General features: G+C 60.3%; 109 protein-coding genes (2 of these 109 cut by a window edge). 66 read left to right on the forward strand and 43 right to left on the reverse strand.

Going from position 1 to position 113,597, the window contains the following annotated elements:
* The 8 genes from ACR0MO_RS13170 to ileS all read left to right on the forward strand — a co-directional run.
* Positions 1–748, forward strand: the 3' portion of a protein-coding gene (locus ACR0MO_RS13170) for a YcjX family GTP-binding protein (protein ID WP_480891675.1). It extends 668 nt beyond the left edge of the window; 748 of the gene's 1,416 nt are visible here — the last part of the coding sequence; its start codon lies off the left edge, out of view; it ends in the stop codon at positions 746–748.
* Positions 748–1,200: an N-acetyltransferase family protein gene (locus ACR0MO_RS13175; protein ID WP_480891882.1), complete on the forward strand. Its 453-nt coding sequence runs from the start codon at positions 748–750 to the stop codon at positions 1,198–1,200. Before ACR0MO_RS13170 ends, ACR0MO_RS13175 begins: the two co-directional genes overlap by 1 nt.
* A complete protein-coding gene (locus ACR0MO_RS13180) occupies positions 1,193–2,182 on the forward strand; it encodes a YcjF family protein (RefSeq protein WP_480891885.1) in 990 nt (329 codons plus the stop codon). The genes ACR0MO_RS13175 and ACR0MO_RS13180 overlap by 8 nt, the downstream gene beginning before the upstream one ends.
* 59 nt (positions 2,183–2,241) lie before the next feature.
* Positions 2,242–2,952 (forward strand): VIT1/CCC1 transporter family protein, encoded by a 711-nt coding sequence (locus tag ACR0MO_RS13185; protein WP_170520509.1) that lies wholly within the window; start codon positions 2,242–2,244, stop codon positions 2,950–2,952.
* Positions 2,953–3,038: 86 nt separating this feature from the next.
* Complete coding sequence (locus ACR0MO_RS13190; protein ID WP_170520511.1) at positions 3,039–4,355, forward strand: SDR family oxidoreductase; 1,317 nt, start codon at positions 3,039–3,041, stop codon at positions 4,353–4,355.
* Complete coding sequence (locus ACR0MO_RS13195; protein ID WP_170623777.1) at positions 4,355–4,834, forward strand: DUF2269 domain-containing protein; 480 nt, start codon at positions 4,355–4,357, stop codon at positions 4,832–4,834. Before ACR0MO_RS13190 ends, ACR0MO_RS13195 begins: the two co-directional genes overlap by 1 nt.
* A gap of 100 nt (positions 4,835–4,934) precedes the next feature.
* The gene (locus tag ACR0MO_RS13200) at positions 4,935–7,646 is read left to right on the forward strand and encodes a DUF2339 domain-containing protein (RefSeq protein ID WP_480891679.1); all 2,712 of its coding nucleotides are present in this window, start codon (positions 4,935–4,937) and stop codon (positions 7,644–7,646) included.
* A gap of 163 nt (positions 7,647–7,809) precedes the next feature.
* Positions 7,810–10,722 carry an isoleucine--tRNA ligase gene (gene ileS, locus ACR0MO_RS13205; RefSeq protein WP_170454336.1) on the forward strand — a complete coding sequence of 971 codons (2,913 nt, stop codon included), beginning with the start codon at positions 7,810–7,812 and terminating at the stop codon, positions 10,720–10,722.
* 41 nt (positions 10,723–10,763) lie between these two features.
* On the opposite strand, the gene ACR0MO_RS13210 is transcribed toward ileS, so the two are convergent.
* Both ACR0MO_RS13210 and ACR0MO_RS13215 read right to left on the reverse strand, forming a co-directional pair.
* On the reverse strand, positions 10,764–12,722 hold the full coding sequence (locus ACR0MO_RS13210) for a hypothetical protein (protein ID WP_480891682.1): 1,959 nt from the start codon (positions 12,720–12,722) through the stop codon (positions 10,764–10,766).
* 209 nt (positions 12,723–12,931) lie between these two features.
* Positions 12,932–14,446 carry a di-heme oxidoredictase family protein gene (locus ACR0MO_RS13215; RefSeq protein ID WP_480580192.1) on the reverse strand — a complete coding sequence of 505 codons (1,515 nt, stop codon included), beginning with the start codon at positions 14,444–14,446 and terminating at the stop codon, positions 12,932–12,934.
* A gap of 145 nt (positions 14,447–14,591) precedes the next feature.
* Between ACR0MO_RS13215 and ACR0MO_RS13220 the strand changes: the two genes are divergently transcribed.
* Together ACR0MO_RS13220 and ACR0MO_RS13225 are read left to right on the forward strand one after the other, a co-directional pair.
* Complete coding sequence (locus tag ACR0MO_RS13220) at positions 14,592–15,047, forward strand: methylated-DNA--[protein]-cysteine S-methyltransferase (protein ID WP_170454330.1); 456 nt, start codon at positions 14,592–14,594, stop codon at positions 15,045–15,047.
* Positions 15,048–15,123: 76 nt separating this feature from the next.
* Positions 15,124–15,591 (forward strand): hypothetical protein, encoded by a 468-nt coding sequence (locus tag ACR0MO_RS13225; protein WP_480580196.1) that lies wholly within the window; start codon positions 15,124–15,126, stop codon positions 15,589–15,591.
* A gap of 6 nt (positions 15,592–15,597) precedes the next feature.
* Here ACR0MO_RS13225 and ACR0MO_RS13230 read toward each other — a convergent pair whose 3' ends face one another.
* The 4 genes from ACR0MO_RS13230 to fsa form a co-directional block, all read right to left on the reverse strand.
* Positions 15,598–16,293 carry a CDP-alcohol phosphatidyltransferase family protein gene (locus tag ACR0MO_RS13230; RefSeq protein WP_170454326.1) on the reverse strand — a complete coding sequence of 232 codons (696 nt, stop codon included), beginning with the start codon at positions 16,291–16,293 and terminating at the stop codon, positions 15,598–15,600.
* A gap of 87 nt (positions 16,294–16,380) precedes the next feature.
* Positions 16,381–17,301: a tyrosine recombinase XerC gene (locus ACR0MO_RS13235; RefSeq protein WP_170623766.1), complete on the reverse strand. Its 921-nt coding sequence runs from the start codon at positions 17,299–17,301 to the stop codon at positions 16,381–16,383.
* A complete protein-coding gene (locus ACR0MO_RS13240) occupies positions 17,298–18,005 on the reverse strand; it encodes a DUF484 family protein (protein WP_170454322.1) in 708 nt (235 codons plus the stop codon). The genes ACR0MO_RS13235 and ACR0MO_RS13240 overlap by 4 nt, the downstream gene beginning before the upstream one ends.
* A gap of 205 nt (positions 18,006–18,210) precedes the next feature.
* Positions 18,211–18,864: a fructose-6-phosphate aldolase gene (gene fsa, locus ACR0MO_RS13245; protein ID WP_170454320.1), complete on the reverse strand. Its 654-nt coding sequence runs from the start codon at positions 18,862–18,864 to the stop codon at positions 18,211–18,213.
* Between the two features lie 88 nt (positions 18,865–18,952).
* On the opposite strand from fsa, the gene ACR0MO_RS13250 reads away from it, so the two are divergent.
* From ACR0MO_RS13250 to ACR0MO_RS13265, 4 genes are all read left to right on the forward strand, one after another.
* A complete protein-coding gene (locus ACR0MO_RS13250) occupies positions 18,953–21,148 on the forward strand; it encodes a primosomal protein N' (protein ID WP_480891689.1) in 2,196 nt (731 codons plus the stop codon).
* 73 nt (positions 21,149–21,221) lie between these two features.
* A complete protein-coding gene (locus tag ACR0MO_RS13255) occupies positions 21,222–22,454 on the forward strand; it encodes an MFS transporter (RefSeq protein ID WP_480891690.1) in 1,233 nt (410 codons plus the stop codon).
* Positions 22,455–22,520: 66 nt separating this feature from the next.
* A complete protein-coding gene (locus ACR0MO_RS13260; RefSeq protein ID WP_170623763.1) occupies positions 22,521–23,393 on the forward strand; it encodes a 50S ribosomal protein L11 methyltransferase in 873 nt (290 codons plus the stop codon).
* 107 nt (positions 23,394–23,500) lie between these two features.
* A complete protein-coding gene (locus ACR0MO_RS13265; protein WP_170454312.1) occupies positions 23,501–23,845 on the forward strand; it encodes a hypothetical protein in 345 nt (114 codons plus the stop codon).
* Between the two features lie 100 nt (positions 23,846–23,945).
* Here ACR0MO_RS13265 and ACR0MO_RS13270 read toward each other — a convergent pair whose 3' ends face one another.
* Positions 23,946–24,161: a DUF1127 domain-containing protein gene (locus ACR0MO_RS13270; protein ID WP_170520539.1), complete on the reverse strand. Its 216-nt coding sequence runs from the start codon at positions 24,159–24,161 to the stop codon at positions 23,946–23,948.
* A gap of 333 nt (positions 24,162–24,494) precedes the next feature.
* Here ACR0MO_RS13270 and ruvC point away from each other — a divergent pair, with 333 nt between their 5' ends.
* From ruvC to ACR0MO_RS13360, 18 genes are all read left to right on the forward strand, one after another.
* Positions 24,495–24,992: a crossover junction endodeoxyribonuclease RuvC gene (gene ruvC, locus ACR0MO_RS13275; protein WP_170623761.1), complete on the forward strand. Its 498-nt coding sequence runs from the start codon at positions 24,495–24,497 to the stop codon at positions 24,990–24,992.
* Positions 24,989–25,666 (forward strand): Holliday junction branch migration protein RuvA, encoded by a 678-nt coding sequence (ruvA, locus tag ACR0MO_RS13280; protein ID WP_480891692.1) that lies wholly within the window; start codon positions 24,989–24,991, stop codon positions 25,664–25,666. Before ruvC ends, ruvA begins: the two co-directional genes overlap by 4 nt.
* A gap of 4 nt (positions 25,667–25,670) precedes the next feature.
* Positions 25,671–26,690, forward strand: a complete 1,020-nt coding sequence (gene ruvB / locus ACR0MO_RS13285) for a Holliday junction branch migration DNA helicase RuvB (RefSeq protein WP_480708531.1) — start codon at positions 25,671–25,673, stop codon at positions 26,688–26,690.
* Positions 26,691–26,753: 63 nt separating this feature from the next.
* Positions 26,754–27,377, forward strand: a complete 624-nt coding sequence (locus ACR0MO_RS13290) for a hypothetical protein (RefSeq protein ID WP_480891888.1) — start codon at positions 26,754–26,756, stop codon at positions 27,375–27,377.
* Positions 27,374–27,757: a tol-pal system-associated acyl-CoA thioesterase gene (gene ybgC, locus ACR0MO_RS13295; RefSeq protein WP_170454300.1), complete on the forward strand. Its 384-nt coding sequence runs from the start codon at positions 27,374–27,376 to the stop codon at positions 27,755–27,757. The genes ACR0MO_RS13290 and ybgC overlap by 4 nt, the downstream gene beginning before the upstream one ends.
* Before the next feature lie 109 nt (positions 27,758–27,866).
* The gene (tolQ, locus tag ACR0MO_RS13300) at positions 27,867–28,562 is read left to right on the forward strand and encodes a protein TolQ (RefSeq protein ID WP_170520548.1); all 696 of its coding nucleotides are present in this window, start codon (positions 27,867–27,869) and stop codon (positions 28,560–28,562) included.
* A 3-nt stretch (positions 28,563–28,565) separates the two neighbouring features.
* Positions 28,566–29,036 carry a protein TolR gene (gene tolR / locus ACR0MO_RS13305; protein ID WP_480891694.1) on the forward strand — a complete coding sequence of 157 codons (471 nt, stop codon included), beginning with the start codon at positions 28,566–28,568 and terminating at the stop codon, positions 29,034–29,036.
* 15 nt (positions 29,037–29,051) lie between these two features.
* Complete coding sequence (locus tag ACR0MO_RS13310; RefSeq protein ID WP_170520552.1) at positions 29,052–30,149, forward strand: energy transducer TonB; 1,098 nt, start codon at positions 29,052–29,054, stop codon at positions 30,147–30,149.
* Positions 30,146–31,465, forward strand: a complete 1,320-nt coding sequence (gene tolB, locus ACR0MO_RS13315) for a Tol-Pal system beta propeller repeat protein TolB (RefSeq protein ID WP_170520554.1) — start codon at positions 30,146–30,148, stop codon at positions 31,463–31,465. Before ACR0MO_RS13310 ends, tolB begins: the two co-directional genes overlap by 4 nt.
* A gap of 84 nt (positions 31,466–31,549) precedes the next feature.
* Entirely contained in the window at positions 31,550–32,059 is a 510-nt protein-coding gene (gene pal, locus ACR0MO_RS13320; RefSeq protein WP_170454291.1) for a peptidoglycan-associated lipoprotein Pal, read from the forward strand.
* Positions 32,060–32,063: 4 nt separating this feature from the next.
* A complete protein-coding gene (ybgF, locus tag ACR0MO_RS13325; protein ID WP_170454289.1) occupies positions 32,064–32,888 on the forward strand; it encodes a tol-pal system protein YbgF in 825 nt (274 codons plus the stop codon).
* Entirely contained in the window at positions 32,879–34,138 is a 1,260-nt protein-coding gene (tilS, locus tag ACR0MO_RS13330; RefSeq protein WP_480891697.1) for a tRNA lysidine(34) synthetase TilS, read from the forward strand. Before ybgF ends, tilS begins: the two co-directional genes overlap by 10 nt.
* 76 nt (positions 34,139–34,214) lie before the next feature.
* Positions 34,215–36,131: an ATP-dependent zinc metalloprotease FtsH gene (gene ftsH / locus ACR0MO_RS13335; RefSeq protein ID WP_170520560.1), complete on the forward strand. Its 1,917-nt coding sequence runs from the start codon at positions 34,215–34,217 to the stop codon at positions 36,129–36,131.
* Between the two features lie 98 nt (positions 36,132–36,229).
* On the forward strand, positions 36,230–36,805 hold the full coding sequence (locus ACR0MO_RS13340) for an MOSC domain-containing protein (RefSeq protein WP_480580228.1): 576 nt from the start codon (positions 36,230–36,232) through the stop codon (positions 36,803–36,805).
* A gap of 165 nt (positions 36,806–36,970) precedes the next feature.
* Positions 36,971–38,647 carry a formate--tetrahydrofolate ligase gene (locus tag ACR0MO_RS13345; RefSeq protein ID WP_480882569.1) on the forward strand — a complete coding sequence of 559 codons (1,677 nt, stop codon included), beginning with the start codon at positions 36,971–36,973 and terminating at the stop codon, positions 38,645–38,647.
* Between the two features lie 57 nt (positions 38,648–38,704).
* Positions 38,705–39,010: a chorismate mutase gene (locus tag ACR0MO_RS13350; protein WP_170454283.1), complete on the forward strand. Its 306-nt coding sequence runs from the start codon at positions 38,705–38,707 to the stop codon at positions 39,008–39,010.
* A 51-nt stretch (positions 39,011–39,061) separates the two neighbouring features.
* Positions 39,062–39,952: a bifunctional methylenetetrahydrofolate dehydrogenase/methenyltetrahydrofolate cyclohydrolase FolD gene (gene folD / locus ACR0MO_RS13355; RefSeq protein ID WP_480891700.1), complete on the forward strand. Its 891-nt coding sequence runs from the start codon at positions 39,062–39,064 to the stop codon at positions 39,950–39,952.
* 206 nt (positions 39,953–40,158) lie between these two features.
* Positions 40,159–40,902 (forward strand): LytTR family DNA-binding domain-containing protein, encoded by a 744-nt coding sequence (locus ACR0MO_RS13360; protein WP_170520564.1) that lies wholly within the window; start codon positions 40,159–40,161, stop codon positions 40,900–40,902.
* A gap of 2 nt (positions 40,903–40,904) precedes the next feature.
* Here the strand turns inward: ACR0MO_RS13360 and pdeM are convergent, their stop codons facing one another.
* The 14 genes from pdeM to ACR0MO_RS13430 all read right to left on the reverse strand — a co-directional run bounded on the left by pdeM (position 40,905) and on the right by ACR0MO_RS13430 (position 56,582).
* Positions 40,905–41,567, reverse strand: coding sequence for a ligase-associated DNA damage response endonuclease PdeM (gene pdeM, locus ACR0MO_RS13365; RefSeq protein WP_170736883.1), 663 nt, complete (start codon positions 41,565–41,567; stop codon positions 40,905–40,907).
* 41 nt (positions 41,568–41,608) lie between these two features.
* Positions 41,609–44,020 (reverse strand): ligase-associated DNA damage response DEXH box helicase, encoded by a 2,412-nt coding sequence (locus tag ACR0MO_RS13370; protein WP_480891703.1) that lies wholly within the window; start codon positions 44,018–44,020, stop codon positions 41,609–41,611.
* A gap of 40 nt (positions 44,021–44,060) precedes the next feature.
* A complete protein-coding gene (locus ACR0MO_RS13375; RefSeq protein WP_480891706.1) occupies positions 44,061–45,368 on the reverse strand; it encodes an ATPase in 1,308 nt (435 codons plus the stop codon).
* A gap of 117 nt (positions 45,369–45,485) precedes the next feature.
* Positions 45,486–46,031, reverse strand: a complete 546-nt coding sequence (locus ACR0MO_RS13380) for a prepilin peptidase (RefSeq protein WP_480580237.1) — start codon at positions 46,029–46,031, stop codon at positions 45,486–45,488.
* Positions 46,032–46,886, reverse strand: coding sequence for a tetratricopeptide repeat protein (locus tag ACR0MO_RS13385; RefSeq protein WP_170454269.1), 855 nt, complete (start codon positions 46,884–46,886; stop codon positions 46,032–46,034). It lies immediately after the preceding gene.
* A 29-nt stretch (positions 46,887–46,915) separates the two neighbouring features.
* Positions 46,916–47,497 carry a tetratricopeptide repeat protein gene (locus ACR0MO_RS13390; RefSeq protein WP_170454267.1) on the reverse strand — a complete coding sequence of 194 codons (582 nt, stop codon included), beginning with the start codon at positions 47,495–47,497 and terminating at the stop codon, positions 46,916–46,918.
* A gap of 10 nt (positions 47,498–47,507) precedes the next feature.
* Positions 47,508–48,482, reverse strand: a complete 975-nt coding sequence (locus ACR0MO_RS13395; protein WP_170454265.1) for a type II secretion system F family protein — start codon at positions 48,480–48,482, stop codon at positions 47,508–47,510.
* 10 nt (positions 48,483–48,492) lie between these two features.
* Positions 48,493–49,461, reverse strand: a complete 969-nt coding sequence (locus ACR0MO_RS13400) for a type II secretion system F family protein (RefSeq protein ID WP_170454263.1) — start codon at positions 49,459–49,461, stop codon at positions 48,493–48,495.
* A gap of 11 nt (positions 49,462–49,472) precedes the next feature.
* Positions 49,473–50,909, reverse strand: coding sequence for a TadA family conjugal transfer-associated ATPase (locus ACR0MO_RS13405; protein WP_480891708.1), 1,437 nt, complete (start codon positions 50,907–50,909; stop codon positions 49,473–49,475).
* 24 nt (positions 50,910–50,933) lie between these two features.
* Positions 50,934–52,169, reverse strand: coding sequence for a CpaE/TadZ family protein (locus ACR0MO_RS13410; RefSeq protein ID WP_480891711.1), 1,236 nt, complete (start codon positions 52,167–52,169; stop codon positions 50,934–50,936).
* Positions 52,170–52,369: 200 nt separating this feature from the next.
* Positions 52,370–53,002: an OmpA family protein gene (locus ACR0MO_RS13415; protein ID WP_170520576.1), complete on the reverse strand. Its 633-nt coding sequence runs from the start codon at positions 53,000–53,002 to the stop codon at positions 52,370–52,372.
* A gap of 16 nt (positions 53,003–53,018) precedes the next feature.
* Positions 53,019–54,392, reverse strand: a complete 1,374-nt coding sequence (locus ACR0MO_RS13420) for a type II and III secretion system protein family protein (protein ID WP_170454255.1) — start codon at positions 54,390–54,392, stop codon at positions 53,019–53,021.
* A 193-nt stretch (positions 54,393–54,585) separates the two neighbouring features.
* Positions 54,586–55,464, reverse strand: coding sequence for a Flp pilus assembly protein CpaB (gene cpaB / locus ACR0MO_RS13425; protein ID WP_170454253.1), 879 nt, complete (start codon positions 55,462–55,464; stop codon positions 54,586–54,588).
* A gap of 887 nt (positions 55,465–56,351) precedes the next feature.
* Positions 56,352–56,582: a hypothetical protein gene (locus ACR0MO_RS13430; protein ID WP_170454251.1), complete on the reverse strand. Its 231-nt coding sequence runs from the start codon at positions 56,580–56,582 to the stop codon at positions 56,352–56,354.
* Between the two features lie 353 nt (positions 56,583–56,935).
* On the opposite strand from ACR0MO_RS13430, the gene ACR0MO_RS13435 reads away from it, so the two are divergent.
* A complete protein-coding gene (locus tag ACR0MO_RS13435) occupies positions 56,936–57,802 on the forward strand; it encodes a lytic transglycosylase domain-containing protein (RefSeq protein ID WP_480781470.1) in 867 nt (288 codons plus the stop codon).
* Between the two features lie 41 nt (positions 57,803–57,843).
* On the opposite strand, the gene ACR0MO_RS13440 is transcribed toward ACR0MO_RS13435, so the two are convergent.
* The 3 genes from ACR0MO_RS13440 to ACR0MO_RS13450 form a co-directional block, all read right to left on the reverse strand.
* Positions 57,844–58,470 carry a CoA transferase subunit B gene (locus ACR0MO_RS13440; protein WP_480891714.1) on the reverse strand — a complete coding sequence of 209 codons (627 nt, stop codon included), beginning with the start codon at positions 58,468–58,470 and terminating at the stop codon, positions 57,844–57,846.
* A complete protein-coding gene (locus tag ACR0MO_RS13445) occupies positions 58,470–59,174 on the reverse strand; it encodes a CoA transferase subunit A (protein WP_480891716.1) in 705 nt (234 codons plus the stop codon). Before ACR0MO_RS13445 ends, ACR0MO_RS13440 begins: the two co-directional genes overlap by 1 nt.
* An 87-nt stretch (positions 59,175–59,261) precedes the next feature.
* Positions 59,262–59,690 carry a VOC family protein gene (locus tag ACR0MO_RS13450; protein ID WP_480891718.1) on the reverse strand — a complete coding sequence of 143 codons (429 nt, stop codon included), beginning with the start codon at positions 59,688–59,690 and terminating at the stop codon, positions 59,262–59,264.
* A gap of 65 nt (positions 59,691–59,755) precedes the next feature.
* On the opposite strand from ACR0MO_RS13450, the gene ACR0MO_RS13455 reads away from it, so the two are divergent.
* Entirely contained in the window at positions 59,756–60,340 is a 585-nt protein-coding gene (locus ACR0MO_RS13455; protein WP_480626811.1) for a TetR/AcrR family transcriptional regulator, read from the forward strand.
* Here ACR0MO_RS13455 and topA read toward each other — a convergent pair.
* The 3 genes from topA to tldD form a co-directional block, all read right to left on the reverse strand.
* On the reverse strand, positions 60,337–62,964 hold the full coding sequence (gene topA / locus ACR0MO_RS13460; RefSeq protein ID WP_480626810.1) for a type I DNA topoisomerase: 2,628 nt from the start codon (positions 62,962–62,964) through the stop codon (positions 60,337–60,339). The two genes, ACR0MO_RS13455 and topA, sit on opposite strands and share 4 nt — an antisense overlap.
* Before the next feature lie 163 nt (positions 62,965–63,127).
* Positions 63,128–64,261: a DNA-processing protein DprA gene (gene dprA, locus ACR0MO_RS13465; protein ID WP_170520587.1), complete on the reverse strand. Its 1,134-nt coding sequence runs from the start codon at positions 64,259–64,261 to the stop codon at positions 63,128–63,130.
* Between the two features lie 238 nt (positions 64,262–64,499).
* On the reverse strand, positions 64,500–65,921 hold the full coding sequence (gene tldD / locus ACR0MO_RS13470; RefSeq protein ID WP_170520590.1) for a metalloprotease TldD: 1,422 nt from the start codon (positions 65,919–65,921) through the stop codon (positions 64,500–64,502).
* 176 nt (positions 65,922–66,097) lie between these two features.
* Between tldD and coxB the strand changes: the two genes are divergently transcribed.
* The 11 genes from coxB (at position 66,098) to ACR0MO_RS13525 (ending at position 76,117) form a co-directional block, all read left to right on the forward strand.
* Positions 66,098–67,009 carry a cytochrome c oxidase subunit II gene (gene coxB, locus ACR0MO_RS13475; RefSeq protein WP_170454235.1) on the forward strand — a complete coding sequence of 304 codons (912 nt, stop codon included), beginning with the start codon at positions 66,098–66,100 and terminating at the stop codon, positions 67,007–67,009.
* An 85-nt stretch (positions 67,010–67,094) separates the two neighbouring features.
* The gene (gene cyoE / locus ACR0MO_RS13480) at positions 67,095–68,051 is read left to right on the forward strand and encodes a heme o synthase (RefSeq protein WP_170454233.1); all 957 of its coding nucleotides are present in this window, start codon (positions 67,095–67,097) and stop codon (positions 68,049–68,051) included.
* A complete protein-coding gene (locus tag ACR0MO_RS13485) occupies positions 68,048–68,209 on the forward strand; it encodes a hypothetical protein (RefSeq protein ID WP_170632917.1) in 162 nt (53 codons plus the stop codon). Before cyoE ends, ACR0MO_RS13485 begins: the two co-directional genes overlap by 4 nt.
* Positions 68,209–68,784, forward strand: a complete 576-nt coding sequence (locus ACR0MO_RS13490) for a cytochrome c oxidase assembly protein (RefSeq protein WP_170454229.1) — start codon at positions 68,209–68,211, stop codon at positions 68,782–68,784. Before ACR0MO_RS13485 ends, ACR0MO_RS13490 begins: the two co-directional genes overlap by 1 nt.
* A gap of 22 nt (positions 68,785–68,806) precedes the next feature.
* The gene (locus ACR0MO_RS13495; RefSeq protein WP_170454227.1) at positions 68,807–69,622 is read left to right on the forward strand and encodes a cytochrome c oxidase subunit 3; all 816 of its coding nucleotides are present in this window, start codon (positions 68,807–68,809) and stop codon (positions 69,620–69,622) included.
* Between the two features lie 156 nt (positions 69,623–69,778).
* The gene (locus ACR0MO_RS13500; protein WP_170454224.1) at positions 69,779–70,456 is read left to right on the forward strand and encodes an SURF1 family protein; all 678 of its coding nucleotides are present in this window, start codon (positions 69,779–69,781) and stop codon (positions 70,454–70,456) included.
* Complete coding sequence (gene thrC / locus ACR0MO_RS13505) at positions 70,453–71,841, forward strand: threonine synthase (protein ID WP_480891722.1); 1,389 nt, start codon at positions 70,453–70,455, stop codon at positions 71,839–71,841. Before ACR0MO_RS13500 ends, thrC begins: the two co-directional genes overlap by 4 nt.
* On the forward strand, positions 71,838–73,100 hold the full coding sequence (locus ACR0MO_RS13510) for a M16 family metallopeptidase (protein WP_480891725.1): 1,263 nt from the start codon (positions 71,838–71,840) through the stop codon (positions 73,098–73,100). The genes thrC and ACR0MO_RS13510 overlap by 4 nt, the downstream gene beginning before the upstream one ends.
* A complete protein-coding gene (locus ACR0MO_RS13515) occupies positions 73,100–73,684 on the forward strand; it encodes a GNAT family N-acetyltransferase (protein WP_170454219.1) in 585 nt (194 codons plus the stop codon). The genes ACR0MO_RS13510 and ACR0MO_RS13515 overlap by 1 nt, the downstream gene beginning before the upstream one ends.
* Before the next feature lie 160 nt (positions 73,685–73,844).
* Positions 73,845–74,663 carry an MBL fold metallo-hydrolase gene (locus ACR0MO_RS13520; RefSeq protein ID WP_170520600.1) on the forward strand — a complete coding sequence of 273 codons (819 nt, stop codon included), beginning with the start codon at positions 73,845–73,847 and terminating at the stop codon, positions 74,661–74,663.
* 38 nt (positions 74,664–74,701) lie between these two features.
* A complete protein-coding gene (locus ACR0MO_RS13525; RefSeq protein WP_480891728.1) occupies positions 74,702–76,117 on the forward strand; it encodes an FAD-binding oxidoreductase in 1,416 nt (471 codons plus the stop codon).
* A 38-nt stretch (positions 76,118–76,155) separates the two neighbouring features.
* On the opposite strand, the gene ACR0MO_RS13530 is transcribed toward ACR0MO_RS13525, so the two are convergent.
* The gene (locus ACR0MO_RS13530; protein WP_170454213.1) at positions 76,156–76,638 is read right to left on the reverse strand and encodes a fasciclin domain-containing protein; all 483 of its coding nucleotides are present in this window, start codon (positions 76,636–76,638) and stop codon (positions 76,156–76,158) included.
* A gap of 169 nt (positions 76,639–76,807) precedes the next feature.
* A complete protein-coding gene (locus tag ACR0MO_RS13535; protein ID WP_170454211.1) occupies positions 76,808–77,347 on the reverse strand; it encodes an adenine phosphoribosyltransferase in 540 nt (179 codons plus the stop codon).
* Positions 77,348–77,671: 324 nt separating this feature from the next.
* On the opposite strand from ACR0MO_RS13535, the gene ACR0MO_RS13540 reads away from it, so the two are divergent.
* On the forward strand, positions 77,672–77,845 hold the full coding sequence (locus ACR0MO_RS13540; RefSeq protein ID WP_170520607.1) for a hypothetical protein: 174 nt from the start codon (positions 77,672–77,674) through the stop codon (positions 77,843–77,845).
* Position 77,846: 1 nt separating this feature from the next.
* On the opposite strand, the gene ACR0MO_RS13545 is transcribed toward ACR0MO_RS13540, so the two are convergent.
* Positions 77,847–78,476, reverse strand: a complete 630-nt coding sequence (locus ACR0MO_RS13545) for a LysE family translocator (RefSeq protein ID WP_480874249.1) — start codon at positions 78,474–78,476, stop codon at positions 77,847–77,849.
* Between the two features lie 170 nt (positions 78,477–78,646).
* Between ACR0MO_RS13545 and ACR0MO_RS13550 the strand changes: the two genes are divergently transcribed.
* The gene (locus ACR0MO_RS13550) at positions 78,647–79,510 is read left to right on the forward strand and encodes an alpha/beta hydrolase (RefSeq protein ID WP_480891730.1); all 864 of its coding nucleotides are present in this window, start codon (positions 78,647–78,649) and stop codon (positions 79,508–79,510) included.
* A 5-nt stretch (positions 79,511–79,515) separates the two neighbouring features.
* Here ACR0MO_RS13550 and ACR0MO_RS13555 read toward each other — a convergent pair whose 3' ends face one another.
* On the reverse strand, positions 79,516–80,388 hold the full coding sequence (locus tag ACR0MO_RS13555; RefSeq protein ID WP_480580297.1) for an S-methyl-5'-thioadenosine phosphorylase: 873 nt from the start codon (positions 80,386–80,388) through the stop codon (positions 79,516–79,518).
* A 215-nt stretch (positions 80,389–80,603) separates the two neighbouring features.
* Between ACR0MO_RS13555 and ACR0MO_RS13560 the strand changes: the two genes are divergently transcribed.
* Entirely contained in the window at positions 80,604–82,238 is a 1,635-nt protein-coding gene (locus tag ACR0MO_RS13560; protein ID WP_170454204.1) for a SulP family inorganic anion transporter, read from the forward strand.
* 133 nt (positions 82,239–82,371) lie between these two features.
* On the opposite strand, the gene ACR0MO_RS13565 is transcribed toward ACR0MO_RS13560, so the two are convergent.
* Positions 82,372–82,977: a flavin reductase family protein gene (locus tag ACR0MO_RS13565; protein WP_170454202.1), complete on the reverse strand. Its 606-nt coding sequence runs from the start codon at positions 82,975–82,977 to the stop codon at positions 82,372–82,374.
* 72 nt (positions 82,978–83,049) lie between these two features.
* Between ACR0MO_RS13565 and ACR0MO_RS13570 the strand changes: the two genes are divergently transcribed.
* From ACR0MO_RS13570 to ACR0MO_RS13590, 5 genes are all read left to right on the forward strand, one after another.
* The gene (locus ACR0MO_RS13570; RefSeq protein WP_480891734.1) at positions 83,050–83,544 is read left to right on the forward strand and encodes a GNAT family N-acetyltransferase; all 495 of its coding nucleotides are present in this window, start codon (positions 83,050–83,052) and stop codon (positions 83,542–83,544) included.
* A gap of 53 nt (positions 83,545–83,597) precedes the next feature.
* A complete protein-coding gene (locus tag ACR0MO_RS13575) occupies positions 83,598–84,341 on the forward strand; it encodes an EcsC family protein (protein WP_480891736.1) in 744 nt (247 codons plus the stop codon).
* A gap of 121 nt (positions 84,342–84,462) precedes the next feature.
* Positions 84,463–84,933 (forward strand): NUDIX hydrolase, encoded by a 471-nt coding sequence (locus ACR0MO_RS13580; RefSeq protein WP_480891739.1) that lies wholly within the window; start codon positions 84,463–84,465, stop codon positions 84,931–84,933.
* A 71-nt stretch (positions 84,934–85,004) separates the two neighbouring features.
* Positions 85,005–85,460, forward strand: a complete 456-nt coding sequence (locus ACR0MO_RS13585; protein ID WP_170454195.1) for a DUF1178 family protein — start codon at positions 85,005–85,007, stop codon at positions 85,458–85,460.
* Positions 85,461–85,463: 3 nt separating this feature from the next.
* A complete protein-coding gene (locus tag ACR0MO_RS13590; RefSeq protein WP_170623707.1) occupies positions 85,464–86,102 on the forward strand; it encodes an SDR family NAD(P)-dependent oxidoreductase in 639 nt (212 codons plus the stop codon).
* Here ACR0MO_RS13590 and ACR0MO_RS13595 read toward each other — a convergent pair.
* Positions 86,096–86,452, reverse strand: a complete 357-nt coding sequence (locus ACR0MO_RS13595) for a hypothetical protein (protein WP_170454191.1) — start codon at positions 86,450–86,452, stop codon at positions 86,096–86,098. The genes ACR0MO_RS13590 and ACR0MO_RS13595 overlap by 7 nt on opposite strands.
* A 165-nt stretch (positions 86,453–86,617) precedes the next feature.
* Between ACR0MO_RS13595 and ACR0MO_RS13600 the strand changes: the two genes are divergently transcribed.
* The 6 genes from ACR0MO_RS13600 (at position 86,618) to ACR0MO_RS13625 (ending at position 95,442) form a co-directional block, all read left to right on the forward strand.
* Positions 86,618–87,856 (forward strand): aspartate kinase, encoded by a 1,239-nt coding sequence (locus ACR0MO_RS13600; RefSeq protein WP_170454189.1) that lies wholly within the window; start codon positions 86,618–86,620, stop codon positions 87,854–87,856.
* Positions 87,857–87,902: 46 nt separating this feature from the next.
* Positions 87,903–90,146: a phosphoenolpyruvate--protein phosphotransferase gene (gene ptsP, locus ACR0MO_RS13605; protein WP_170454187.1), complete on the forward strand. Its 2,244-nt coding sequence runs from the start codon at positions 87,903–87,905 to the stop codon at positions 90,144–90,146.
* Positions 90,147–90,310: 164 nt separating this feature from the next.
* Positions 90,311–91,756 carry a glucose-6-phosphate dehydrogenase gene (gene zwf, locus ACR0MO_RS13610; protein ID WP_170454185.1) on the forward strand — a complete coding sequence of 482 codons (1,446 nt, stop codon included), beginning with the start codon at positions 90,311–90,313 and terminating at the stop codon, positions 91,754–91,756.
* A gap of 2 nt (positions 91,757–91,758) precedes the next feature.
* Entirely contained in the window at positions 91,759–93,564 is a 1,806-nt protein-coding gene (gene edd, locus ACR0MO_RS13615) for a phosphogluconate dehydratase (RefSeq protein WP_170454183.1), read from the forward strand.
* Between the two features lie 3 nt (positions 93,565–93,567).
* Complete coding sequence (locus ACR0MO_RS13620; protein WP_480891743.1) at positions 93,568–94,200, forward strand: bifunctional 4-hydroxy-2-oxoglutarate aldolase/2-dehydro-3-deoxy-phosphogluconate aldolase; 633 nt, start codon at positions 93,568–93,570, stop codon at positions 94,198–94,200.
* 51 nt (positions 94,201–94,251) lie between these two features.
* Positions 94,252–95,442, forward strand: coding sequence for an aminotransferase class V-fold PLP-dependent enzyme (locus tag ACR0MO_RS13625; protein WP_170454180.1), 1,191 nt, complete (start codon positions 94,252–94,254; stop codon positions 95,440–95,442).
* Between the two features lie 98 nt (positions 95,443–95,540).
* Here the strand turns inward: ACR0MO_RS13625 and ACR0MO_RS13630 are convergent, their stop codons facing one another.
* Positions 95,541–96,650, reverse strand: a complete 1,110-nt coding sequence (locus tag ACR0MO_RS13630; RefSeq protein ID WP_480891745.1) for a pyridoxal phosphate-dependent aminotransferase — start codon at positions 96,648–96,650, stop codon at positions 95,541–95,543.
* Between the two features lie 130 nt (positions 96,651–96,780).
* Here ACR0MO_RS13630 and ACR0MO_RS13635 point away from each other — a divergent pair, with 130 nt between their 5' ends.
* Positions 96,781–97,563 (forward strand): crotonase/enoyl-CoA hydratase family protein, encoded by a 783-nt coding sequence (locus ACR0MO_RS13635; protein WP_480891747.1) that lies wholly within the window; start codon positions 96,781–96,783, stop codon positions 97,561–97,563.
* On the opposite strand, the gene ACR0MO_RS13640 is transcribed toward ACR0MO_RS13635, so the two are convergent.
* From ACR0MO_RS13640 to ACR0MO_RS13655, 4 genes are all read right to left on the reverse strand, one after another.
* Positions 97,564–97,914: a DnaJ family domain-containing protein gene (locus ACR0MO_RS13640; RefSeq protein WP_480874272.1), complete on the reverse strand. Its 351-nt coding sequence runs from the start codon at positions 97,912–97,914 to the stop codon at positions 97,564–97,566.
* A gap of 15 nt (positions 97,915–97,929) precedes the next feature.
* Positions 97,930–99,093 (reverse strand): benzoate/H(+) symporter BenE family transporter, encoded by a 1,164-nt coding sequence (locus ACR0MO_RS13645; RefSeq protein ID WP_170454174.1) that lies wholly within the window; start codon positions 99,091–99,093, stop codon positions 97,930–97,932.
* A gap of 138 nt (positions 99,094–99,231) precedes the next feature.
* On the reverse strand, positions 99,232–102,288 hold the full coding sequence (locus ACR0MO_RS13650) for a valine--tRNA ligase (RefSeq protein WP_480891750.1): 3,057 nt from the start codon (positions 102,286–102,288) through the stop codon (positions 99,232–99,234).
* A 79-nt stretch (positions 102,289–102,367) separates the two neighbouring features.
* Entirely contained in the window at positions 102,368–103,096 is a 729-nt protein-coding gene (locus ACR0MO_RS13655; RefSeq protein ID WP_480891753.1) for a dienelactone hydrolase family protein, read from the reverse strand.
* Positions 103,097–103,689: 593 nt separating this feature from the next.
* Between ACR0MO_RS13655 and ACR0MO_RS13660 the strand changes: the two genes are divergently transcribed.
* Positions 103,690–104,766: a T6SS phospholipase effector Tle1-like catalytic domain-containing protein gene (locus ACR0MO_RS13660; RefSeq protein WP_170454161.1), complete on the forward strand. Its 1,077-nt coding sequence runs from the start codon at positions 103,690–103,692 to the stop codon at positions 104,764–104,766.
* An 8-nt stretch (positions 104,767–104,774) separates the two neighbouring features.
* Here the strand turns inward: ACR0MO_RS13660 and ACR0MO_RS13665 are convergent, their stop codons facing one another.
* Both ACR0MO_RS13665 and ACR0MO_RS13670 read right to left on the reverse strand, forming a co-directional pair.
* A complete protein-coding gene (locus ACR0MO_RS13665; protein ID WP_480891756.1) occupies positions 104,775–105,398 on the reverse strand; it encodes an NUDIX hydrolase in 624 nt (207 codons plus the stop codon).
* Positions 105,399–105,424: 26 nt separating this feature from the next.
* Positions 105,425–106,000 carry a GcrA family cell cycle regulator gene (locus tag ACR0MO_RS13670; RefSeq protein ID WP_170454159.1) on the reverse strand — a complete coding sequence of 192 codons (576 nt, stop codon included), beginning with the start codon at positions 105,998–106,000 and terminating at the stop codon, positions 105,425–105,427.
* Positions 106,001–106,128: 128 nt separating this feature from the next.
* Between ACR0MO_RS13670 and ACR0MO_RS13675 the strand changes: the two genes are divergently transcribed.
* Positions 106,129–106,932, forward strand: a complete 804-nt coding sequence (locus tag ACR0MO_RS13675; protein ID WP_480891891.1) for an ABC transporter permease — start codon at positions 106,129–106,131, stop codon at positions 106,930–106,932.
* Here the strand turns inward: ACR0MO_RS13675 and ACR0MO_RS13680 are convergent.
* Positions 106,914–107,804, reverse strand: a complete 891-nt coding sequence (locus ACR0MO_RS13680; RefSeq protein WP_480891758.1) for a DMT family transporter — start codon at positions 107,802–107,804, stop codon at positions 106,914–106,916. The two genes, ACR0MO_RS13675 and ACR0MO_RS13680, sit on opposite strands and share 19 nt — an antisense overlap.
* 293 nt (positions 107,805–108,097) lie before the next feature.
* Between ACR0MO_RS13680 and ACR0MO_RS13685 the strand changes: the two genes are divergently transcribed.
* Together ACR0MO_RS13685 and argF are read left to right on the forward strand one after the other, a co-directional pair.
* Entirely contained in the window at positions 108,098–109,285 is a 1,188-nt protein-coding gene (locus ACR0MO_RS13685; RefSeq protein WP_170623694.1) for an aspartate aminotransferase family protein, read from the forward strand.
* A gap of 75 nt (positions 109,286–109,360) precedes the next feature.
* Positions 109,361–110,287 (forward strand): ornithine carbamoyltransferase, encoded by a 927-nt coding sequence (gene argF, locus ACR0MO_RS13690; RefSeq protein ID WP_170454153.1) that lies wholly within the window; start codon positions 109,361–109,363, stop codon positions 110,285–110,287.
* Here argF and ACR0MO_RS13695 read toward each other — a convergent pair.
* Together ACR0MO_RS13695 and ACR0MO_RS13700 are read right to left on the reverse strand one after the other, a co-directional pair.
* Entirely contained in the window at positions 110,284–110,883 is a 600-nt protein-coding gene (locus tag ACR0MO_RS13695) for a ferric reductase-like transmembrane domain-containing protein (protein ID WP_170454151.1), read from the reverse strand. The genes argF and ACR0MO_RS13695 overlap by 4 nt on opposite strands.
* Positions 110,884–110,886: 3 nt before the next feature.
* Positions 110,887–111,375, reverse strand: a complete 489-nt coding sequence (locus ACR0MO_RS13700) for a twin-arginine translocation pathway signal (RefSeq protein WP_480874294.1) — start codon at positions 111,373–111,375, stop codon at positions 110,887–110,889.
* A gap of 285 nt (positions 111,376–111,660) precedes the next feature.
* Between ACR0MO_RS13700 and ACR0MO_RS13705 the strand changes: the two genes are divergently transcribed.
* Together ACR0MO_RS13705 and ACR0MO_RS13710 are read left to right on the forward strand one after the other, a co-directional pair.
* Complete coding sequence (locus tag ACR0MO_RS13705) at positions 111,661–112,629, forward strand: pirin family protein (protein WP_170454147.1); 969 nt, start codon at positions 111,661–111,663, stop codon at positions 112,627–112,629.
* Positions 112,630–112,697: 68 nt separating this feature from the next.
* Positions 112,698–113,597 carry the 5' portion of a 2-dehydropantoate 2-reductase gene (locus ACR0MO_RS13710; protein ID WP_480874298.1) on the forward strand. 75 nt of this gene lie beyond the right edge of the window, so only the first 900 of its 975 coding nucleotides appear in the window; it begins with the start codon at positions 112,698–112,700; the stop codon falls past the right edge of the window.

The following is a 113,597-nucleotide window of genomic DNA, read 5'->3' on the forward strand; positions in this document are numbered from 1 at the left end:
GGGCGATCTGGCAGGCTCTCCGGTTCTGACCTTTGCGCCATTGCCGGTGTCCGAACCCTCGCGCCGCCGCACCCTTCAGCGCGAGATGGAGCGGCGGTATGAGGCCTACAAGGCGCAGGTGGTAAAGCCGTTTTTCCGCGATCATTTCTCGCGCATTGATCGGCAGGTGGTTCTGGTCGATGCGCTGGGCGCGATCCACAAAGGCCCGCAAGCGGTCGAGGATATGCGCCGGGCCATGGGCGATATCCTGTCGGCTTTCCGTCCGGGTCGTAACGCGTGGCTCAGCCAGTTGCTGCTGGGCAAACGGGTCGAACGTATCCTGTTCGCCGCCACAAAGGCCGACCACCTGCATCACACGCAGCACCCCCGTCTGACCGCGATCATGGAGGCGCTGACACGTGAGGCGCGCGACCGGGCAAGCTTTGCGGGGGCCGAAACAGCGGCGCTGTCGCTGGCCTCGCTGCGGGCCACAACCGAAGAGATGCGCAGCCATGACGGGGTCGAATTGCCCTGCGTGCGTGGCACGTTGCAGGACAGTGGCAAGCAGGCCGCGTTTTACCCCGGAGAATTGCCGGACGATCCGGCCCACTTGCTCGGCCCGGCCCGGAACGGGGCCGAGACATGGCTGGGCGATGATTTTGGTTTCATGAGGTTTGCCCCGGCGCATCTGACCCTGCGCCCCGGCGATGGCCCACCGCATATCCGGCTGGACCGGGCCGCGCAGTTCCTGATCGGAGACCGGCTGTGATGGTCACATTACGCCCCGCCCGCAGCACCGATGCCGGTACGACCGGGGAAATCCTGCACGGGTTTGCCCGCGAAAACGACTGGATGCCCGAATTGCACAGCTGCGCCGAAACCATCGCCTTTTGCGGTCGGATGATTGATCAGGGTTGGGTCACGGTGGCCGAAACGTCGGACGGGGTGGTTGGGTTTCTGGCCTTGAACGGGTCGGATATTCACTCGCTGTACCTGACGGTGTCCGCGCGAGGGCAGGGTATTGGCACGCAGTTGCTCGACCATGCCAAGGCGCGGCATCCGCAACTCAGCCTCTTTGCCTTTCAGGCCAATACCGGCGCGTGCAGGTTCTACGAACGTCATGGCTTTGCCGAGATTGCCCGCAGCGACGGGGCCGACAATGATGAAAACCTGCCGGACATCAAATATGTCTGGCGTATCGAAAGGGCAGCACATGGCTAAAGGCCCGGTTCTGATCGATCTCGAGGAAGATGCGCCCGCCGCCGACGTGGCCACGGCCCCGCCGGTGCCGGACCTTGCGCAGCCTCAGGGTCAAGCGATGCAAAGCGCGGCCCGAATTGCTGCCCGCAAGCCCTCGGCCCTGTCGCGGTGGTTCTGGGGCTTGGCGCTGGCGGTTGTCGGCGCTGCGATCTCGGTCGCCGCGTGGGACTTCGCCACCTCGCTGGTCGCCCGCGCGCCTGTGCTGGGGTGGATCTTCACCGGATTGATCGCGGCGCTGGTTTTTGTCGCGCTGATCATCGCAATCCGGGAACTGGCGGCGATTGGCAGTTTGTCTCGTGTCGACGGGCTGCGCCGCTCGGCTGATGAGGCGCTGGCCGACGCCGATCTGGCCAAGGCCCGTGCTGTTACGTCTCGCCTGATCGCCTTCTACAAAGGTCGGGATGAGACCCAATGGGGCCGCGACCGCCTGTCCGAACGCATGCCCGAGCAATTTGACGCCTCAGGCCTGCTGGGTTTAGCCGAAGATGAAATTCTGGCCCCTCTGGACGCTGCCGCCAGCCGCGAGGTTGAGGCGGCTGCCCGGCAGGTGGCGACTGTGACCGCATTGGTGCCGCTGGCGCTGGCGGATGTGGTGACGGCTTTGGCCGCCTCGCTGCGGATGATCCGGCGGATTGCGGAAATCTATGGCGGGCGGGCCGGGTTTCTGGGCAGTTGGCGTCTGACCCGCGCCGTTTTTGTTCATCTGGTCGCAACCGGCGTAGTCGCAGTGGGCGACGATTTGCTAGAGCCGGTTTTGGGCGGCTCGGTCCTCAGCAAACTGTCCCGCCGGTTTGGCGAGGGGCTGGTGAACGGCGCACTCAGCGCCCGGGTTGGCGTTGCCGCGATGGAGGTATGCAGACCCTTGCCCTTCTCGGATCGCCACAAACCGTCGACCCGCGCTGTGATCAAACGCGCCCTGAAGGGGCTGTTTTCCAAGGGTTGATCTGACGCAAAGCGCACCTGCCAGCCATTCGTCACACTGAATGTGACGGAGGGCCAGCCATGACAGATCACGGTCACAGCCAGCAGGAGATCGCCCAGCGGATCAATGCCCCGCCCGGTCGCGGCGTTCTGCGCGATGTGGTCTATGGCGGTATCGACGGTTCGGTCACCACATTCGCCATCGTGGCAGGTGTCGCCGGGGCAGGGTTATCGTCCTTTGTCATCGTGGCGCTGGGGTTGGCGAATGTTCTGGCCGATGGGTTTTCCATGGCGGCGGGCAACTACTCGGGCACCAAGGCGGAACTGGACAACATCAAGCGGATCCGCGCCATCGAGGAACGCCACATCGCCCTCTACCCACAAGGCGAACGCGACGAGGTGCGGGCGATTCTGGCGCAGAAGGGGCTGTCGGGACCCGTGCTGGAGGATGCGACCGCGGCCATAACCTCGAACCACGAAAGCTGGATAGACCTGATGATCGAAGGCGAATATGGGCTGGGCAGTGTCGATCCGCATCCGATGAAGGCCGCTCTTGCCACGTTCTTTGCCTTTCTGGTGGCCGGGATGATCCCTTTGTTGCCGTTTCTGCTGTCGCTGAACAACGCCTTCGCTGTTTCGGCATGGATGACGATGGGCGTCTTTTTCGCCATCGGAGCGCTGAAAAGCCGCTGGTCGCTGGCCCCGTGGTGGCGTTCGGGCTTGGAGACGCTGCTGATCGGCGGCGTGGCGGCACTTATTGCCTATCTGGTGGGGTCGCTGTTTCACCCCTGACCCTGCGGCTTTGTCGCAGATCGCCTGACACGTCTGGCGCGTTCCCATGTTTCCGTTAGGCTGAGGCAAAACGGATTTGACAGCCAATGCCTTCTGACGATCTGCGTGGGAAAAACATTCTGGTTCTGGGCGCTTACGGGTTTATCGGAGCCGCTGTTGCGCGCGCGCTGACGGCTGAAGGTGCAAGCGTGCGCGGGCTGGTGCGCAACTTGCCGGTGGGCAGCAAGGTTCTTCCGGGGACACAGTTGGTGCAGGGTGATTTGCGCGGTCTGACGCAACCTCAGGACTGGCAGGCCCTGCTGCAGTCGGTCGATATCGTGGTCAATTGCGCAGGTGCCCTGCAGGATGGCGGGCCGGACAATCTTGAAGTGGTCCACCACACTGCAATCGCGGCCTTGGGTCAGGCTTGCGCGGCGCGGGACATCGCGGTGATCCAAATCTCGGCCATCGGGGCCGAGCCTGATGCGTCGACGCCATTCCTGAACACCAAAGCCGCCGGGGACGCCGCTCTGCGGGCCTCGGGCGTGCCGCTTTGGGTGCTGAGACCGGGGCTGGTGATTGGGCAGAGCGACTACGGTGGCACCGCGCTGCTGCGCATGCTGGCCGCGATCCCGTGGGTACAGCCGCTGGCTTACCCGGACACCCCGGTTCAGTGCATCGGAATGCCGGATCTGTGTCGCGCCGTTCTGTCTGCCGCCATGGATCGGCTGCCGCAAGGCACTTATGATCTGGTCGAGGATACGCCCCAACCGCTGGCAGAGGTGGTTGCGGCCACGCGCCGTTGGCTTGGGTTTCGCCCAGCCTCGACCCATTTGAGGATTCCGTCCGCATTGATCAAACCCATCGCTGCCGGGGCTGATCTGCTGGGTCGGTTGGGGTGGCGATCCCCGCTGCGCAGCACGGCAATGACGGTCATGGCGCAAGGCGTGATCGGTGATCCTGCACCATTTCGGCAGGTCTCAGGGCAGGCGCTGGCGTCCTTGCCGCAGATCTACGCCGGATTGCCCTGCGGTCGCGAACACAGGCTGACCGCGCGCATGACCCTTCTGATGCCACTGGTCGTTGGGGTGCTGAGCCTGTTTTGGCTGCTCTCGGGTCTTTTCGGGCTTCTGGGGCTGTCCAATGCGGCGCAGGTCCTGATCGGGGCAGGATGGGCGGTGCCCGTCGCGATGCTTGGCGTGGCGTTCTGGTCGGTGGTCGACATTGCGCTTGGGCTGGCCATTCTGTGGCGGCCCTGGGCCACCCGCGCATGTTTGGCGCAGATCGGGGTGGCGCTGATTTACCTGATTTCAGCCTCGGTTCTGGTGCCCGGCTTGTGGGCCGATCCGCTGGGTCCGTTGGTCAAAGTGCTTCCTGCAATGACCTTGTCCCTGATTGCCATTCCGATGTTGGAGAGCCGCTGATGGACCCCGATCTGATCCTGCTCTGGCTGCATGTCATTGGAGCGTGCGTGTTGTTGGGAACCGGCGCTGGCATCGCGTTTTTCATGCTGATGGCACACCGTAGCCGGGACGCACATCTGATTGCGCATACCGCAGGCATCGTGGTGCTGGCTGATCTGATCTTCACAACAACCGCCGTCATCCTGCAGCCGATCACCGGGACCGCGCTGGCCTGGCGGTTGGGCTGGTCGCTGAGCGAGGGTTGGATCGCCTTGTCGCTGGTGCTGTATGTGCTGACCGGGTTGTTCTGGTTGCCGGTGGTGTGGATACAGATCAGGCTGCGGGCCTATGCGCGGGTTGCTGCGGATGCAGGAAGCCCAATGCCCGCAGACTACACCCGCCTGTTCCGTATCTGGTTTATATGCGGAATTCCGGCTTTTCTGTCGGTGCTGGTGATCCTTTGGCTCATGATCGCGCGCCCGGCGATCTCGGTCCTTTAGCGTGTTTCCCGCAACACCGCGACGGTACCGGGATTTCCGTACTGTCGCCCGATAGCTCGCGCGGTATAGCTTGCCCGGACGATATTGAACGGAGCCTGAATTGGAATCGCTGCTTGTTCTTCTTGGCCTGATTGTACTGGCCATTCCGGTAACGATTGTCGTGCTTTTGGTTGGCCAAGCGCGCTTGCGCCGCCGGGTTGAGCACCTTGAGCGGCAAGTACAGGCGCTGTCGCCGGGTCAGGCTGAGGTCGAACTGCCAGAGGCCGTGGCATCGGCGCCAGAGCCAAAAGCCGAGGTGGATTTGCCCGCATCAGAGGCCGCGCCCGGCCCATGGTCGCCACCTGACCAAAAGCAGGATCCTCCGGTTGCCGAAGAGACCGAGCCATCAGGGGCCGTTGTTTTCCGGCAGGATCGCTTTGCGGCCCTCGGGCTGTGGCTGCGCGAGAACTGGTTTTATGCGGTTTCGGCCCTGTCCTTGGCCTTGGCCGGTATCTTTCTGGTTCAGTACGGGGTTGAAAATGGGCTGCTGCCACCGGCTGCGCGGGTCGCGGCATCTTTGGCCTTTGGGGTCGCGCTGATCGTGGTGGGCGAAGTCATTCGCCGCAGGTTCGGCGATGACGAAACAGCCTCGACCGCGTATCTGCCATCGGTCTTTTCCGGTGCGGGCTTGGTAACATTGTTCGGCGGCATTCTGGCCGCCCGGCAACTCTATGACCTGATCTCTCCCGAAACGGCGTTGGTTGGCATGGTTCTTGTCGCGCTGGTGGGTCTGGTGCTGGGCTGGTTCCACGGGCCGCTGCTGGCTGCTGTGGGACTGATCGGAGCCTTCTCGGCCCCCTTTATGGTAGGAGGCTCATCCGATGATCCGACATGGCTGTATGGGTATTTTGTCATCCTGACCTTGCTGGGTCTGGGCATCGATACGGTGCGGCGCTGGGCCTGGATTTCGGTGCTTACGCTCTTTGCCGCCTATATTGCCTGCCTGCTGCTGGTTCTGTCTTCCCCGTTGACCGAGCCCGGTTATCTGACCAGCGTTACCGTGCTGGCACTTCTGGCCATTGCGATCCCCAACCGGCGCATCTGGCCCGATCACGCGGGCCCCATGGTGGCCGAGATCATCCGGCGCAAGAAGGGTGATCCGTGGCCTGCTTTCCCGACCCGCGTGGCATTTGCCGCAGTGGCCGTCAGCTCGGCCATCCTGTCCCTGCACTGGGCGGATTCAGCGGGTGAGTTCTGGCTGACCACATGCTTGCTGCTCGGGTTGGCTCTGGCACTGCTTTTGTGGGCCAAGGACGCGCCTGCCTTGCAGGATGCCACGGTGTTCCCGGCTGTTGGGTTGATCGGCTTTGTCGTCGCGCATGACCTCGAAAACGGCACCGTCGCGCGCACCTTCGCGGCCACCTATGCCGAGACGCCCGAAGCAGACGCCCCGTTAGTTGTCACGATACTGGTCGCATTGGGCGTGCTGGTCTCAGTTCTTGCGGCTTGGCGATCCTGCAACGCAGACCGATACGCCGCCATATGGGCCGGGGCGGCCGCCGTGTTCGCGCCCGCCATGGCCATCGCGCTGGAGGTCGGCTGGCATCCGGCCAAGGTGATCGGCCCGTACCCCTGGGCGCTGCACGCCATCGTTCTGGGTGCGGTGATGGTTGGTATAGCGGAACGCTTCGCCCGCGTTGATGGCGAGAACCGGATGCGGCCCGCGCTGGCCACGCTTTCAGCGCTGTCCTGTCTGGCCTTTGCCTGCGTGATCGTCCTCAGTTCCGCAGCGCTAACGATTGCGCTGGTCGTGACCATCGTGGTCGCTGCGGCGTTGGATCGCCGGTTCACTTTGCCGCCGATGAGCTGGTTTATCTGGGCAGGTGTGTTCACGGTAACCGTACGGCTGGTTCTGGACCCCGGTCTGCGCTGGGCCGAAAGCGCACCACTTGCCGAGATGGCGCTGGTCTACGCTTCGGCGACGCTTGGGTTCTTTGTCGGCTGGGTGCTGATCAAACCGCTGGATCGCCCGATTGCCAAGCTGCTGCTCGAAAGCGCGGCCTGGGCGACCGGAGGCATTTTGCTATCGCTGCTTCTGCTGCGCTGGCTGGAGGCGTTTGGTGAGGGCGGGGCCGAGAACAGCCATTGGGGTCTGGGCCTGCTGTCCGTCATCTGGCTGCTGCTGGCCTATGCGCAGGTGCAACGCTTCGAACTGGGCGGCAAGCTGACCTATGCGCGCTATGCTCTGGCGATCTTCTTCGCTGGTCACGGGGTGCTGCGTCTGGTCGAAGCTCTGGTAGATCGCAATCCGTTGCTGAACCCCTTGGCCGAGCCGGTTCTGGGCCCTCCGCTGTTGAACACACTGGCGGTGGCCTATCTGATCCCCGCACTGGCCATCGGGTTTTCGGCCTGGAGGATTACGTCCATGCCCAAGCATTTGCGGCAGGTCAGCTATGGTGTGGCTGCGGGTTTAGTGACCGTCTGGCTGGGCCTGACCATCCGCCATGTCTGGCAGGGTGCCGAGGGCATGTACGAGGGCAACGGCGTAACCCAGCCCGAGCTTTATACCTATACCCTGACCCTTTTGATTGTCGGTGCGGCGTTGTTCTACCAATCGCTCGCGCGGCGGTCCGACCTGATGCGCAAGGCGGGGCTGGCGGTGATCGGGCTGGCCGTGGCCAAGGTGTTCCTGATCGACATCGCGGGCCTTGGCGGTCTGATCCGCGTCTTCTCGCTGCTGGCGCTGGGCCTCGCGCTGGCGGGGCTTGCATGGCTCAATCGTTGGGCCAAGCTGCGCCATTTGCCGCAAGGCTCGGAACCTCTGGACCATTGAGAGCGGGCGTCATATAAGCGCGGCCATGTTTGACCGTTTGGCCATCATTATTCGAATTATATCCCCGGCGCTCTGATCCTCGAGACGCCGGGCAAAGGTGTTTGAGACTTCGCACCGACCGCTTCGATCCTAGTACGACCAGATCACCCAAAGGACGCCCCCAATGTGCGCCGACACGACCCAAACACCTGACTACAAAGACACGCTGAACCTGCCCAAGACCGATTTCCCCATGCGCGCCGGCCTGCCCAAGCGCGAGCCCGCATGGCTGGACCGTTGGGCAAAGATCGGCGTCTATGACCGCCTGCGCGAGAAAGAGGGCCGCACGCCCTTTACCCTGCATGACGGCCCACCCTACGCGAACGGCCACCTGCATATCGGCCACGCGCTGAACAAGACCATCAAAGACATGATCGTGCGGTCCCATCAGATGATGGGGTTTGACGCGCGCTATGTGCCCGGCTGGGACTGCCACGGTCTGCCCATCGAATGGAAGATCGAGGAGCAGTACCGCAAGAAAGGCAAGAACAAGGACGAGGTGAACGTCGTCGACTTCCGTCAGGAATGCCGCAAGTTCGCCGAGGGCTGGATCGATATCCAGCGCGAAGAGTTCAAGCGTCTGGGCATCACCGGCAACTGGGCCGATCCCTATATCACCATGGACTACCACGCCGAGGCAGTGATCGCCGACGAGTTCATGAAGTTCCTGATGAACGGCACGCTCTATCAGGGCTCGAAACCCGTAATGTGGTCGCCTGTTGAAAAGACCGCGCTGGCCGAGGCCGAGGTCGAGTATCACGACAAGGAAAGCTTTACCATCTGGGTGAAGTTCAGGGTCGTGAATGCAGGCGATCTGGATGATGCCTATGTGGTGATCTGGACGACGACTCCGTGGACCATGCCGTCGAACAAGGCGGTCGTTTACGGCAAGGATATCTCCTACGGCCTGTACGAAGTCACCGACACGCCGGACGAATGCTGGGCCAGTGTTGGCGACAAGTTCCTGCTGGCCGACAATCTGGCCGCGGATGTGCTGGGCCGTGCCCGTCTGAACGACGACCAGTGGACCCGTGTCCGCGATGTAACCACCGATGAACTGGAAGGCGTGCAACTGACCCACCCGCTGGCCGGGGCCGAGGGCGGCAATGGCGAGTGGGATGATCTTCGCGATTTCCGCGCCGCTGAGTTTGTGACCGACACCGAAGGCACCGGATTCGTCCACTGTGCGCCGTCACACGGGATGGAAGAATTCGAGTTGTACCGCGATCTGGGGATGCTCGAGCAGGTCATCACTTATAACGTGATGGACGATGGCTCGTTCCGCGCTGATCTGCCGTTCTTCGGCGGCAAATACATCCTGTCCCGCAAGGGCGGTGAGGGTGATGCGAACAAAGCCGTGATCGACAAGCTGGTCGAGGTTGGTGGGCTGCTGGCACGCGGCAAGATCAAGCACAGCTATCCGCATTCGTGGCGCTCGAAAGCGCCGATCATCTACCGCAACACGCCGCAGTGGTTTGCCTCGGTCGACCGCAAGCTGGATGACGGCATGGGTGAGATGGGCGACACCATCCGCGAACGTGCGCTGCGGTCCATCGACGAGCTGGTGAAATGGACGCCGCAGACCGGCCGCAACCGTCTGTATTCGATGATCGAGGCGCGCCCGGACTGGGTTCTGTCGCGCCAGCGCGCCTGGGGTGTGCCGTTGACCTGCTTCACCAAGAAAGGTGCTCTGCCCACCGACGCGGATTACCTGCTGCGCAACGCAGACCTGAACGCCCGCATCAAGGCGGCGTTCGAGAAGGACGGCGCGGATATCTGGTATACCGAAGGCTTCAAAGAGCAAGTGCTGGACGGCATTGCCAACCCGGACGACTACGACCAGGTGTTCGATGTGCTGGACGTGTGGTTCGACTCGGGTTCGACCCACGCCTTCGTTTTGCGCGACCGTGAGGACGGGACCGAGGACGGCATCGCCGATGTCTACATGGAAGGCACCGACCAGCATCGTGGTTGGTTCCATTCGTCCATGCTGCAGGCCTGCGGCACCAAGGGACGCGCGCCATATCGGAACGTGGTGACCCACGGCTTCACGCTGGACGCCAAGGGCAACAAGATGTCCAAGTCGCTGGGCAACACCATTGTCCCGGAGGAGATCGTCAAGCAATACGGCGCGGATATCCTGCGCCTGTGGGTTGCTCAGACCGACTATACCGCTGACCAGCGGATCGGGCCGGAAATCCTGAAGGGCACCGCTGACAGCTATCGCCGTTTGCGCAACACGATGCGGTTCATGCTGGGCTCTCTGGCAGACTTTACCGAAGCCGACCGGGTCGATCCGCAGGACATGCCGCGTCTGGAACGCTGGGTGCTCAGCCGTCTGGCGGAACTGGATGAACAGGTGCGCAAGGGCTATGCGTCCTTCGACTTCCAGGGTGTGTTCAGCGCGGTGTTTACCTTTGCCACGGTCGATCTGTCGTCTTTCTATTTCGACGTCCGCAAAGACGCGCTCTATTGCGACGGTGATACCCTGCGCCGCCGTTCGGCCCGTACGGTGCTGGACATCCTGTTCCACCGCCTGACCACATGGCTGGCCCCTGTTCTGGTTTTCACCATGGAAGAGGTTTGGCTGGAGCGGTTCCCGGGCGACGACAGTTCGGTCCATCTGGTGGATTTCCCCGAAACGCCCGCCGATTGGCGCGACGTCGAGTTGGAAACCAACATGGCCAAGGTTCGTCGCGTGCGCCGCGCCGTGACCGCCGCGCTTGAGGTGCAGCGCCAGGACAAGGTGATCGGATCGAGCCTTGAGGCCGCGCCGATTGTAAATGTCGAGGATGGCGAAACCCGCGACTTGCTGGCGACGTTTGACGTGGATGACATGTGCATCACCTCCGGCTTGACCGTCACGGGCGATCCAGCCCCGGCCGAGGCGTTCCGCGTGCCGGAAATCGAAGGCGTCGCGGTGATTTTCGAGAAAGCCGAGGGAAAAAAATGTCAGCGCTGCTGGAAGATCCTGCCGGATGTCGGGCTGCACGCGCATGAAGGCGTATGTGGACGCTGCAACGAAGCACTGGGCTAAAGCGAACCGCCCCCTCGGGTATCTGAGGGGGCGATTTCAGTTCAGGACTGCTTGGTCTGAGGTGTCGGGTTGAACAGGTCGAACCCGATTTTCGGATCCGTCAAAGCTTTCCAGACCTCATAATCGGTAAAATACCCGGAATGCCCTCCGGGATTGACCGATATGTTGCGATCCGAGAATATCAGGCCGCCTTCGATTTCAGTGCCGACGAAATCATCCTGCCGGAAGATGTTGAACCACGCGGCATTCAGTTTACCGGCAACGACCGTAAACATCTCGGGGAAATAGCGCTGGTAGATATGCGTGACCGGGCAGCCCATCGTGATCAATGTCAGGTTCCGCCCGTTTATCAGCCGTTGCACCCGCGGGTCGGCCAACATCTGGGTCGCAATCACAGTGCCCTGAGAGTGCGAGATCACGGTGATATGGTCCGCCGGAAAGACGTCCAGCACATAGTGCATTGTGCGATAGAACCGCTCGTCAATGGCGGTACGGTCCGGGTAGTTGTGGATTCTGCTGTTCAGATCTGCGCTGATGAAACATCTGTCGCGAATGGCATAAGTCACAATGTCCCGCACCACGCCCAGCCCGGCAGCAACAAAATCCGAAAACCGGTACATCAAGGCCGTCGCGCCCAGCACGATCAGGCCGATCTCACCGTGAAAACAAGCAAGCCGATCCAAAGCCCAGGCAATGACATAAGCGTCGTTCAGGGTGGTTTTGCAGACAGAGCCATGGTGCGGGTTCGTGACAATCTCGCGGATCGTCACCAGAACCAGCACAATCGCCCCAAACAAAAAGACCCATTGCGCAAACCGATTGACAATCGCGCGGCTGATCAGCCCGTTGCGGGCATGCAGGTTCGCCTTGAACTTTCGGCGACCGGCAAACAGCCCGCCACCGACCAAAAGCAACAGAACGATGGCGATGAACACGGCGCTTAGCGTTTCGATCGAGTCGCGCAGGTTGGCGTCGAACAAGGTCTGGAGCTGACCGTCCGACAAGAAATCAACGGTTTTCAACATCTGTTCGATGGTTAGCCACAAGCCCGAAATGAAGAACATCCAGAAGATCATCATGCCGGCGCAAATGCTTGGATAAAGCCGCCTGTGTTCTGTCAGATTGTCGTTGATCTGAATGGGGGCGGCGGACATCAAGTACAGAAATAGTGTCAGGAAGATCAGCGTGGCCCAAAAGACCGACAATATGTAGATCTGAAAGCCCACAAAGGGTTCCAGGATCAAAGGACAGAAAGTTGTCTCTGACGGGATGCAGTTTCGAAATTCAGCGCCAACCGGCCCGAGGGCCAGGCCAAGTGCCAGAACGACGCCCATTCCGAACATGCCACGCCAAAATACCCGCCGCAGATAGGTCGGGGCGGAAAAACCACGCAGCAGACCAACAACAGCTCCGCCCGCGTAAAGCGTGAGAAGCAGCCAGAACAGCAATGTCGGGCTTTGAAAAAATCCGACCGGGATTCTGTCGATCATTATCACCGCCGCGCCCAGCAACAGATAGGCGTTCAGGGTCGCGACCGCGCCGAAAAAGATCCAGGTGAACAGATGAACTAACTGTGCGGCGAAAGTGTTCCTGCCGTTGGGGGCGTCCGGGGCTATATTCTTGCGCTGATGGGTCTGTTCGACATTGTCCATCGCCAGATAGCCCAGCGCCAGAACCACCCAGATCAGATCCAGTATTGTCTTGATGGCCCCTTTTGGCGCGGGCGAACGATCTGCCCAATAAACCTCGGCAAACAGGGCCTCGTCGCTGGGGACCGAGGGTTTGGTTACTTTCCGCAGGTTAACCTTATAGAGCTTGGCATTGCGCGGGGTGCCGTTGAACGTTGTCTCGGCCAGCTCGATCATGCCGCGTTCGACCTCGATCGGGGGTTTGGGTCGCCCGTCCAGCCAGGTCGTGGCCGCGCCAACGACCTGATCTACCGTTTCACCGGGTTTCTGTTCGCCGATACCATGAACTGTGAGGACAAGATGCCGTCCCATTCCCCCAAAACTCCAACGCATAAAACAATGCCATCAGCATAGCACGGGCCGAGGGTTTTCCCAAAAGGACGCGCTTATCTGGCGATTTGTCTAAATTTGCGACGCGGGAATTGGCCAACTGGGCCCGGCCAAGACCAACTGCGCCCGCGCTGTTTCAGCAGGCAGGCGCAGGATGAACTTGGGCTTCTGCGGCGTTGTCAGGCGGACGGTCAGCCTTCCTCTTCCTCGGGATCGAAATTCGCGATCACAAGGTTTTCGAGGAATGCGATCAACTCGTCCTGCTGTTCCTCGGGCAGCGCAATGAACGCGTTCTTGCTAAGCTCCGCCGCGCCGCCATGGGCCATAATCGCCTCTCGCAATGTGGTGGCATGGCCGTGGTGCAGCCACGGTCCCGTCGAACCGACACCTGCCAGCGACCGCGTGGGCCAAACCGAGGCACCGAAGCCATAAGCGTCAATCGGATCGGCAAGCTTGGGACCCATGTCGTGACGGCGGAAATCGGTGTACCAGAACACGGTTGCGCCGGTCTCGCCCTTGCTTGGGAACGCGCCCAAATGGACCTCGCTGCCATCGGCCATTGCGATCCGGTTGTTGGGCTGATCTTTGGTCAGGTCAAACCACATGGGGTTTTTCCCGTCCAAACCCAGTTTGGCAGCGATTGCGCCGCTGGGCAGTTCTTCCTCGCTATATCCCGGCACGGCGCTGGGTTCGGAAAACACTGCATTGTTCAGATCGACGCTTGGCACGTGGCAGGACGTGCACCCGGCATCCACCAGCCGCTGTTCGCCGCGCAACAGCTTGTATTTCTCATCCTGGGTCAACTCGACCAAACCCAGTTCCGCAAGTTCCAGCTTGGAGGTTGGCCGCTCTAACGCAGCCATATAGAGCGTGACAGCGGTGACGTCTCCGACTGTCAGTTCGCCGGTCACACCATCAAAATCTCCGTCCTCGTTTCCGACCAATTCGACCGCCTGCATCCCCATCTCGTTATGGGCCGCACTTCTGGCAAAGCTGCGCAGGGTCGCGTGCAAGCCTTTCCAACCGAAAGGACGCACGATCAGGTCCTCATCGATTCCGTAGACCTCATCGTAGTTAATGTTGGCCTTGCAGGTTGTTCCGTCCACCTCGGCCGAGGCTGTAAGCGCGCCAAAGGAAATTCCCTTTGAGACGAGGTAATGCTTGATCGGGAAGCTTTCGTTACAGGTTTCCTTGGCCAGCGCGGCTTCCTGTTGCTTCAGGTCTTGGGTGATTTCCTCGGCGACCCGCTGCACTGCTCCAAGGCCGAACAGATGCAGGGTGTTGCGTTCCAGAAAGCTGGATGGATCACCCGAATGCGTCGGGTCGATCACAACGTTCATCGCCATCGGTCCCGCCCCGTTGGCCAGCGGGGCAGAGTGGCAGGAAATGCACGAATGCGCCTGTGGGCCGCCTTCGCGGGCGGGAAAATGTTCGGCCCAATCCCCGGCGCTGGCCAGATCGGCGCGTGGCAGGCGCGAGAAATACTGGCCATCTGAGACACGTGCACCAACCCCGCGCTCCATCGTATAGTCCGCTTCGGTTATTTCGTCGCCGGCCTCAAAGGCATAGACGAAAGCCTTGAGCCGGTCCTTGCCCAACCGCGACATCAGGTCTTTCTGATCGACCGGCGGAGGCGTTTCGGCCAAAGCAACTGAAGCTGATAAAACAAGCGAACCTACAACAATAACGCGAATCTGATTTCGCATCCCATCCCCCATTGGCGTTGATTTCAGCTGCCCTCACGTTAGGGATAACAATTCATCACGACAACGTTTTATGTGAATGCGTGTTTGTTTAAGTGGATGAGCGCCGAGCCTTGCGAAACTGAGCCCGCTCTGACAGCATCGCGACATGCCGATGATTGCCGTTGAAACGCGTTTTGGATGCCTTGGGGTGGAAGAGCAGGACGGCTTTGTCAGGCGTCTTGTTTGGCATGGTGCAGACGAAGGTGAACCGACGGCTCTGCTGCACGAGGCCGCGGCCCAGTTGCGGGCCTATGATGCGGGTCAGCTTGACCGTTTCGACCTGCCGTACCGTGTCGAAGGGTCCGCGTTTCAAAAGCAGGTTTGTGATCTGATGTACGCGATCCCATTGGGTGAGACACGCACATACGGGGACATCGCAAAAGAGCTGGGCCAACCTGCGCAGCCGGTGGGGCAAGCCTGCGGGGCAAACCCGATCCCGGTCATTATTCCCTGTCATCGGGTGCTGGCCGCCAACGGTCTGGGCGGGTATTCCGGTGATGGCGGGATCGAGACGAAGGTGGCCCTTTTGCGTCATGAAAAGGCAGCGGGCCTGTTGATCTGAGTGACGGAAATCAGTTGCAATCCGAAATCCGGATGCTCAACTTATATTTGATGCTGATTTTGAAGGATCCTATTGCATGATGACCGACGCAGACCGTGCCGCCCGCAAGAAGGCCATTATTGACAAGCTGATGTCGTTAGAGGCGCAGGAACTGGCGACCGCTCAGGCGCATTACGATGCCTTTCTGAAAGACGCTCAGCTGGATGACCGCGAGGGCCACGACAAGGACGATATTGCCGCCTCGCGTGAGAATGCCGATCTGGCGGCCGCTTTTGACGCCCCGGTCCATGCGCATCACGCCAAGATCGACGTCATTGAAAACACCGATTTCGGCCTGACCGATACGGTGCAGCCGGGTGCGATCATCAAGTTCAACAACCGCCGCTTTGTTGTCTGCGTTTCCACGACGCGGTTTGACGTGGACGGCAAGACCTATATGGGCATTTCAACGCAAAGCCCGATCTATCTGGCCATGGTTGGGCTACAGGCCGGAGATGTCTTTACCCATAACGGCACCGAGTTCGAGGTTCAGGACGTCCTGTAACCCCCTCTAGGTATTGCGCTGCGGTATGATCTGCTGCGCGATACCGGCAAAGGTCAGATACAGGCTGGTGACAACCAGCCCCCAATGCGCCCAGCTTTCAGGGTGGAAATCGACCCAGGCTGCCCAGCCCGCAAAGAAGGTCCAGGCCAGGGCCATCGGCAAGGTCAGGCTGCGCCAGCGTTCGGTCCGTACGGGATGGACGAATTTCAGCGGCAGGAACATTGCAATCGACAGCAACGTCACCAGCACCAGGCTGAACCAGAAGTTGGGTTCAAGCGCGAAAATCACGATAACCACCATATTCCAGCATCCAGGGAAGCCGGAAAACGAGTTGTCCTTGGTTTTCATGCGCGTATCGGCAAAATACATCGCGCTTGCAAAGGTGATGACAATGATTGCAAACCATCCGGTCCAGCCATCCATCAACCCGGATTTGAACAGGGCATAGGCCGGAATGAACACGTAGGTCAGGTAATCGATGATCAGGTCCAGCAGGACGCCATCGAATTCAGGCGCGTTTTTCTTGACGTGATAGTGTCGGGCCAAAGGACCGTCGATGCCATCGACTATGAAGGAAACGACAAGCCAGAGATACATCAGGCTCCACTTTTCCTCGACGGCGGCCAGCATGGCCAGCATGGCGAAAACGGCGCCCGTTGCGGTGAAAAGATGGACGGCTAATGCTTTGAATCTAAGTGTCATGCGGCTGTCATGTACGATGCGTTGGCGAGATGCAAATCAAAAGCCCGCTTAAGTTGCAGAAGTCTTCAGGACGCAGCGTTCCAGGCGTCACGCTTTGGGATGCGCACGGTTGTAAACCTCCATCAACCGCGCGGTATCGACGGCAGTGTAAGCCTGAGTGGTCGATAATGAGGCGTGGCCCAGCAGTTCCTGAATTGCACGCAAATCCCCCCCGGCCGTAAGCAGGTGGGTGGCAAAGCTGTGTCGCATGGCATGAGGTGTGGCCGTTGACGGCAGGCCCAGTTGCATCCGCGCCTTGGCCATCGCGCCCTGAATGGCCCGCGGGTTCAGCCGCCCGCCGCGCACGCCGCGAAACAAGGGCGCATCGTCGGCCTGAGGGTGCGGGCAGAGTTTCAGGTATCGGGTCACGGCCTCACGGGCGGCGGGTATGACCGGAACAATGCGTTCTTTCCCGCCTTTGCCCATGATGCGCAGGGTTGCAGGCAGCGGGGCGTCGGCTCCGGTCAGGGACAAGGCTTCGGATATCCGCAAACCGCAACCGTAAAGCAGAGTGACCACCGCCACATCGCGGGCAGAAACCCAGTCCGAGGTCGATTGCAGCTCGACCGTGTCGATCATCGCGCGGGCGGCGTCTTCTGCAAGGGGGCGGGGTAGTTTCTTTGTGAACTTGGGCGCGCGGGTGGACAGGACGGCGGTGGGTTCAAAGCCTTCACGTTCGGCCAGCCAGCGGTAGAAGCTTTTGACAGCGGAGAGTTTACGCGCCAGCGACCGCGCGCCGACGCCCGATCCGCGCTGATCCGCCATCCAGGCCCGCATGTCCGATACGGTAATGCGTTCCAAAGCGGCCAAACCCTGACGATCCCCGTGGTGCAGGGTCATGAAGGACAGGAAATCGGTGACGTCACCGCGATAGGCGGTTTGTGTGTTGTCCGATCGCCCGGCCAGCGCGCTGAGGCTCTCCAACCAGTGTTGGAGGGCGTCCCGGCAGGCCGGGGAGATCAGGCTCACGACAGCCAGTGACGCATCGACCGTTCGAAAACGCCTGCAAAAAAGGCCAGAAGATCAGTGCCAAGCTGCGGGGTAAAGTGGCGCGGATCCGACGCGCCCATCACGATCATGCCGGGCAAACGGCCCGCGCCCAGATCCAGCTTAAGGCAGGCCTCGGACCGCAGATGGGTTGCTCCGGTTCCATAGACGCGCGGGTTTGCGCGTTGAATTTCGCGCAACGTGACCTCGCGGGCCGGGCCGCCGCGGTCATAGGTCAGGTAGGTATCGACAAAACCGGGCTCGACGACGGTCAGAACACCGCCCAGCTTGTCGATGGCCGGATCGTCCTGCACCACCGTGGTTTCCAGAACCAGCGTGACGCGGTCGACCCGCAGGATCTCGGCCACGTCATTGCCCAGAACCTTCAGGAAGTCCTCGAACTCGACCGGTTCCAGCAGCCGCAGAATGGCGCGGTGCACTTGATTGGTGCCCGCCAGATTCTCGTAAGCGGCGGCGATGACCGAGCGGTGCGTGTCTTCCAGCCGGTCCAGCCGCGCCTCGAGCCGTTGCATGGCGATACCGCGCAGGTCGATCACATTGTCTCCGCGCGCCTGTTCATTGGCGGCCACAAGCGCCTGCATCAGATCCTTGTCGTCCAGCAACGCGTCGGGCTTGGCCAGAATCGCGGCGCGGAGGTTATCCTCGAGTTTTGGGTTGCTGCTCATGTCCCGTCCGGTCGGTTTTTTGTTTTGGCGACTTATACCATGACAGGTCGGGATTGCCTTGGAAAAAATGCACGTATGGGTAGATTTTGGTGCGATCTGTGCTCGAACGGCTCCCGCCTGCAACATCCTGATCCGGGGATCAGGCGTTTGCAGTTGGGCCGGGCGCGGCACCTGTCGGTGCCGCGCGGGCGCTAAGGCTTTGAGGTCAGAGGATCTTCTGACCGGTTTTGGCCCAGTCGGCCAGGAAGGTTTCAAGGCCCTTTTCGGTCAGTGGGTGATCGGCCAGTTTCTTGATCACGGCAGGCGGTGCGGTGATCACGTCTGCACCGATACGGGCGCTGTCGGTCACGTGGTTCACGGTACGGATCGAGGCGGCGAGGATTTCGGTTTCAAAACCGTAATTGTCATAGACCTGACGGATATCGGCGATCAGGTCCATGCCGTCGAGGTTGATGTCGTCCAACCGGCCAATGAAGGGCGAGATGAAGGTCGCGCCCGCTTTGGCCGCCAGAATCGCCTGATTGGTCGAGAAACACAGGGTCACGTTAACCATCTGGCCTTCGTCGCTGAGGGTTTTGCAGGTTTTCAGACCGGCCCATGTCAGCGGCACTTTGACCGCGATGTTCGGCGCGATCTTGGCCAGCTTGCGGCCTTCGGCGATCATGTCGTCGGCCTCGGTGGCGACAACTTCGGCGGATACGGGGCCGTCGACCAGATCACAGATTTCCTTGGTCACTTCCAGAATGTCGCGGCCCGATTTCAGGATCAGCGAGGGGTTGGTGGTCACACCGTCCACCATGCCCAGATCGTTCAATTCGGCGATGGCGTCGATCTCGGCTGTGTCTACGAAGAATTTCATGAGGGCAGTCCTTTGATGGGTTGGCCTTGGTCGCGGATGGCTTTACCTCAAAGAAACCCCTGCTGGAACCCCCTGCATAGGATATGCCGTGAGCGCTAACGGATTTTTCGACGAAGGAGAGCTGGTAGCGGTGCTGACCACGCAGCCGCTGGACCGGACGCTGGATTACAAAGCGCCCGAGGGCGGGTGCTTTCTGGGCGCGTATGTCGAGGTGCCGCTGGGGCCGCGCAAGGTGTTGGGCGTGGTTTGGGGGCCTGGGCAGGGTGGCTTTGACCTTGCCAAGGCGCGGTCGGTGATCCGGGTGCTTGAGGTCGCGCCAATGCGAGAAGAGATGCGCCTGTTTCTGGGCAAGGTGGCCGACTACACGCTGACACCCATGCCCGCGATGCTGCGTCTGGCGACGCGCGCGCCGGGGTTGGGTGATCCGCCATCGATGCGCAAGATTTACCGGTTGGGCGACCGTGAACCGGACCGGATGACCGATGCCCGGACGCGGGTGCTGGAGGTGTTGCGCGATTATGGCGGGCTGGCTTTCACCCTGAAGGAACTGGCCGAGCAGGCGGGTGTGACCTCGTCTGTTGTCAAAGGGTTGGTCAAGCAGGGCGCGGTGCGCGAAGAGGACAGCCCCCGCGATCTGCCCTATCCGCATCTGGACTCGGATTTGCCCGGCAAAGACCTGACCGAGGATCAGGCCGCAGCCGTGGCGCGGTTGCAGGCCGGGCAACGGACCGGGGATTACGGCACCACGCTGCTGAAAGGCGTGACGGGGTCTGGCAAGACCGAAGTGTATCTGGAAGCCGTGGCCGAGGCGCTGCGGCAGGGGCGGCAGGCGCTGGTGCTGCTGCCCGAGATTGCTCTGACCGCCGAATTCCTGACCCGGGTCGAGGCGCGGTTTGGTGCGCGCCCGGCGGAATGGCATTCGGGGGCAACTATGACCGAGCGTCGTCGGGTCTGGCGCATGGTCGGGCAGGGGGATGCGCAACTGGTGGTCGGCGCGCGCTCGGCGCTGTTTCTGCCGTTCCGCAATCTGGGGCTGGTCGTGGTCGATGAAGAACACGACACCTCGTACAAACAGGAAGACGGCGTGCATTACAGCGCCCGTGACATGGCGGTTTTGCGCTCGGCCATCTGTGGCGCGCGGGTGATTCTGGCCAGCGCCACGCCGTCGCTGGAAAGCTGGGCGAATGCCGAGGCAGGGAAATATGAGCGGCTTGACCTGACCTCTCGGTTCGGAGCGGCGGTTCTGCCCGAGATGAAGCCCCTCGACATGCGGGCCGAGCAGATGCAGCCGGGAACGTGGATTTCTCCGTCGTTGCGGCAGGCGGTGCGGCAGCGGATCGAGCGGGGCGAACAGTCGTTGTTGTTCATCAACCGTCGCGGCTATGCGCCCGTGACCCTGTGTCGGGCTTGTGGCGAGCAAATAGCCTGCGACCATTGCGACGCGCGGATGGTCGAGCATCGGTTCCTGAAACGCCTGATGTGCCACCAATGCGGCGAGACCAAGCCGATGCCCGAAACCTGCCCGTCCTGCGGGGTCGAGGGTAAGCTTGCCCCGGTGGGGCCGGGGATCGAGAGGCTGGCGGAAGAGGCCGAGGCAACCTTTCCCGAGGCGAAGATCGCGATGCTCAGTTCCGACCTGTTCGGCTCGGCCCGGGCGCTGAAGGCCAAGATCGAGGAAATTGCCGACGGGGATGCGGATATCGTCATCGGCACGCAACTGGTGGCCAAGGGGCACAACTTTCCCAAGCTGACGCTGGTGGGCGTGATTGACGCCGATCTCAGCCTGCATGGCGCGGACCTGCGGGCTGCCGAGCGAACGTTTCAGTTGATGCGGCAGGTGGCGGGGCGCGCGGGTCGGGCCGAAAAGCCGGGGCAGGCGCTGTTACAGACCTTTCAGCCGGAACACCCGGTGATCCGCGCGATTCTGTCGGGGGATGAGGAAGGATTTTGGAAAGCCGAGGCCGCCGGGCGGCAGGCCGCCGGGGTACCGCCCTATGGTCGCATGGCGGGGATCGTCCTGTCGGGCCCCGAGGTCGGGCCGGTGTTCGACATTGGCAACGCCATGGCCCGCAACGATGCCCCGTTGCGCCAGATCGGCGCGCAGGTCTTTGGCCCTGCACCCGCGCCGATTGCCCGCATTCGGGGGCGACACCGCGTGCGTTTGCTGGTCAAGGCCCCCAAGGGTGCTCCTATTCAGGACGCCATCGCCCGCTGGATCGCGCCCTTGCGTCTGAAAGGCGACATTCGCCTGACCGTGGATATCGATCCGCAGAGTTTCTACTGACCTCTGCATCTGCGCAGGGCGGCTGTGCAGCATACCCCTCGCCAAGCTGCGAAAATGGGCGTAGAGGGGTCTCATGCTGAAACCCATGCCGCTATCCGAGGCGCAAAGCCTGCCGTTCTGGCGTCGCCCCATCACGCTGCTGTTCGTGATGGCGATGACCATGCCGATTGCCTTCAACGGGTGGAGCGCGCTGCTGAACAACTTCGTCATCGAGGTGGCGAATTTCGACGGCGCGGATATCGGGCTGCTGCACACGGTGCGCGAGATCCCCGGCTTTCTGGCGGTCGGCGTCATCGCGGTGATCATCTTTATCCGCGAGCAGGTTCTGGCGATGATCTCGCTGATGATGCTGGGCGTGGCGACGGCTGTCACGGCGTGGTTTCCCAGCCTTGGCGGGCTGCTGTTCGTGACGCTGTTCAGCTCGATCGGGTTTCACTATTACGAGACGGTGAACCAGTCGCTGCAACTGCAATGGCTGCCCAAGGACCGCGCGCCGCAGGTGCTGGGCTGGCTGGTGGCGATGGGCTCGGCTGCGACGATGGTGGTCTATGGGCTGATCGTGTTGACCTGGGACCGGTTCGATCTGTCCTATAACTTCGTCTTCATGGCTGCGGGCGGCGTGACCGTCCTGCTGGCGCTGTTCAGCCTGATTGCCTATCCGCAATTCGATGCGCCGACGCCGCAGACCAAAAAGATCATACTGCGTCGCCGCTACTGGCTGTACTACGCGCTGCAATTCATGGCTGGCGCGCGGCGGCAGATCTTTGTCGTCTTCGCGGGCTTCATGATGGTTGAGAAATTCGGGTTCGAAGTGCACGAACTGACCAGCCTGTATCTGATCAACCTGATGATCAATATGATGGCCGCGCCGCTGCTGGGAAAAGCGGTGGCCAGGTTCGGCGAACGCCGCACGCTGATTTTCGAATACGCTGGCCTTGCGATTGTCTTCGCGGCCTATGGCGGCATCTACTGGTTCGGCTGGGGCGTGCTGCTGGCCGCGATCCTCTATGTGATCGACCACGTGCTGTTTGCGCTGGCGCTGGCCCTGAAAACCTATTTCCAGAAAATCGCCGACCCGGCGGATATCGCGCCCACGGCGGCGGTGGCCTTTACCATCAACCACATTGCGGCGGTGTTCCTGCCTGCGCTTCTGGGCTTGCTGTGGGTCGTCTCACCCGGTGCGGTGTTCGGGCTGGCCGCGGCGATGGCGCTGATCTCGTTGGCGCTGTCGCTGCTGATCCCGCGCCACCCGGAACCGGGCAATGAAACAATCCTGGCGAAATACGCCCCGGCCCCCGCTGAATAAGCACCAGTGCTTGACCTTGGCGGGCCCGCGCCATAGGCGCTGTTTCAACTGAGACAGGAGGCCCCCATGCCCACATTCACCGCGCTTACCACTCTGACCGGCAAGACCGCCGCCGAAGGTCTGGGCGAAGCGATGGAGCGTCTGGACCCGGAACCAACCGGTGTCGGCGTGTTCGAGGTCGAAGACGGCTCGGGCCTGTGGGAGGTTGGCGGCTATTTCACCGAAGCGCCGGATGAGACCGCGCTGGCCGTGCTTGCGGCTGCGTTTGACGCCAAGCCCTTTGTCGTCTCGGAACTGCCCGAAACCGATTGGGTCGCCCATGTGCGCCGTGAACTGGCCCCGGTCGAGGCGGGGCGGTTTTTCGTCTATGGCAGCCATGATGCCGACAAACTGCCCGAAGGCCGCATTCCGCTGCTGATCGAGGCGGCGATGGCCTTTGGCACCGGACATCACGGCACGACTCTGGGCTGTCTGAAAGCGTTGGATCATTTGCTGGATCAAGGCTTCACCGCCTCGAAAGTGGCCGATATCGGCTGCGGAACCGCCGTTCTGGCCATGGCCGCCGCGCGCGTTTGGGATGGCGACATCATCGCCAGCGACATCGATCAGGTTGCCGTCGATGTAGCCGAAGCAAACCTGACCGCCAATGGCATGTCCGGTGCCGTGCGCTGTGTCGAGGCGGCGGGATTTGACCATTCCGAGTTGCAGGCCCTGGCACCTTACGACCTGATCTTCGCCAATATCCTCAAAGGTCCGCTGGTGGCCCTGTCTCCGGAAATCGCCGCGAATCTGCGGCCCGAAGGCTATGCCATTCTGTCGGGAATCCTGAATGAGCAGGCCGATGATGTTGTAACCGTTTATTCCCAAAATGGATTTAATCTGGCAAATCGAGCCGAGATTGGTGAATGGACGACGCTAATCTTAAGCAAACAGGGCTGAATTTAGGCCATTTACAGGAGTTTTGTGGATTTTCGCCACGCTTTTGTCGCAATCTCTACTTACCGTTTTCCAATCAAGTCGAGGGGGGCGGTTTTGAGGAGGCTGCCATGACGGTAAAGCAACTGGATTTCGATCAGCGCGTTCATCGCCTGAACAAGAAACATCAGAAGATGAGCCGGGGCTACCGCGCCACGATGCGCAAAGACGGCCTGGTTGTCATGAAACCACAGCGGGTCCGATCTGCGGTGCCCGCAAAGGTGCTGCTGTTCTGTCTGCTCGGGTTCTTCGGGTTCAAGGCGTTCCTGCTCTCCAGCCTCGGACCAACGGGGTACCAGTTCCGGATCGACAGCCTGAACGAAGGAACCTCGGTCGAGAAAGCGGGTGCCTGGGTCATGCAGATTGACCCTCTGTCCGAGACTCTCGCGGTCCAACTGAACAAAATTCTCTACTAAACGAACCTCCTGAAGAAAAAAACACCGCATGCTGAATGGCACGCGGTGTTCTTTTTTGCCCCTCAGGGAGGAGGAAGGGGCCTATACGCGGTCGCCGCTTTTAGCGACGACGCTGGATGATGTCGTCGATATCGCCACGGCACAGGCCGATATCGCTCAGTTCACGATCCGTCAGGCCAGCCAGCGCCTTGCGGGTTGCGCGGGCGTCGTTCCATTCTGCAGCGACGTTGAACGCCGATACGAAAAACGCGCCGATACGGCCAGCGAGGCCGAACGAGCCAGTGGTGGCGATGCGGGTGGTGTCCAGTGCAGCCATATCCTGTTTCCTTCTGGTTTGTGTTTACGTTTGATCAGTCGATCTGAGCGGCATCTAGTGTTGTCATATAACCTTCACAAGATCATTTTTTGCATGTGTCCTATGCATTTTTTGCAAGGCTTCACGAGGCTGTAATCCCCTTAAATATTTGGTGAATTTACCTTCATCCGGGTGCCGCTTTCAGACCCGTTTCAGGTCGCAAATACACCTTTGGGTCGCGGGTGGGATACTGGTGTCGCTTTCAGACTTCCGGTCAATTCGCTTGGAAAATGTTCACGCTTCGTGCTAGGCGTTGAAAAAACATCACATAACCCGAGCAGGCCGAGGCACAACATGCGAATTCTGGGCATTGATCCGGGGCTGAGAACCCTGGGATGGGGCGTCATCGAATCAAATGGCAGCCGCCTGAGCCACGTTGCCAATGGCTTGTGTAAGTCGGATGGGGATGATCTGGGTGAACGGCTGCTGTCCCTGCACAATCAGATTGTCGAGGTTATCGCGGATCATCAGCCGGATCAGGCCGCAATCGAACAGACATTCGTGAACAAGGACGGGGCAGGGACCCTGAAACTGGGTCAGGCGCGAGGGGTTGCCCTGCTGACACTGGCGCAGGCCGGTCTGCCGGTGGGGGAATATGCACCCAACCGGGTCAAAAAGACCGTGGTCGGCGTCGGCCATGCCGAGAAAGAACAGGTTCTTCACATGGTCAAACTGCAGCTGCCCGGCTGTGCGCCGAAAGGCGCGGACGCGGCGGATGCGCTGGCGATTGCGATCTGTCATGCGTATTACGGCAAGACGCAGCAATCGCGGGTGAAAGAGGTACGGGCATGATCGGAAAGCTGACGGGGCGTTTGGACTATCGCGCGGCGGATCACATTCTGATCGACGTGCGCGGGGTTGGGTACATCGTCTATTGCTCGGACCGGACAATGGCGGCGTTGCCCGGCGTAGGCGAGGCGGTCTCGATCTATACCGACATGGTCGTGCGAGAAGATCTGATGCAGCTTTACGGATTCCTGTCGCTGGTCGAGAAGGAGTGGCATCGGCTGCTTTGCTCGGTTCAGGGTGTGGGGGCTAAGGTCTCGCTGGCCATTCTGTCGGCGTTGGGGCCGGATGGCGTGAGCCGTGCGATTGCGCTGGGTGATTGGGCTGCCGTCAAGGCGGCCAAGGGCGTGGGCCCTAAAACGGCGCAGCGGATCGTGTTGGACCTGAAAGACAAGGCGCCGGGTGTGATGGCCATGGGCGGCACTGTGACCGAGGCTTTGGATGGTCCCGCGCTGGACGTGGTTGAGCCGTCCGAACCTGCGCCTGCACCAAGGCGGGCGGCAAAAGCGGCCTCGGGCTCGGCTGCGGCATCGGCCGGGGCTTTGTCTGCGCTGTCCAATCTGGGGTATGGCCCGTCCGAGGCGGCCTCGGCCGTGGCCGAAGCGGCGGCCAACCTGCCGGAGGCGGGTGAGGCGGACCTGATCCGCGCTGCGCTGAAACTACTGGCACCGCAAGGGTGAGTGAATGGTAGACGCTGATCCCACCCTGCGCCCCGATCCGTTGCCCGAGGATAACGACCGTGCCCTGCGCCCGCAGGGTCTGGATGAGTTCATTGGTCAGGCCGAGGCGCGGGCCAACCTGCGCATTTTCATCCAATCCGCCAAGCAACGCGGCGAGGCGATGGACCACACGCTGTTCCATGGGCCTCCGGGGCTTGGGAAAACGACTCTGGCGCAGATCATGGCGCGCGAGTTGGGGGTGAACTTTCGCATGACGTCCGGCCCGGTTTTGGCCAAGGCGGGCGATCTGGCGGCGATCCTGACCAATCTCGAAGCGCGCGATGTGCTGTTTATCGATGAGATTCACCGCCTGAACCCTGCGGTGGAAGAGGTGCTTTATCCCGCGATGGAGGATTTTGAGCTGGATCTGGTGATCGGCGAAGGCCCCGCTGCGCGGACGGTTCGGATCGAGTTGCAGCCGTTTACACTGGTGGGGGCGACGACGCGGATGGGGCTGCTGACGACGCCGCTGCGGGATCGGTTCGGAATCCCGACGCGGTTGCAGTTCTATACGGTGGATGAGTTGCACGAGATCGTAACCCGAAACGCCCGCAAGCTGGGCGCGCCCGCTGATGATGATGGCGCGCGCGAAATTGCGCGGCGGTCACGCGGGACGCCTCGGATCGCGGGGCGGTTGCTGCGGCGGGTGGTGGATTTCGCCATTGTTGAAGGCGATGGGCGGATTACCCGCGAACTGGCTGACGGAGCACTAACGCGGCTGGGTGTGGATCATCTGGGGCTGGACGGTGCGGACCGGCGGTATCTGAAACTGATCGCCGAGAATTACGGCGGTGGGCCTGTGGGGATTGAGACAATGTCAGCGGCTTTGTCGGAAAGCCGGGATTCGCTGGAAGAGGTGATCGAGCCCTATTTGTTGCAGCAGGGCCTGATCCAGCGCACGCCACGCGGGCGGATGTTGGCGCAGAAGGCCTGGACGCATTTGGGGATGGCCGCACCAAAGGGTCAAAGCGATCTGTTTGGTTGAAGCGGCGCGCGTTCGATTTTATGCCTCCGGCGGCCGTATTTGAAACAAGAAGAAGGGTTGGGTGTGACACCAGAAGAGATCGAGGCGCTGTTCACGCGCGAAAGCGGTGAGTTTCTGTTTGCGCGTTGGGGGAGGCCCATCGTGCCGATCGTTTTTGGGGTTGAGGATGAGACGCTTGCAACAGTGAAGGGTGCGTTCGAGGCGGTCGTGACGCTGGCCGGGCACAAGATGGCCGAGACCGACCCTGAATTGGGTGCCAACTGCATGGTGTTCTTCTTTCGCGATTGGCAGGAACTGCTGGAGGTGCCGGATCTGGATCGTCTTGTTCCCGACCTTAGCCCTTTGGTCGAGCGATTGTTGGCAGTGGATGCCAATCAATACCGGATTTTCAGGTTTGAAGAGGATGGCGCGATCCGGGCGGCCTTTGTGTTCCTGCGAATGGACAAGGAATTGTCCAAGGTGCCCGCGGAAACCCTTGCGCTGAGTCAGGTGGTGCAGACCATCTTGTTGTGGTCCGACACCGCGTTTCGCGCGCAGTCGCCCTTGGCTGTGGCGGGCGGGGCGACGATCCTGCGGCCTGACATTGCCGGGCTGATCCGGGCTGCTTATGATCCTGTTTTGCCGGGGGCGGCGCAGGATGCGTCTCATGCGCTCAGGCTGTTTGCCCGGTTGGAGCCGCCGCAATGAAACACATCTACCCGGTGCGCGTTTTTTATGAAGACACCGACATGGGCGGCGTCGTCTATCACGCGAATTACCTGCGGTTTATCGAGCGCGCGCGTTCGGATTGGGTACGCAATCTTGGCAACGACCAGAACGCCATGCGCGAGGAAGGCATTGTCTGGGTCGTGCGCCGGGTCGAGGCCGATTACCTTTCGCCTGCGAAGTTCGATGATGAGTTGATTGTCGAAACCGAAGTGACCGACATATCGGGCGTGCGCCTGACCATGGCGCAGCTTGTGCGGCGGGGTGAGACCGAGATATTCCGCGCCTCGGTCACCGCTGTGTGCATCAACAAGGACGGCAAGCCGATCCGCCTTCCGGCAGAGATTCGCGCATTGATGTAACAATTTGTAGGGCAAGGGTGGTTCTGTTGGCTTTTCAGCCCCAACTGCGTTAGCGTTTGGCAAAACAAGGCCAAACGAACGGCCGTCAGGCAAAACAAAGAGCAGGTTCATGGAAGCTGAAACGCTGGCGCTGGCGCAGGAGATCGATTTCTCCATGTGGGGGCTGTACGCCCGCGCGACCTTTATCGTCAAACTGGTGATGCTGATGCTGATCGGGGCATCGATCTGGTCGTGGGGTATCATCATCCAGAAACTCATCAACTACCGGGCCGCGCGTCGCGAGGCGCAGGTGTTTGATGAAAGCTTCTGGTCCGGGAACCCTCTGGATGAGTTGTTCGAGCAGATCGGCTCGCAACCCGATGGCAGTTCCGAGAAGATTTTTGCTGCAGGGATGATCGAATGGCGCAGGTCGCATCGTACCGATGGCGGGCTGATTGCCGGAGCCACGGCTCGGATCGACCGGTCGATGGATGTGGCCATCGCGAAAGAGGCTGAGACCTTGCAAAAAGGCTTGCCCATTCTGGCCACCGTCGGTTCGACCGCTCCGTTTATCGGCCTGTTCGGAACCGTTTGGGGCATTATGAATGCCTTTATCGAGATTGCCGAGCAGCAGAACACCAACCTCGCCGTGGTCGCTCCGGGGATTGCCGAGGCGTTGTTGGCCACTGGTTTGGGCCTGCTGGCTGCGATCCCTGCGGTGATTTTCTACAATAAGCTCAGCGCCGATAGTGACCGGATTGTTGGCGGGTATGAAGCTTTTGCCGATGAATTCGCGACGATCCTGTCGCGTCAGTTGGATAGCTGAGACATGGGGGCGGCGGTTCAGCAACCTGCGGGCGGGAATGGGCGCCGACGCGGACGGCGGCGTGGGCGCGCGCAGCCGATGGCCGAGATCAATGTGACGCCCTTTGTGGATGTCATGCTGGTGTTGCTGATCATCTTTATGGTGGCGGCTCCGTTGTTGACAGTTGGCGTGCCGGTTGATCTGCCCAAAACCGCCGCAAGTGCGCTGCCCGGCAACAGTGAAGAGCCGCTGACCGTGACCCTGACAGCCGATGGTCGTGTTCAGATCCAGACGACGGATGTGTTGCGGGAAGAACTGGTGGGACGGTTGCGCGCCATCGCGGCGGAGCGCAGCAGCGACCGCGTATTCCTGCGGGCGGATGGGGCGATCCCCTACGCGCAGGTCATGCAGGTTATGGGCGCGCTGAATGCGGGCGGGTTTTCGAATGTGGGTCTGGTGACGGATACCGGCGGGCCGACGCTGGACGATGGGTAAAGGTGGGGTTGCGCGGTGGATACCGGCACCAAAATCTCGGCGATTGCGCATGTCGGCCTGATCGGCTGGGCCCTGTTCGGCGGCACCTTCCGATCCGAGCCGTTGCCGATGGCCGTGCAGGATGTTTCCGTGATTTCGTCTGAGCAGTTTGCGGCGCTTCAGGCGCAGACGGACGCTCCGGATGTGCCGGAACAGCCCGGTACTCTGGAGCAACCTCCAGAGCCCGAGATTGAGGCCAGCACGCCCGAGGCGACCCCGGAAGAGCAGCCGCGCCCCGAACCCGTGGTCCCGCCAGAGCCGGAACCGGAGACGGTCCCGGAAACGGTTGAAATCCCGCCAGAGCCCGAGTTGCCGGAAGAACCGCCAACCCTGACCGAGCCGGAAACGGCAGCCTTGCCCTTACCGCCGGGCCCCGAGGCGCAGCCCAGCCCGTCCGAGCGGGTCGCGCCCGAAGCCATCGCGCCACCGCCGCCCGAAGCCAAGCCGGACGAGGTGGAAACGCCGCCTGTGTCCTTGGACGAAGGCGCCGAGACGCAGCAGGAACAGCAGGATCAGACCGCCCCGGAAGAGGCCGCGCCCGAGATCGTGACCGAAGCCGAGGAAACCGAGGAGCAATCGCCGCTAACCTCGCCGCGTCCACGTGTGCGTCCCAACCGCCCGGCACCTGCGCCGGAACCAGAGGTGGCCGAAACCCCGGATCCCGAGCCGGAAGCCCCGGCGCAAACCAATGATGATGCCATCAATGACGCCTTGGCCGAAGCCTTGGGCGGAGGCAGCGAACCGTCCGGCCCGCCGCTGACCAGCGGCGAGAAAGACGCAATGCGCGTGGCGGTATCCCAGTGCTGGAATGTCGGGTCGTTGTCGACCGACGCGCTGAATGTGGTTGTGGTCGTCGGCTTTTCGCTCAACCCCGATGGAACGGTTATTGGGGGCAGCGTTCGGCTATTGGACAGTTCTGGCGGGTCTGCGGGTGCTGAAAATCAGGCTTATCAGGCGGCAAGGCGTGCAATTTTGCGCTGTGGCGCGCGTGGATACGATCTGCCTGCTGACAAATACGATCAGTGGCAGGATATTGAGATTACATTCAATCCCGAGAGGATGCGGATCAAATGATGAAACTTCTGACCAGCCTCTTCCTTGGTCTGACCCTGATGTCGGCCCCGGTATACGCGCAAAGCGGGCCTTTGCGTCTGGAAATCGACGAAGGGATCATCGAACCCTTGCCCTTTGCGGTTCCGAATTTCGTGCCCGACGGGCCTTCGGCGTCGCAATATGCAATTGATATTTCGCGGGTCGTCGCGGCTGATCTGACCGGAACGGGGTTGTTCCGCGAAATCTCTTCGGACGCGTTCATCAGCCGGGTTAGCAGCTTTGATGCGCCGGTCCAGTTTGCGGATTGGAAGGCGATCAACGCGCAGGCGCTGGTGACCGGGGCGGTGAATGTCTCGGGCAAGCGTCTGACGGTGCGGTTCCGGGTCTGGGATGTGTTCTCGGGGCAGGAGTTGGGCAACGGTCTGCAACTGGCCGGAACCACTGACGGGTGGCGGCGGATGGCGCATAAGGTGGCCGATCAGGTCTACAGCCGGATTACCGGCGAGGGCGGGTATTTCGACAGCCGTGTTGCGTTTGTGTCGGAAAGCGGCCCCAAGGATCAGCGCCTCAAGCGGTTGGCGATCATGGATTACGACGGGGCGAATGTTCAGTACCTGACCGACAGTTCCGCCATCGTTCTCGCCCCGCGCTTTTCGCCGACCGGGGACCGGCTGCTTTATACCAGTTACGAAACCGGCAGCCCGCGCATTTACGTGCTGGACGTGGGCAGCGTTCGGCGGCAGGAGTTGAACACGCAGGGCGGCACCATGAGCTTCTCGCCCCGCTTCTCGCCGGATGGGCGGTCGATTGTCTATTCGCTGATCCAAGGCGGGAATACTGACTTGTGGAAAATGGATCTGGCCTCGGGCCAAAGCACACGCCTGACCAACACACCTGCCATTGAAACTGCCCCCAGTTATTCGCCGGACGGCAGCCAGATCGTTTTTGAAAGCGACCGTTCGGGCACGCCTCAGCTGTATGTCATGCCCGCTAATGGCGGTGAGGCGACGCGGATCAGCTTTGGTCAGGGCCGCTATGGCACGCCCGTCTGGTCTCCGCGCGGTGACCTGATTGCGTTCACCAAGCAAAACAAAGGCCGGTTCCATATCGGTGTGATGCGCACCAATGGAGATGAGGAACGGCTATTGACCTCTTCCTTCCTGGATGAAGGGCCAACATGGTCGCCGAACGGGCGCGTCATCATGTTTACCCGCGAAACGCAGGGTGCCAGCGGTCGGGCGACACTGTATTCGGTGGATATATCAGGTCGAAACCTGCGCCCGGTGCGCACGCCGGACGGGGGCAGCGACCCGTCCTGGGGACCGTTGCAGAATTGATCACCGCAAAAGCGCGGCAAAGTTCACAAGAAACCGTCTCTGTGATAGACAGGCGGCAATAAACAAAACGACGAGGCACATGAGATGAACGTATTGGGCAAAATCCTGGCCGTGGGCGCGCTGAGCGTTGTTGCGGCCTGCACCAGCAATGATCCTTCGGATTTGGGGGGCTTCGGCTCGGGCGGTGCTGGTGGCGCGCTTGTACCGGGTTCGCCAAGTGATCCACGCTCACCCGCGTATTTCCAGCAGACGGTTGGGGATCGGGTGTTGTTTGCGGTGGATCAGTCGACCCTGTCGCCACAGGCGCAAACGGTACTGCAAGGGCAGGCGGATTGGCTGCTGGCCAACCCGGACTACGTGGCCACAATCGAAGGGCACGCGGACGAGCAGGGAACGCGCGAATACAACCTGGCACTGGGCGCACGGCGCGCGAATGCAGCGCGCGAGTTTCTGATTTCGCGCGGGGTGGCGGGCAACCGTCTGACCACTGTCAGCTACGGCAAAGAACGCCCGATCGAGATTTGCAGCACCGAGGATTGCTATTCCAAAAACCGCCGCGCGGTGACGGTGCTGACCGGTTCAACCTTGGGGTAAGACGATGAGACTTGCAGGATGGGTTTTGGCCGCAGTTGTTGCAACGGCGGGCGTGGCACAAGCGCAGGATCAGCAGACGCTGGCGGATATCCGGCAGGAACTGACGGTGCTGCATGTGGAAATACAGCGCCTGAAGCGCGAGTTTTCGACCACCGGCTCGCCCGCGCCAAACCTGTCCGGCAGTTCGGTCCTTGAGCGCGTAGACGCGATTGAGGCCGAGTTGCAGCGGCTGACACGCCAGACCGAGCAGTTGAACCAGCGGGTGCAGAATATCGTGACCGATGGAACCAACCGGATCGGGGATCTTGAGTTCCGATTGGTCGAACTGGAAGGTGGCGATCTGTCCACTTTGGGAGAGACGTCAACGCTGGGCGGAGAAACTGAGACGACCGCCGCGATCACCCCTGCGCCCACGCAGCCCAGTACCTCGGACCAAGGTGAACTGGCGGTGGGTGAGCGGGCCGATTTCGACGATGCCTCGCAAGCGCTGGCCGATGGCGATTTCCAGACCGCCGCGACGATGTTTGCACAGTTTGATACCTCGTACCCCGGTAGTCCTTTGGCCCCCGAAGCGCATCTAAAACGTGGACAGGCGCTTGAAGGTCTAGGTGACACGCGCGAGGCGGCGCGGGCGTTTCTGGCCAGCTTCACCGGGGATTCCGAGGGGGCCGTTGCGCCCGATGCTCTGTTCGAACTTGGCGCGGCGCTTGGCCGTTTGGGCCAGACCGAACAGGCTTGCATAACACTCAGCGAGGTCGGAGTGCGCTTCCCCTCCTCTGGCCCGGCGGCAAGCGCCACGCAGGAAATGGCAACCTTGGGGTGTTCTTGAACAAGACCCCCACCAGCCTGACATCCGAGATTCGCGCGCGGCTGCCTGAACGGTTGCCGCAACGGCTGGGCATTGCCGTCTCGGGCGGGGGTGACTCGGTGGCGTTGATGCATCTGCTGGCTGAGATTGCGGCGAACGACGGTGTTAACCTACGCATCGCAACCGTGGATCACGGCCTGCGCCCAGAAGCCGCGCAGGAGGCCCGGCTGGTTGCAGGGCAGGCGGCTGAACTTGGCCTTCGACACGACGTTCTGAAATGGCAAGGTTGGGACGGCAAGGGCAATCTGCAGGATCAGGCGCGTCAGGCGCGCTATGCCCTGCTGACGGACTGGGCGCGGCAGAATGAGATTCCGATGATTGCCTTGGGTCACACGGCGGATGATCAGGCGGAAACGGTGCTGATGCGACTGGGTCGCGCCGCTGGTGTCACCGGTTTGGCAGCGATGCCCGTCTCGCATCATCGGGACGCCATCGAAATGATCCGGCCCATGCTGGGGATCACGCGTCAACGCCTGCGTGACCACCTGACCCAAACGGGCGTCACATGGGTCGAGGACCCATCGAATCAGGACAAAAGGTTCGACCGGATCAAGGCGCGCGAGGCTTTGGCCGGGCTAGAACCTTTGGGCGTAACTGCAGAATCCCTTTCGCGTGTGGCAAAAAATCTTGCACAAGCGCGTGAGGCACTGGCGCTTTATGCGCAGGATTCCGCACGCAAGACCACCACAGTTGTGGACGGGGACGTGTGTCTTGATCGGTCGGCGTTTGCCGCGCTGCCCGCTGAAATCCAGCGGCGCGTATTGATTGGCATAGTCGCCTGGATTTCCGGAGCCGGTTACCCACCGCGCCAAACGGCCGTGGATCAGGCCATTGATGCCCTGCAAAGCGGGCAGGCCGGGTCGTTGAACGGCTGCCTGCTGGTGCCAAGGGGCGGGAATACTTGGATTTGCAGAGAGTTTCAGGCCGTCTGCAACCTCTCATCAACCCCGTCGGACAGTTGGGACGGTCGCTGGGTCCTGACCGGTCCTGCACCCCAAGGCGTAGAAATTCGCGCATTAGGTGAGGTCGGTCTGGCGTTGCTGCCGGATTGGCGCGCGACCGGTCGCCCGCGCCTTGCGTTGCAGTCCTCGCCAGCGGTCTGGCGCGGGGATGACCTGTGCGCGGCACCTCTGGCAGGTTTCCCGAATGGGTGGACCGCAGAGCCCGCGCCGAACCGGCCCGAGTTCTACGCTTCGTTTTTATCGCATTGAACCTGCCACAATCCTCTCTATTTTAAGAGACAACCCGGCAGATCCCCATCTGCTGATATCTTTTGGGAGAATTTCCTTGGGCAACGCTCGCAATATCGCCTTCTGGGTCGTTCTGTTCTTGCTGATCCTTGCACTGTTCAATCTGTTCAGCGGACCAGGCGGAACACTTCAGAGCAATGAACGAACCTATTCCGACTTTGTCAGCGCCGTGCAGAACGGTGAGGTCAAGAATGTGACGCTGGACGGTGAACAGATTCGCTATACCACAGAAACCGGCGGGACATTCGTGACGATCAAACCCGGCGATGCCGAAGTCACCAAACTGCTGATCGACGAAAACATCCCCGTACGCGCTGAGAAACAGCAGCAATCGGGTTTCCAGTCGTTCCTGATCACGCTGTTGCCCTTCCTGCTGCTGATCGGTGTCTGGGTCTATTTCATGAACCGGATGCAGGGCGGCGGCAAAGGCGGTGCGATGGGCTTTGGCAAGTCCAAGGCCAAGATGCTGACCGAAAAGCATGGCCGTGTGACCTTTGACGACGTGGCGGGTATCGACGAGGCCAAGGAAGAGCTGGAAGAAATCGTTGAATTCCTGCGCAACCCGCAGAAATTCTCGCGCCTTGGCGGCAAGATTCCCAAGGGCGCGCTGCTGGTTGGCCCTCCGGGTACCGGTAAGACGCTGCTGGCCCGTGCCATTGCGGGTGAGGCAGGCGTGCCGTTCTTCACCATTTCGGGCTCGGATTTTGTTGAAATGTTTGTGGGTGTCGGTGCCTCGCGCGTGCGCGACATGTTCGAGCAGGCCAAGAAAAACGCACCTTGTATCGTGTTCATCGATGAGATCGACGCCGTGGGTCGCCATCGTGGCGCAGGCTACGGCGGTGGTAATGATGAGCGCGAACAAACCCTCAACCAGTTGCTGGTCGAGATGGACGGGTTCGAGGCTAATGAAGGCGTGATCATCCTGGCCGCCACCAACCGCAAGGACGTTCTGGACCCAGCGCTGCTGCGTCCGGGCCGGTTTGACCGGAATGTGACCGTTGGCAACCCAGATATCAAAGGTCGAGAGAAGATTTTGGGCGTGCACGCGCGCAAGACCCCCTTGGGCCCCGATGTCGATCTGCGCATCATCGCGCGCGGGACGCCGGGCTTCTCGGGTGCCGATCTGGCAAACCTCGTGAACGAGGCCGCCCTGATGGCTGCCCGTGTGGGTCGTCGCTTTGTCACCATGGAAGATTTCGAGAATGCCAAGGACAAGGTGATGATGGGGGCTGAGCGCCGCTCGATGGTGCTGACCCAGGACCAGAAGGAAAAGACGGCCTATCACGAGGCTGGTCACGCTGTGGTCGGTCTGGAATTGCCGCTGTGCGATCCGGTCTATAAGGCGACGATCATTCCGCGCGGTGGCGCGCTGGGTATGGTTGTGTCGCTACCGGAAATGGACCGCCTGAACTATCACCGCGATGAGTGTGAGCAGAAGCTGGCGATGACCATGGCCGGTAAGGCTGCCGAGGTCATCAAATACGGTGAAGATCACGTCTCGAACGGTCCGGCTGGCGACATCATGCAGGCCAGCCAGTTGGCCCGCGCGATGGTGATGCGCTGGGGCATGTCGGACAAGGTCGGCAATATCGACTATGCCGAAGCGCATGAAGGCTATCAGGGCAACACCGCCGGTTTCTCGGTTTCAGCGCACACCAAAGAGCTGATCGAGGAAGAGGTGAAGCGCCTGATCCAGCAAGGCTATGAGCGCGCGCATAAAATCCTGACCGACAAGAACGAGGCTTGGGAACGTCTGGCGCAGGGGCTGCTGGAATACGAAACCCTGACCGGCGACGAGATCAAGCGCGTCATGAATGGCGAGTCGCCCACCGAAGGCGACGACGAAGGTGACAAGCCGGATGAGGGCAGCGCGCCCAGCGTCACGGCCATTCCCAAGACCAAACCCAAGAAAACCCCGCCCGAAGGTGGGATGGAACCTGAGCCAACCGCATAAACAAAAAAAAACCCGGAGCCAGCCTCCGGGTTTTCTCTTTTCATCAGGTCGGTGCCGGGCATTATGCGCGCAAGGACGCTGATAAGAAGGGAAGGCCTATGCCGTTTTTGCGCGAAACCGAGTTCACTGGCGAAGTGATCTGGCTGGGCCATGTACCGGCAGGGCAGTCGTTGCGGGCTGAGCCGGTTGATACCTTGCAGCTAGATTTCGACGGTGTGCGCGGCGAACGGCATGAAGGGCTTAACCGGGCGTCCTGCGTGCGCGTCAAGAACCTGTATCCGCAGGGCACCGAGATCAGGAACGTCAGGCAGCTGTCGGTCCTGTCGGCCGAGGAATTGGCCGGGATATCGGCCGAGATGGGGTTGGATGATCTTGATCCGTCGTACCTTGGGGCGTCGATTGTCGTGAAGGGTATTCCCGATTTTTCGCATGTTCCGCCATCCTCGCGCTTGCAGGCCGACAACGGTGCGACGATCACCGTGGATATGGAAAACGCCCCCTGCGTTCTGCCGGGGCGTGAGATTGAACAGGATCACAGCGGTCACGGTGCCGCCTTCAAACCCGCAGCCAAAGGGCGGCGCGGGGTGACGGGTTGGGTCGAACGACCCGGTTCCCTGCGAATTGGCGGCAAAATGCGATTGTTTGTCCCTGATCAGCCAATCTGGCAGCCATAAGGCCCATTCGTTTCCGATTTGAAACTCACGATATCCGGCGACGCCGTTTCGCGGCATGAATATGTCGGAATCCATAGCCATCGGAATTGTGTACGACTGTATGGGTTGCACAGCGCCGACGCGCTGCGTCGGTTTTGCAAGGCATTCAATCAGGGACCCTGGCCAATGAGCTACAAATCCGACATCGAAATCGCCCGCGAAGCGAACAAGAAGCCGATTCAGGAAATCGGCGCCAAGATCGGCATCGATTCCGCCGATCTGCTGCCCTATGGCCACGACAAGGCGAAAGTCAGCCAGGACTTCATCAACTCGGTGCAGGACCGTGAAGACGGCAAGCTGATCCTTGTAACCGCGATCAACCCAACCCCGGCAGGTGAGGGTAAGACCACGACCACTGTGGGGCTGGGTGACGGTCTGAACCGCATCGGCAAGAACGCGATGATCTGTATCCGTGAGGCCTCGCTCGGCCCGAACTTCGGCATGAAGGGCGGCGCTGCAGGTGGCGGGTATGCGCAGGTTGTTCCGATGGAGGAAATGAACCTGCACTTCACCGGCGACTTCCACGCGATCACCAGCGCGCACAGCCTGCTGTCGGCGATGATCGACAACCACATCTATTGGGGTAACGAGGCCGAGATCGACACCCGTCGCGTTGCATGGCGTCGCGTGGTCGACATGAACGACCGGGCCCTGCGTCAGATCACGGCGTCTCTGGGCGGTGTATCGAACGGCTTCCCGCGCGAAGCAGGTTTTGACATCACCGTGGCCTCTGAGGTTATGGCGATCCTGTGCCTCGCGACCGACCTGAAAGACCTGGAAAAGCGTCTGGGCGACATCATCGTCGCTTACCGCCGCGACAAGACCCCGGTTTACTGCCGCGACATCAAAGCCGAAGGCGCGATGACCGTTCTGCTGAAGGACGCGATGCAGCCGAACCTGGTGCAGACGCTGGAAAACAACCCGGCCTTTGTCCACGGCGGCCCGTTCGCGAACATCGCACATGGCTGTAACTCGGTCATCGCGACCAAGACCGCTCTGAAAGTCGCAGACTATGTCGTGACCGAAGCGGGTTTCGGGGCCGATCTGGGTGCCGAGAAGTTCATGAACATCAAGTGCCGCAAAGCGGGCATCGCTCCGTCGGCTGTGGTGCTGGTTGCCACCGTGCGCGCGATGAAGATGAATGGCGGCGTTGCCAAGGCTGATCTGGGTGCCGAGAATGTTGATGCCGTGAAATCGGGCTGCGCCAACCTGGGCCGTCACATCGAAAACGTGAAATCGTTCGGTGTTCCGGTTGTGGTCGCCATCAACCACTTTGTCACCGACACCGATGCCGAAGTAAAGGCCGTGAAAGACTATTGCGGCGATCACGGGGTCGAGGCGGTTCTGTCACGTCACTGGGAACTGGGGTCCGAAGGCTCGGCTCCGCTGGCCGAGAAAGTGGTCGAAATCGTCGAGGGCGGCACCGCGAACTTCGCGCCGATCTATCCTGACGAGATGCCGCTGTTCGAAAAGATCGAAACCATCGCCAAGCGCATCTACCGCGCTGACGAGGTTCTGGCCGACAACAAGATCCGCAATCAGCTGCGCGAATGGGAAGACGCGGGCTATGGCAACCTCCCGGTCTGCATGGCGAAAACCCAGTATTCGTTCTCGACCGACCCGACCCTGCGGGGCGCGCCTACCGGCCACTCGGTTCCGGTGCGCGAGGTGCGGCTAAGCGCCGGTGCGGGCTTCATCGTGGTTGTCTGCGGTGAGATCATGACCATGCCCGGCCTGCCCCGCAAACCCGCGGCTGAGACGATTCGCCTCAACGACGAAGGCCAGATCGAGGGCTTGTTCTAAGCGCCTGAATGATACATCTCGTGGTTCGGGGGTATCCCCGGACCACAGGAGATTAAAATGTCCATTCTGACACTGCCGCAAGACTGTCACTCGATGCCGGAGTTGCGGGTTCAGATCGACAAGCTGGATCGCCAACTGATCGAATTGCTGGTGACGCGCGCGGGCTATATCGACCGCGCATCCCAGTTGAAACCGGCCGAGGGCCTGCCGGCCCGTATCCCGGATCGTGTTGAAGAGGTGGTGCAGCGCGTGCGCGCAAGCTCTGACGAATTGGGCATGGACCCGGATTTGGCCGAAAAGCTGTGGCGCATTTTGATTGACTGGTCGATCGCGCGGGAAGAGCGCGTGCTCGGCCCTGACTGAGAAACCGGGCGCTTCCTGCGCCCGATCCGTTTTGAAAGAAGGGATCACAGGATGGTAGCCCAGGTTATCGACGGGAAGGCTTTTGCCGCCAAGGTGCGCGCTCAGGTCGCCGATCAGGTCGCAAAGCTGAAAGAAGAAAACGGCATCACGCCCGGTCTAGCGGTGGTGCTGGTGGGCGAGGACCCGGCAAGCCAGGTCTATGTGCGGTCCAAGGGCAAGATGACTGTCGAGGTCGGCATGAACTCGTACGAGCACAAGCTGGAGGCCGACACTTCGGAAGAGGATCTGCTGGCGCTGATCGACAGGCTGAACAATGATCCGGCGGTGCACGGCATTCTGGTGCAACTGCCGCTGCCGGGGCATCTGAACGAAGACCTGGTGATCAACTCGATCGATCCGGCCAAGGATGTGGATGGCTTCCACATCTCGAATGTGGGTCTGCTGGGGACCGGTCAGAAGTCGATGGTGCCCTGCACGCCACTGGGCTGTCTGATGATGCTGCGCGACCACCATGGCTCGCTGTCCGGGATGGATGCGGTTGTGATCGGGCGGTCGAACATCGTCGGCAAACCGATGGCGCAACTGCTGCTGGGCGATAGCTGCACCGTGACCATCGCGCATTCTCGCACTAAGGACCTGCCGGATGTGGTCCGCCGCGCCGATATCGTCGTGGCCGCGGTGGGACGCCCCGAGATGGTGCCCGGCGACTGGATCAAGGAAGGGGCCACAGTGATCGACGTGGGCATTAACCGCATCGAACGTGACGGCAAGAACAAGCTGGTGGGCGACGTGGGTTATGCCAGCGCGGCTGAGCGCGCAGGCGCGATCACTCCGGTTCCGGGGGGCGTCGGCCCGATGACCATTGCCTGCCTCCTGGCCAACACACTGACCGCGTGCTGCCGCGCCAACGGTCTGCCGGAACCCGAAGGTCTGACCGCCTGATCCTGCTGGCGCGGGTGCACCCTGTGCCATAACCCGGAATATTCAAGATGCCCTGTCCCCTATATCCGGGGGCAGGGCATTTCTTTGAATGGGTTTGCTTGTATTCGATTTCGTGATATGTCCGATATTCCAAGTGGTTACTAAGTAAGACCGCAGTTTTCCGGGCAAGTGTTTGTGTGACGCGGGAAATTGCGCTCGGAATACGTATGAATATCGAAGTCAGTGAGATCAGAACTGTTCTAAGCCCTCAGCGCATCGTCGCGGCGCTCGTTTTTCTACCATTGCTGGCTTATGTGTTTCCGCCCTTCATGGACGGGGAATTGCCGTTCGGTCTGCGCCTTGTGTTCTGGGTCGGTGTGATGATCATCGCGCTCAGCGCGACATGGACTGCCCGGAAACTGCTGCGTGACAAATTGGTGCTGGTCAAACTGCCGTGGCGTGATCTTGCTTTTGCCACCGTGATGCTGGCTTTGCTGACGCCGATGTTGTGGTTGCTGGCCTGGGTGTGTTTCACCTGTATCGGCAAGATGGCGCCCGAGGCGCATGCGGTCGCCGTCTACGGCATCCTGTTCGCCGCAGGTCTTGTGCTGGTCCGCCGCGGTGATCTGCATACGCGGGAGGTCGAAGAAAAACCTGTCCAGCCGCGACTGGTCCGACGGTTGCCCGCCGGGTTCGAAGGCAAGATTTTCCGCCTGACCGTGAAGGACCACAACGTGGATGTCGTCACCTCTGAGGGGACGTTCACAATTCGGTCCCGACTGACAGACGCCATCGATGAAATGGAGCCTGTACCGGGCCATTGCTCGCATCGCTCGCATTGGGTTACGGACGCGTCGATCATGGGTGTCGAGAAGGCCGAGGGCAAAACCTTCCTGCGACTGGTCAATGGCGATCTCGTGCCCGTCAGCCGCAAGTACAAGCCCATGCTGGAAGAGGACGGGCTGATCTGAGCCTAACGTGGCATCGGCACCATCTGAGGGGTTGGGCCGGTCAGAATGGCCTTGGCCTGAGGTCCCATTAGCGTCGTCAGAACATCGTCTGTGCTGCGCAGCCCGCCGGTATAGGTGCCGTAGGCTGGCAGGATCAGCCGGGCGTGGTCCAGCAGGAAGGCAGGCCGGGAAATCGACCTGCCCTTGAGCGTCAAACGCGCTTTGGGGTGAAAATGCCCTGAAACCTCGCCTGTTGCGTCGGGTTGTGCGATGTGGCGAAAGACAAGCGGCCCGCAGGTCCATTCAGACAGATGTGCGCCGCCCAGCTCGATCGGTCCCGGATCGTGATTGCCTTCGATCCAAATCCAACGTCGACCAGCTTGCAGCGCCGCTATTCGCAGCTTTTCATCCGCTGCCAAAGCGCTGGAAGCGTCCAGATCGTCAAAGCTGTCGCCCAGACAAACCACGACCTCAACCCCTGTCCGGTCAAGGTCCGCCGACAACCGATCCAGCGTTTCACGGCTGTCATAAGGCGGAAGGGTCAATCCACTGCGCCGCGCCATCCTTTCGGACTTGCCCAGATGCAGGTCCGAGACACAGAGCATGCTCTGCCCCGGCCACCAGAGCGCGCCGGAGGGCAGGGCAAAAAGATCCGCACCGCAAAAGGAAAATCCCAATTTGTTCATGGTAAGTTCATTATATGTTTCAGCGTTGCGCGCAAGGTATTTTACAGATTGTCCAGCCCGGCGGCTTCCAGCAGACGGGCGCTTTCCTCTGCCAGCAAGCGTTCCTCGGCCGCGCCTTTGACCGGAATTTTGCCGACTTCCAGAAACAGCGGTGCGGCCAGCGGTGAAACCCGATCAAGGCGCATCAGATCAATCCGGTCGCCGATACGCGCGATCATCGCTTCGATCCGGCCAAAATCGACCAGACCGCGCATGGCTTCTTCGCGGGTGATTTGCATCAACAGGTGGTCCGGGTCGTATTTCAGCAGCGTGTCATACAGGATGTCCGATGAAAACGTCGCCTGCCGCCCGCTTTTGCGTTGCCCGCCCGTGTTGCGCTCGATCAGACCAGCTATTGTGGCCGAGGCGCGGAAGGTCCGTTTCATGACGGCATTTCCCGCCAGCCACGTGTCCAACCCCTGCCGCAGCGCGTCCAGACGGAACAGCGGGCTGGGGTCCGTGACCGCGTCCAGACCCCAGATCAGGGTGGCATAATCCGTGGCGACAAAGCCAAGGGGGGCCAGACCCGTCTCCTCCATCCGTTTGGTCAACAACAGGCCGAGCGTTTGCTGCGCATTGCGCCCGGCAAAGCCGTAGACGCACAGATGCTCGCGCCCGTCGCTGGGGAAGCTTTCGATCAGCAGGCGGTCGCGCTGGGGCAGGCGGGACATGTCCCGTTGCAAGGCCAGCCAGTCGGCGGTGTGGCGGGGCAGTTGCGGCCAGTCGGGTTGGGCGAACATGCGCAGGATACGATCGCTCAGCTGGGTCGAGGTGGCAAATTTCGTCCCCATAAAAGTGGCGATCTTGGGCTTTTTGTCGGCCCGGCGGCTGACCTCGACCACCATCTCGCGCAGTCCTTCATAGCGCACGATCTGGCCGCCGATCAGGAAGGTATCTCCGGGTGTGAGCGAGGCGGCAAAGCCTTCCTCGACCTCGCCCAGTGGCTTGCCACCCCGGTTGCGTTTCAGGCGCACCTTCAGGGTGTCGGTGTCCTGTATGGTCCCAAGGTTCATGCGGATGCGCGCGGCGGCACGGGGGTCGCGCAACTGCCACAGCCCATCGGGACGCTGCAGCAGCCGCTGCCAGCGGTCATAGGCGCGCAGGGCATAGCCACCGGTTGCGCAGAACTCCAGACATGCGTCGAATTCCGGACGGGTCAGATCGGCAAATGGCCCGGCTGAGGTCATTTCCGTGAACAGTGCGTCAGCCTCGAACGGCCCCGCCGCCGCAGCAATCAGGATATGCTGGCAGAGCACATCGCGGGGGCCTGCGCCGCGTGGCTCGCCATCCAGTTCATGCGCTTTTGCAGCCTCTAACGCGGCGACGCATTCCACCACTTCGAACCGGTTGGCAGGCACCAAAAGGGCCTTGGACGGCGCGTTGTAGCGGTGGTTCGCCCGCCCGATCCGCTGCACCAATCGCTTGACGTTCTTGGGCGCACCGATCTGGATGACCAGATCGACATCCCCCCAGTCGATGCCCAGATCCAAAGAGCCGGTGCAGACGATGGCCCGCAGATCACCACGCACCATGGCGGCCTCGACCCGTTCACGCTGCTGACGGTCCAGACTGCCGTGATGGATGCCGATGGGCAGGCCTTCGTCATTTGCAAGCCACAGATTGTGAAAGAAAATCTCGGCCTGCGCGCGGGTATTGTGAAAGATCAGCGTGGTCTTGTGCTGCCGGACCTGCTCCAGCACTGCCGGGATCGCATACGCCGCGCCGCCACCCGACCACGGGGGCATTTCTTCGGTTGCCAGCATCGCGATGTCGGGGTCAGGGCCGGGGTCGGCCTGTATGATCCGGCAAGGGTCCGGGTGCCGCGCCAGAAAGCGGGCGATCCCTTCGGGGTCTTCGACCGTCGCCGACAGGCCGACGCGGCGCAGATCGGGGCAGAGGGTTTGCAACCGTGCCAGCGCCAGCATCAACTGATCCCCACGTTTGCTTTCGGCAAGGGCATGGATTTCATCCACGATCACCCTCTGCACCCCATCAAACATGCGCGGGGCGTCCTCATAAGAGGTCAGCAGGGCAAGGCTTTCAGGTGTTGTCAGCAGAATATGGGGCGGGTCAGCGCGCTGACGTTTCTTTTGCGTCGCGGATGTATCGCCGGTTCGATCTTCGATGCGGATGGGCAGGCCAATCTCATCCACCGGCGTGCGAAGATTGCGTTTGATATCCGCCGCCAAGGCTTTCAGCGGTGAGACATAGATCGTGTGTAACCCGCTATGTGCGCCCTCGGCCAGTTCAGCCAGAGACGGCAGAAACCCGGCCATTGTCTTGCCGCCCCCGGTGGGGGCGATCAGCAGCGTCGCCGGATCACGCGCCCGGTCGAACATGTCTTGCTGATGGGGGTGGATGGACCAGCCTTTGGCCGAAAACCAATCGGTGATCCGGGCGGGAATCTGCGTCATAGGCGCAGATTAACCGCCCTCGTGCCGGAATGGCACGGCGTTATTTGACGATTTTCTCGTCCTTGACGAACATGTTGGCCCAGGCGCGGTCGATCAGGTCTGGGCTCATCTGATAAGGGATGCCCTCGAATTCGCAGATCGAGATCATCTGATCGATCAGGAAGATCGGCTGATAGTTCGCATAGATATTGTCGATGGTCGGGTATTTGACCTTCAGCAAGTGGACCAGAGCGGCCTCATCCAGCGGCATGCCGCGTTTGCGGGCCACCATGGCAAAGATTTTCAGGAAGTTCTCCTGGTTCGGGCCGTCGATTTTGATCTTGAAAAAGATCCGGCGCAGGGCGGCTTGGTCGAAAATCTCGTTCGGGTGGAAGTTGGTCGAGAAGATGACCAACGTGTCAAACGGCACCTCGAACTTTTCACCCGATTGCAAGCCCAGAATATCCTTGTTCTCTTCCAGCGGAACAATCCAGCGGTTGACCAGCGCCTGCGGCGGCTCCGCCTGACGGCCAAGGTCGTCCACGATGAAGATGCCGCCGGTCGATTTCAACTGCAACGGGGCCTGATAGGTCCGCGCGGTGGGGTTGTAGACCAGATCCAGCATGGACAGCGACAGTTCACCACCCGTCACAACGGTGGGGCGTTCGCATTGCACATAGCGCGAGTCGAACCGCTTGCGGCGGCGCAGGCTGTTGGGGTCGTCGGCTTCCTGCTCGATCGCGGTGTGCACGATCGGGTCATAGACGGTGATTACCTGACCGGCATATTCGATGGCATAGGGCACATAAACATTGTCGCCCAAAGCATCGCGGATACCGTTCGAAATCGAGGATTTACCATTGCCCGGAGGGCCATACATCAGGATCGAGCGGCCCGCACTGACCGCCGGACCAAGATGGTCCAACAGGCTATCGGGCAGGACCAGATGGCCCATGGCACCGACCAATTGCTCACGCGTGACCTGAATGTTGCGGATCGACTGGCGCTTGACCTGCTGGCGATAAACGTCCAGCGGCACCGGCATCGCGCCAAAATATTCAGACTGGCTAAGCGCGTCCAATGCGCGGGCCTTGCCTGCATCGGTCAGCTGATAGCCCATTTCATTGCCGCTATTGGCGTTCAGGGTGCCTGTCGCTTCGATCAGTTTCTGTTCGCGCGCGATGTCGATCAGTTCCTGCGTGACCGAACCGGGCAGGCAGACCGCCTCGGCAACTTCGGACACAGTGCTGGCGTTCTTACGGAAGATCGTTTTCAGCAGAATGTCCCGCATCATCACCAGCGGGAGCTGCATCTCCCCCAAACCTTTGGGGGCAGGAGGGGCCATAACAGAGGAAGCTTGCATATTCATGAGCGACGCTCGTCCATCCAAAAAATCACACAAATGCCCGCAAACGGGCGACTTGTGGGAAATCTGGCCCAGCTTTATGGCGGGACCAAGGCAGCGACATGGCGCGGTGATGATAGTTTACGAACCGTAAACAGTGCCCAGAATCAAATACATCGCCAAAGCTCCGGCAAGGGCAAGGCCCATCGGGAACTTTTTGCCCCGGTCCCAGCTTTCCCAATGCGGCGCGATTGCGCGCAAGCGGGTGTGGCGGGCCAGCCGATGCGTGACTACGGCACCCAAAACGGTTGCCATCAAAATCGCAAGCACGACACCCAAGTCCTGAACCCAGACAAACGGTGCAGCCGCCGCCAGAAACTTGGCATCACCCGCGCCGACAGCGCCGATGGCATTCAGGACCATACCGGCGATCAGGATCACGGGAAGATGCAGCAATTGCCAGACATAAGGCGGAAAGGCGACGGGGAATGGCCCCAGCTTTCCGCTGAGTGTGCTGGTCGACCACGGGGGCAGGGCGATCAGCCCGACAACCACATAGACCAGCGCCAAAGCCACAACGGCGTGGTTCTTGATCCGCATCTCACGCATATCGGTGAAGGCGACGTAGAAACAGATCGGCAGAATGAACGGCAGAAACCACACCGCCGCCCGAACAGGGATGTCCATTTAGGTGGATTCCTCAAGCGCACGCAGCGAACGGACGGCTTCGTCGAAATGCTGCGGATGGGTCGAGATCGCCTCGCGGAACAGGTTCTTGGCTGTGGTTACGTCGCCCTGTTTCACAGCCGAGATCCCCATGGTGTTCAGCAGGCGCGCCCGTTCGATCTGTGACATGGGAACAACCGGCAGGCTGTAATTTCCCTGTGCAGAGCGGGCCAGAACCAGATTGTTCTTTGCGGTAAACAGCGAACTGTCCTGCCGGATTGCATCGGTGAACAAACGCTCTGCCTCGGCGTATTGCCCGCGTGAGAGTTTTGAGAACCCCCAGTTGTTCATCACGCTGCCCGGGCGCGTGGTCAGGCCAACCGCAGTTTCATAGAAATGGTCTGCGCGTTTCCATTCTTTTCTGGAATCGGCCACGACCGCCTCGAGCCGGTAACGTTTGAACGTCTCATAGGTTGGCGGAACCGTGTCCAGAACCGATTTGGCCTGCGCCCAATCGCCATTTCTGACCAGAGCATCCGCGTACTCGACCTTGTCCGAGCTGTTGGCCCCTTTCATTGTCGTCACGCGTTTCCAGGCCGATACCGCTTCGGTCGTGCGTTTGGCGCGCCCAAGTGAAATGGCCAGACCGCGTTGAAGGTCGATCCGGTTGGGGCTTTTGCTGGCTGCGTTGTGGAAATAGGTCACCGCCTCATTCGGGTCCGCCGCGTTCAGCAGAACATCGTTCAGGTTGGTTTCGTCGATGACGTTCACTTCCTGAAACGTGCGTTCAACCTTTTCTTCGGCGGTTTCCTTTTCGCAAGCGGCTAGAATGAGCCCACTGAGAATGAGGGATGGAATCAAGAATTGGTGGCGCATTTTTGCGTCCTTTACTGCTCTTGCCTCGATTACTGGATTTTGCGTAGCGTAAATTGCCCGTCGCCAAGCTGCTCCAGCGTATATTCTTGTTCTTGGGGGGTATTATTAACAGGATTTTCCATTTTTGCGAGTGCTAAGCGCAGATTGTCGCGAATTGCGTCACTTTCGCCATTGTCCAGCGCAAAGGCCCGTTGAAAGACCTGAGCGGCTTCGGGGTATTCCTGCAATTCCATCAGCAGAACACCCAGATTATTCCAGGCGATGGGCCAGTCCGTATCATCCTCGACCGCCTGCCGCAGCAGGGGTTCCGCCTGACCCAATCGACGCAGCCCAACATTGGCGGTTCCCATCGAGGTCAGGACCTCCGGGGTCATCCCCTGATCCAATGCGGCGCGGGTAAAGCTTTCCAACGCAAGTTCGTATTCACCCGCTGCCATCAACCGGTTGCCAACGGTGATGTGGTCGACCGACTTGCCTTTGGGATCGACGCCCGGCGCATCCAGCCCATTGGACAGACCGCCTTCGGTGCAAGAAGCCACCGTGGCGATAACCACAGTGGCTTGAAGCAATCGGCGTAGCCGGGACAGGACACACCTGAGTTTTGTTTTCATAAGCGATCCATCAGCGACCGAAGCTCGAAATCACGTTTGCCGAGGGGCCGACCAGAATGATCAACAGCGGCGGCACCGTCAGCATCATTGTGACCAGAGTCATTTTCGTAGGCAACTTGTTTGCGGCTTCTTCTGCCCGCATGACCCGTTTGTCACGCATTTCACCGGCATAAACCCGCAGAGCTTCGGCAATCGATGTACCAAATGTTGCCGATTGGATCATCACGGTCACAAATGAACTGACATCCTGCACACCGCAACGGGTTCCAAAGTCCCGCAGAACGGTGTCCTTGTCCTTACCGGCCTTCATCTCATAGGCGACGACCTCAAATTCCTGAGCGATGTCGGGGTAGGAGGATTTCATTTCACTTGCGACGCGCACGATGGCCTGATCAAGGGACTGCCCTGCTTCGACACAGACCAGCATAAGGTCGAGTGTATCAGGAAACCCGGACGTGATTGCCTCTTGCCGTTCGGCGACCCGGCGCGTGATCCAGTATTTCGGGATCATGTATCCCACGCCGCCCGGCAACAGCACCCGGATGACCATTTGCTGAGTGGTGAATTCCTGGTCACCGGAAAACACGGTTATCAACAGAACGCCCAGAACAATACCAATGATCCCTAGGGCGAACTGCGCAAAGTGGAAAAACCGAACCGCGTCCTTGGACTGATAACCTGCTTGTCTCAGTTTCAGCTGGACGGCCGAGTATTCTTCCTGGTCCTTCGGCTCAAGGAAAGTTGCGAATTTCTCAAGCTGCTCATTCTGGCTGCCGTGCCGCAGCTTGTCTTTCTTGTCCTTCTTGGTTGCCTTTGGTGCCGCATTGGCGCGCTGAAGCTTTTTGAGCGGATCCTCGGGCTGGCTCATCATCAGCGAGACAGCAACACCGATCAGGACAAGGCCAAGAATTCCAACCACGATCAGAGGGCCAAACTCTCCCAAGTTCTCCGTAAGCAAATCATTGATTTTTGTCAGAAACTCCATGGGATCGCCCTCAGACCTTGATGTTTGTGATGATCTTCATGACGATCAGGTTCAGCGTCAGCATGATACCAACGATGAAACAGGCCGGGATGAACCACTGGTGGTCCAGAACCTCGTCGTAGTATCCGGGATCTTTTACCAAAACGAAAACCAGACAGAAGATTGGGAAGCCGGACAGGAATTTACCGGACCATTGCGCTTCGGCCGTGATCGCCTTGACGCGGCGGAATAGGCGGAACCGGGCGCGAATGACTTGGGCCAAGCCTGCCAAAATCTCAGCAAGGTTGCCACCGGATTGCTGTTGGATACCCACGGCAACCGCAAGGAACCGCAAGTCCTGCATATCCAGACGTTCGGCCATATCCTTCAGCGCTTCACCCACGTCGCGACCATAGGCGCATTCATCCGCGATGACACCAAATTCGGTGCCCAGCGGGTCCTGCACTTCGTTCGCAACCACCTGAATAGTCGATACAAACGGGTTACCAACCCGCAGCGAGCGTACCATCAGTTCAACAGCGTCAGGCAATTGCTCTTCGATCATTCCCATGCGCTTTTTGGCCTTGTGGTTGACCCAGGCGTAGACGCCACCAACGCCAATCGCGATCGAGATGGCGACGCGCAGAACCATCTCAGTGGCGGTTCCGATGCTCAGCCCCATGAATGCCACAACCGACACGAGGCACATGATCATGATCAGTTGGCGGGGCGAGAACGCAATTGCCGCCTTCTGCGCCTTGTCTGCCAGCAATGAATACAGAGGGATGCTCTGCGATTTCATATGCTGTTGCATTTCCTTGCGCAGCTGTTCCAGCACCTGCTCGCGCCCGGCGCCTTTTTCCAACATGTCGAGGCGACGGTTGACCCGGCTGTTCAGGCTGATCGACTTGCCAAAGGCGACAAGATAGATGCCTTCGACCAAGGCGAGAACCCCCACAAAGATGGCGACATAGATGATCGCCTCCATAGGCACTTGCATGTAAGTTTCTCCTACATTGTGGTTGGGTCGTAGATCGACGCCGGTAGATCAAAGCCCCACAGACGGAAGCGTTCGGAATAGTGGCTGCGCACACCCGTAGCGGTGAAATGCCCGATGATTTTGTTGTCGGGTGTCAGGCCAACACGTTGAAATCTAAAGATTTCCTGCATCGAGATCACGTCGCCTTCCATCCCCGTGATTTCGGTGATCGAAGTCATGCGACGCGAACCGTCCTGAAGACGGCTGGCTTGCACGATCAGGTTCACAGCGGATGAGATCTGGCTGCGTACGGCCTTGATCGGCATTTCGATCCCTGCCATCGCGATCATGTTTTCCAGACGCGAGATACCATCGCGGGCCGAGTTGGCGTGGATCGTGGTCATCGATCCGTCGTGGCCGGTGTTCATCGCCTGCAGCATGTCGATCACCTCGGCGCCACGCGTCTCGCCCACGATGATGCGGTCGGGGCGCATACGCAGAGCGTTTTTCAAGCAGTCGCGCGGGCTGACCTCACCCTTGCCTTCGACGTTGGGCGGGCGGCTTTCCATGCGGCCCACATGGGTCTGTTGCAGCTGAAGTTCCGCCGTATCCTCGATGGTCAGGATGCGTTCGGCATCATCGATAAAGCTGGACAGTGCGTTCAGGGTGGTCGTTTTACCGGAACCCGTACCGCCCGAGACGATGATGTTCAGACGGGTCGATACCGCAGCCTGTAGATAGGCGGCCATTTCTTCGGTAAACGCGCCGAAATTGACCAGATCGTCGATGCCAAGCTTGTCTTTCTTGAACTTACGAATGGAAACCAGCGAGCCGTCGACGGCAATCGGCGGCACCATCGCGTTGAAACGCGAGCCATCGGCCAGACGGGCGTCAACGTAAGGGTTTGATTCATCGACACGACGACCCACCGCGGAGACGATCTTGTCGATGATCCGCATCAGGTGCTTTTCATCCTTGAACGTGATGTCGCTGAGTTCCAGCTTACCGGCGCGTTCCACAAAGATCTGCTGCGGACCATTGACCAGAATATCGTTGACCGTGTCATCCTGCAGCAGCGTTTCCAGCGGGCCAAGTCCGGTGACTTCGTCATAAAGCTCTTTGTTCAGCTGGGTTCGGTCGTCGCGGTTCAGAACAATGTTCTTGGCTTCCAGCACTTCGCTGGCGATTGCGCTGATTTCCGCGCGCAGTTCCGCTTCACCTGCGTTCTCCAACGCTGCGAGGTTCAGATTTTCCAGCAGTTCGCGATGCAGTTCGATCTTAATCTCGCCCAGACGCTCTTTGCGTTTGCGGTCGCGGTCCGAACCCATCGCCTCGGCCGCTTTCTTTTGCAGTGGTTTGCGGGCCACGGCGTTTGGGGTAGGGGCCGCTGCCGGTGCGGCCGCTTCAGGCGCTTTCGACGGCGCTTGTACTGGCTGCGCTTCGGGCTGTTTCTTGTATCTTGAAAACACGGCTTATCCCCCCTTGGGATGGTTTTACGCGGCCTCGGCGCTGCTGCTGCCCAGGCTGTGAAGTGATTTCGCAAGTTTTGCGAATTCGCGGCGCAATGGGTTCTTTGCGGCGGAACTTGCCAAGGGCAGTCCGTGATCTCCGCTTTGCATCACGGGTTTGCCACCATCCGGCAATTGCAGATCGATCGAAATCCCAAGGCTTTCGCCCATACGTTTGACCCGGCCTTTTCCATTCAGGTCGGTGAATTTGGGTGCACGATTCAGGGCGAAGCGCAGCTTGTTGAAGGGCAGTTCTTCAGCCTGCAATGCGCGTTTCAGGCGCAGCGCGTTCTGGGCCGACCGCATGTCCAGCTCGATCATGGCAAAATAAACATGCGCCGCCTGCAAAACGGTTTCAGACCACAGAACCAGCGTCTTGGGCATGTCCACGATCACATAGTCAAAATGCTTGCGCGCCATGTCGATGACGCGCTGAATGTCTTCCGGCGTGATCAGGTCTAGCGGGACCATGTCAGAGGGCGCTGTCAACACCTGCAGCTTTTCTTCATAACTTTGAAGCGCTTGCGAGAAGACCTCATCATCCATATTGGCTGTGTCCGACAGCATTTCGAACACGGTTTCGCGGCGCGGCAGATCCAGATATGTGGAAACGGTGCCGTATTGAAGATCCAGATCGATCAGGCAAACAGTCGGTGCGTCCTTGTCGGAAACACAGGCAAGCTCCCACGCAAGGTTCACCGCCATTGTGGTTGATCCGACACCACCGGCCAGACCATGCACAACGAACAGGGCACCTTCCTTGGCATCTCCGCCCGCCAGCGGCACCGCGGCCGCCTGCGCAACGGCAACCGGGTCGGGTTGGTTCAGGCGTTCAATAGCTTCCTGCAATTCGCCTTCGGGCAGAGGGTAGGGGACAAACTCGTCCGCGCCCTTGCGCAGCAATTGGTGAAGGGCAGCAGGTGTGACGTCCTCGGCGATCAAGACCACTTTGATTTTTTTGTCTTTTGCCTGGGTGATGATCTCGCCCATCAAAGACAGGTTATCCTCATCCTCGCCATCGATGGCCAGCGCAACAAACTGCAGTGATTCGGCTTCGGGCTGGCTGAAAAAGGCCAGCGCTTCGGCAAAGCCCAGATCACCCCATCGTTCGCCCAGCGCGGCTTCCATGTCTTCGATGAGCAGGTCGAAGTTCTGGACATCCCGGCTGATCGTGCAAGCCAAGATACCGGTGTTGTCATCTTGCGGCGTCGCGCTGGTCATAAACAATATCCTCGTTGAGAGAGGCCAGCTTCTCTTGCGGACGGATATCGTGCCGGTTGATTTGCTGTCGCCCCTATGCGGTCAATTCAGGCCGCAGGTCACCCAATTGTTGACAATGTCGCTGTGAAGTTGGGCGAGAATTTGGCGCAAAAGAACCAATTGTAGGGAAATGGGCGACGATGTCGCCCATTTCTGTCGTATTATCCACCGCTCCCCGAGTCGGCTACATTGGAAGAATCTTCAATGTAACTCGGTCGCGTCGCGCTTTCGACGTATTCGCGGTAAATGACCTGGGCGTATTTTCCGTCCAGCGTCTGCGGGCCACCGTCCACAAAGCCTGACACTTCGGTCACTGTGCGACGATTGCGGCGGTCGCGATTCGAAGTAGCAACCAGGGGCTGGGTTTTACCGAAGGATACGACGGCTTCCAGTCTGGACCGGGAAATACCCTGTTGGACCAGGAAATTCACCGCTGCCTGCGCTCGGCGCAAACCCAGGCTCTGGTTGTAGCTGTTCGAACCGACGGCATCTGTGTGCCCATAGACCCGGAACCGTGCCTCGGGGAATTGTTTTATCCAGTCTGCCTGCTGCAACAAAATGCTTTGGGCGGATGCATCCAGTTGCGAACTGTCGAAGGCAAAGTTGATCTGGCTGGGCACATCAGCCGCAAAGCGACGGCTCAGGATCTCAGCATAAGACAGTTCACCATTCATAACCTGAACGTTGTTAAGCGTCGCGTTGCCAAAGGCCCCTTGGTCGGCTTCGTAACCGGCCTCACGAGTACAGGCCGAGACGGCGACCGTAAGACCCAGTGTGATGATCCACTTGTTCATTGGTCTATCCTCCTCATCAATCCAGGACGTAGCCGTATGAGCTGCCGAAATCCTGTTTGGCGACTTCAGAAGCGGCACCTACACCTGCGCGGGTCGTGCGTGCTGTCTTACCGTTAATAAACAGGTCGAACTCACTGGGTGGCTTGACACGGTCGGTTGGCAGAGCAAGAGCCTCGCCACGTATCGGTGACACCAGATGTGCGGTGACGATGATAACGAGTTCGCTCTGATCCCGCTGAAAATCGGCGCTGCGGAACAGGGCACCAAGGACGGGAACATCGCCCAGCCAGGGAACTTGGCTGGCTTGATCGACAAAGTTGTCCTGAAGAAGCCCGGCGATGGCAAAGCTCTCACCGTCGCGCAGTTCCACGGTGGTCTTTGCTTGACGCACGATAAAGCTGGGAACGTTGTCCCCGTTAATCGTGAAGCTTGAGCTGGTGTCGATGCTAGATACCGACGTGCCCATTTCAAGATTAATCAGATCGCCGTCCACAACCCGTGGCGTGAACAGCATTTCGACACCGAAGGGTTTGAATTCGATGGCCACGACACCATCGTCCTGGGGAACCGGGATTGGAACCTCGCCGCCCGCAAGGAAGGACGCTTCCTGACCGGACAGAGCTGACAGATTCGGCTCAGCAAGGTTGCGGACAAGGCCCTTGGTTTCCAAGGCTTGCAACAGCAGATTGACCTGCGCCGACCCGACCCCGAAGCCAAACAGCAGCACACCGTTTTCAACAGTGACAGGCGGCACGAGGTTTTGCGGGTTGAAACCGCCAACAAAGTCATCGGTTGCGATAGAAAGCGTTGAAGAGAGCTCTTTCGCGACAGAGCGGTTCATTTCCGCAAACCGTACTTTCAACATGACCTGCTGGACGCCGCCAACAGACATCAGGTTCGAAACGCGCTCAGGCGCATAACGTTCCGCCAGTTCCAGTGCACGGGCCAGTTTGGCTGCGCTTGAAACCGTACCGGACAGAACGATGCCGTCATTCGCTGTGCGAACCTCAATCGGTTCGGCGGGCAGGATCTGACGCAAACGCTCTTTGAACTCGGTCACATCCGGGGCAACCCGGACCCGAACGTTGGCCAACAGCATACCGGCGCCGTCAAACAGCGTCAGCGTCGTCAGACCGGGTGCTTTACCCAAAACATAGATTGTACGATCGGAAAGCGACGAAATATCAGCAATGCCCGCGTTGGCAATGCTGAGTTCTGCAAAAGGTTGCTCGCTTTCAACAACGATCGCGCGGTTCATTGGAACTTCCAGTGTTTCCACTGTGCCCTTTTTGACCACGCGAAGGGTTTCAGCCCAGGCGGCATCGCCGACCGGGCCCACAACAAGCGTCAACCCCAGCAGGGTTGCGCTGATCCAGGAACGTATTGTCATGTGACCTGCCTCTCCGATCACGCCTCGTTTTTGGGTCTTATGCCCTATGGTTCAAAAGACTGCGCGAATTCCGAATTTATTGCAATAATCAATGGTTTCTGGAATTTTGTTTATGTGGACAATAGGCAACAATAACAAAAAAATGAGCCGCGCGAATGGCGCGGCTCATAACCTGTAACGCTCTGAATTGACGTCAGTTTGTGCAGGGGATCTGGGTTTCGAACGTATCGCCGCCACGGCGGATGCGCGTGGTGCAAATCTGTTCCTTGGCGACTTCTGGTGCAGGCGCCGTCTCTTCGATGCCCAAGAGCTTTCGCTGGTCGACTTCGATCGCAGTTGCAACCGATTCATCGCTAACCCCTACAAGGGCAAGAGAAAGCCGGCCCGTGTTTTGTGCCTGAGCCAATGCAGCGACCTGTTCCGGTGTGGCTGCAACGGTGACAGTTCGTGCAATCGTTGTCCCTGTCACATCTGAACCTGTGCTTTGGTCCACGGCAACAAGCTGAATGCTCGTCTGAATCAAGCGCGTGATCCCGCCGGTGTTCCCTTCGGTCGTACCGCTGGAGCCGGTCCAGTAAATGTCCACGTTGTCGCCAGGGCGCAGAAAACCCGAAACGCCGGATGCCACATCAACGCTGATGGCAAAAGCGCGCATTCCTTTTTCAAGGCGAGACGTCAGCCCGGCCTTCTCACCAGGTTCAGTGACCTTAACGGCCAGAATGGCCTCGTCTTTCTCCATGGTTCTCAGAATAAAGCGCTCTTGCGGGCCGGTCTCCGGGAACAGGGCCGCAATTTCAGTGAACGTGCCTTCCGGGATCGCGTTTTCGGGCCAGTCGACGGCACGCACATCTTCTTGTGTCAGGCGCTCACCATATTTCAGAGGTCGATTCGAAACGTATACCGTCACCGTTGGAACAACTTCGACCTGAGCATTCGCCAGCGCTTCGGCCGCTGCCTGCTTCTGGCGGGCGAGTTCATTCTGGTACTCGGCAATATAGTTGCGCGCCATGTAAACCGCGCCCCCGGCCAAAGCCACCCCGACAATCAGAACAAGTCCGAATACCGCTCGCATGTATGCACCTCATAATTTCGTCGGTCAAAAAGTTAGCGACAGTAGCGCGACTTTTGAACAGCATTATTCCTAAACGGCAATTGTGTCGAAATGTGGGACAAAATTGCCAGTAAGCGTGGATTCTTACTATTCGTCTACAGGATTGCAGCCGAACCTAGGAGGAAGAGAGGGCGCAACTTCGTTTGGCGGGGTGCGCAAAAAACGACCGTCAAAGCCACGCTAACAACGGTCGTATCAACACGTTCATTTTTTTGGGAAGTTGCGTCTGGCCTTAGCCGTCGCCACCCACTGTTCCGCCACCTGAAGACGATCCTCCGCTGGAACTGCTGCCTGAAGAAGACCCTCCGCTGGAGCTACCACCAGATGATCCGGACCCTGAGCCTCCGCCAGCGGTGCCAGCAACGGTGATACCGCCGGCATTGTCGTTGTCACCAGTGCTAATGGTTGCGCTTGTTAGGGCTGTGTTCACATTTCCGCCGAAGTCGTCCGTCGCAGTGGAGATAGCGAAAAACAATGCCGAGCCCAGCCCAATGATCATGGCGGTCAACACAACCCAATCAACGGTGATGGCACCTTCTTCTTCTCTCGAAAATCGGTTAACGAACCTAAGCATGTTTCCTCTCCGCCCTCTCAGTTCCCGAGAGCCCAATAGCCCTATTTCCGGGTGCAAGTTTTCTGGGTTCATTTTAGCGTGATGTCAGTGGCGGAAATGCGGCCAAAGATTGAATTTCACGCCTTAGTCCAAGGATTGCCGGATATTTCACTCTGGGCGGTCAGAGAAAGAGACTCATGTGTGTAAAGCCCGGCATGCAGTTTTTGATGTTTATGTCCCAAACGAAAAAACCGCGCCAAACTGGCGCGGTTTGTGTTTTATGCGAAGCGCTGGCTTAGTTTCCGCCGGCGACGGTGATACCGCCTTCTGCGCCGGTGTTGTCGCCGGTCGAGATGGTCGCTGCGTTCAGAGCGGTGTTCACGTCAGTCGCCAGGCCGGTCGCGCCGCCTTCGATCTGGTTGTATGCAACGGCTGCCAGGCCGATGACTGCTGCGGTCAGAACAACCCAGTCAACTGTTACTGCGCCGTCTTCGTCTTTGCGGAAGTTCTTGAAGAACTTGATCATGTTACGTCCCTCCTAAAGGATCAAAATAAGTCTGTTAAACCTTGGCGTGTTTCAGAGCTTTCTCTCTCAGTCCGCTCCAGTCCGTCTCGGTATGCATCTATGTTTGCCCGTTGCGCGTGGCAGGAATTGGGCCAAACGCATATTTTTTTTCGTCAACCTTAACTTTTTAGATACGATTTTCGTAAGGCATTGAAAACCAACGAATAAAAATACAAACAATCGATGTGATACAGGGGTGGGCGGTGCAAAATTGCGCCAAATGAGGCGAAATTGCCCCAATTCACTTTGTTTTTCTGGCCTTGCGGGACGTTTTGAGGTTCAAATCACCTAAAAAGAGAACATGAGGCAGGCAAATGAATCTCCGGGACGCACTTACATGCGCCGGTGCACTGGTGTTTCTGGCATCTGGTGTTGCGCCCGCGGTCGCGACCGAGCCCGAACCCCGTGGCGTATACAAAAGGATCAAGGCACCACAGCCGGGCGAGCGTCGGCGCGTGACCGTGCAGATTTCACCTGAAGAACACGCAGCACGGCCCTCTGCGCCCAGCACCGGCACCGAGCTTGTGGTGCCAGAAATCATCAAACGCGCCAAGGTTCCGCCCGCCACCGCGCCTGACGCAGGCGTCAAAAGCAATCCCAAAGGGTCCTATAAGGCGTTCTGGGATCGCGTATCGCCCGAGATGGCGCAGGCTGGGGCAGGGCGTCTGGATGATGCGATCAACGCGCTGGCCGCGACCAGCGTCAGGTCCCCCCGTTTGCAGACATTGCAGAACATCGCGCAAGAGCAGGGGATCGAGATTCTGCGCTCGACCGTCGGGACCAATGTTTCGCCTGCTTTGGTTCTAGCCGTGATCGCCGTCGAATCCGCCGGGCGCGCCGATGCCGTAAGCTCCGCAGGTGCGCAGGGATTGATGCAGTTGATGCCCGCAACGGCGGCTCGGTTCGGCGTCAGCGACAGCTTCGAGCCCGGACAGAACATTTCCGGGGGGGTGAAATACCTGAACTGGCTGATGGAAGAGTTCGGGAACGACCCGATTCTTGTTCTGGCTGGCTATAATGCGGGCGAGGGCGCAGTGCGCAAACACAGCGGAGTGCCGCCCTATGCGGAAACGCGGGACTATGTGCCCAAAGTTCTGGCGGCGTTTCAGATCGCGCGGGCTTTGTGCACCACACCGCCCGATCTGATCTCGGACGGGTGCGTGTTTCAAACCAGCAGATAGAATAGCCCGCCTTGGATGGCGGGCTTTCTTTTTGGTCAGGTTCAGTTGACCAATTGCGCTTCGGTTGCGGCGCGGATCTCGTCTTCGGTCACGCCCTCGGCCAATTCGATGATCTTCAGACCGCCCTCGACCACATCCAGAACGCCCAGATTGGTGATGATGCGGTCCACCACTTTCTTGCCGGTCAGCGGCAGGGTGCATTTTTTCAGCAGCTTGGATTTGCCGTGTTTGTTGGTGTGATCCATCACAACGATCACACGGCCCACACCGGCCACCAGATCCATTGCGCCGCCCATGCCCTTGACCAGCACGCCGGGGATCATCCAGTTGGCCAGATCGCCTTCTTCGTCGACCTCCATCGCGCCCAGTACCGCCGCAGCAATCTTGCCGCCCCGGATCATCGCAAAGGACGTGGCGCTGTCGAAATACGAGGTACGGGACAATTCAGTGATCGTTTGCTTGCCTGCGTTGATCAGGTCGGGATCCTCTTCCCCCTCAACGGGGAAAGGGCCCATGCCCAGCATACCGTTCTCGGATTGCAGGGTGATGTCCTTGTCGCCCACAAAGTTCGCCACCAGCGTCGGAATGCCGATGCCGAGGTTCACATACATGCCGTCTTCAAGCTCTTGCGCCGCGCGGGCGGCCATCTGATTGCGGTCCCAGGGCATTATGCGTCCTCCTTCTTGCGGGTGGTGCGCTGTTCGATGCGCTTTTCATGATCGCCCTGAATGATGCGATGCACATAGATGCCGGGCAGGTGGATCTGGTCAGGGTCCAACGAGCCGCGCGGCACGATCTCTTCCACCTCGGCCACACAGATCTTGCCGCAGGTCGCAGCAGGGACGTTGAAGTTACGAGCGGTCTTGCGGAAAATCAGATTGCCGGTGTCATCCGCTTTCCACGCCTTCACAATGGCCAGATCGGCAAAAATGCCTTCTTCCATGATGTAGGTTTCGCCGCTGAAGTCTTTGTGCTCTTTGCCGTCGGCGATCACGGTGCCGACGCCGGTCTTGGTGTAGAACCCGGGGATGCCCGCGCCGCCAGCCCGCATCCGTTCAGCCAAAGTGCCTTGCGGGTTGAACTCCAACTCCAGCTCGCCGCTCAGATATTGACGCATGAATTCCGCGTTCTCACCGACATACGAGCTGATCATCTTTTTGACCTGCTTGGTCTGCAGCAGAATACCGATGCCGAAATCGTCGACGCCCGCGTTGTTGGACGCGAAAGTCAGGTTTTGCACGCCGGATTGTTTGATCGCGTCCAGCAGCAGTTCGGGAATACCGCACAGGCCGAACCCGCCAGCCGCAATCAGCATGCCGTCCGACAGCACTCCGTCGAGTGCCTCAGAGGCATTGGCATAGATTTTCTTCATGGAAAACTCCCCCAATGACACGGTGATGCCGCAGGTTGTGCCGCCACGTCATTGGGAAGTCAATGAAACCAAAGCGCGTAGGTATTTCTACCCGGTCGGCAAAGCATCTGCGCTGTATTGTTCCGCAAAGGCGGCAGAGGGCGGGATCGGGGTGATCACGTCAATCAGTACCCCATTGGGGTCAGCAGCGATAAAGTGCCGTTGACCGAAATCTTCATCGCAGAGCGGTTTCAGAATTCGCAGACCAGCGAGGGTCAGACGCTCGTATTCAGCTGCTGCGTCGGCCACTTCAAAATTCAGGATCAGCCCGGCTGCACATCCACGCCCAGCGGCTGGAATAGTGTCGTGATGGGCATCCAGAATCGCCAGATTGACGCTGGGGTCCGTGTCGGATTGCAGGTGAACGTACCAGTCGGCGGCAAAGGCAGGGCTGAACCCAAAGTGAGTTTGATAGAACTCGGCAGTGCCTTGCACGTCGTTTGTTTGGATGACGGGGTAATATTGTGTGGTCTTCATGTTGCGCTCCTTCAAATTTACGTACAATCTGTATGTATGTTGAAATAAACATACAGGCTGTATGTATGCAAGAAAAAACTACGACACCCATACCGAATGCAGATCGTCGCGCAGCGATGCGTGCCCGTCTGATTTCATACGCCCGCGCGTTGTTTGTTGAAAAAGGGTATGCGGACACGTCGACACCCGAGATCGTGCGCGCCGCAAATGTCACGCGTGGCGCGCTGTACCATCACTTTACGGACAAGCAGGACCTCTTCCGCGCTGTTGTTAGGGCCGAGGCTGAAGCCTTGGCGCAAGCGATCGACAAAAGCGCACAGTCCGCGGGCGAGGCGCCGATGACTGCAGGCAGCATGGCGTTCTTTCAGGCCATGCGTGTATCCGGGCGGGCTCGTTTGTTACTGATTGACGGCCCCGCCGTGCTGGGACACGAGGAAATGGCAGCCATCGATGCAGGCGGCGGCCGCCGCAGTCTGCACGAGGGGCTTGCAGCGGCGTTGCCGCAAGTTGAATCCGCTGAACTTGAGGCGCTGTCCGACGTCTTGTCGGCCGCTTACGACCGCGCAGCATTGGCCATTGCCCAAGGACAACCGCAAAAGCCTTATGTTCAGGTCATGACCCGACTGATCGAGGCCGCAACGCGCAGTTAAGAGCTTTTGGCCGTTGTCTTCTTGGTCGTCTTCTTCGCTGCGGCTTTCTTCTTTGGGGCCGCCTTTTTCTTGGTGCCCTTCTTCGCCGCCCGCTCGTTGACCAGTTCGATGGCCATCTCTTGCGTTACGTCTTCGGGCTTGATGTCCTTGGGAATGGTGGCGTTCACCTTCTCCCACTTCACATAGGGCCCATAACGTCCGTCCAGGACCTGCATCGCGCCACCATCGGGGTGCTCGCCCAGTTCCTTCAAGGGTTTGGCGGCTGCACGGCGACCGCGCCCCGGATTGGCGCGTTTTTCGGCCAGCAGCTCAACGGCGCGGTTCATGCCGATCTCGAACACATCGTTGGGGTCTTTGAGATTGGCGTAAACCGGTTTGGCCTCGTCGGCCAGCTGATGCATCAGGTAAGGCCCAAACCGCCCAAAGTTCGAGGTGATCATACCGCCCTCGGGGTGTTCGCCGATCTGGCGGGGCAGGGACAGCAGGGTCAGCGCCTTTTCCAGATCCAAGTCATCCTTGCTCCACCCGCGGGGCAGCGAGGCGCGCGGAGGTTTCTTGTTCTCGGGCGTTGGTTCGCCGCGCTGAACATATGGGCCGAACCGTCCGGATTTCAGCCAGATCTCGTCCCCCGCATCTTCGCCCAGCAGACGTTCCTCGCCCTCGGCCCCTTCACCTGCGATGGGACGGGTGTAGTTGCATTCAGGGTAGTTGCCGCAACCGACAAAGCCGCCGGTGCGTGAGGTTTTCAGGTGCAACTGGCCCACGCCGCATTTCGGGCAGACACGCGGATCGGACCCGTCCTCGCGCGGCGGATACAACTGAGGCGCAAGCGCTTCGTCCAACCTGTCCAACACTTCCGAAATGCGCAGTTCCGACGTCTCACCAATCGCAGCCGAGAAGTCGCGCCAGAACTTGCCGAGAAGGTCCTTATAGTCGCGGTCACCGGCGCTGACATCATCCAGTTCTTCTTCCAGATTGGCGGTGAATTCGTAGCCCACATACTGACGGAAGAAATTCAGCAGAAAGATCGTGACGATCCGGCCCTTTTCCTCGGGGATCAGCCGGTTCTTGTCCTTGCGCACATATTCGCGGTCCTGAATCGTTGTCACGATTGAGGCGTATGTCGAGGGGCGACCGATCCCCAATTCCTCCATCCGCTTGACCAGCGTGGCCTCGGTATAGCGCGGGGGCGGTTGAGTGTGATGTTGCAGCGCCAGCACGGCTTCGTTGTCGGACAGAATGGCGGCTTTATCTTCGGCTTTGGCAAACTGATCACGCAGCGACACCTTGGCGAACCGCGCCGGATCGCCCTGCATGATCTGCGGCAGGCGCTTTTCGTCATCGTCGGCCACATCGTCGCGGCCTTCTTCGTAGACGCGCATGAATCCGTCGAACAGCACCACCTGACCGGTGGCGCGCAGGCCGACCTGACCGTCATCGCTGCCGATCTCGACGGTTGTGCGTTCCAGCCGTGCAGCGGCCATCTGACAGGCAATGGTGCGTTTCCAGATCAGATCGTAAAGTTTGCGTTGATCTTCATCCGTGACTTTCAGTGCCTTGGCGTCGCGCGACATATCCGTCGGGCGGATACATTCGTGGGCTTCCTGCGCGTTCTTGGCCTTGTTCTTATACATGCGCGGGCTGTCTGGCACATATTCGGAACCATAACGATCCGCGATTGTCTCACGCGTGGCGGCTACAGCCTCGGGCGCCATGTCGATGCCGTCGGTCCGCATATAGGTGATATATCCGGCCTCATACAACCGCTGCGCCACCTGCATCGCGTGACGTGCGCCCATGCCGAACTTGCGGCTGGCCTCCTGCTGCAGGGTTGAGGTCATGAAGGGCGCGCTGGGGTTGCGGGCCGCAGGCTTGGCCTCGACCGAGGTAACGCTCAGCGCACGGCTGGTGATCGCCTGAACCGCCAGTTCCGCCTGCGTGGCATTGGCCAGATCGTGCTTATCCAGTTTCTTCCCGGCCAGAGTGACCAGACGCGCCTCATAGGTCTGGCCGCGCGGTGTTTCGAACAGCGCGCGCACGGACCAGTATTCAACCGGTTTGAACGCCTCGATCTCCATCTCGCGCTCGACGATCAGGCGCAGGCAGACCGATTGCACCCGGCCTGCCGACCGGGCACCCGGCAGTTTGCGCCATAGAACCGGAGAGAGGTTGAAGCCCACCAGATAGTCCAGCGCGCGACGGGCCAGATACGCCTCGACCAGCGGCATGTCGACCTGACGCGGGTTCTGCATCGCCTCGGTCACTGCCTCTTTGGTGATGGCGTTGAAGGTGACGCGGCTGACCGGTGTGTCCTTTTTGATCGAGCGGCGCTTGGTCAGCGCCTCTTGCAGGTGCCAGCTGATCGCCTCGCCCTCGCGATCGGGGTCGGTGGCGAGGATCAGCGCGTTGTCTTCCTTCAGCGCGTCGGCGATGGCTTTGACATGCTTACGGCTGTCATTTCCAACCTCCCATTTCATCGAAAATTCATGGTCGGGATCGACAGATCCGTCCTTGGGCGGCAGGTCGCGAACATGACCGTATGAGGCCAGAACCGTGTAGTCGGGGCCAAGATACTTGTTGATCGTTTTTGCTTTGGCCGGAGATTCTACAACAACTACGGGCATTTAAGAGGAATCCTCGCTCGACGGGCTTTGCGCTTTGTATGGCCGTGCAAAATGTGTGCGGCAAGATCGAATTGTCAATGCGTTCCTTTGGTCACCGGCGGGGGCGCGTCGATTTGGTGCGTCTTCCGGTGGGCTAACGGCCCGTTTTGTCGCCACTTTGGCGTCAACCGGCCAAGGACAGAAGACCGCCGGGTTGGCGTTGAATCCGCCCATCCAGTTCCAGATCGACCAGAATGGGGCCGATTTCCCCTGCGGTCGCGGCGATGTCTCGGATCAACTGGTCCTCGGCAATGGGTGAGGGCCCCAGCCGCATCAGAATTTCGTTATGCAGCGCGGCAGGGTTGGAGGCTGGCTTTGGGTCGGGTGCAACCGGGGAGAGCGGTTCCCTGAACATCTCGGCGTGTTCAGGTGGCAAGGCGTCAATCACATCCTCCGCCGAGCGCACTAAAGTTGCCCCGTCGCGGATCAGCAGATTGCACCCCGCGGCGCGTGCATCAAACGGATGTCCGGGCACGGCCAGAACCTCGCGCCCCTGATCCAAAGCGTCGCGGGCCGTGATCAGGCTGCCGGATTTGGCTGCGGCTTCAACCACCACAACCGCTTGCGCCAGACCTGAAATGATCCGGTTGCGGCGCGGAAAATGCCGCGCCTGCGGGGTCACGCCGATGGGTTGTTCGGACAGGCGCAGGCCGGTTTCGGCAATGTCCCGTGCAAGATCCGTATTCTCAGCCGGGTAGATCACATCCACACCACCGGCCATAACCGCAATCGTCCCGGTATCGACCGAGGCCAAATGTGCGGACGTATCGATCCCTCGGGCCAGCCCCGAGACGATGACGAACCCTTTCTCGCCAAGCTCTTTCGCCAGCCCGCGCGCCATGCGGGCCCCCAGGGACGAGCAATTGCGCGCGCCGACCATGGCAATCGACCGCCGTTTCAGGACGGACGTATCCCCAATCGCCCACAGCATCGGCGGGGCGTCGGACAAATCGTTCAAGGCATCTGGGAAATCGGCGGACCCAAGGCACAAAAGCCGCGCTTTTGCGGCTTTTGCGGCCTTGAGCTCCGCCTCAATCACGCCGGGGGGGCAAATTTCATACCCTTCAATTCCGGCAGCGCGTGCCATTTCCGGCAGCGCGGCCAGCGCATTCTGCGCCGAGCCATGTTCGCGCAGAAGCCGACGAAACGTCGCCGGACCAACCTTGCGCGAGCGCAACAGACGGAGCCAGGAAAACCTGTCCTCTTCCGTGGTGGGTGGGAGTGGGGGGTGATTGGAAGAAAGCTGCTCTTCGGTCATCCGATGCTCCGCCTGATTGCAGAACTGGTTTACGATTGCGCGGGTTAACAGCCTGTGAATCTTGGAAAATTATACGCAATCTCTTTCGAGAAATGGCAAGAACATTCGCTAAACTGTTGAAATTTAACAAAACTAAATCTGCAGTGAATTTTTTGTCAATCGGTGGAACGCGTTGACACGAAGCCAAAAGAAAGGCGCAGGTTAACCCTGCGCCTTCCGAATAACTGGTTCGTCCGACTCAGGCGGCCGAGCCACCGACCGTCAAACCATCCATCAAAACCGTGGGCTGACCGACCCCAACGGGAACCCATTGGCCATCCTTGCCGCAGGTGCCCATCCCCGGATCCAGTGCCATGTCATTGCCCAGCCCCCGAATCCGCTTGAGCGCCGACGGCCCGTCCCCGATCAGCGTGGCCCCTTTGACCGGCGCGCCGATCTTGCCGTTTTCGACCCGATACGCCTCGGTGCAGGAGAACACGAACTTGCCGTTGGTGATATCCACCTGACCGCCCCCGAAGCCAACGGCCCAGATACCGTCCTTGATATCGGCCACCAGCGCGGCCGGATCAGCCTCACCGCCCAGCATGATGGTGTTGGTCATGCGCGGCATGGGTTTGTGCGCATAGCTTTGCCGCCGCCCATTGCCGGTGGGCGCAACGCCCATCAGGCGCGCGTTCTGGCGGTCCTGCATATAGCCGGTCAGCACACCGTCTTCGATCAACACGGTCCGCGAACTGGGCGTGCCTTCATCATCCACACTGATCGAGCCGCGACGGTCAGAGATCGTGCCGTCATCGACCACCGTGACGCCCTTCGAGGCGATCTGCTGGCCCATCAACCCGGCAAAGGCAGAACTACCCTTGCGGTTGAAGTCGCCTTCAAGCCCATGACCGATGGCTTCGTGCAGCAGGATGCCGGGCCAGCCGGGGCCAAGCGCCACTTCCATCACGCCAGCCGGGGCAGGGACCGCATCCAGATTGACCAGAGCGATTCGCAACGCTTCGCGCGCCTTGTCCTGCCAATCGGTCGGATCCAGCAGTCCGCTTAGGCCAATGCGCCCACCACCGCCGGCCGAGCCGCTTTCACGACGGCCATTCTGTTCGACAATCACCGAGACATTGACCCGTGTCATCGGGCGCACATCGCGCACCAGCACACCATCGGGGCGCAGAATCTCGACCTCTTGCACCTCGGCGCTGATCGAGGCGCTGACCTGCACGACGCGGGAATCAAGGTCGCGGGCGAAGGCGTCAATCTCGCGCAAGGTTTCGATTTTCACCGGAAAGGCGGCGGATTCGATGGGGTCCTCGTCCGTGTAAAGCCGCGTATTGGTGGCGCGCGGGGCATCAGCCAGAGTGCCGCCACCGTCGCCAACGGCCAGTCGTGCGGTCTCGGACGCGCGCTTTAGTGCCGGGATCGAAACCTCGGTCGAATGGGCATATCCGGCAACCTCGCCTTGCACCGCACGCAGGCCGAACCCCTCGGACGCATCGTAGGATGCGGTGCGCAAACGCCCGTCATCAAAGACCAGAGCCTCGGATTTTCGCCGCTCGACAAACAGCTCTCCGTCCTCGGCCCCGGCTGTCGCGGACTGCAGTATAGACAGCGCTTCGTCATGCGGCAGAGCGTTTTCAAAGGGGCGAAACGGGGCTTGAGCCATGGGTTGGGACCTTTCGGATTTGATCCAGATCAAAAATAGCGTCTGTTTGACGCAAGCATTTTGCTTTATCTACCAGCAGGAATATGGTTTTTAACGCGGCCAAAGACAACGGGAGAGGTGCGACCGATTCACACCTTTTCGCCAGGGACGCAAAGATCAAACGATCAGGACAGAACATGAAGAATGCTTTGATGCTTTCGGGCTTTATGACAGCCCTCTCCAGCCTTCCCGCCATGGCTCAGGAGCTTGAGATTATTGGCAAGCCGGTCGATGGCGGCCTTGGGTTCCAGCCTGCGGCCACCAGCCTTGCCGAAGGCATCCACAAGTTGGATACGATGATTCTGGTGATCATCACCTTGATCTGCGTGTTTGTGGCTGCACTGCTGGTTTACTGCATCGTGCGCTACAACCAGCGTGTAAATCCAACCCCGGCGCGGTTCTCGCACTACACCCCGGTCGAGATTGCGTGGACCTTGGGCCCGATCCTGATTCTGGTCTTTATCGGTGCCTTCTCGCTGCCGGTGCTGTTCAAGCAGCAAGAGATTCCCGAAGGCGACATCACCATCAAGGTGGTCGGGAACCAGTGGTACTGGACCTATGAATATGTCGATCACGATTTCGCGTTTGACAGCTATCTGCTGGGTCATCCGGCCACGCTGGACGAAGGTGCGCGGCCTGCGGATGCAGACGTCACTCCGTTCGTGCTGGACGATGCGATGCGCGCCAAGCTGGCCGACTCGGGCTATAGCGATGATGAGTGGCTGCTGGCCACCGACACTGCCGTGGTTGTTCCGGTTGGCAAAGTTATCGTGATGCAAGTCACCGCCTCGGACGTGATCCATTCGTGGACCATTCCGTCCTTCGGCGTGAAGCAGGATGGCGTGCCCGGACGTCTGGCCGAGCTGTGGTTCGAGGCTGACAAGGAAGGCATCTATTTCGGTCAGTGCTCGGAACTGTGCGGCAAGGACCACGCTTATATGCCGATCACTGTGAAGGTCGTCAGCGAAGCGGCCTATGAACAGTGGCTGCAAGGCGCGATCGACGAATATGCGGGCCTGCCGCAAAGCTATCAGGTTGCTTCGAACTAAGCACTGTGCGGGCAGGGCGACCTGTCTGCAATAAACAGCCAGCTGCGCGGTGGATCGCGCAGCTTTCGCCGCAAAAGGACCAGGAATGACCGACGCAAGCATCAATGCCAGCGCAACGACCGCACAGGCGCACGCGGATGAGGCCAGCTTTGGCGATTACTTCGCCCTGCTGAAGCCCCGCGTCATGTCTCTGGTCGTGTTCACGGCCTTGGTCGGTCTGCTGGCAGCTCCGGTTGCGGTGCACCCCTTCGTGGGTTTTTGCGCCATCCTGTTCATTGCCATCGGCGGCGGAGCCTCGGGCGCGCTGAACATGTGGTGGGACGCGGATATTGACAGGGTGATGAAGCGCACCAAGAACCGCCCGATCCCTTCCGGCAAGGTAGAAGAGGGCGAGGCGCTGGCAGTTGGGCTGGCCCTGTCCGGTCTGTCGGTAATCATGCTGGGCCTTGCGACCAACTGGTTCGCGGGTGCGTTTCTGGCCTTCACCATCTTTTTCTACGTGGTCGTCTATACGATGTGGCTGAAGCGCACGACGCCGCAGAACATCGTGATCGGCGGCGCTGCGGGTGCGTTCCCTCCGGTGATCGGCTGGGTTGCGGCAACCGGGTCGATGTCGATCGAGCCCTGGCTGATGTTTGCCCTGACTTTCATGTGGACACCGCCGCATTTCTGGGCGCTGGCGTTGTTCATGCGCTCGGACTATGACGACGCAGGCGTGCCGATGCTGACCGTCACGCATGGTCGTCGCGCAACACGCTGGCATATTCTGGTTTACACCGTGCTGCTGGCCCTGCTGGCAGTCGGCACGTCCTTCTCGGGCATTGGCGGCCCGGTCTATCTGACCGTCGCGCTGGTGCTGAACGCGCTGTTCCTGCGCGGCGCATGGCAGATCGCGCGCCGGACCGAGGACGATTCCGAGGCAGACAACTTCAAGGTCGAGCGTGGGTTCTTCAAGCTTTCGCTGCTCTACCTCTTCCTGCATTTTGGGGCTATTCTGGTCGAAGCACTGCTGAAACCTTACGGTTTGGGGGGCTGGTCATGAGCCTGCGAAAAAGCCACGAACTGCATCAACGCCGCTTTGGCCGCAACCTTGGGGTCGGCCTGACCTTGGCGGCGTTCATCGTGATCATATTTGGCCTGACGGTCGTGAAAGTGTCGGGCACAGACTTTGGCATGGCGACTGAGGAGGTTCAGAACTGATGGCATTGACCGGCCCGCAGAAGACGGTTGCACAAACGGTGGGTGTGGTTGTCCTGATGGGCAGCCTCGCCTGGGCCGCTGTCCCCTTCTACGACTGGTTCTGTCGCGTCACCGGGTTTGGCGGCACCACCGGCGTGGCCGAAGCGGCCCCCGAAGACATTCTGGACCGCACCGTCACCATTCGCTTTGATGCCTCAAAGGCCAAGGGCATGGCGTGGGAGTTCAAACCCGTCGAGCGCGAGATGGAAGTGCGCATCGGCGAGACCGGGCTGGCCTTTTATGAGGCCTACAACCCGACCGACCGACCCATCGCCGGGCAAGCGTCGTACAATGTGGCGCCTTATTCGGCCGGCGGCTATTTCCAGAAAATCGCCTGTTTCTGCTTTGAGGAACAGGTGCTGCAACCGGGCGAGCGGGTAGAGATGCCCGTCAGCTTTTTCGTCGATCCCGAGATGGTCGAGGATCTGGAAGCGAAATATGTGCATACGATCACTCTGTCGTATACATTCTACGAAATTGACCTGCCCGAGGGCTTTGCCGCCCTGGACGCGCAGACCGATACAAACACGAACTAACGCCTTTAGGTGAGGGACACTGATGGCACACGCAAAAGACCATGATTACCACATTCTGAACCCCTCAATCTGGCCGCTTGTCGGCGCGATTGGGGGCTTTGTGATGCTGTTCGGAGCCGTCCTGTGGATGCACGGCATCACGCCATGGATGTTCTGGGCCGGTTTGGTGGCTGTTCTTTACACCATGTTCGCCTGGTGGTCCGAAGTGGTGGTCGAAAGCCGCCAGGGCGATCACACGCCGGTCGTGCGCATCGGCCTGCGCTATGGCTTCATCCTGTTCGTGATGTCCGAGGTGATGTTCTTCTTTGCCTGGTTCTGGTCGTTCTTCAAACATCGCATGTACCCGATGTACGACTATGCAGGCACTGAATACATCCAGCCGGATATCCATGCGGTTGACCCGTTCCACCTGCCGCTGATCAACACTCTGGTCCTGCTGCTGTCGGGCTGTGCGATCACCTGGGCGCACCACGCGCTGGTGCACGACAATGACCGCAAGGCGCTGATCAACGGTCTGGCCATCGGTATCGTTCTGGGCATCGCCTTCACCGCGCTGCAGGGATTCGAATATTATGAATTGCTGGCGCATGAGGACTGGAAGTTTGGCGGCGACCAGTTCTACTCGAACTTCTTCATGGCGACCGGTTTCCACGGCGCGCATGTGATCATCGGCACGATCTTCCTGTCGGTCTGTCTGATCCGCGCGCTCAAGGGTGACTTTACCCCTGAAAAGCACGTGGGTTTCGAGGCTGCCGCCTGGTACTGGCACTTTGTTGACGTCGTCTGGCTGTTCCTGTTCTTCGCCGTCTACATCTGGGGCCAGGCCCCGCTGATGTAACACCGGTCAGGTGATCCAATTGCAAAAGCCGCCCTTCGGGGCGGCTTTTTCTCTGTCTGGGGCGCAAGATTGCGCCCGATACAATTGCGTGGTTGCAATCCGGCCCGCGCCGCCCTTAACAAGACGCCGGTTCCTGCAATGAGGTTTGCCCCCGCCATGCGCCGCTTTTTGTTTCTGCTGATCTTCGGCCTTGCCGGTCTGGCCGTGCTGGTGTCGCTGGGCGTGTGGCAGGTGCAAAGGCTGGCATGGAAACAGGGCGTGCTGTCCGAGATTGAAAGCCGCATTTCAGCCGACCCTGTGGCGCTGCCGCAGCAACCGTCTGAAGGCGCTGACAAATATCTGCCGGTCGTCGTCGAGGGCGAACTGGAGCCGGGGGAGATTCACGTTCTGGTTTCGGTCAAACAGGTCGGGGCAGGGTACCGCATAATCCAGTCCTTCAGCACGCAGGGCCGGACCATTCTGGTAGATCGCGGATTTGTGCCGACCACGGCGAAACAGACCGACCGCCTGACCGGGCCTATGCAGATCACCGGCAATCTGCACTGGCCCGACGAGATCGACAGTTACACGCCCGAGGCTGATATCGACGCCAACATCTGGTTCGCCCGCGACGTGCCCAATCTGGCCGCTGCTTTGGGGGCAGAGCCTGTCTTGCTGATCGCCCGGTCGCAAACCGACCCCGGCATCACGCCCTTGCCCGTCAGCACGACCGGCATTCCGAATGATCATCTGCAATATGCAATCACCTGGTTTGGTCTGGCTCTGGTCTGGGCCGCGATGACCGGGTACTTCCTGTGGCGCAGCCGTGCCAATTCTGAAAGTGACGCGACATGAAATACATCTCGACCCGTGGGCAGGCGCCCGAACTGAGTTTTGAAGAGGCGATGCTGACCGGGCTGGCCCGTGATGGTGGCCTGTACCTGCCCGCCGAGATCCCGGTGATGTCGCAGGATGAGATCGCAGCGCTGGCCGGGCTGCCTTATGAGGAAATCGCATTCCGGGTGATGTGGCCTTATGTCAGCGGGTCCTTTGCCGAGGATGAGTTCAAGGACATCATCGCCCGTGCCTATGAAGGTTTCGGCCACGACGCCCGCGCGCCGCTGAAGCAGTTGAACGAGAACCACTTCCTGCTGGAGCTGTTCCACGGGCCGACGCTGGCCTTCAAGGATTTCGCCATGCAACTGATCGGTCAGCTGTTCCAGGTCGCCCTGAAACGGCGCGGCGACCGTGTGACCATCGTGGGCGCGACCAGCGGCGATACCGGCTCGGCCGCCATCGAGGCGTTCCGGGGGCTGGACGCGGTGGACGTGTTCATCCTGTTCCCGCATGGCCGCGTGTCCGAGGTACAGCGCCGTCAGATGACGACACCCGCCGACAGCAATGTTCATGCACTGGCCGTAGATGGCGATTTTGACGATTGTCAGGCCGCCGTGAAAGATATGTTCAACGATTTCGACTTCCGTGACGGGGTCAAGCTGGCCGGTGTGAACTCGATCAACTTTGCCCGCGTGCTGGCGCAGGTGGTGTATTATTTCTCGGCAGCCACAAGCCTGGGCGCGCCGCATCGCAAGGTCAGTTTCACCGTGCCCACTGGCAATTTCGGCGACGTTTTCGCGGGCTATATCGCCAAACGCATGGGCCTGCCCATCGACCGTCTGGTGGTGGCGACGAACCAGAACGACATCCTGCATCGCTGCCTCTCGGGCGAGGGGTATTTCAAGGGCGACACTATCCCCTCGATCAGCCCGTCGATGGATATTCAGGTCAGCTCGAACTTTGAGCGCGCGCTGTATTACGCCTATGGCGAGGATGGCAGCGCTGTGGCGCAGTTGATGGATGAACTCAAGAATGGCGGCTTCAACGTCAGTCAGGGCGCGATGGAGGCGCTGCGCGAGAATTTCGACTCTGGTCGCGTGTCCGAGGAGGAAACGCTGGCGACGATCAAATCCACGCTGACCCGTAGCGCCGAGCTGGTCTGCCCGCACACGGCTGTTGGTATCAAGGTGGCCGAGGATCACCGCGCGGCGGACGTGCCGATGATCACTCTGGCCACCGCACACCCGGCGAAATTCCCGGCAGCGGTCGAGACGGCGAGCGGCGAACATCCGCCTCTTCCATCCCGCATGTCTGATCTGTATGAACGTCCGGAACGGGTGACGCGGATTGCCAATGATCTGGGTGCCCTTGAGGATCATATCAGAAGGCATATTGCTGAGTGACAGTCAGACAGGACCAGCTGAAGAACGGCTTTCGTATCGTCAGTGAACATATGCCGGGGCTGCAATCGGCGGCCATCGGTATCTGGGTGACCGCCGGCGGGCGGCATGAGCGGATCGAACAGAACGGCATCGCGCATTTCCTTGAGCATATGGCGTTCAAGGGGACCGAGCGTCGATCCGCGCTGCAAATCGCCGAAGCGATCGAGGATGTGGGCGGCTATATCAACGCCTATACCTCGCGCGAGGTCACGGCCTATTACGCGCGTGTGCTGAAAGACGATGTGGCGCTGGCGATGGATGTGATCGGCGACATCGTTCTGAACCCGGTTTTCGACCCGCGCGAGATCGAGGTTGAACGCGGTGTGATCCTGCAGGAGATCGGTCAGGCCTATGACACGCCTGATGACGTGATCTTTGACTGGTTGCAGGAGCAGAGCTATCACGATCAGCCCCTCGGCCGGACCATACTGGGACCAACCGAACGGGTCAGCGCGTTCTCGCGTGAGGATCTGTCGGGGTTCGTGGCCGAGCATTACGGACCCGAGCAGATGATCCTGTCCGCGGCGGGTGCCGTGGATCACGATGCGCTGATGAAAATGGCCGAAGAGATGTTTGGTCATCTGCAACCGCGCAAGGGTTTGATCCCCGAAGCGGCCCGTTTCACCGGCGGTGAGGCGCGGCAGGAGAAAGAGCTGGAGCAGGCCCATTTCGCGCTGGCGCTGGAAAGCCCGGGCTATCGCGACGATGCGATCTATACGGCGCAGATTTATTCGACCGCTCTGGGCGGCGGCATGTCCTCGCGGCTGTTTCAGGAGGTGCGAGAGACGCGCGGGCTGTGCTACACGATCTTTGCCCAGACCGGGGCCTATGCCGATACCGGAACGACCACGATCTATGCCGGAACTTCGGCGGATCAGGTGGCGGGACTGGCGACGATCACTATCGATGAGATGAAGCGCGCCGCCGAGGACATGAGCCCCGAAGAGGTCGCCCGCGCACGCGCCCAGATGAAGGCCGGGATGCTGATGGGGCTGGAAAGCCCGTCGAACCGCGCCGAACGTCTGGCGCGGCTGGTACAGATCTGGGGGCGGGTGCCTTCGCTTGAGGATACGGTCGCCAAAATCGATGCTGTCAGCACTGAAGATGTGCGTGCCTTTGCCGAGAAGATGGCAGTGCAGGCCCCTGCGGCGCTGGCGCTGTATGGCCCCGTTTCGGGCGCGCCGTTGCTGGCGGAATTGCAGGAGAGGCGTGCGGCGTGATGCTGTTGGGCAGACGCAAGCTGAAACTCGAAACCGAGCGCCTGAGCCTGCGCCCGCCCGTCCATTCCGACTTCAACAACTGGACCGCGCTGCGCCGATCCTCGAAAGACTACCTGACCCCGTGGGAGCCGATCTGGGCCAAGGACCATCTGAGCCGGAAATCTTTTACCAATCGCGTGTACTGGGCGCAGCGCTCGGTCGCCAGCGGCACCGCCATTCCGCTGTTCCTGTTCCGGCGTGAAGATGACGTGCTGTTAGGCGCAATCACGCTGGACAATATTCGTCGCGGCCCGGCGCAAGCGGGCACGCTGGGGTATTGGACCGGGCAGGCATTCGCACGCCGTGGTTACATGCGCGAGGCCATTGGGGCGGTTGTTCATCACGCTTTCACGCGTTTGGATCTGAGCCGGATCGAGGCGGCCTGTCTGCCGGAAAACGCGGCCTCTCGGGGGTTGTTAGAAAGCTCGGGGTTCAAATATGAAGGCGTGGCGCAGTCTTATTTGCAGATCAATGGGCGATGGCGGACGCATGTTCTGTACGCGAGCCTTCGGTCGGATCGGCGCGGCAAGACGGACGCAGGGTAGGGGGCTCTGCCCCCGTCGCGGCAGGCCGCGACTCCCCTGGGATATTTTTGGCCAGATGAACAAGGGGCATGTCGCACAAAAGTTGGCACCTGATTTGTGCCGCTCGGACATGCACAACTAAAGCGCATGACTTGGGGGCGTTCTGCGCTACACTCTGGGTATGCGCTGGTTGGTTGCGGCATTGATGGTGATTTCGGGCGGGGCTGCAGCGCAAGAGCGGCGGCCGAGCCATTGCATCGCCATTGCGGATGCAGCTCCGGGGATCGCGTATATCCACAAGGCGGCCTGGCAGGATCCTGTGCCTGAGTTTTCGGTCCGGATCAGTTATGTCGCCCATGCGTCGTTTCTGATCCAGACTCGTGGCGGGTTGAACGCAGTGACGGATTTCACCGGGTTCATTGGTGGTGCCGACCTGATCCCGGACATCGTGACCATGAACCACGCCCACAGCACCCACTGGACGGCCCACCCGGACCCCGCGATCCCGCATGTTCTGCCGGGATGGGGCGAGTTCGGTCAGGGCATCGATCACTACCTCGATCTGGGTGAGATGCTGGTGCGCAATGTTTCGACCAACATCCGCTCGGTCTATGGCGGGGTGGAGGAACAGGGCAACTCGATCTTTGTCTTCGAGGTTGAGGGCTTGTGCATCGGTCATCTGGGGCATCTGCACCACGTGCCCTCGGACGAGCAATTCGCGGCGCTGGGGCGGTTGGACGTGGTCATGGCGGCGGTGGATGGGGGTACGACAATGCCATTGCCCGACATGATTTCGGTGCTGAGGCGGCTGAAAAGCTCGGTCATCATCCCGATGCATTGGTTTTCCAGTTTCTCGCTGGATCGGTTTCTGGTCGATATCCGTGATGAGTTCCCTGTTGTGCGTGAAGGCACGTCCGAAATCACCGTATCTTTGCGCACATTGCCTGACCGGCCAACCGTTGTGGTGCTTGAGCCGGAATATCTGATTGATCTGGAATAAGGCTTGTGGGTGCCGTGCACCTTGGGCAATGAAGAGCAATGACCCTGAACCCCGCTGATGACCATCTTGCAGACCTGATCCGCTCAACCGTGGGGATCGATGTGCTGCGCCCGATTTCAGAGCGATATCTGGAAGAACCGCGTGGTCGGTTTGCTGGGCAGGCGGGTCTGTTGGCTTTGCCGCATTCGGTCGAAGAGGTTTCCGCTCTGGTCCGGCTTGCGTCCGATCAGGCGGTGCCCGTTCTGCCCTATGGCGGCGGTACAGGTCTGGTCGGGGGGCAGGTGATGCCTGACGGGCCGACCCCGTTGGTGATCTCATTGGAACGCATGACCGCGATACGTGAGGTCTATCCCACCGAGAATGTCATGATCGCCGAAGCGGGCGCTGTGCTGGCCGATGTGCAGGCGGCGGCCGAGGCGGCCGGCCGGTTGTTTCCTCTGGCATTGGCGGCGCAGGGGTCATGCCGGATTGGCGGCAATCTTGCGACCAATGCGGGTGGGGTCAATGTGCTGCGCTATGGCAACGCCCGCGATCTGTGTCTTGGGCTTGAAGCCGTGCTGCCAAGCGGTGAGATCTGGCATGGTCTCAGCCGGTTGCGGAAGGACAACACGGGCTATGATCTGCGCAATTTGATGATCGGGTCCGAAGGCACGTTGGGGATCATCACGGCGGCGTCGCTGAAACTGTTTCCGCGCCCTGCGGCGACCGGGACGGCGATTTTTCAAGTTGCATCACCCGAGGCCGCGATTGATCTGCTTGGCGTGGCGCGCGATCAGGTGGGCGAGACGGTCAGTACGTTTGAGTTGATCCACAGGCAGGGGCTGGACTTCTTGACCGAGGTGTTGCCGGATGTGCGCCATCCGTTTGACACGCCGCCGGACTGGTCCGTTCTGATCGAGCTGGGCCTGCCTGCCGGGCAAGACCCGTATGACGCTTTGGAAACCCTGTTCAGCGCTGCGAGTGCAAGGGGTTTGGTCAATGACGGGGTGATCGCGCAAAGCGAGGCGCAGCGTCAGGAGCTTTGGGCGGTGCGGGAAAACATCCCCGAAGCAAATCGCTTGATCGGTTCAGTCTCGAGCCACGACATCTCAGTGCCGATTTCGGCGATCCCCGAGTTCATTCAGCATGGGGCTGAGATTATCGGGGCGCTGGGGCCGTTTCGGATCAACTGCTTTGGTCATCTGGGCGACGGCAACCTGCATTACAACGTTTTTCCGCCCAAGGGGCAGAGCCGGGCAGATTTTGCCGAAGACCGCATGCTGGTCAAACAGGCGGTGCACGATCTCGTGCATGCGTTCGAAGGATCTGTCAGCGCGGAGCATGGGATAGGTCGGCTAAAGACAGAGGATCTTGAGCATTTCTCTGAACCGACGAAACTGTCTGCCATGCGGGCGATCAAGGCGGCTTTGGACCCAAAGGGCATCATGAACCCGGGCGCTGTTCTAAAGATGTGATCACGGCCCAGCCGGGACCGGGCCGTGAAGAATAGTGCTTAGGACGCAGGCAGGATCACCTTGTCGATGACGTGGATCACGCCGTTGCTTGTCTCGATATCGGCCTGAACAACGTTGGCGTCATTGACCATCACGCCCGAATCCAGATCGATGGTGATGTCACCACCCTGAACGGTCGCAGCGGTCATGTCGTCGGACAGATCGCCCGACATCACTTTGCCCGGCACGACGTGGTAGGTCAGGACCGCCACAAGCTGATCTTTGTTCTCCGGCTTCAGCAGGTCCGCAACCGTGCCTTCGGGCAGCGCTGCAAAGGCTTCATCGGTCGGGGCAAACACGGTGAACGGGCCCTCGCCCTTCAGCGTATCCACCAGCTCGGCTGCCTGAACAGCTGCAACAAGGGTTTCAAAGCTTCCGGCGGCGACGGCGGTGTCGACAATGTCTTTGCCGTGGCCATCGGCCATGGCGGATGTGCTCAGAAGGATCGAAGCAACACTGACGGCGGCGAATTTGCGAAACATAACGTAGTCTCCCTGGTTTGGGATGCTCTCAGCAGCATCAACCGGGATACGCGGGGCGCATGGAACAGATCACATGAAACGCGCAAAGAATTGGCTTGAAAACTGGCGAAGCCGGGCTAAGCCCGAGCCATTTCAGATTTCCACTAAAAAATATGTGATTTTGTTTGGGTCAAAGACCTTCGAATTCGCAAAGGATGTGCACATCCATGCCCATCTCTTCCAGAACCTTGCGCCCGCCAAGCTCGGGCAGGTCGATGATGAAAGCGCAAGAAACGATTTCGCCACCCAGACGTTCGATCAGCTTGATCCCGGCCGCCGCAGTGCCGCCTGTCGCCAGCAGGTCGTCGACCACCAGGATTTTCTCGCCGGGCAGAATGGCGTCATCGTGGATCTCGACAATCGCCTCGCCGTATTCCAATTTGTAATCCTGACTGATGGTGGTGCCGGGCAGTTTGCCCTTTTTGCGGATCGGCACAAAACCGACGCTAAGCTGGTGCGCGATGGCACCGCCCAGAATGAACCCGCGCGCTTCCAGCCCCACAACCTTGTCGATCCGTTCACCCGCGTAGGGGTGCAGCATCTGGTCGATGGCCATGCGAAACCCGCGGGGATCGGCAAACAGGGTCGTCACATCGCGGAACATGATCCCTTCATGGGGGAAATCGACGATGGTCCGGATGTAATCTTTGACCGTCTTGTTTCTGGACATGAGGCAACCCTTTGGCGTCAAAACACGCCGGGCTGTTTGGCCCATCGGGGTCAGTCATGCAAGAAAAGAATACCGCCTGCGCCTATTTGCGGCGGTCCGGGGACGCCTTCGGCAAACCGTAATATCGGTACAGCGCAGCGGGCAACCACGACAAGTGTGGTTTGCGCCAGTTGCGCTGATCTCGCAAAAGAAATGCCTGAGCAGTATGAAGGTTCATTGCCATAATCCTATTTTTGTTGTTATGTGCCCGATATCTACAACCTCTATGCCATGTATATACATTGCATCGCAAAGAGATTCAAGGTTCAGACGGGAAAAAGACGCGTGGCAAAGAAAGACGGTAAGGGTTCCACCAAGAAAAACAGTCAGTTGGTCTTGCGTCTGGACAAAGATGAACGCGATGCTTTTGTTGAATTGTGCAAAGAGCTCGACACCTCGGCAGCGCGCGAAATCCGCCGCTTTATTCGCGGTTTCATGAAGGAAAACGCCGAGGAATAGGTCAGGCGGGACGGCGCAGTACCGCGGTTGCGATCCCCATTCCGATCAGCGCGATCCCTCCGGCGCGTGTCAGGGCGGTAATCACGTCCGCGCGTCCGATCATCACGCGCAACCGGTCGGCCAACAGCGCATAGGCCAGCGCATTCAGCGCGGCAAGGCCGACGAATGTGCCGATCAGGATAACGAATTGCGGACCCAGAGGCTCGGCGGGGCGCAGGAACTGGGGCACAAAGGCAATGAAGAACGCAATGGATTTGGGGTTCAGCGCGGTCACTGCGGCAGCGTGACCAAAGACGCCTCGGGCGGTTACATCGCGCCCGGTCTCTACCGGGGTCAATCCGCCAGACGGTGCGCTGCGCAGCAGCTTTAGCCCTAACCAGACCAGATAGACCGCTCCGACCCATTTCAGGACGGTGAATAACGTCGCCGAGGCCAGAACCAGCGCGCCCAGCCCCAAAAGCGAGGCCGTCATTGCAATCAGATCACCCAGCGCAACCCCGGTGGCCGAGGCCACGGCGACGCTGCGCCCCTTGGACAGCGCGTAGCTGAGGACCAGCAACACCGTTGGTCCAGGGATCAGCAGCAGCGCAGTTGATGCGGCGACAAAGGCCAGCCAGAGTTCGAAAGACATGGTTCACCCGGTTTTGTGCAAACCGCAGCAAGCCCATTTGGCGCGCTGGGGTCAAGAGTTTTGCTGTGAGCGCCACAACATTAACCCTAGATTAAGCTTGGCGTATGTTTCTTGAATCTGGCAAACCGGCCCCCAGACTAAGGGCATCACTGCATTCGGCGGAGTCATCGATGAACCAAACTCAAAAAGTAGGGCAGGGCACCGCGCCAAGCGATGCGCCCGGTACGCGTCGCGTGATCCGGCTGTTTGTCACCTTGTTTGCTTTGGTCGCCGTTCTGTATCTGGCTGCTGTCGGATACATGTACGTCAATCAACGCAACTTGCTGTTCAAACCGATGGGGGATTTGCCAGAACCCGGCGCAATCGGGTTGGCGGATGTGGACGTCATTTCATTGCCCATGTCGGATGGAACCGAACTGACCGCATGGTCAGCGCCGCCAGTCACCGAAGATGCGCCAACCGTGTTGTTTTTCCACGGTCAGGGCGGCAATCTGGGCGATCGGGCTGAGCGCCTTCGGGAAATCCTCAACAGCGGCTACGGACTGCTTGCGCCCAGCTATCGCGGCTATCCCGGCAGCGCAGGTGAGCCGTCCGAGGTGGCGTTCGTGTCGGATGGGCTGGAACTGTTCGACTGGCTGAACGATCAGGGCAAACCCGTCGTTTTGCATGGCCAAAGCCTGGGCACGGGAGTCGCGGCGGCCGTTGCGGCGCAGCGTCCAGCGGCCGAGTTGCTCGTGCTTGAAGCCCCATTTACCGCAACCGTTGACGTGGCGGGTGAGCGTTACCCGTGGCTGCCGATCAAAGCGTTGATGAAGGACCATTTCGCCACCCGTGATATCATCGCGGATATCGAGGTCCCAACGCTGATCTTCCACGGCTCGGCGGATACGGTCGTTCCTTCCCATCACGGACAGGCTTTGGCGTCACTGGCCGAGGATCCGGCCAGCCTGTATCTGATCATCGGTGGAACACATGATGATTTGTGGTCACATGGGCTGTGGCAGGTGGTTCAGGACACGCTGCCCCAGCCCTGAGCGCATCAAAGCACTCGCCCGGCCACCGCGTCCAGCTTGGACAGCATGACCAGATCGCGCTTTTCCGGGGCCGTAAGGATCGCATATTCCAATGCCCGGTCACATCCGTGCGGGCAGGGCACGCGCACGGCCCCCAACAAGGATGGCAAACCTTTGACCAACGCCTGTCCCTTTTCGGCATTGCCGGTCAGGGTTGCGATGATGGCGGTGACATCAACCTCGCCATGGTCCGGGTGCCAGCTGTCATAATCTGTCACCATTGCGATGGAGGCATAGCAAAGCTCGGCCTCACGGGCGAGTTTCGCCTCGGGCATATTGGTCATTCCGATGACATCACAGCCCCATTGCTCGCGGTACATTTTGGATTCGGCCAGAGATGAGAATTGTGGCCCCTCCATCGCCAGATAGGTTCCGCCGCGATGGATGTTGATACCTGCAGCCTTACCGGCGGTCTCACACGCATCGCTCAGCCGCGGGCAAGTGGGGTGGGCAACGCTGACATGCGCAACGCATCCGGTGCCAAAGAAGCTTTTCTCGCGTGCAAACGTCCGGTCGATGAACTGATCGACGATCACAAAATCGCCCGGAGCCATATGCTCGCGAAACGATCCACAGGCCGAGACCGAGATCACATCCGTCACGCCCAAGCGTTTCAGCGCATCGATATTGGCGCGATAGGGCACTTCGGTGGGCGAATGCACATGCCCGCGCCCGTGGCGGGGTAGAAAGGCCATCTCGACCCCATCCAGCGATCCGGTCAGGATCTGATCGGACGGTGCGCCCCATGGCGTTTCGACCGTGACCCATTGCGCGTTTTGCAGGCCATCGATGTCATAAATACCCGATCCTCCGATCACGGCGATTTTTGTTTGGGTCACGTTCGGCCTCCGCACTGAATTTCTGATACCCGAGTTCTGCGACCCGGCGATCAAATTGGCAAGTGCAGTCAACTGTTTGTGTCTTGTGCACGTGTCCTAAGGGTGAAGTTATGCAAGAAATGCATAGCGGGTTCCCGTTAATGTGGTATCTCAGCCCGGGCTTAACCGGTAGAAGGCCCCCTTCGCGCGAACATAACGACCCACAGGACCGTCTCATGCCCCGAGCCATGCTGGCAAGCTTTGCCAACCGTATAGCCAAACCCGATCTGCGTTGGGTTCCGGACGAGGGGCTGACCGTCTCGCGCCTGCGGATCGAGCTGTTGTCGGGTCTGACGGTGGCACTGGCGCTGGTGCCCGAAGCGGTGGCGTTTGCCTTTGTTGCGGGTGTGCACCCGCTGGTCGGCCTGTACGCGGCGTTCTTGGTCGGTCTGATCACGGCTCTGATCGGTGGTCGCCCGGGCATGATTTCGGGCGCAACGGGTGCCTTGGCCGTTGTGATGGTGGCACTGGTGGCGCAACACGGGGTGGAATACCTGTTCGCGACTGTGGTTCTGATGGGTATTTTGCAGGTCATCGCCGGTGCCATGCATTGGGGCCGGTTCATTCGCCTTGTGCCGCACCCGGTGATGCTGGGCTTTGTGAACGGTCTGGCCATCGTGATCTTTCTGGCGCAGATGGGCCAGTTCAAAGTGCCCGGTTCCATGGAAAACACCGGCCATGGGATGAGCGGGGGCGAGTGGCTCTCGGGCGCGCAGCTGTATACCATGCTGGGCCTTGTGGCGCTGACCATGGCGGTGATCTGGGTGATGCCTCGGATCACGCGCATCATTCCTGCGCCACTGGCCGGTATTCTGGTGGTTGCGGCGCTGGTGATCGGCTTTGGCCTGGACGTGCCGCGCGTCGGCGATCTGGCCTCGATCGAAGGCGGGCTGCCCGCGTTCCACATCCCGATGGTGCCTTTGAACTGGGAAACACTTGAAATCATCCTGCCCTATGCCGTCATTCTGGCTGCCATCGGCCTGATCGAATCCCTGCTGACGCTGAACCTTGTGGGTGAAATCACCGGCAAACGAGGCGGAGCTTCGCAGGAATGTATCGCTCAGGGCGCATCGAACATTGTCACCGGTTTCTTTGGCGGCATGGGTGGTTGCGCGATGATCGGTCAGTCGATGATCAACGTGAAATCCGGTGGCCGAACCCGGATCGCGGGCATCGCGGCCGCCCTGTTCCTGCTGATCTTCATCGTGTTTGCCTCGAAGCTGATCGAGCAAATCCCGCTGGCCGCACTAGTGGGCGTGATGTTCATGGTGGTAATCGGCACCTTCGCCTGGAACTCGTTCAAGATCATGCGCAAGGTCCCTGCCATGGACGCCTTTGTGATCGTTCTGGTGACTGTCGTGACCGTGATGGAAGACCTTGCGGTTGCCGTTGTGGTCGGTGTGATCGTCTCGGCGCTTGCTTATGCCTGGAACAATGCCAAGCGCATCCATGCGGTCACGCGCGACTCCGAAACCGAGAAAGGCGCAAAGGTCTACGAAATCCAGGGCCCGCTGTTTTTTGGCTCGTCAGACGGCTTTGTTGAGTTGTTCGATGTGCCCAACGATCCCGACACGGTGATCGTGGACTTCGCCGAAAGCCGGGTCGTCGATCAGTCCGCCCTGCAGGCCATCGAGAACATTGCCGGTAAATATGAGGCCGCAGGCAAGCGCGTGATGCTGCGCCATCTCAGCCACGACTGCCACAAACTGCTGAACAAGGCGGGCCACCTGATGGTGGATAGCGACGATGACCCGGATTATGGCCTTGCCGTCGACTATTCTGTTCGCACGGGCATTCTGGGCGGGCACTGAGTCTTTATGCGAGGCTCTGCCTCGCGCTCCGGGATATTTAGGGCCAGATGAATGAAGGATCCCTTGCTTCATCTGGCTGGAAATATCCCGGGGGAGGCGCGCGCAGCGCGGCGGGGGCAGAGCCCCAACCCCGTCAATCGTCGGGGCGGTTCAGCGAGAATAGCTCGGTGACCACGGAATAATCCCGATACCCAAGCCGGGCCAGCGGTTTGAATGAGGTCACGTCGAATTTCCCGTCGCGGATGTGGTCGTCGTGGAGGTGGATGCCTGTGACCTCGCCGAATACAACCCTGTTGGCTTCGCCCGGCAGGGTGACAATCTTGGTCAGTTTACATTCCAGCGCTGCTGGCGCGCCAGCGACCCGGGCGCATGGGATGGTTTCGCACTCGACAGGTGTCAAACCGGCATGTGCAAACTCGTCGGTCTCTTTTGACAAACCCGCTGAACTTGCGTTCATCGCGTCCTGATGGGCATGGGCGACGACGTTTACGCAAAAAACCTGTGTGGCTTCGATATTCGCAATGCTGTCTTTGCCGCCGTTCTGATCATGCTTGGTGCCGGTGGTTGCAAACATCACCTGTGGCGGCGTGTAGGCGACCCCGTTGAAGAACGAATAAGGGGCCAGATTGTTGATCCCATCCGCATCGCGGGATGAGATCCAGCCGATCGGGCGGGGCGTGATGATGGCATTGAACGGGTTATGCGGCAGGCCGTGGCCGTCTTCGGGGCGATAGAACATCTGATCTCCAAGCGTTTGCCCAAGGCGTAGCGAAGTGCTAGGGCGATTGCCAGCAAGGAAAAGAGGGCAGGCGTGCAGCAATTCGGGATCAGGCCGGAAGAGCCGGACGATTGGTGGGAGGTCGAGGCCCTCTATGACCTGTGCTTTGCGCCGGGGCGCGAGGCGCTGTCGTCCTATCGTCTGCGCGACGATGTCCCTCCGGTTTCCGGGTTATCACTGGTCGCGCGGGACGGGCAGGGCATTCTGGCAGGGGCTATTCGGTTCTGGCCGGTCCATGTGGGTGCGCATGATGCGTTGCTGCTGGGGCCAGTGGCGGTGCACCCGACACATCAGGGTGAAGGGCTTGGCGGATACCTGATCCATGCCGGGGTCGAGGCCGGGCAGACCAAAGGGTGGAAACGGGTCATGCTGGTGGGTGACGCGCCTTATTACGCGCGGTTTGGCTTTGCCCGGTTGAGCGGGGTGGAGATGCCCCCACCGACCAACCCGGACCGAGTTTTGGGTCTGGAATTGCACCCCGATGCGTGGGTCGGTGTGCGCGGCCCCGTTACACGCTGGATGCGCTGAGCTATTGAAACCGCGCTCGTCAGCCCCGATGTTTCCATGACAGGAGGGCACAGATGCAGGACGTGGTTCTTGTCGAAAATGTAGATGCCGAGGCCGAGCTGGACCGGCTGGCGGAACATTACAAATCCGCTGGTGGGGCCGGAGTGAAACTGCTGAACGCGCTGGGCGGATCGGCGGAGTCTCTGCTGGACCAATTGCCCGACCCTGTGCGTCAGGGCCTGACCGGAGCGACGGAACGGGCGCTGTGGTTGGCGATTCATGCGGCACAGGGTTCGCGTCGCGCAATTCCGGATCAGAAACCCTGGGTCAATACCGCTGTGACAACCGCAATGGGGGCAGCGGGCGGAATGGGCGGTCTGTCCACCGCTTTGATGGAACTGCCTGCAACGACTGCGATGCTACTGCGCTCTATTCAGGGGGCGGCGGCGCGGGAAGGCTTTGATCCGGCTGAGGAAAACGTCAAGTTCGATTGCGTTCGGGTTCTGTCGGCGGCTGGACCGCTGTCCTATGATGATGGCGCGGATCTGGGGTTCTTTTCCGTGCGTTTGACGCTGACGGGCCCGGCGATGCAGCGCTTGATTGCTGCTGTGGCACCTCGGCTGTCGATTGCCTTGGGGCAAAAGCTGGCGGCGCAGTCTGTACCGGTGCTGGGCGCCTTGGCCGGAGGCGGCACCAATTACGTCTATACACGCTACTACCAGCAGATCGCTCATGTGCATTTCGGCCTGCGCCGACTGGCCATTGACGCCGATATTCCACATGACGAACTGGTGCGGAAACTGTCGGCCAGAATGTAGGCCAATCCGCCTGTTCCTTGGCTTGAGCGTCATTATGTGGTATCCAGACACGTAAGGGCCGCAAAATAGGATAAAAAACCGGCGGTCTGGCAGACAGGCATGACCCTCATGGCGGAAGGGATTGGCAGCGATAAATGCCCGGCTTTCATCCGATCTGTTGCACGGCACCGGAAATCTTCCGGTTTTGCCGCAGGCAGCCGCCTTGTGCTACCGGATCGAGAAAGGGCGGCCTGAAGTTCTTTTGATAACGACGCGCCAAACCCATCGGTGGATCATTCCAAAAGGCTGGCTGATGCAGGGGCTGTCCGAGGCTGAGACCGCCGCGCAGGAAGCCTGGGAAGAAGCCGGTATCATTGGGCGGTGCAGCCCGCAAAAACTGGGGCAATTTCCCTTTGTCAAACTGCGCGCCAGGAAAGGGCCAGCGCTGTGTATGGTGGATGTTTTCCCGCTATACGTAAAATCCGTTGCTCGGAATTTTCCCGAGAAAGGGCAGCGCAGGCGAGAGTGGTTCTCGCCCAAAAAAGCGGCCGCAAAGGTTGCGTCACCTGAACTTGCCGCGATTTTGCGCGACTTTAAGCCTCGGCTGCATTGAAGGGCGGCCAGAGGGGCTTGATATTGCCTTGTCGGTCGGTATCTATTCGGCAATCGATTTTTGGACGGACCATGATTCAATACGCATTGAAATGCCGTGAAGGCCACACTTTCGAAAGTTGGTTTCAGTCAGCGGAAGCGTATGACAAGCTTGCGGCGGCGGGGCTTGTGACATGTGCCGTTTGTGGCAGCGCGCAGGTGGAGAAGGCGATCATGACGCCGCGCGTTCGTCCTGCACGCAGCGCTGCGAAACAGCCAGAGGCTCCGGCGCCGGCGCAGAACGATGTCAGCGTGGCAACCCCCGCGCCCGATGTCCAAAAGGTGCTGGCTGAGTTGCGGCGCAAGGTCGAGGAAAACTCGGATTACGTAGGCAAGGATTTTGCCAGCGAGGCGCGGAAAATCCATCTTGGCGAAGCGCCGGATCGGGCGATCTATGGTGAGGCCAAACCGGATGAGGCGAAGGCCCTGATCGAAGATGGTGTACCAGTTGCGCCGCTTCCTTTTGTTCCCAGCAGAAAGACCAACTGAGACATGCATATCCTGATTACCGGGGCCAATCGGGGTATCGGAAAAGCGCTGGCAGATCAGTATCGTAACGACGGCCATCAGGTGACGGGGACGGCGCGGGACGACAGTGCCGAAATGCGTCTGGACGTGTCTGACCCCGCGCACCACAGCGCCATGGCGGACCGTTTGCAGGGACAGCCGGTGGATCTGCTGATCTGCAATGCAGGGGTCTATCTGGACAAGGGGCAGGGCATTGATGGCTACCCGGCCGAGATGTGGGCGCAGAGCTTTGCGACAAATGTGACCGGTGTGTTTCTGACCGTTCAGGCGCTGTTGCCGAACCTGCGTGCGGCGCGGGGTCGGATTGCGATCATTTCATCTCAGATGGCGTCACACACACGTGCGCCGGGCGGTAGCTATATCTACCGGTCTTCCAAAGCCGCTGTGCTGAACCTGGGCCGGAACCTGGCCACCGATCTGCGCTCGGACGGTATTGCGGTTGGAATTTATCACCCCGGCTGGGTCAAGACGGATATGGGCGGATCGGCCGCAGACATCCATTTGGATCAGGCCGTATCCGGCCTGATTGACCGTTTCGACAGCTTGTCGCTGGATACATCGGGGTGTTTTGAAACCTATGACGGGCAGGCGCACGCCTACTGAGTGTTCAGGGCCGCCTTGGGCAGTTCGTAAACCTCACCGGGTTCGATGAAGATCACCAGCAAATCGCCGCGGGTCTCATAGGTGAGTTTCGAGGTTGAGCTGCTGGAATCGGGAATGCCATCGGTGAAATAGATGTTGCGCACCTCGCCATTGCCCAGACCAACGGCAAGTGTTGCGCTGCCATCGTCGCGCCGGCGCAGTTCGGCATTGCAGGTTTTCAGCGGATCTCCGGCGTTTGCGGCGCATGGGATTGTGCCCAATGCGTTCTGACCATCGGTTCCAGCCAGGCTTGTAACCTGAGCCGTGGCGGCAGAGGACAAAAGGGCGAAGGCAGCGGCAAGACGGAGCATGAATAACCTCTTGGAATGATTGCGATGCGCAGGCTGACACCGCGCCTGCCCATTGTAAAGCGGCCCTGCGTCGCAGGCAAAGCCTGTTTGCGCCCTTGCCCTTGTTCCCCCCCTCGCATATGAGGCACGGAACCATAAGTCCAAGGCGCGGAGACACCAGCCCCCATGCCCGTACTCGTAATGAAATTCGGCGGCACATCGGTCGCCAACCTTGACCGCATCCGCCGCGCTGCAAAACGCGTGGGCGTCGAAGTGGCCAAGGGATACGACGTGATCGTCATCGTTTCGGCCATGTCCGGAAAGACCAATGAGCTTGTGGGTTGGGTCAACGAAACCTCGCCCCTGTTTGACGCGCGCGAATATGATGCCGTGGTGTCCTCGGGTGAAAACGTGACCGCTGGCCTGATGGCATTGACCTTGCAGGAAATGGATATTCCGGCGCGCAGTTGGCAGGGCTGGCAGGTGCCGCTGCTGACCAACGGGGCGCATTCCGCCGCCCGGATCGAGGAAATTCCGACCGATAACCTGAACCAGAAGTTTGGTGAGGGCATGAAGGTTGCCGTTGTGGCCGGGTTTCAGGGCATCAGCCCGGAAGGCCGTATCACAACGCTGGGTCGCGGTGGGTCGGACACGACCGCTGTGGCCTTCGCCGCCGCGTTTGATGCCGAGCGCTGCGATATCTACACGGATGTGGACGGCGTCTACACGACCGACCCGCGCATCTGTGAAAAGGCGCGCAAGCTGGACCGGATTTCGTTCGAGGAGATGCTGGAACTTGCCTCGCTGGGCGCAAAGGTTCTGCAAACCCGCTCGGTCGAGCTGGCGATGCGCTATAAGGTGAAATTACGCGTTCTCTCAAGCTTTGAGGAACAATCCGACGAGGCCGGTACACTGGTCTGCGACGAGGAGGATATCATGGAATCCAATGTTGTGGCCGGTGTGGCCTATTCCCGCGACGAAGCCAAGATGACCGTTGTATCGGTGGCCGACCGCCCCGGTATCGCCTCGATCATCTTCACTGCGCTCAGCGATGAGGGCGTGAATGTGGACATGATCGTGCAGAACATCTCGGACGAGGGGCGCACAGACATGACCTTCTCGTGCCCGACCGATCAGGTGGCCCGTGCCGAAAAGGCGCTGCTGGCGATCAAGGAAAAGGGCGAGCTGAACTATGCCGAACTGGTTGCGGATAACGATGTCTGCAAGGTCTCGGTTGTGGGAATCGGTATGCGCTCGCAATCGGGTGTGGCGGCCAAGATGTTCAAGGTGCTCTCGGATGAGGGGATCAACATCAAGGTTATTACAACCTCTGAGATTAAAATTTCCGTGCTGGTCGACAGGAAATACATGGAACTTGCGGTTCAGGCACTGCATGATGCCTTTGAACTGGACAAGGCGGCCTAAGCTGATCGGCCAAAGGTTTCGCCTGACACGCTAATTTGGGTGGGCCATGGCGGACGGCACCGAAACAGAATCCCGCAAGCTGCTGGGGCGGCTGCGCGAAGAAATGGCGAGCGAGGCCGCCGGTCAGGAACGTCTTGACCGGATCACGCAACTGATTGCGGACAGCATTCAGCGCGAGGTGTGCTCGATCTATCTGTTCCGGGACGAAGAAACCCTTGAGCTTTGCGCAACCGAAGGTCTGTCGCCCGAGGCGGTTCACAAGACCCGTATGCGGCTGGGCGAAGGTCTGGTGGGGCGCGTCGCCAAATCCGGCAAAGTGGTGAATACGGCCGATGCGCCGTCGGCCAAGGGCTTCCGTTTCATGCCCGAAACCGGCGAGGAGCGGTATTCCTCGTTTGTGGGTGTCCCGGTGCAGCGGCTTGGTCAGAAGCTGGGCGTGCTGGTCGTGCAATCCCGCGAGGCGCGCGAGTTTTCCTCGGACGAGGTATATGCGCTGGAAGTTGTCGCCATGGTACTGGCCGAAATGGCCGAACTTGGCGCCTTTGTCGGCGAGGGCGCGGCCCTGTCGCCGTTGCACCAGCAATCTGTTCTGCTGCGGGGCGGACCGGCGCAGGAAGGGGCGGCGGAAGGCCATGTCTGGCTGCACGAACCCCGCGTGGTGGTCACCAACCCGATTGCCGACGATCCGCATCGCGAGCGTGAACGTCTGGTCGAAGCGGTCGAAGAACTGCGTGTTGGCGTCGACAAGATGCTCGAGATTTCTCAGGGCGGCGACTCGGATCAGTTAAAGGTGCTGGAAGCCTATCGGATGTTTGCGAACTCCAAAGGCTGGATGCGCCGGATGGAAGAGGACATCGCGCTTGGCCTCAGCGCCGAGGCAGCGGTGGAAAAGGAACAATCGCAGGCCCGTGCCCGTATGGGTCAGGTGACCGACCCGTATCTGCGGGAACGGCTGGCCGATCTGGATGACCTCAGCAACCGGTTGCTGCGCATTCTGACAGGGCAGGGCAAAACCGACAGTTCCGACCTGCCGCCCGATCCGATTCTGGTGGCGCGCAACATCGGCCCTGGTGATCTGTTGGAATATGGCCGCTCGCTGAAAGGTATCGTGCTGGAAGAAGGATCTGTCGGCAGTCACGCGACCATTGTGGCGCGGGCCTTGGCGATTCCGTTGGTCGTGCATGTGGGTCGGATCACGACCGAGGCTTTGAACGGAGATCATGTCCTTGTCGATGGCGATCAGGGGGTGGTGCACCTGCGCCCCGAGGACACTGTAGTCAGCGCCTTCCGCGACAAGATCGCAATGCAGGCCAAAGCGCAGGAACGCTATGCCTCGATCCGGGAAACGCCAACCGTGACGCAGGATGGCGCGCGGATAAATCTGGTCATGAATGCGGGCCTGATGGCGGACCTTCCGTCGCTGGACAATTCGGGCGCAGAAGGCGTGGGGCTGTTTCGGACCGAGTTGCAGTTTCTGGTCCGCAACCAGATGCCCAAACGGTCCGAACTGGTGACGCAATACAAGCGCGTGCTGGATGCGGCGGGCGACAAGCGTGTGGTGTTCCGCACGCTCGACATCGGCTCGGACAAGGTTCTGCCTTACATGAAACACGTGGCCGAGCCGAACCCGGCACTGGGCTGGCGCGCGATCCGCGTTGGGCTGGACAAACGCGGCGTGATGCGGATGCAGTTGCAGGCGCTGATCCGCGCTGCAAACGGGCGGCCGCTGACGATCATGTTTCCCTTCGTTGCGCAGGCCGATGAATTCCGCGAGGCCCGGTGGGAAGTCAACAAGACCATCGAGCGGGAAAAGCGTCTGGGTCACGTGCTGCCCGAAACGCTGGAAGTAGGCGCGATGCTGGAAACGCCCTCGCTGGGCTTTGCGCCGCAGAAATTCTTTGACGAGGTCGATTTCATCTCGATCGGCGGCAATGATCTGAAGCAGTTTTTCTTTGCTGCCGACCGCGAAAACGAACTGGTCCGCCGCCGTTATGACACGCTGAATGTCAGCTTCCTCAGCTTTATCGAGCGTATCGTCGAACGCTGCGATATCTCGGACACCCCGCTCAGCTTCTGTGGTGAGGATGCCGGGCGTCCGGTCGAGGCGCTGTGTCTTGCGGCCATGGGGATTCGGACCTTGTCGATGCGTCCAGCTTCGATCGGGCCGGTCAAAACCCTTCTTCTGCGCTCGAACCTGCAGGATGTGCGCAAGATCATCGCGGATGCGCGCCACAGGGGTGAGCAATCCGTAAGGCCATCGGTGATGGAGTGGCTGCGTAACCAGCCATAGGTGGAAAACCTGTCGCATTCCGCAAATCCAAGCTTGATTTTTCTGCGCGGCCTTTCTATTGACGCCCTAAATGTTAGCGATAACAGTTTCGCGTTTTGGGCGCTTCGTGCCGAAAAAGCCGGTCGTGCTAAGCTGACGACAGAGAATTCGAAAGGAACCTTGCCATGGTGTCTCGCGTAATTCCGGTGGATCCGTTCGACCTGGTGCTGTTTGGTGCGACAGGCGACCTGGCGCAGCGGAAGATCATTCCGGGCCTCTATCATCGGTTCCAGGTGGGCCAGATGCCGGAAGACGCCAGGATCATCGGCACAGCGCGGTCAGATATGGACAGCGCCGCGTTCCGGGATCAGGTGCGCAAATCGATGGACGAATTCGCGCCCGGCTTTGACAAGGCCACGCTGGACCGCTTTCTTGAGCGGGTCGAATATGTCCCCGTGGACGCTCTGGGCGCGGCGGGCTGGGATGATCTAAAGTCCGCTTTGCGCGAGGATGTGGTCCGCGCGTTCTATCTGTCGGTGGGGCCAAGCCTGTTTTCGGGGATCGCAAAGCGCCTTCAGGATCAGGGCCTTGCGACACCCGACAGCCGTATCGTGGTGGAAAAGCCGTTTGGTCATGACCTGGCCTCGGCCAAGGCGCTGAACGAAGGTCTGCGCGCCTGTTTCGAGGAGCATCAGATTTACCGCATCGACCATTATCTGGGTAAGGAAACGGTGCAGAACCTGATGGCGCTGCGCTTTGCCAATTCGCTGTTCGAGCCGCTCTGGAACTCGACCCATATTGATCATGTGCAGATCACCGTGGCCGAAACTGTGGGGGTCGAAGGGCGCGGCGCGTATTACGACCAGTCCGGCGCCATGCGGGACATGATCCAGAACCACCTTGTGCAGCTTTTGTGTCTGACCGCGATGGAACCCCCCTCGAAGTTTTCGCCAAACTCGGTGCGCGACGAAAAGGTCAAGGTGATCGAGGCGTTGGAGCCGGTTGATGCCAAAGACATCGCACGCGGCCAGTACCGTGCGGATAAGGGCGAGGGCGGATATGTCGACCACGTCGGCGATCCGGCCAGCCGCACCGAAAGTTTCATCGCGCTCAAGGTCCATCTGGGCAACTGGCGCTGGGCCGGGGTACCGTTTTACCTGCGCACGGGCAAACGGCTGCGGGCGCGCGAATCCGAGATTGCGGTGTTCTTCCGCGACCCGCCCCATACGATTTTCCCCAATGTCGGCCCTTTACGCGGCAATGTACTGGTGATCCGCCTGCAACCGGATGAAGGCATCACCCTGCGTACCACGATCAAAGACCCGGGTCCGGGCGGCTTCCGCCTGTCCGACGTCTCGCTGGATATGAGCTTTGCCGACGCGCTGGGCGACGATGCCAGCGCCCCGGACGCCTACGAGCGCTTGATTATGGACGTCATCCGTGGCGACCAGACCTTGTTCATGCGGGGGGACGAGGCCGAGGCCGCCTGGGCCTGGGTCGATCCCATCATTCAGGGGTGGGAACAACGCGGCGACCGCCCGTCACGCTATGATCAGGGCAGTTCGGGGCCGGAAGAAGCACTGATGCTGATGCATCGCGATGGACGCCGCTGGCGTCAGATCGGAGGTTAGGAATGGTTCACACCGTCATCAAGGACGTCACCCAGCGGATCATCGACCGCAGCGCCGACCTGCGTGGCCCGCATCTGGAACGGATGGAGCAGGCCAAATCCAAGGGGCCCGCGCGGGGTCATCTGTCCTGCAGCGGTCAGGCCCATGCCTATGCGGGGGCGGGCACAGACCAGCAGGCTATGGCCACAGGTACGGCGGGCAATCTGGGTATCGTGACCGCCTATAACGACATGCTGTCGGCTCACCAGCCGTTTGAACGTTACCCCGAGCTGATCCGTCAGGCCATTCGCGCCGCAGGCGGAACCGCTCAGGTCGCAGGCGGTGTGCCCGCCATGTGCGATGGCGTCACCCAAGGCGAGGCGGGGATGGAACTGTCCCTGTTCTCGCGCGACGTGATCGCTTTGGCGACCGGAGTGTCGCTCAGCCACAACACCTATGATGCGGCTGTATTCCTTGGTGTCTGTGACAAAATCGTCCCCGGTCTTGTGATCGGCGCACAAGCGTTTGGTCATTTGCCCGCGGTGTTCCTGCCTGCCGGTCCGATGACCAGTGGCTTGCCGAATGATGAAAAGGCCAAGGTTCGCCAGAAATTCGCTGCAGGAGAGGTTGGTCGCGAAGAACTCATGGCCGCTGAAATGGCCGCCTATCACGGCCCCGGCACCTGCACCTTTTACGGCACTGCCAACACCAACCAGATGCTGATGGAGTTCATGGGCCTGCACCTGCCGGGCTCCAGCTTCATCAATCCAAACACGCCGCTGCGCGATGCCCTGACCGAAGAGGGCGCGCGCCGTGCGCTGTCGCTTAGCGCTTTGGGCAATCACTATACGCCAGTGTGCCAGATCCTGGATGAACGCGCCTTTGTGAACGGGATCGTGGGTCTTATGGCTACCGGTGGATCCACGAACCTGCTGATCCACCTGATCGCTATGGCCCGCGCGGGTGGTATCGTGCTGGACTGGCAGGATTTCTCGGACGTCTCCGCCGTGGTCCCCTTGGTTGCGCGGGTTTACCCCAACGGTCTGGCCGACGTGAACCACTTCCACGCCGCCGGAGGGTTGGGCTACACCATCGGCACCTTGCTCGAGGATGGCCTGCTGCATCCCGACACACTGACAGTCGCTGGGCAGGGCCTGCACAACTACACCAAAGAACCCAAGCTGATCGGCGGAGAATTGACGTGGCAAGACGGCACGGGCCACAGCCTGAACGAAAAGATCGTCCGTTCAGCCAAGGACCCGTTCCAACCCACCGGAGGCCTGTCGCGCCTGACCGGTAATCTGGGCACCGGGGTCATGAAAGTGTCTGCCGTCGCGCCTGAACATCAGGTGGTCGAAGCCCCGGTCCGCGTGTTCCACGATCAGGACGAAGTCAAAGCCGCCTTCAAAGCCGGTGAGTTCACCGATGACGTCATTGTTGTCGTGCGTTTCCAGGGGCCGAAAGCCAATGGCATGCCCGAGCTGCACTCGCTGACCCCGATTCTGTCGATACTGCAGGGGCGCGGACAGAAGGTTGCGCTGGTCACAGATGGCCGCATGTCCGGCGCATCCGGCAAGGTTCCGGCGGCAATCCATGTCTCGCCCGAGGCGCTGGATGGCGGTGCAATCGCATATCTGCAGGATGGCGATCTGGTGCGGGTCGATGCGGTGAAAGGTGAGCTGGAAATCCTCACCGATGGGGTTCTGGACCGGGTGCCTGCGAAGGCCGATCTCTCGGCCAATCAATTTGGTGTCGGGCGCGATCTGTTCGGCACATTCCGCGCCAATGTCGGGTCCGCCGACACCGGTGCCAGCATTTTCGGAGTGTAAGCCATGTCCAAAACCCAACGCACGCGCGAGATTTGCTCCCTGGCCCCGATTGTTCCGGTTCTGGTCGTGGACGATGCCGCCACAGCGCGCTCGCTGGCCGAAGCACTTGTCGCTGGCGGCCTTCCGGCGCTTGAGGTCACATTGCGCACTCCGGCGGCTCTGGACGCAATCCGGGCCATGGCCGACGTGCCGGGCGGTGTCGTTGGGGCCGGAACACTGGTCACGCCCGACGATGTCCGCGCCGCGAAAGAAGCGGGCGCGCAATTCGGTGTTTCACCCGGCGCGACCGACGCATTGATTGCTGCCTGTGAGGCGGAAGGCCTGCCCCTGCTGCCCGGCGCAGCCACCGCCAGTGAGGCGATGGCGCTGCTGGAACGGGGCTATGACATGCTGAAATTCTTCCCTGCCGAAGCCTCGGGCGGCGCGCCCGCATTGAAAGCGATCGGAGCACCTCTGCCCCAGATCAAATTCTGCCCCACAGGCGGAGTTTCCCCGGCAAATGCGCGCGATTACCTCTCCCTGTCCAACGTGGTCTGCGCCGGTGGCAGCTGGGTCGCGCCGAAACAGATGGTGCAGGATGGCGACTGGGCAGGCATTGAAACTCTTGCGCGCGAGGCGTCCCGCCTGACGGATTGACGCCGCCCAAAGCAACGCTAGGGTAAGGATCAATTCATACAGGTTGATCCCATGACAAACCAAATCTCCCTTGCGCAGGGGCGCGGGTATCTGGCGATTCCGGGTCCGTCCGTCATACCCGACGCGGTTCTGCAGGCGATGCACCGACCGTCGCCCAATATCTACGAAGGCGCGCTGATCGAGATGATGCCCGCGTTGACCCGCGACCTGCGTCGCGTGGCCCGCACGGATCACAATGTCGCCATCTACATCTCCAACGGCCACGGCACGTGGGAGGCGGCGCTGTCCAACGTGATCGCACCGGGTGAAACGGTGCTGGCCCCGGCTTCGGGCCGGTTCACCCATGGCTGGGCCGAGATGGCCGATGGGATCGGCGCCAAGGTCCAACTGCTGGATTTCGGCACCGCGTCGCCGTGGGATTTCGACCAGATATCCGAGGCCCTGCGCGCGGATACCGCCCACCAGATCAAAGCGGTGCTTGCGGTGCATGTCGATACCTCAAGTTCGGTCCGCAACGATATTCCAACCCTTCGCGCGCTGCTGGACAATCTGGATCATCCGGCGCTTCTGATGGCCGATTGCATCGCCTCGCTGGGCTGCGACCGGTTCGAGATGGATGCCTGGGGCGTCGATGTCATGGTGACCGCCTGCCAAAAGGGGCTGATGACCCCGGCAGGCGTTGGTTTTGTCTTCTTCAACGACAAGGCACAGGCGAAACGTGCAACCATGCCCCGCGTCTCGCAATACTGGGACTGGGTGCCGCGCGCCAATCCCGATCTGTTCTACCAGTATTTCAACGGCACCGCGCCCACCCACCACTTATATGGTTTGCGCGCCGCGCTGGACATGATCCATGCGGAAGGGATCGAGCATGTCTGGGCCCGCCACGAACGTCTGGCACAAGCCGTTTGGGCCGCCTGCGAGATCTGGTCCCAGGGCGATGCCCTGCACATCAACATCGCCGACCGCCAGCACCGCAGCCACGCGGTGACCGCGCTACGCCTGACCGATGGACGCGGAACATCACTTCGCAGATACACCGAGACCCAATTGGGCCTGACACTGGGGATCGGGCTTGGAATGGCGGATGAAGACGGCTGTTTCCGCCTTGGCCATATGGGCCATGTAAACGGGCAGATGATCATGGGGATGCTGGGTGGCGTCGAATCCGGCCTTGCTGCGCTGAACATTCCCCGCGGCTCAGGCGCGCTCGATGCTGCAGCTGCCGTTCTTGCGGGGTAACCCCTCAACAGGATCCGCTGCTTCATCTGGCCAAAAATATCTTCGGGGGGAAATCGCGCAATGCGCGATTGGGGGGCAGACAGCCCCCCCTGCGCCGATCACATCCCGCGCGCCGCGTTCAGCGCTTTGGGCAACGCGACCGCAAATGCATCCAGATCAGCATCCGTCCCGCAACTGACCCGGATACAGCGATTTTGCGGGGCAACAAAAGGCATCCGCACAAAGATTCCCTGCGCGACTAACGACTCCAATACTGCCTTGGCAAAGACACCATCCCGACCGCAGTCAATCGCCACGAAATTGGTGGCCGAGGGCAAGGGCACCAACCCATTGTCCCGCGCAATCTGGTTGATCCGATCCCGAGCCGCGTCGATCAAACCCTGAACCTGCGCCAACCAGGCCCCATCCGCCAACGCGGCCAGCGCCCCGGCCTGTGCCGCGCGGTTCATCCCGAAATGATTGCGCAGCTTGTTGAAGGCCAATATCAGTTCAGACGCACCAATCGCATAGCCGACCCGTGCTCCGGCCATCCCGTAGACCTTGGAAAACGTGCGCATTCGGATCACGCGCGGGTCTTCTGCCGATACCGGCGCTGCCGTACCTTCGGGCGCGCATTCGACATAGGCTTCGTCCAGCACCAGCAGGCAGCCCTTGGGCAGTGCCTCCATCGCGGTCACGATATCCTCCCCGCTGTGCCAACTGCCCATCGGGTTGTCCGGATTGGCAAGATAAACCAGCTTGGCCCCAACCTCGGTGGCCTTGGCAAACAGGGCCGACAGGTCTTCGTGGTCTGCGGCATAGGGCACCTTGTGCAAAACGCCCCCATAGCCCGCGACGTGATAGTTGAACGTCGGATAGGCCCCATCCGAGGTCACAACCGCGTCGCCCGGACCTACAAGCAAACGCACGAGATAGCCCAGCAGCCCATCGATGCCTTCACCAACCACGATATTCTCGGCTGACACAGCATGATGGTCGGCCAGAGCAACGCGCAGATCGTGGTTTTCCGGATCTCCATACATCCAGATCTCGGTCGCTGCCTGTCGCATCGCCTCAATTGCGCGCGGCGAAGGGCCGAACACGCTTTCATTTGCGCCCAGCCGGGCGGTGAAGGGCGCGCCGCGCTGACGCTCCTGTGTTTCGGGACCGACAAAGGGCACGGTGGCAGGCAGGGATTGCGCAAGGGATGTGTATCGTGGTCCGGTCATACGTGCAGATAAACGCAAGTCGCGCGGCTCGACAAGGCTCAGCCAAGGCCGGCCTTTGCCCTGACGTCGCAGTGGAACTCGGCCCGCCTTTCGGGGCATGCTGACAAAAACCAGAGTTGGGAGGCCCTGCATGGCGCGCGTATCCGTCAAATACAAAGACCACATTGCCCACGTAACGCTGACACGCGGCGACAAGATGAATGCGCTGGATGACGCGATGTTCAAGGCGATTGTGTCGGCCGGGCAGGACGTCGCGGCCTCGGACGCCCGCGCCGTTGTGCTGTCGGGTGAAGGCAAAAGCTTTTGCGCCGGGCTGGACATGGCCAGCATGGCGGGGCTGGCGCAGGCCGATCCGAACGAGATGCTGATGCCGCGCACGCATGAGGACGCCAACCCCTTGCAAGAGGTCGCGATGATCTGGCGGCGCGTGCCGGTGCCGGTGGTCTGCGCCATTCAGGGCGTGGCCTATGGCGGCGGGCTGCAAATCGCGCTGGGCGCGGATATCCGCATCGCCCACCCCGAGGCCAAGCTGGCCCTGATGGAGATGAAATGGGGCATCATCCCGGATATGGGCGGCATGGTTCTGCTGCCGAATCTTGTGCGCTCGGATGTGCTGCGCCTGCTGACCTACACCGCGCGCCCCATCGGCGCGGCACAGGCCGCCGAGTGGGGGCTGGTCACAAAACTCTCGGACGATCCGCTGACCGAGGCGCAGGCACTGGCCGAAGACATCGCGGGCAAAAGCCCCTCGGCCATCCGTGCGGCGAAACGGCTGATTGATGTGGCCGAGACCCGGCCCCGCGCCGACGTGCTGCTTGAGGAGTCCGCCGCGCAGGTGGAACTGATCGGCAAGCCGGATCAGATGGAGGTCGTGATGGCCCAGATGCAGGGCCGCAAGCCCGAGTTCAAATAGTCACCGCATGAAGGCCCGTCGCGCATCGCGGGCCATGTTGTATCGCATCTCAAGTTCGGCGATGCGGGCCATGGCGGCCTTGCGGGCCTCGGGGTCGGTCAGCGCGGCATAATCCTTGCGGGCGGCGTCCAGATTTTTCCGGATCTCGAATTCTTCGGGCAGCACACCGGCCTGCGCCATGATCCGGTGCCCGGCGGCAATGGCGGGATCGCCTTGCGCCTCGGCAGACCGGTCGGGCAGGGGTTTGCCTTCGCCCTCAAGCCCCTGCAACTGGCCTTCGGCCTGCGCCTTTTTGATCTGGCGTTCGATCAGTTTTCCCAGCGGTCCAAACACGTCTTCACTGTACCTCAATCTTGGTCCCGGCAGCTAGCGGATTCGGTTTGTCGCCAGATAGGCAATGCCGCCCGCCAGCAGTCCCCAGACCGCGGCACCCAACCCAAAAACGGTAATCCCCGAAGCGGTGATGGCAAAGGTAAGGATGGCCGCTTCACGTTCGGCAGGCACTTCGAGCGCGGCAAAGGTTGCGTTCGCCATTACGCCGATCAGCGCAACTCCGGTCAGGGTTCCCATCAACAGCGGGTCGGCATGGGCGGCAAATCCGGTGATCGCCACCGCAAAGACGCCAAACAGGCAGTAGAACACCCCCGCCATGACCGCCGACCAATAGCGCTGGTCCCGGTCCGGGTGGCTGTCCTCGTTCGAGCACATCGCAGCGGTGATTGCGGCAAGACAGGTGGCGGGCGCTCCGAACGGGGCCGACAGGAAGCTGGCCCCTCCGACCGCCGGGAACAGCTTGCCCGCATCCGGCGTGTAGCCAAAGCTGCGCATCACCGCGATGCCGGGGATATTCTGCGTGGCCATGGTGACGATGAACAGCGGGATGCCGATCCCGACAGCGGACGCGACCGAGAATGTGGGCATGGTCCAGACCGGCGCGGCCACCAGATGCTCGGGGCGGACCGGGCTGCCTCCGGCGTTCAGGACAACGACGATGGCCGCCGCGACCACGGCGGCGGGGACGGCGAACAGCCGGTTGAAACGGCCCGCAATGAACCAGGTCAGGATCACCGGCAGGGCCTGCCACGGCAGATCGACCGCCGCTTTGAAGGGAATGATGCACAGGGGCAGCAGCACTCCGCCCAGCATGGCCTGCGCCAGTGTCGTCGGTATCGCCGCGGCCAGCCGCCCCAATGGCCGCCAGAGCCCGGCCAGAACGGTCAGGGCTCCGGCGCACAGAAACGCGCCGACGGCCCCCGAAAAGCCAGCAGCAGGTGTGGCCGAGACCGCAAGCAGGGCTGCACCGGGCGTGGACCATGCCACGCTGATTGGCTGCTTGTGCCAAAGGCTGAGGATGATGGCCGCCAGCCCCATCGCAATCGCCGCCATCATCAGGCCGGATGCGGATTCAGCGCCCGAGGCGCCCATCGCCGCAAGGCCCTGTAACACAATCGGAAAAGAGCTGAAGAACCCGACCACCGCCACCACGAGGCCGGTCGAGATTGTCTGCACGGGGGGAAGGGGGTGCGCCATTGCTGCCTCGGGGTTGTTTGAGCAAATTGCTAACAATCGCGGGCCATGATCAGCAAGGGGAAAGCCGTGCCGCCCATAAAAAACCCCGCCGGGTGAGAGGCGGGGTTCGGGATTTGAGTATTTGCGAAAAGATGAAGATCAGGCGATTTCGGCCAGACGGGCGAGCGCCTCGTTCAGTTTCGCCTCTTCCTCTTCACGGGCGGCGAGGTTGGCTTTGGCTTCTGCCACCACCTCTTCCGGGGCCGAAGCCACGAATTTGGGGTTGTTCAGACGCCCGCGCAGGCCACCCAGTTCCTTGGCCAGCTTGCCTTTGGCTTTTTCCAGCCGTTCCTTTTCCGCGCCGATGTCGATGATGTCGGCCAGCGGCAGGCCGAAAGACGCGCCGGGGGCGGCGATTGAGATCGTGCCTTTGGGCAGTTCATCCGCTTTGGTCAGGCTGTCGATCCGCGCAAGGCGTTTGATCAGCGTCTCGTTGCGGTCCCATGCTGATTGGCCGTTTGCATCGATTTCCGTCACCAGCATCGGCACATAGAGGCCCGCCGGAACCCGCATCTGCGCACGGGCCGAGCGGGTGTTTTCGATCACCGAGATCACCCAGTTCATCTCACGATCCGCGTCCGCGTCGATCAGGTCAGCGGCGGCGTAGCTCGGCCAGTCGGCGTGAACGATCATTTTCGCGCGGTCGCCGGTCAGACCCCAGAGTTCCTCGGTGATGAAGGGCATGATCGGGTGCAGCAGGACCATGCACTGATCCAGAACCCAGCGCATGGTGGCGCGGGTCTCGGCCTGCGCCTCGGCGTCATCGCCTTGCAGCAGGGGTTTGGACAGTTCCACATACCAGTCGCAGACCTTGCCCCAGACAAAGGCGTAGAGCCCGTTGGCGGCGTCGTTGAAGCGGTAGCTTTCCAGCGCGGCGTCGACCTCCTCGCGCACGCGGGCGGTTTCGCCGATGATCCAGCGGTTCACGGCAGCTTTGGGTTTCAGGTCGGCGACGTCCAGTTGCGGCACGGCGTCGGTGAAGACCTCGTTCATCTCGGCAAAGCGGACGGCGTTCCAGAGCTTGGTGCCGAAGTTGCGATAGCCGGTGATGCGCTCTTTGGACAGCTTTAACACGCCGCCAATCGCCGCCATCGAGGCATTGGTAAAGCGCAGCGCGTCGGCGCCGAATTCGTCCACGATCTCCAGCGGGTCGATGACGTTGCCGGTGGTTTTGGACATCTTCTTGCCCTTCTCGTCGCGGACGAGCTGGTGCAGGTAGACGGTGTGGAACGGAATCTCGTTCACCACGGCCAGTTGCATCATCATCATCCGGGCGACCCAGAAGAACAGGATGTCGAAGCCGGTGATCAGAACATCCGTGGGGAAGTAGCGCTGCATATCCTCGGTCTGCTCGGGCCAGCCCAGCGTGCCAATGGGCCAGAGGCCGGAGGAGAACCATGTGTCGAGGACGTCGGGGTCGCGATAAATCGCAATCGTGTTGTTCTCATCGCCCTCGAAACAGTTCTTTCCAAATGCATCGTTCCAATCGGTTGCAGCGATAACGCTTTCTGCCGCATCTCCATAGTATGCGCGCGCTTTCTCTAGAGCCTCCTCTTCCGTTGCTCCACAAAACTGCGCGGTGAAATCCGCAACATTTGTTGTTTGTTGCCATTTCTCTTTTTCTGGACCGAACCAAACCGGAATCTGATGCCCCCACCACAGTTGGCGCGAGATGCACCAGGGCTCGATGTTTTCCAGCCAGTGGTAATAGGTCTTCTCGCCCGACTCGGGGATGATCTTGACCGTGCCGTCCTTGACCGCATCCAGCGCGGGGCCGACGACCTTTTCGGCATCGACGAACCACTGGTCGGTGAACATCGGCTCGATCACAACTTTCGAGCGGTCGCCGAAGGGCTGCATGATCGGTTTGCTCTCGACCAGCGGGACCAGCTCTGCCGGGTCGTCATCCTCGCCCAGCTTGGTGCCCAGAACCGGGTTGTCGGCGCGGGTCAGCACGGCCAGACCGTCATTGGTGATCTCTTCGACAACTTTTGCGCGCGCCTCGAAGCGATCCAGCCCGCGCAGGTGGTCGGGGACCAGGTTGATTGCGTCGATCTCGTTCTCTGTGAACGCGCGCCCACGTGCGTATTCCTGCGCCTTGTCGGCCTCTTCGGCGTAGGGCGCGCCATCGGCTCGCATCGCGCCTTTGGTGTCCATCAGGCGGTACATCGGGATGCCGCCGCGCTTGGCGACCATGTTGTCGTTGAAGTCATGCGCACCGGTGATCTTTACCGCGCCCGAGCCGAAATCGGGATCGGGATAATCATCGGTGATGATTGGAATCTGACGGCGATGCTCTTTCGGGCCAACCGGGATTTCGCAGAGTTTCCCGACGATTGGCGCATACCGTTCATCTGACGGATGAACCGCAACCGCGCCGTCGCCTAGCATGGTCTCGGGTCGGGTCGTGGCGATCGAGATGTAATCGCGTTCTTGTTCGAGGATGACGTTCCCGTCCTCGTCCTTCTCGACATAGGTATAGGTTTCACCGCCCGCCAGCGGGTATTTGAAGTGCCACATGTGGCCCGCAACTTCGATATTCTCGACCTCAAGGTCCGAGATTGCGGTCTCGAAATGCGGGTCCCAGTTGACCAACCGCTTGCCGCGATAGATCAGGCCCTTTTCGTACATATCGACGAAAACCTTGATGACCGCGTCGTGAAAATTCGGAGAATTTTCGTGCCCCGTGCGCGGGTCGCGCGGCGCGCCCGCCATGGTGAAGGCGTTGCGCGACCAGTCGCAGCTTGATCCCAGGCGCTTCAGCTGCTCGATGATCGTGCCGCCATATTCGCCTTTCCATTCCCAGACCTTGTCCAGAAACGCCTCACGCCCCAGTTCACGCCGGCTGGGCTGCTGCTCGGCGGCCAGCTTCTTTTCCACCTGCATCTGCGTGGCGATGCCTGCGTGGTCCTGACCGGGCTGCCACAGCGTGTCGAAACCGCGCATCCGGTGCCAGCGGATCAGGATGTCCTGCAGCGTGTTGTTGAACGCGTGACCCACGTGCAAAGCACCCGTCACGTTGGGCGGCGGGATCATGATGGTAAAGCTTTCGTCGCGCGATTTGTTCGCGCCTGCCTTGAAGGCTCCGGCCTGTTCCCAGGCCTTGTAAATGCGGGCCTCGGCCTCGGCCGCGTTGAATGTCTTTTCCATCGCCATGGGGTGCGTCCTGCGTCGTCAATCCTTGATCAGCGCCTGCAATAGCGAATGGAGGCAGGAAGGGGAAGGGCCTGCGGGCCTAGGTCATGCCAAAGCGGGCTTTGAAATAGGCATCGACGCGTTGATAGGCCGGTTCGTGGAAGTCGAGGGTCAGAAGCGAGTGGTCCTTGCCCGGATATTCCTTGGTTTCCAAAAGATCGCCAAAGGCCCGTTCCAACGCGTCCATCAGTTTTTTCGGGGCCAGCTTGTCGCCTTCGTATCGCATTGCCAATCCGGGGCCTTTCGCCGTCATACCGGCCGAGGCTGCGGCGATGTCCTGCGCGCTCATATGCAGGTGCTTGCCGCCAAAAATGGGCAGGGCGGGCTGGCTGGCCACACCGCCCACCACGGCATCTTCGGCCATCAGCGTCAGGGCGAAGCTGCCGGTCAGGCACATGCCGATGACACCGACGCCCGCGCTGTTTTCGCGCTGCTTGATCTCTTGCGTCAGGGCGCGCATCCATCCGGCGATGGGGCTTTGCTTGCCTCTGGCGAAGATGTTGAACTCTTTTCGCACGCAAAACAGCCGGGCGGCGTTCTTGGCCATTTCAATCTTGCCATAGGTGCCGAACAAATGCGGCAGGTAAACGCGGAACCCTGATGCGTTCAGCTTGGTTGCCAGATCCAGCGTTTCAGGCCCGATGCCAGGCAATTCCTGCAAGATCAGGATCGGAGGGCCGTTGCCGCCGACGTAAACATCGTGCGTCGTGTTCTGCCCACCGATCAGCGGGGCTGTGAATGGGAAAACGGTGTCATGTGTCCAAGCCATAGCTTGCATGCTACCTGATTTCTGTAACGCGGCAACATTTGGGCGCACGGGTACCGAAAGTTGCTGCTTTGGCGTGGGTCCGGAACGTGAGGCGCGTCACAGACCATGCGCTAACAATGTGCTACAAATTGTAACTCAGATAGCAATACCGCGAGCAGATCGGCTGCCCAAAAGCTCATATCTGGGGTAGCTGCGACGCTCAGGTGAAGGCTTTGGTCTGATATGTTGTGTTGTTTGTATTTTGTTAATGGTTTCAGTGTCATGAAGATCACAGCGCGTTTGAAGTCTCTGGTTTGGGATGCTGTCGATCCGGCGGTGAGATGGGCCATGATCCTTGGTGCCAATCGGCAACGGCTCACGCCTTCGTTCATGGCCTGTGCCTTGCCCCAGGCGTTTGGGATACCCATGATCAGGTTTACCCCGGCGGTTGTGTTGGCGATACCTGTATCTTCGGGATCGGCGGCAGAGATCGGGGCAGCTTGGCAGGCGCACCGGTCGCTTGGAAGATACGGCCGGAGACGTGCCCAAGGCGTACAGGGTGCAGCGGGCTGAAATGTCCGCCACACCCCAAAACGAATAGGAAGTGCTGAAAGATGAATTTGTCGCGGTTGAGTAGGAGGGTTCTTGGATGGCTCGGACGGCCATTGCGATCCGAGCATTCCGCCGAGACGCCGCATCGCGAGCCGATCAGCCATGTCATCATTCTTGACGGAACCATGTCGACGCTGGAGCCGGGGTTTGAGACCCACGCCGGTCACACCTACCGTCTGTGCCGCGAGGCCGGAAGTCAGGTCTCGGTCTTCTACGAATCTGGTGTTCAGTGGGAAAACTGGAAGTCTTCGCTGGACGTGATGATGGGGCGCGGCATCAACCGGCAGATCCGCCGGGCGTATGGGTATCTGGCGTCTCGGTACAAGCCGGGCGACCGGATCTATTTCATCGGCTATTCGCGGGGGGCTTATGGGGTGCGCAGCCTGGCCGGGGTGATCGACATGATCGGGTTGCTCAAGGCCGAACACGCAACCGAGCGCAATATCAAGCAGGCCTACCGTCATTACGAGTGCAACCCCAGCGGCGCCGCGGCGCGGGATTTTCGACAGCAGTTTTGCCATGACGAGATCGCTATCGAGATGATCGGCGTGTGGGACACGGTGAAAGCACTGGGTCTACGCCTGCCGCTGCTGTGGCGCTGGGCCGAGGATCGGCATGCCTTTCACAACCATCATCTGGGTCGCGCCACCCGGCACGGCTATCACGCCATGGCGCTGGATGAGACCCGCGAAGTCTTTGAGCCCGTCTTGTGGAAATGCACGCCCGACTTTCAAGGCCATGTCGAGCAGGTCTGGTTTCGCGGCAGCCACGGCGATGTGGGCGGCCAGTTGAACGGGTTTGAGCAGGCGCGACCGCTTAGCAATATCTCTCTGATCTGGATGCTGGATAAGGCCGAGATGCACGGTCTGCCGCTGCCCGAAGGGTGGCGCGACCGGTTCCCCACAAATGCCCACGCGCCGTCTGTTGGCACGTGGCGCGGGTGGGGCAAGATTTTCCTGCTGCGCAAGCATCGAAAAGTGGGGAAGGATCGGTCGGAACGGCTGCATGTCTCGGTCGCGCCGGATGAGTTGCCGCGTTGGGTGCCGATGCCGGATTTCCCGTCACATCCGGCGCAGTAACCTTCGGCTTAATCGAACAGTACCGAGGGGTGTTGGGACCGAAACGCTTCGAACGCCGCCTGAATGTCCTGTTCAAGGTTCCGCGTCAAAGAAAGATCGGGCAGAGAGTTCATCGGAAAGAACGCCACGTCGCTAGTCTCAGGTCCCGGTTTCGGTGTGGCCGCACCCGCCTCATCACACAGAAAGAACAGCTTGTAGAAATCCCGAATGTCTGCCGGGTACGGGTGCCGTGCCTTGTGCCGAAGCGCATAAAGGTGCTGTGCACGAACGCGCAATCCGGCCTCTTCCCAAACTTCACGCGCGATGTTTTCCGCCGGAGAGCTTCCGATATCCGCAAATCCGCCCGGCATCGCCCATTTGCCGTCACTGCGCTCGCGCACCAGCAGGATGTGGCCGTCGCGGATTACGGCCCCTCGAATGTCGATGCTGGGCGTGGCGTAGCCGCCCGCATGTTCGGATACCAAACCGTCGAGTTCCGACAGAGGGATGCGCCCCAGATCGGCCAGCATGGCGCGGGCCATGTCGGAAATCTCGTCATAGCGTTCGCGGTCGAACGGGTCTTTGGTGAAATGCTGGCCGGTTTCGGCCAGAGCCAGCAGTCTTTTTGCCCGGGTGAGCCAGGTATCCTCCATCGCGGTCGGATCCTGGCGCATCGGATTTAGCGGCGACGGTCCCGGCGCGAGCTCATGGGCTGGAATGCCACGCCCACATGCGCCTCGCAATAGGGTTTGCCAGCCTCAACGGGCAGGCCGCAGAACCAGAAATCATCGGTCGCGGGGTCGCCGACGGGCCATTTGCAGGTCTTCTCGGTCAACTCCATCAGCGTCAGCTTCTTGGCCTTCTTCTCAACCTCGTTGACCTTGGCCAGCGCCTCGGGGCTGATTTCGTTGGCCGAGGGCTGCGGCGGCAATGGCTGACCGGCAGGGATGATCTGACGGCGGGCCGGTACCGCTGGTTTGGCTTCTGCCGCCGGGGCAGGGGCCGGGCGCGCCGGTTCGGTTTTGGGCGCAGGCTTGGGCTTGGCCTCGGCCTTGGGTGCGGGTGCCGGTTTTTCCTTGGGTTCGGATTTCGCCGGGCTGGCACCGGTTGCCCGGTTCGACAGGCCCAGACGATGCACCTTGCCGATCACCGCGTTGCGCGTCACACCGCCCAGTTCCTTGGCGATCTGACTGGCCGACTGGCCCTCGCCCCACATCTTTTTCAGCAGTTCTACGCGCTCGTCGGTCCAGGACATGGGTTGCCTTTCAAAAAACGGGAAAGCGGCCCCGGATTCGGGCCGCCTTGGGAATTCGTGTCAGCCCCCTATTCTAATCACTGCGCCCCGAGTTACAAGCAGTCTTCGAATCGGATTGAGGTCAGATGATGCAGAGCCCCGCAGAGCAGAGTGAACCACGGTTTGGTCCGGTCAACTGGATGGGTCTTTATACGCTGGCGCAACGCGAAACGCTGCGCTTTCTGGCGGTCTGGACACAAACCTTGCTGGCGCCCTTGGTGACCGCCGGTCTGTTTCTGCTGATCTTCAACATCGCCATCGGCCCCAGCCGGTCGGACGTCATGGGTGTGCCGTTTCTGACCTTTCTGGCCCCGGGCATCATGATGATGACGGTGATCCAGAATGCCTTTGCCAATACGTCCTCGTCGATGGTGATCTCGAAGGTACAGGGTAATATCGTCGACACTCTGATGCCGCCGCTCTCTCCTTTGGAGATCCTTCTGGGCTATCTGGCAGGCGGTATCGCGCGCGGCGTGCTGATCGCCTGTGTCGTTGCGGCTGCGCTGGCTTTGGTGTTGGGTATCGTGCCGCAACACCCGCTGGTCGCGTTGATCTTTGTCATCATGGGCGGCGCATTCATGGGGGCCCTGGGGCTTTTGGCCGGGATATTCGCCAACAAGTTCGACCAGATGGCGGCGATCACAAACTTCATCGTCACCCCGCTGGCGTTCTTGTCGGGCACGTTCTACTCGGTCGAGGCGCTGCCGCCGCTTCTGAACCGGATCAGCCATATAAACCCGGTGTTCTATCTGATCGACGGATTGCGATACGGCATGATCGGTGTCTCGGACAGCGCACCTGTTTTGGGGTTTGCGGTGTGTGGGCTGGCCACGTTGATCGTCTGTTGCGCCACCTGGCAGATGCTGCGCACCGGTTACCGGCTCAAGGCTTGACGCTGCCGCGTTTCACGCCAGACCAGGATCAGTGCCCCGGTCAGGATGACCGAGGATCCGATGACACTGACGACATCGGGGATCACGTCGAAGATCGCGAAATCGTAAAGCGCAGCAAAGATCAGTGTTGCATAGCTGATTGGGGCGACAAATGACGCATCCGCCCGCGCCATTCCATTGACGAAACACGCCTGCGCGCAGGCCATCAACCCTCCGATACCAGCCAGCGCGGCCCATTGGGCAGGGGTTGGAGGCTGCCACACGGCGATCACGGCGACCGTTGCAATGGCCAGACCCATCGAATTGTTCACAAGCAGGATCTGAATCGGAATTTCCCGGCCCGCCAGCTTTTTGATGAAAATCAGCTCCATCCCGATCACCGCTGCCGCCGTCAGCGCCAACAACGCAGCAGGCTGAAAGCTTGCAGGCGTCGGCCGCAGCAGAATAAGCGCCCCGGTCAGGGCCACCGCAGCGGCCAGCCAGCGCCACGGCCCAACACCTTCCTTCAACAGCGGGATGGCCAACACCATCGCAAAGACGGGGTTGAGGAAAGAGATCGCGGTGGCATCCGCTATTGGGATGTAAGCGACCGAAGCAAACATCAGCGTGATCCCCAACCAGCCAAAACTGGTGCGACCAATGTGCAAGCCCCAATGCGGCCGCCGAAGCCTGGGGCGTAGCGCGGCGACGGCGCTGATGATCACCAGAAACGCGAACAGAAACCGCCCATGGCTGATTTGCATCGGGTGCAAGGGCGGGCCCAAAGTGTCAGTGCCCAACGCCTTGGCCAACAGCGTCGTGGCGGCGATCAGGGCGCTTGCGACAAAGATCAGCAAAGCCGCAAGCGGCGGGTTCTGGGGTGTGGGTGTCATGTCCAAGCGGTGCGTTACATCCGGGGAAATGGCAAGTGGGAAATCCCGCGCCTTATGCCTTCCGGGTATCAGCGCAGATTCGGGGTTTTCAGATCCGACACATCCCGCTATACGACCGGCCATGATCAAAACAGCACATATCCTGCGCCTCCGACGCCGACGCCGCACAGCGTAACCGGCCCGTTTGATCCAATTGCGCGCTGTAAATCCGTGCAAACCCCACCAAATCAGTTGACGACCATGGCTCTTGTGTATCAACCACAGGGCTTAACCTACCCGAAAAGGATGATCCGATGATCCCGTCCGTTCTGCCGACCTATAACCGTGCGCCCCTGACCTTTGTGAAGGGCGAAGGCGCCTGGCTGACCGAGGCGGATGGCCGACGTTTTCTGGATCTCGGCGCGGGGATCGCGGTAAACGCGCTGGGCCACGCGCATCCGGTTTTGGTCAACGCCCTGACCGAACAGGCACAGGCGCTATGGCATGTCTCGAACCTGTATCACATCCCGCAGCAACAAGCGCTGGCCGACAAGCTGGTCGAGCATACCTTTGCCGACACGGTTTTCTTTACGAATTCCGGGACCGAGGCCTGCGAACTGGCCGTGAAAATGGCCCGCAAGTATTTCTATGACAAAGGCCAGCCGGACCGGGTCGAGATCATCACCTTCGATGGCTCTTTCCACGGTCGCTCCTCGGCCGGGATCGCGGCGGCGGGGTCCGAGAAGATGACAAAGGGCTTTGGCCCGCTGTTGCCCGGCTTTGTCCACCTGACTTTCGGTGATCTGGATGGCGTGACCGATGCGATCACCGAAAAGACAGCCGCAATCATGATCGAGCCGGTTCAGGGCGAGGGCGGTATCCGCCCGGTCCCCGACGCGGAACTCAAAGCCCTGCGCCAGATCTGCGACGAACACGGGCTTCTGCTGATCATGGACGAGGTCCAATGCGGCGTCGGGCGCACCGGGAAACTCTTCGCCCATGAATGGGCGGGGATCACGCCCGATATCATGATGGTTGCCAAAGGCATCGGTGGCGGCTTCCCGTTGGGCGCGGTGCTGGCCACGGAAGAGGCCGCCAGCGGCATGACCGCAGGCACCCACGGCTCGACCTATGGCGGCAACCCGCTGGGCTGCGCCGTCGGATGCGCGGTGATCGATCACGTCGCAACCCCTGAATTTCTGGAAGGCGTTAACCGTAAGGCGGGCCTGCTGCGCCAGAAACTCGAAGGTTTGATCGCCGATCATCCGGACGTCTTTGAAGAGGTCCGCGGCTCTGGCCTGATGCTGGGGCTGAAATGCAAGGCGACCAATCTGGACGTGGTGAATGCAGGCTACGACAATCAGGTTATCACCGTGCCTGCCGCCGATAACGTGATCCGCCTGCTGCCGCCTCTGACGCTGACTGAAGACGACATCGCGCAGGCTGTCATCCGCCTGGACAAAGCCGCCGCGCAGGTCGAAGGCCAACTTGCCACTGCCTGATCTTCATCTTTTCCCAAATACTCCGGGGATGTGGGGGCTGGCCCCCACTCGCCGCTCAGCCAAAAGCGAAACGATATGAACCATTTCCTTGATATCCACATGACCGATCAGGGTGACCTGCGGGCCATGATCGATCAGGCCGCAGCAATGAAACAGGCCCGTCTGGGCCGCCCCAAGGCAGCACTGGACGACGAACAACCGCTCAAGGACCGCATGGTCGCCCTGATCTTCGAAAAACCGTCGACCCGGACGCGCGTGTCCTTTGATGTAGGTGTCCGGCAGATGGGTGGTCAGACCATGGTGCTGTCGGGCAAGGACATGCAGCTGGGTCATGGCGAAACCATCGCCGACACCGCCCGCGTCCTGTCGCGCTATGTCGATATGATTATGATCCGGACATTCGACGAAACGATCCTGACGGAAATGGCCGAATACTCGGATGTGCCCGTCATAAACGGTCTGACCGACCGTACCCATCCCTGCCAGATCATGGCCGACGTGTTGACGTTTGAGGAGCATCGCGGCCCAATCAAAGGCAAAAAGGTGGTCTGGACCGGGGACGGCAACAATGTCTGCGCCTCGTTCCTGCACGCTGCCGGTCAGTTCGGGTTTGACCTGACCTTCACTGGCCCCGCGCAGTTCGATCCCGAGCAAGAGTTCATGGGGTTCGCCCGCCAGAAAGGCTCGAAGATCGTGGTGGAACGGGACCCGTACAAAGCGGTAGAAGGCGCGGATCTGATCGTTGCCGATACATGGGTGTCGATGCACGATTCCCAATCGGCCAAGGAACGCCGCCACAACCTGCTGCGCCCCTATCAGGTCAATGCCGAGCTTATGTCGCACGCCAAGCCCGACGCGTTGTTCATGCACTGCCTGCCCGCGCACCGGGAAGAAGAGGTCACGTCCGAGGTGATGGACGGCCCGAACTCGGTCATTTTTGACGAGGCTGAAAATCGCCTGCATGCGCAGAAGTCGATCATGCGGTGGTGCCTCGGCGTCTAAGCCCGCCGTCTGGCATCCCACACCCGTAATTTGGTGAGCGCCCGGGCGCTCGCCAGTACCACCAGAACGCATAAAGCGGTCTTGGTCATGATCTCCATCGTGCCTTCGATCAGCATGGCGTGGATCACGCTGCCCAGAATGGTAATCATCGCCAGCCCCGTATGACTCAACCGCCACAGGCGAAACCGCAGGTTCAGGCGCGCCCGGCAGATGCCCAGAACTGCGGCCCCAAATGCGGCCCACATCGCAATCACGCCCCATGCCGAAAACGGGGTTGGCGATGTAAAGAGAAGGGCATCTACGACATCCGGCGGGCTTGTGATCCATAACCCGATTACGTGGGTCAGGATGGCCAAGACCAGCATTATTCCAACCGCACGATGCAAGCGCCGGCTGGTCACGGGCGATAGTCCCGGCAGGTCTTTGGCTGCCAGAAGTGGTTGCAGCAACAGAAGACCCATGCTCAGAACACCCGCGAACCCGGCGGTAATGTAGATGGGGTCACGCCATTGCAGATACGGGCTGGACGCCGCTGCAATCAGCGGAACAAGCAAGGCAGCCGTCAGCGCCCCCCAGATTGCCAAGCTGCGGATCACGCTTCAGACGGGCTGAAGGACGAAATGCGCCGCAAGGGTTTTGTCCCTTGCACTGGACATGACCGGGCGCAGGAACACGGTTTCGAAGTCGCCACTGTCATAGGCCAGATGCCCGTGTGGCTGGCCAAAGGCGGGCACGATCTGCGGCATTTCCAGCCGGAATTCACCATTGGCGTCGGTCAGGGTTGCCCCATGGCTGTGCGGATCGCGCTCGTGCCCTTCGGTGGTATGTGCCCAGATCTGGATGCGCTGACCGGGCAGGGGTGCCCCATCACCAGCGCGCCGCACTGTTCCGGTCATCCAGAAGCCGCCGCCGCCAATCCGTTTGACGATCGGTGCGCCGGGGCGGTAATTGTTCGACCCGCCCCGCATCGATGGCGTGGGGGCAAGACCTGCTGCACGCGCCGGGTTTGGGCTTTGGACTGCAACGCCGACCGCAGCTGCTGCACCCGTTGCGATAAGGGTTCGACGTGTCATCAGTATACGGGTCATGAATAACGCTCCTATCGATCCTGCGGCGACCTTGTGTGATCCAACCATTCAGGCGCAATCGATGGCTAAACATAGCACACCCAAGCTGGATTCCGAGTTTCTACCCTTTAGTATTCGGCAGGATTCTCCTCACGCCTGTGTGAGCGGTTGGGCCGAGGCGGCCGCTTCGGCATCGGCTTGCACGGGCACTGTGCGCTCGTGCGCTTTCCCTACTTGTTTTGCGGTATATATTTGCACTCATGAACACAATGCGGTGCAGTGGCCGCTTCTTGAGGGAGAAGAGAAATGAGTTGGAATCCGACCCACAATCCCGAATGCGTGTCCGAAAACCCGGCGTTGGATACTCTGATCATCCCGCGTGCGCGCGATCTGGGCGGGTTCGAGGTGCGTCGCGCCCTGCCATCGGTTCAGCGACAGCTTGTCGGCCCGTTTATCTTCTTCGACCAGATGGGTCCGGCGGAATTCATCACTGAAGGCGGCATCGACGTGCGACCGCATCCGCATATCGGTCTGGGCACTGTCACCTACCTGTATAAGGGCGAGTTCGAACACCGCGACAGCCTTGGCACGCATCAGATGATCTACCCCGGCGAGGTCAACTGGATGGTCGCCGGGCGCGGGGTGACGCATTCCGAGCGCACAAGCGACGAAACGCGCGGCAAAAGAAACAGCCTGTTTGGCATTCAGACCTGGATCGCGCTGCCGGAACAGCATGAGGATATGGCCCCGGATTTCGAACATCACAAACAGGGTGCGCTGCCTTGTATTCAAGATACCGGCGTCACCGCGCGGCTGATCCTTGGCTCGGCCTACGGCGAAACAAGCCCGGTGACCATGATGTCCGAGACCTTCTATCTGGATGTCCAGCTTGATCCCGGCGCGTCCTTCCCTCTGCCCGACGACCACGAGGACCGCGGCGTCTATGTCACCGAAGGTTCGGTTGAGATCGCGGGCGATGCGTTCGAGGCCGGGCGCATGATGGTCTTTCGCCCCGGCGACAAGCTGTCCGTCAAGGCAGGGCCTTTGGGCGCGCGGCTGATGCTTCTGGGTGGCGCGACTTTGAATGAAGATCGCTATATCTGGTGGAATTTCGTCTCTTCTTCGAAGGAAAAGATCGAAACTGCGACGCGGGAATGGAAGACGGCTGATTGGGCCAACGGCGCCTTTCACCTGCCGCCCGGTGACGATCAGGAATTCATTTCGATTTCCGAGGATCTGGAACGCACCAAGCCTCGGCTCGCGCGTCGAACGTGACGTCATACGGCGGCAGGGTTGTTCTGCCCCCGTAACGCTGTGATCCTTCCCTGAACGGAGGGATCGCCATGAAAATTGTCGTCGCAGGCGCTGGCAGTATCGGGTGCTATTGCGGGGCTTTGCTTGCCGCCTCGGGGCATGAGGTCACCTTGCTGGGGCGCGCGCGCGTATTGGACCCGGTCCGGAAAGATGGTCTGACAGTCACCGATTTCACCGGGCTGCGCCGCACTGTGTCGGCTGAGGCCCTTGTGTTGAGTGAAGACCCCGCCTGTCTGGGCGAGGCCGAGCTTGTCATCGTGACCGTGAAATCCGGGGCCACGTCCCAAATGGCCGAGTTGATTGCGTCGAACGCTGCACAAAACATCCCCGTCCTGTCCTGGCAAAACGGGATGGAGAACGCGCGCGTCCTGAAAGACATCCTGCCCGGTTATGACGTTCGCGCCGGGATGGTGCCCTTCAACGTGGTGCCGACCGATCCGGGGGCCTATCACCGGGCGACCTCGGGCGACATTGTTATCGAAGGCGGCCCCGGCGGTTTGGCGGCGCGGCTGAGCAGCCCGGACCTGCCCGTCTCGGAAAGCGACCGGATCGAGGCGGTTCAGTGGGGCAAACTGGTGATCAACCTCAACAACGCCCTGAATGCGCTGTCAGGTCTGACGCTGGTGGATCAATTGACGGATCGCAACTGGCGGCGTCTGATGGCCGACCAGATGGTCGAGGCTTTGACCGTTCTGAAAGCGGCGGGCCAGCCAGTTGCCTCGACCACCCCGCTGCCTGCCGGGATGACGCCGCACATTCTGCGCCTGCCGACGCCTCTGTTCACCCGCATCGCGTCCAAAATGCTGACCATCGATCCGGCGGCGCGAACCTCGATGGCCTATGACCTGATGGAGGGTCGGCCGACGGAAATCGACTCGCTGCAGGGTGAGATCATGCGTCTGGGTCAGAAAACCGGGGTGCCGACACCG

It is taken from the genome of Ruegeria sp. K5 (assembly GCF_056531805.1).

Bases quoted from the DNA above. Each gene is read 5' to 3' on its own strand.
- pal (WP_170454291.1), top strand. From the start codon at position 31,550: ATGAACGTATTGGGCAAAATCCTGGCCGTGGGCGCGCTGAGCGTTGTT.
- ACR0MO_RS13400 (WP_170454263.1), bottom strand. From the start codon at position 49,461: ATGCAAGTGCCTATGGAGGCGATCATCTATGTCGCCATCTTTGTGGGG.
- ACR0MO_RS13625 (WP_170454180.1), top strand. From the start codon at position 94,252: ATGACAAACCAAATCTCCCTTGCGCAGGGGCGCGGGTATCTGGCGATT.
- ACR0MO_RS13255 (WP_480891690.1), top strand. From the start codon at position 21,222: ATGCTGAAACCCATGCCGCTATCCGAGGCGCAAAGCCTGCCGTTCTGG.
- topA (WP_480626810.1), bottom strand. From the start codon at position 62,964: ATGCCCGTAGTTGTTGTAGAATCTCCGGCCAAAGCAAAAACGATCAAC.
- ACR0MO_RS13620 (WP_480891743.1), top strand. From the start codon at position 93,568: ATGTCCAAAACCCAACGCACGCGCGAGATTTGCTCCCTGGCCCCGATT.
- ACR0MO_RS13665 (WP_480891756.1), bottom strand. From the start codon at position 105,398: ATGGAGGATACCTGGCTCACCCGGGCAAAAAGACTGCTGGCTCTGGCC.
- ACR0MO_RS13260 (WP_170623763.1), top strand. From the start codon at position 22,521: ATGCCCACATTCACCGCGCTTACCACTCTGACCGGCAAGACCGCCGCC.
- ACR0MO_RS13685 (WP_170623694.1), top strand. From the start codon at position 108,098: ATGATCCCGTCCGTTCTGCCGACCTATAACCGTGCGCCCCTGACCTTT.
- tolQ (WP_170520548.1), top strand. From the start codon at position 27,867: ATGGAAGCTGAAACGCTGGCGCTGGCGCAGGAGATCGATTTCTCCATG.
- ACR0MO_RS13410 (WP_480891711.1), bottom strand. From the start codon at position 52,169: ATGACCAGCGCGACGCCGCAAGATGACAACACCGGTATCTTGGCTTGC.
- ACR0MO_RS13240 (WP_170454322.1), bottom strand. From the start codon at position 18,005: ATGAGCAGCAACCCAAAACTCGAGGATAACCTCCGCGCCGCGATTCTG.
- ACR0MO_RS13195 (WP_170623777.1), top strand. From the start codon at position 4,355: ATGGACCCCGATCTGATCCTGCTCTGGCTGCATGTCATTGGAGCGTGC.
- ACR0MO_RS13180 (WP_480891885.1), top strand. From the start codon at position 1,193: ATGGCTAAAGGCCCGGTTCTGATCGATCTCGAGGAAGATGCGCCCGCC.
- ACR0MO_RS13450 (WP_480891718.1), bottom strand. From the start codon at position 59,690: ATGAAGACCACACAATATTACCCCGTCATCCAAACAAACGACGTGCAA.
- tolB (WP_170520554.1), top strand. From the start codon at position 30,146: ATGATGAAACTTCTGACCAGCCTCTTCCTTGGTCTGACCCTGATGTCG.
- ACR0MO_RS13395 (WP_170454265.1), bottom strand. From the start codon at position 48,482: ATGGAGTTTCTGACAAAAATCAATGATTTGCTTACGGAGAACTTGGGA.
- ACR0MO_RS13535 (WP_170454211.1), bottom strand. From the start codon at position 77,347: ATGTCCAGAAACAAGACGGTCAAAGATTACATCCGGACCATCGTCGAT.
- ACR0MO_RS13185 (WP_170520509.1), top strand. From the start codon at position 2,242: ATGACAGATCACGGTCACAGCCAGCAGGAGATCGCCCAGCGGATCAAT.
- folD (WP_480891700.1), top strand. From the start codon at position 39,062: ATGGTAGCCCAGGTTATCGACGGGAAGGCTTTTGCCGCCAAGGTGCGC.
- ACR0MO_RS13445 (WP_480891716.1), bottom strand. From the start codon at position 59,174: ATGAAGAAAATCTATGCCAATGCCTCTGAGGCACTCGACGGAGTGCTG.
- ACR0MO_RS13210 (WP_480891682.1), bottom strand. From the start codon at position 12,722: ATGGGACGGCATCTTGTCCTCACAGTTCATGGTATCGGCGAACAGAAA.
- coxB (WP_170454235.1), top strand. From the start codon at position 66,098: ATGAAGAATGCTTTGATGCTTTCGGGCTTTATGACAGCCCTCTCCAGC.
- ACR0MO_RS13230 (WP_170454326.1), bottom strand. From the start codon at position 16,293: ATGACACTTAGATTCAAAGCATTAGCCGTCCATCTTTTCACCGCAACG.
- ACR0MO_RS13375 (WP_480891706.1), bottom strand. From the start codon at position 45,368: ATGAATATGCAAGCTTCCTCTGTTATGGCCCCTCCTGCCCCCAAAGGT.
- ruvA (WP_480891692.1), top strand. From the start codon at position 24,989: ATGATCGGAAAGCTGACGGGGCGTTTGGACTATCGCGCGGCGGATCAC.
- ACR0MO_RS13345 (WP_480882569.1), top strand. From the start codon at position 36,971: ATGAGCTACAAATCCGACATCGAAATCGCCCGCGAAGCGAACAAGAAG.
- ACR0MO_RS13190 (WP_170520511.1), top strand. From the start codon at position 3,039: ATGCCTTCTGACGATCTGCGTGGGAAAAACATTCTGGTTCTGGGCGCT.
- ACR0MO_RS13550 (WP_480891730.1), top strand. From the start codon at position 78,647: ATGAACCAAACTCAAAAAGTAGGGCAGGGCACCGCGCCAAGCGATGCG.
- ileS (WP_170454336.1), top strand. From the start codon at position 7,810: ATGTGCGCCGACACGACCCAAACACCTGACTACAAAGACACGCTGAAC.
- ACR0MO_RS13455 (WP_480626811.1), top strand. From the start codon at position 59,756: ATGCAAGAAAAAACTACGACACCCATACCGAATGCAGATCGTCGCGCA.
- ACR0MO_RS13585 (WP_170454195.1), top strand. From the start codon at position 85,005: ATGATTCAATACGCATTGAAATGCCGTGAAGGCCACACTTTCGAAAGT.
- ACR0MO_RS13565 (WP_170454202.1), bottom strand. From the start codon at position 82,977: ATGTTCTATCGCCCCGAAGACGGCCACGGCCTGCCGCATAACCCGTTC.
- ACR0MO_RS13390 (WP_170454267.1), bottom strand. From the start codon at position 47,497: ATGAAAACAAAACTCAGGTGTGTCCTGTCCCGGCTACGCCGATTGCTT.
- ACR0MO_RS13560 (WP_170454204.1), top strand. From the start codon at position 80,604: ATGCCCCGAGCCATGCTGGCAAGCTTTGCCAACCGTATAGCCAAACCC.
- ACR0MO_RS13515 (WP_170454219.1), top strand. From the start codon at position 73,100: ATGCTGTTGGGCAGACGCAAGCTGAAACTCGAAACCGAGCGCCTGAGC.
- ACR0MO_RS13220 (WP_170454330.1), top strand. From the start codon at position 14,592: ATGCCGATGATTGCCGTTGAAACGCGTTTTGGATGCCTTGGGGTGGAA.
- ACR0MO_RS13485 (WP_170632917.1), top strand. From the start codon at position 68,048: ATGAGCCTGCGAAAAAGCCACGAACTGCATCAACGCCGCTTTGGCCGC.
- ACR0MO_RS13350 (WP_170454283.1), top strand. From the start codon at position 38,705: ATGTCCATTCTGACACTGCCGCAAGACTGTCACTCGATGCCGGAGTTG.
- ybgF (WP_170454289.1), top strand. From the start codon at position 32,064: ATGAGACTTGCAGGATGGGTTTTGGCCGCAGTTGTTGCAACGGCGGGC.
- ACR0MO_RS13700 (WP_480874294.1), bottom strand. From the start codon at position 111,375: ATGACCCGTATACTGATGACACGTCGAACCCTTATCGCAACGGGTGCA.
- ACR0MO_RS13225 (WP_480580196.1), top strand. From the start codon at position 15,124: ATGATGACCGACGCAGACCGTGCCGCCCGCAAGAAGGCCATTATTGAC.
- ACR0MO_RS13420 (WP_170454255.1), bottom strand. From the start codon at position 54,392: ATGACAATACGTTCCTGGATCAGCGCAACCCTGCTGGGGTTGACGCTT.
- ptsP (WP_170454187.1), top strand. From the start codon at position 87,903: ATGGCGGACGGCACCGAAACAGAATCCCGCAAGCTGCTGGGGCGGCTG.
- ruvC (WP_170623761.1), top strand. From the start codon at position 24,495: ATGCGAATTCTGGGCATTGATCCGGGGCTGAGAACCCTGGGATGGGGC.
- ACR0MO_RS13705 (WP_170454147.1), top strand. From the start codon at position 111,661: ATGAGTTGGAATCCGACCCACAATCCCGAATGCGTGTCCGAAAACCCG.
- edd (WP_170454183.1), top strand. From the start codon at position 91,759: ATGGTTCACACCGTCATCAAGGACGTCACCCAGCGGATCATCGACCGC.
- ACR0MO_RS13675 (WP_480891891.1), top strand. From the start codon at position 106,129: ATGCAGAGCCCCGCAGAGCAGAGTGAACCACGGTTTGGTCCGGTCAAC.
- ACR0MO_RS13530 (WP_170454213.1), bottom strand. From the start codon at position 76,638: ATGTTTCGCAAATTCGCCGCCGTCAGTGTTGCTTCGATCCTTCTGAGC.
- ACR0MO_RS13660 (WP_170454161.1), top strand. From the start codon at position 103,690: ATGAATTTGTCGCGGTTGAGTAGGAGGGTTCTTGGATGGCTCGGACGG.
- ACR0MO_RS13545 (WP_480874249.1), bottom strand. From the start codon at position 78,476: ATGTCTTTCGAACTCTGGCTGGCCTTTGTCGCCGCATCAACTGCGCTG.
- ACR0MO_RS13635 (WP_480891747.1), top strand. From the start codon at position 96,781: ATGGCGCGCGTATCCGTCAAATACAAAGACCACATTGCCCACGTAACG.
- dprA (WP_170520587.1), bottom strand. From the start codon at position 64,261: ATGACCGAAGAGCAGCTTTCTTCCAATCACCCCCCACTCCCACCCACC.
- ACR0MO_RS13595 (WP_170454191.1), bottom strand. From the start codon at position 86,452: ATGCTCCGTCTTGCCGCTGCCTTCGCCCTTTTGTCCTCTGCCGCCACG.
- ACR0MO_RS13265 (WP_170454312.1), top strand. From the start codon at position 23,501: ATGACGGTAAAGCAACTGGATTTCGATCAGCGCGTTCATCGCCTGAAC.
- argF (WP_170454153.1), top strand. From the start codon at position 109,361: ATGAACCATTTCCTTGATATCCACATGACCGATCAGGGTGACCTGCGG.
- ACR0MO_RS13360 (WP_170520564.1), top strand. From the start codon at position 40,159: ATGAATATCGAAGTCAGTGAGATCAGAACTGTTCTAAGCCCTCAGCGC.
- zwf (WP_170454185.1), top strand. From the start codon at position 90,311: ATGGTGTCTCGCGTAATTCCGGTGGATCCGTTCGACCTGGTGCTGTTT.
- ACR0MO_RS13495 (WP_170454227.1), top strand. From the start codon at position 68,807: ATGGCACACGCAAAAGACCATGATTACCACATTCTGAACCCCTCAATC.
- pdeM (WP_170736883.1), bottom strand. From the start codon at position 41,567: ATGAACAAATTGGGATTTTCCTTTTGCGGTGCGGATCTTTTTGCCCTG.
- ACR0MO_RS13490 (WP_170454229.1), top strand. From the start codon at position 68,209: ATGGCATTGACCGGCCCGCAGAAGACGGTTGCACAAACGGTGGGTGTG.
- ACR0MO_RS13340 (WP_480580228.1), top strand. From the start codon at position 36,230: ATGCCGTTTTTGCGCGAAACCGAGTTCACTGGCGAAGTGATCTGGCTG.
- ACR0MO_RS13380 (WP_480580237.1), bottom strand. From the start codon at position 46,031: ATGGACATCCCTGTTCGGGCGGCGGTGTGGTTTCTGCCGTTCATTCTG.
- ruvB (WP_480708531.1), top strand. From the start codon at position 25,671: ATGGTAGACGCTGATCCCACCCTGCGCCCCGATCCGTTGCCCGAGGAT.
- ACR0MO_RS13430 (WP_170454251.1), bottom strand. From the start codon at position 56,582: ATGATCAAGTTCTTCAAGAACTTCCGCAAAGACGAAGACGGCGCAGTA.
- ACR0MO_RS13650 (WP_480891750.1), bottom strand. From the start codon at position 102,288: ATGGCGATGGAAAAGACATTCAACGCGGCCGAGGCCGAGGCCCGCATT.
- thrC (WP_480891722.1), top strand. From the start codon at position 70,453: ATGAAATACATCTCGACCCGTGGGCAGGCGCCCGAACTGAGTTTTGAA.
- ACR0MO_RS13630 (WP_480891745.1), bottom strand. From the start codon at position 96,650: ATGACCGGACCACGATACACATCCCTTGCGCAATCCCTGCCTGCCACC.
- tolR (WP_480891694.1), top strand. From the start codon at position 28,566: ATGGGGGCGGCGGTTCAGCAACCTGCGGGCGGGAATGGGCGCCGACGC.
- ACR0MO_RS13415 (WP_170520576.1), bottom strand. From the start codon at position 53,002: ATGAACAAGTGGATCATCACACTGGGTCTTACGGTCGCCGTCTCGGCC.
- ACR0MO_RS13600 (WP_170454189.1), top strand. From the start codon at position 86,618: ATGCCCGTACTCGTAATGAAATTCGGCGGCACATCGGTCGCCAACCTT.
- ACR0MO_RS13525 (WP_480891728.1), top strand. From the start codon at position 74,702: ATGACCCTGAACCCCGCTGATGACCATCTTGCAGACCTGATCCGCTCA.
- ACR0MO_RS13385 (WP_170454269.1), bottom strand. From the start codon at position 46,886: ATGCGCCACCAATTCTTGATTCCATCCCTCATTCTCAGTGGGCTCATT.
- ACR0MO_RS13575 (WP_480891736.1), top strand. From the start codon at position 83,598: ATGCAGGACGTGGTTCTTGTCGAAAATGTAGATGCCGAGGCCGAGCTG.
- cpaB (WP_170454253.1), bottom strand. From the start codon at position 55,464: ATGCGAGCGGTATTCGGACTTGTTCTGATTGTCGGGGTGGCTTTGGCC.
- ybgC (WP_170454300.1), top strand. From the start codon at position 27,374: ATGAAACACATCTACCCGGTGCGCGTTTTTTATGAAGACACCGACATG.
- ACR0MO_RS13500 (WP_170454224.1), top strand. From the start codon at position 69,779: ATGCGCCGCTTTTTGTTTCTGCTGATCTTCGGCCTTGCCGGTCTGGCC.
- ACR0MO_RS13435 (WP_480781470.1), top strand. From the start codon at position 56,936: ATGAATCTCCGGGACGCACTTACATGCGCCGGTGCACTGGTGTTTCTG.
- cyoE (WP_170454233.1), top strand. From the start codon at position 67,095: ATGACCGACGCAAGCATCAATGCCAGCGCAACGACCGCACAGGCGCAC.
- ACR0MO_RS13680 (WP_480891758.1), bottom strand. From the start codon at position 107,804: ATGACACCCACACCCCAGAACCCGCCGCTTGCGGCTTTGCTGATCTTT.
- ACR0MO_RS13670 (WP_170454159.1), bottom strand. From the start codon at position 106,000: ATGTCCTGGACCGACGAGCGCGTAGAACTGCTGAAAAAGATGTGGGGC.
- ACR0MO_RS13590 (WP_170623707.1), top strand. From the start codon at position 85,464: ATGCATATCCTGATTACCGGGGCCAATCGGGGTATCGGAAAAGCGCTG.
- tldD (WP_170520590.1), bottom strand. From the start codon at position 65,921: ATGGCTCAAGCCCCGTTTCGCCCCTTTGAAAACGCTCTGCCGCATGAC.
- ACR0MO_RS13645 (WP_170454174.1), bottom strand. From the start codon at position 99,093: ATGGCGCACCCCCTTCCCCCCGTGCAGACAATCTCGACCGGCCTCGTG.
- ACR0MO_RS13655 (WP_480891753.1), bottom strand. From the start codon at position 103,096: ATGGCTTGGACACATGACACCGTTTTCCCATTCACAGCCCCGCTGATC.
- ACR0MO_RS13215 (WP_480580192.1), bottom strand. From the start codon at position 14,446: ATGCGAAATCAGATTCGCGTTATTGTTGTAGGTTCGCTTGTTTTATCA.
- ACR0MO_RS13270 (WP_170520539.1), bottom strand. From the start codon at position 24,161: ATGGCTGCACTGGACACCACCCGCATCGCCACCACTGGCTCGTTCGGC.
- ACR0MO_RS13520 (WP_170520600.1), top strand. From the start codon at position 73,845: ATGCGCTGGTTGGTTGCGGCATTGATGGTGATTTCGGGCGGGGCTGCA.
- fsa (WP_170454320.1), bottom strand. From the start codon at position 18,864: ATGAAATTCTTCGTAGACACAGCCGAGATCGACGCCATCGCCGAATTG.
- ACR0MO_RS13370 (WP_480891703.1), bottom strand. From the start codon at position 44,020: ATGACGCAGATTCCCGCCCGGATCACCGATTGGTTTTCGGCCAAAGGC.
- ACR0MO_RS13440 (WP_480891714.1), bottom strand. From the start codon at position 58,470: ATGCCCTGGGACCGCAATCAGATGGCCGCCCGCGCGGCGCAAGAGCTT.
- ACR0MO_RS13175 (WP_480891882.1), top strand. From the start codon at position 748: ATGGTCACATTACGCCCCGCCCGCAGCACCGATGCCGGTACGACCGGG.